General features: G+C 50.7%; 116 protein-coding genes, 1 tRNA gene, 1 other RNA gene, 1 pseudogene and 1 riboswitch (2 of these 120 only partly in view). Of the genes and pseudogenes, 76 read left to right on the top strand and 43 right to left on the bottom strand.

The features are described from left to right. The 5 genes from SK39_RS03120 to SK39_RS03100 all read right to left on the bottom strand — a co-directional run. On the bottom strand, window positions 1–369 hold the 5' portion of the coding sequence (locus SK39_RS03120) for a pseudoazurin (protein ID WP_003035925.1). 72 nt of this gene lie to the left of the window's left edge; the window shows 369 of its 441 coding nt (coding positions 1–369); it begins with the start codon at window positions 367–369; the stop codon falls past the left edge of the window. A 10-nt stretch (window positions 370–379) separates the two neighbouring features. Further along, on the bottom strand, window positions 380–1195 hold the full coding sequence (locus SK39_RS03115; RefSeq protein ID WP_003846879.1) for an ABC transporter ATP-binding protein: 816 nt from the start codon (window positions 1193–1195) through the stop codon (window positions 380–382). After that, window positions 1192–2259, bottom strand: coding sequence for a FecCD family ABC transporter permease (locus tag SK39_RS03110; protein WP_003836829.1), 1068 nt, complete (start codon window positions 2257–2259; stop codon window positions 1192–1194). The genes SK39_RS03115 and SK39_RS03110 overlap by 4 nt, the downstream gene beginning before the upstream one ends. Window positions 2260–2325: 66 nt before the next feature. Beyond that, on the bottom strand, window positions 2326–3378 hold the full coding sequence (locus SK39_RS03105) for an ABC transporter substrate-binding protein (protein WP_048216642.1): 1053 nt from the start codon (window positions 3376–3378) through the stop codon (window positions 2326–2328). Window positions 3379–3599: 221 nt separating this feature from the next. Continuing rightward, a riboswitch (cobalamin riboswitch) is annotated at window positions 3600–3823 on the bottom strand. 242 nt (window positions 3824–4065) lie between these two features. Then, window positions 4066–4575: a GNAT family N-acetyltransferase gene (locus SK39_RS03100; protein ID WP_171278992.1), complete on the bottom strand. Its 510-nt coding sequence runs from the start codon at window positions 4573–4575 to the stop codon at window positions 4066–4068. A 317-nt stretch (window positions 4576–4892) separates the two neighbouring features. Here SK39_RS03100 and deoD point away from each other — a divergent pair, with 317 nt between their 5' ends. The 3 genes from deoD (at window position 4893) to SK39_RS03085 (ending at window position 7722) form a co-directional block, all read left to right on the top strand. Then, window positions 4893–5600 carry a purine-nucleoside phosphorylase gene (gene deoD / locus SK39_RS03095; RefSeq protein ID WP_032936275.1) on the top strand — a complete coding sequence of 236 codons (708 nt, stop codon included), beginning with the start codon at window positions 4893–4895 and terminating at the stop codon, window positions 5598–5600. A gap of 38 nt (window positions 5601–5638) precedes the next feature. Next, complete coding sequence (gene tsgA, locus SK39_RS03090) at window positions 5639–6802, top strand: MFS transporter TsgA (protein WP_048216641.1); 1164 nt, start codon at window positions 5639–5641, stop codon at window positions 6800–6802. Between the two features lie 86 nt (window positions 6803–6888). Continuing rightward, window positions 6889–7722, top strand: a complete 834-nt coding sequence (locus SK39_RS03085) for an outer membrane protein OmpK (protein ID WP_032936272.1) — start codon at window positions 6889–6891, stop codon at window positions 7720–7722. 48 nt (window positions 7723–7770) lie between these two features. Here SK39_RS03085 and SK39_RS03080 read toward each other — a convergent pair whose 3' ends face one another. The 4 genes from SK39_RS03080 to dsbA all read right to left on the bottom strand — a co-directional run bounded on the left by SK39_RS03080 (window position 7771) and on the right by dsbA (window position 10610). Next, on the bottom strand, window positions 7771–8457 hold the full coding sequence (locus SK39_RS03080) for a Crp/Fnr family transcriptional regulator (RefSeq protein WP_032936270.1): 687 nt from the start codon (window positions 8455–8457) through the stop codon (window positions 7771–7773). Window positions 8458–8579: 122 nt separating this feature from the next. Beyond that, window positions 8580–8873, bottom strand: coding sequence for a chaperone modulator CbpM (cbpM, locus tag SK39_RS03075; RefSeq protein WP_048216640.1), 294 nt, complete (start codon window positions 8871–8873; stop codon window positions 8580–8582). After that, window positions 8873–9793 carry a curved DNA-binding protein gene (gene cbpA / locus SK39_RS03070; RefSeq protein WP_032936268.1) on the bottom strand — a complete coding sequence of 307 codons (921 nt, stop codon included), beginning with the start codon at window positions 9791–9793 and terminating at the stop codon, window positions 8873–8875. The genes cbpM and cbpA overlap by 1 nt, the downstream gene beginning before the upstream one ends. A gap of 193 nt (window positions 9794–9986) precedes the next feature. Further along, complete coding sequence (dsbA, locus tag SK39_RS03065; protein ID WP_003035960.1) at window positions 9987–10610, bottom strand: thiol:disulfide interchange protein DsbA; 624 nt, start codon at window positions 10608–10610, stop codon at window positions 9987–9989. 396 nt (window positions 10611–11006) lie between these two features. On the opposite strand from dsbA, the gene SK39_RS03060 reads away from it, so the two are divergent. From SK39_RS03060 to agp, 17 genes are all read left to right on the top strand, one after another. After that, the gene (locus SK39_RS03060; protein ID WP_003035964.1) at window positions 11007–11411 is read left to right on the top strand and encodes a VOC family protein; all 405 of its coding nucleotides are present in this window, start codon (window positions 11007–11009) and stop codon (window positions 11409–11411) included. Window positions 11412–11481: 70 nt separating this feature from the next. Continuing rightward, a complete protein-coding gene (locus tag SK39_RS03055) occupies window positions 11482–11844 on the top strand; it encodes a hypothetical protein (RefSeq protein ID WP_048216639.1) in 363 nt (120 codons plus the stop codon). Window positions 11845–11892: 48 nt separating this feature from the next. Further along, a complete protein-coding gene (locus SK39_RS03050; RefSeq protein WP_016149895.1) occupies window positions 11893–13773 on the top strand; it encodes a protein-disulfide reductase DsbD family protein in 1881 nt (626 codons plus the stop codon). Continuing rightward, a complete protein-coding gene (locus SK39_RS03045; RefSeq protein WP_003035975.1) occupies window positions 13770–14393 on the top strand; it encodes a DsbA family protein in 624 nt (207 codons plus the stop codon). Before SK39_RS03050 ends, SK39_RS03045 begins: the two co-directional genes overlap by 4 nt. Then, the gene (locus SK39_RS03040) at window positions 14383–14889 is read left to right on the top strand and encodes a protein disulfide oxidoreductase (protein WP_003035978.1); all 507 of its coding nucleotides are present in this window, start codon (window positions 14383–14385) and stop codon (window positions 14887–14889) included. The genes SK39_RS03045 and SK39_RS03040 overlap by 11 nt, the downstream gene beginning before the upstream one ends. A gap of 195 nt (window positions 14890–15084) precedes the next feature. Continuing rightward, window positions 15085–15837, top strand: a complete 753-nt coding sequence (gene nqrC / locus SK39_RS03035) for an NADH:ubiquinone reductase (Na(+)-transporting) subunit C (protein ID WP_003836822.1) — start codon at window positions 15085–15087, stop codon at window positions 15835–15837. 272 nt (window positions 15838–16109) lie between these two features. After that, window positions 16110–18059, top strand: coding sequence for an FTR1 family iron permease (locus tag SK39_RS03030; protein ID WP_032933625.1), 1950 nt, complete (start codon window positions 16110–16112; stop codon window positions 18057–18059). Window positions 18060–18088: 29 nt separating this feature from the next. Beyond that, entirely contained in the window at window positions 18089–18616 is a 528-nt protein-coding gene (locus SK39_RS03025) for an iron transporter (protein WP_003035987.1), read from the top strand. A gap of 200 nt (window positions 18617–18816) precedes the next feature. Next, window positions 18817–20196 carry a Fe-S-containing protein gene (locus SK39_RS03020; RefSeq protein WP_016149897.1) on the top strand — a complete coding sequence of 460 codons (1380 nt, stop codon included), beginning with the start codon at window positions 18817–18819 and terminating at the stop codon, window positions 20194–20196. A 2-nt stretch (window positions 20197–20198) separates the two neighbouring features. Continuing rightward, window positions 20199–21482: an ABC transporter permease gene (locus SK39_RS03015; RefSeq protein ID WP_003836819.1), complete on the top strand. Its 1284-nt coding sequence runs from the start codon at window positions 20199–20201 to the stop codon at window positions 21480–21482. Next, window positions 21472–22602 carry an ABC transporter permease gene (locus SK39_RS03010; protein ID WP_003836818.1) on the top strand — a complete coding sequence of 377 codons (1131 nt, stop codon included), beginning with the start codon at window positions 21472–21474 and terminating at the stop codon, window positions 22600–22602. The genes SK39_RS03015 and SK39_RS03010 overlap by 11 nt, the downstream gene beginning before the upstream one ends. 4 nt (window positions 22603–22606) lie before the next feature. Continuing rightward, complete coding sequence (locus tag SK39_RS03005; protein ID WP_003836817.1) at window positions 22607–23302, top strand: ABC transporter ATP-binding protein; 696 nt, start codon at window positions 22607–22609, stop codon at window positions 23300–23302. Then, complete coding sequence (locus SK39_RS03000) at window positions 23289–23774, top strand: TlpA family protein disulfide reductase (RefSeq protein WP_003036003.1); 486 nt, start codon at window positions 23289–23291, stop codon at window positions 23772–23774. Before SK39_RS03005 ends, SK39_RS03000 begins: the two co-directional genes overlap by 14 nt. A gap of 24 nt (window positions 23775–23798) precedes the next feature. Further along, window positions 23799–24248: a hypothetical protein gene (locus tag SK39_RS02995; RefSeq protein WP_048216638.1), complete on the top strand. Its 450-nt coding sequence runs from the start codon at window positions 23799–23801 to the stop codon at window positions 24246–24248. Between the two features lie 125 nt (window positions 24249–24373). Beyond that, window positions 24374–25129: a sulfite exporter TauE/SafE family protein gene (locus tag SK39_RS02990; protein WP_048216637.1), complete on the top strand. Its 756-nt coding sequence runs from the start codon at window positions 24374–24376 to the stop codon at window positions 25127–25129. 69 nt (window positions 25130–25198) lie between these two features. Beyond that, window positions 25199–25906: an ArsR/SmtB family transcription factor gene (locus SK39_RS02985; protein ID WP_048216636.1), complete on the top strand. Its 708-nt coding sequence runs from the start codon at window positions 25199–25201 to the stop codon at window positions 25904–25906. Between the two features lie 87 nt (window positions 25907–25993). Continuing rightward, entirely contained in the window at window positions 25994–27235 is a 1242-nt protein-coding gene (gene agp, locus SK39_RS02980; protein ID WP_003836813.1) for a bifunctional glucose-1-phosphatase/inositol phosphatase, read from the top strand. Between the two features lie 37 nt (window positions 27236–27272). Here the strand turns inward: agp and SK39_RS02975 are convergent, their stop codons facing one another. Both SK39_RS02975 and wrbA read right to left on the bottom strand, forming a co-directional pair. Next, window positions 27273–27500 carry a YccJ family protein gene (locus SK39_RS02975; protein WP_003036015.1) on the bottom strand — a complete coding sequence of 76 codons (228 nt, stop codon included), beginning with the start codon at window positions 27498–27500 and terminating at the stop codon, window positions 27273–27275. Window positions 27501–27520: 20 nt separating this feature from the next. Continuing rightward, entirely contained in the window at window positions 27521–28117 is a 597-nt protein-coding gene (wrbA, locus tag SK39_RS02970) for an NAD(P)H:quinone oxidoreductase (RefSeq protein ID WP_003832057.1), read from the bottom strand. 386 nt (window positions 28118–28503) lie between these two features. Here wrbA and SK39_RS02965 point away from each other — a divergent pair, with 386 nt between their 5' ends. From SK39_RS02965 to rutR, 3 genes are all read left to right on the top strand, one after another. Next, window positions 28504–28677, top strand: a complete 174-nt coding sequence (locus tag SK39_RS02965) for a con-10 family general stress protein (RefSeq protein ID WP_003036022.1) — start codon at window positions 28504–28506, stop codon at window positions 28675–28677. Between the two features lie 161 nt (window positions 28678–28838). After that, complete coding sequence (locus tag SK39_RS02960) at window positions 28839–29753, top strand: DMT family transporter (protein WP_032936254.1); 915 nt, start codon at window positions 28839–28841, stop codon at window positions 29751–29753. A gap of 58 nt (window positions 29754–29811) precedes the next feature. Then, window positions 29812–30450 carry an HTH-type transcriptional regulator RutR gene (gene rutR, locus SK39_RS02955; protein WP_032936252.1) on the top strand — a complete coding sequence of 213 codons (639 nt, stop codon included), beginning with the start codon at window positions 29812–29814 and terminating at the stop codon, window positions 30448–30450. Here rutR and SK39_RS02950 read toward each other — a convergent pair. Together SK39_RS02950 and putA are read right to left on the bottom strand one after the other, a co-directional pair. After that, window positions 30447–30842 carry a lysozyme inhibitor LprI family protein gene (locus tag SK39_RS02950; RefSeq protein WP_032936250.1) on the bottom strand — a complete coding sequence of 132 codons (396 nt, stop codon included), beginning with the start codon at window positions 30840–30842 and terminating at the stop codon, window positions 30447–30449. The two genes, rutR and SK39_RS02950, sit on opposite strands and share 4 nt — an antisense overlap. A 59-nt stretch (window positions 30843–30901) precedes the next feature. Then, the gene (gene putA / locus SK39_RS02945) at window positions 30902–34864 is read right to left on the bottom strand and encodes a trifunctional transcriptional regulator/proline dehydrogenase/L-glutamate gamma-semialdehyde dehydrogenase (protein WP_048216635.1); all 3963 of its coding nucleotides are present in this window, start codon (window positions 34862–34864) and stop codon (window positions 30902–30904) included. 422 nt (window positions 34865–35286) lie between these two features. Here putA and putP point away from each other — a divergent pair, with 422 nt between their 5' ends. From putP to phoH, 6 genes are all read left to right on the top strand, one after another. Then, window positions 35287–36795, top strand: a complete 1509-nt coding sequence (gene putP / locus SK39_RS02935) for a sodium/proline symporter PutP (RefSeq protein WP_032936247.1) — start codon at window positions 35287–35289, stop codon at window positions 36793–36795. A 212-nt stretch (window positions 36796–37007) separates the two neighbouring features. Continuing rightward, window positions 37008–37841 (top strand): iron uptake transporter permease EfeU, encoded by an 834-nt coding sequence (gene efeU / locus SK39_RS02930; protein WP_032936245.1) that lies wholly within the window; start codon window positions 37008–37010, stop codon window positions 37839–37841. A 58-nt stretch (window positions 37842–37899) separates the two neighbouring features. Continuing rightward, window positions 37900–39027, top strand: a complete 1128-nt coding sequence (gene efeO / locus SK39_RS02925; RefSeq protein ID WP_044700715.1) for an iron uptake system protein EfeO — start codon at window positions 37900–37902, stop codon at window positions 39025–39027. A 5-nt stretch (window positions 39028–39032) separates the two neighbouring features. Continuing rightward, window positions 39033–40316 (top strand): iron uptake transporter deferrochelatase/peroxidase subunit, encoded by a 1284-nt coding sequence (efeB, locus tag SK39_RS02920; protein WP_048216634.1) that lies wholly within the window; start codon window positions 39033–39035, stop codon window positions 40314–40316. 247 nt (window positions 40317–40563) lie between these two features. Beyond that, window positions 40564–40860 carry a hypothetical protein gene (locus SK39_RS27355; protein ID WP_171278990.1) on the top strand — a complete coding sequence of 99 codons (297 nt, stop codon included), beginning with the start codon at window positions 40564–40566 and terminating at the stop codon, window positions 40858–40860. Further along, complete coding sequence (gene phoH, locus SK39_RS02915; protein WP_003036052.1) at window positions 40839–41627, top strand: phosphate starvation-inducible protein PhoH; 789 nt, start codon at window positions 40839–40841, stop codon at window positions 41625–41627. The genes SK39_RS27355 and phoH overlap by 22 nt, the downstream gene beginning before the upstream one ends. 383 nt (window positions 41628–42010) lie before the next feature. Here the strand turns inward: phoH and SK39_RS02910 are convergent, their stop codons facing one another. Both SK39_RS02910 and rarD read right to left on the bottom strand, forming a co-directional pair. After that, window positions 42011–42925 (bottom strand): VirK/YbjX family protein, encoded by a 915-nt coding sequence (locus SK39_RS02910; RefSeq protein WP_003846836.1) that lies wholly within the window; start codon window positions 42923–42925, stop codon window positions 42011–42013. A gap of 947 nt (window positions 42926–43872) precedes the next feature. Continuing rightward, window positions 43873–44787, bottom strand: a complete 915-nt coding sequence (gene rarD / locus SK39_RS02905) for an EamA family transporter RarD (RefSeq protein WP_003036060.1) — start codon at window positions 44785–44787, stop codon at window positions 43873–43875. Window positions 44788–45478: 691 nt separating this feature from the next. Between rarD and SK39_RS27530 the strand changes: the two are divergent. Beyond that, window positions 45479–45687, top strand: a pseudogene (locus SK39_RS27530) (DUF4942 domain-containing protein); the annotation flags it as partial. Window positions 45688–45784: 97 nt separating this feature from the next. Here SK39_RS27530 and SK39_RS25325 read toward each other — a convergent pair. Together SK39_RS25325 and SK39_RS02895 are read right to left on the bottom strand one after the other, a co-directional pair. Beyond that, window positions 45785–45921, bottom strand: a non-coding RNA gene (locus SK39_RS25325) — RtT sRNA. Between the two features lie 298 nt (window positions 45922–46219). After that, window positions 46220–46307, bottom strand: a tRNA-Ser gene (locus SK39_RS02895). A gap of 236 nt (window positions 46308–46543) precedes the next feature. Here SK39_RS02895 and ghrA point away from each other — a divergent pair. The 4 genes from ghrA to SK39_RS02875 all read left to right on the top strand — a co-directional run bounded on the left by ghrA (window position 46544) and on the right by SK39_RS02875 (window position 49468). After that, window positions 46544–47482, top strand: a complete 939-nt coding sequence (ghrA, locus tag SK39_RS02890; RefSeq protein WP_016149909.1) for a glyoxylate/hydroxypyruvate reductase GhrA — start codon at window positions 46544–46546, stop codon at window positions 47480–47482. An 86-nt stretch (window positions 47483–47568) separates the two neighbouring features. Beyond that, entirely contained in the window at window positions 47569–48306 is a 738-nt protein-coding gene (locus tag SK39_RS02885; RefSeq protein WP_003836800.1) for a phosphatase, read from the top strand. 23 nt (window positions 48307–48329) lie between these two features. Further along, entirely contained in the window at window positions 48330–48884 is a 555-nt protein-coding gene (locus SK39_RS02880) for a TorD/DmsD family molecular chaperone (protein ID WP_046670454.1), read from the top strand. Between the two features lie 101 nt (window positions 48885–48985). After that, window positions 48986–49468, top strand: a complete 483-nt coding sequence (locus tag SK39_RS02875) for a DUF1097 domain-containing protein (protein WP_008320293.1) — start codon at window positions 48986–48988, stop codon at window positions 49466–49468. A 46-nt stretch (window positions 49469–49514) separates the two neighbouring features. Here SK39_RS02875 and csgG read toward each other — a convergent pair whose 3' ends face one another. The 4 genes from csgG to csgD are packed head-to-tail and all read right to left on the bottom strand — an operon-like array spanning window position 49515 to window position 51860. Further along, window positions 49515–50348, bottom strand: a complete 834-nt coding sequence (gene csgG, locus SK39_RS02870; RefSeq protein ID WP_003036082.1) for a curli production assembly/transport protein CsgG — start codon at window positions 50346–50348, stop codon at window positions 49515–49517. Between the two features lie 25 nt (window positions 50349–50373). Next, window positions 50374–50787, bottom strand: coding sequence for a curli production assembly/transport protein CsgF (csgF, locus tag SK39_RS02865; protein WP_003036084.1), 414 nt, complete (start codon window positions 50785–50787; stop codon window positions 50374–50376). Between the two features lie 25 nt (window positions 50788–50812). Next, on the bottom strand, window positions 50813–51205 hold the full coding sequence (gene csgE, locus SK39_RS02860) for a curli production assembly/transport protein CsgE (RefSeq protein ID WP_003036087.1): 393 nt from the start codon (window positions 51203–51205) through the stop codon (window positions 50813–50815). 4 nt (window positions 51206–51209) lie between these two features. Next, window positions 51210–51860, bottom strand: a complete 651-nt coding sequence (gene csgD / locus SK39_RS02855; protein ID WP_003036091.1) for a biofilm master transcriptional regulator CsgD — start codon at window positions 51858–51860, stop codon at window positions 51210–51212. 761 nt (window positions 51861–52621) lie between these two features. Here csgD and csgB point away from each other — a divergent pair. The 6 genes from csgB to SK39_RS02825 all read left to right on the top strand — a co-directional run bounded on the left by csgB (window position 52622) and on the right by SK39_RS02825 (window position 56503). Next, entirely contained in the window at window positions 52622–53080 is a 459-nt protein-coding gene (csgB, locus tag SK39_RS02850) for a curli minor subunit CsgB (RefSeq protein ID WP_003036094.1), read from the top strand. A gap of 40 nt (window positions 53081–53120) precedes the next feature. Beyond that, complete coding sequence (csgA, locus tag SK39_RS02845; protein ID WP_003036098.1) at window positions 53121–53570, top strand: curli major subunit CsgA; 450 nt, start codon at window positions 53121–53123, stop codon at window positions 53568–53570. Window positions 53571–53631: 61 nt separating this feature from the next. Further along, window positions 53632–53964 carry a curli assembly chaperone CsgC gene (gene csgC, locus SK39_RS02840; RefSeq protein ID WP_032948973.1) on the top strand — a complete coding sequence of 111 codons (333 nt, stop codon included), beginning with the start codon at window positions 53632–53634 and terminating at the stop codon, window positions 53962–53964. Between the two features lie 152 nt (window positions 53965–54116). Beyond that, window positions 54117–54437: a type 1 fimbrial protein gene (locus tag SK39_RS02835; RefSeq protein ID WP_048216632.1), complete on the top strand. Its 321-nt coding sequence runs from the start codon at window positions 54117–54119 to the stop codon at window positions 54435–54437. Window positions 54438–54537: 100 nt separating this feature from the next. Beyond that, entirely contained in the window at window positions 54538–55080 is a 543-nt protein-coding gene (gene ymdB, locus SK39_RS02830; RefSeq protein ID WP_003036110.1) for an O-acetyl-ADP-ribose deacetylase, read from the top strand. Beyond that, window positions 55016–56503 (top strand): phospholipase D family protein, encoded by a 1488-nt coding sequence (locus tag SK39_RS02825; protein ID WP_088732299.1) that lies wholly within the window; start codon window positions 55016–55018, stop codon window positions 56501–56503. Before ymdB ends, SK39_RS02825 begins: the two co-directional genes overlap by 65 nt. A gap of 19 nt (window positions 56504–56522) precedes the next feature. On the opposite strand, the gene mdoC is transcribed toward SK39_RS02825, so the two are convergent. Then, window positions 56523–57683 (bottom strand): glucans biosynthesis protein MdoC, encoded by a 1161-nt coding sequence (gene mdoC / locus SK39_RS02820; RefSeq protein WP_003846825.1) that lies wholly within the window; start codon window positions 57681–57683, stop codon window positions 56523–56525. A 271-nt stretch (window positions 57684–57954) separates the two neighbouring features. On the opposite strand from mdoC, the gene mdoG reads away from it, so the two are divergent. From mdoG to SK39_RS02805, 3 genes are all read left to right on the top strand, one after another. Further along, window positions 57955–59490: a glucans biosynthesis protein MdoG gene (mdoG, locus tag SK39_RS02815; RefSeq protein WP_003836790.1), complete on the top strand. Its 1536-nt coding sequence runs from the start codon at window positions 57955–57957 to the stop codon at window positions 59488–59490. Then, complete coding sequence (mdoH, locus tag SK39_RS02810) at window positions 59483–62011, top strand: glucans biosynthesis glucosyltransferase MdoH (RefSeq protein WP_003036122.1); 2529 nt, start codon at window positions 59483–59485, stop codon at window positions 62009–62011. Before mdoG ends, mdoH begins: the two co-directional genes overlap by 8 nt. A 76-nt stretch (window positions 62012–62087) precedes the next feature. Beyond that, the gene (locus SK39_RS02805) at window positions 62088–62315 is read left to right on the top strand and encodes a YceK/YidQ family lipoprotein (protein ID WP_003832117.1); all 228 of its coding nucleotides are present in this window, start codon (window positions 62088–62090) and stop codon (window positions 62313–62315) included. On the opposite strand, the gene SK39_RS02800 is transcribed toward SK39_RS02805, so the two are convergent. Then, window positions 62316–62693, bottom strand: coding sequence for a MysB family protein (locus SK39_RS02800; protein ID WP_032936472.1), 378 nt, complete (start codon window positions 62691–62693; stop codon window positions 62316–62318). It abuts the gene before it with no gap. A gap of 692 nt (window positions 62694–63385) precedes the next feature. Between SK39_RS02800 and SK39_RS02795 the strand changes: the two genes are divergently transcribed. After that, a complete protein-coding gene (locus tag SK39_RS02795; RefSeq protein WP_129622307.1) occupies window positions 63386–64717 on the top strand; it encodes a sensor domain-containing diguanylate cyclase in 1332 nt (443 codons plus the stop codon). 63 nt (window positions 64718–64780) lie between these two features. Here the strand turns inward: SK39_RS02795 and mdtG are convergent, their stop codons facing one another. Together mdtG and SK39_RS02785 are read right to left on the bottom strand one after the other, a co-directional pair. Beyond that, window positions 64781–66001 carry a multidrug efflux MFS transporter MdtG gene (gene mdtG, locus SK39_RS02790; RefSeq protein ID WP_048216630.1) on the bottom strand — a complete coding sequence of 407 codons (1221 nt, stop codon included), beginning with the start codon at window positions 65999–66001 and terminating at the stop codon, window positions 64781–64783. Between the two features lie 155 nt (window positions 66002–66156). After that, the gene (locus SK39_RS02785; RefSeq protein WP_003036136.1) at window positions 66157–67077 is read right to left on the bottom strand and encodes a Kdo(2)-lipid IV(A) acyltransferase; all 921 of its coding nucleotides are present in this window, start codon (window positions 67075–67077) and stop codon (window positions 66157–66159) included. A gap of 220 nt (window positions 67078–67297) precedes the next feature. On the opposite strand from SK39_RS02785, the gene trhO reads away from it, so the two are divergent. Further along, a complete protein-coding gene (gene trhO, locus SK39_RS02780) occupies window positions 67298–68350 on the top strand; it encodes an oxygen-dependent tRNA uridine(34) hydroxylase TrhO (protein WP_046670461.1) in 1053 nt (350 codons plus the stop codon). 46 nt (window positions 68351–68396) lie between these two features. Here the strand turns inward: trhO and SK39_RS02775 are convergent, their stop codons facing one another. The 9 genes from SK39_RS02775 to mdtH form a co-directional block, all read right to left on the bottom strand. Beyond that, complete coding sequence (locus SK39_RS02775; RefSeq protein ID WP_003832130.1) at window positions 68397–68972, bottom strand: YceI family protein; 576 nt, start codon at window positions 68970–68972, stop codon at window positions 68397–68399. A 1-nt stretch (window position 68973) separates the two neighbouring features. After that, the gene (locus SK39_RS02770; RefSeq protein WP_048216629.1) at window positions 68974–69540 is read right to left on the bottom strand and encodes a cytochrome b; all 567 of its coding nucleotides are present in this window, start codon (window positions 69538–69540) and stop codon (window positions 68974–68976) included. A gap of 261 nt (window positions 69541–69801) precedes the next feature. Further along, window positions 69802–69915, bottom strand: coding sequence for a YceO family protein (locus SK39_RS25310; RefSeq protein ID WP_003036148.1), 114 nt, complete (start codon window positions 69913–69915; stop codon window positions 69802–69804). Between the two features lie 55 nt (window positions 69916–69970). Then, entirely contained in the window at window positions 69971–71086 is a 1116-nt protein-coding gene (gene solA / locus SK39_RS02765) for an N-methyl-L-tryptophan oxidase (RefSeq protein WP_003836779.1), read from the bottom strand. A 114-nt stretch (window positions 71087–71200) separates the two neighbouring features. Further along, entirely contained in the window at window positions 71201–71455 is a 255-nt protein-coding gene (gene bssS / locus SK39_RS02760; protein ID WP_003036154.1) for a biofilm formation regulator BssS, read from the bottom strand. 373 nt (window positions 71456–71828) lie between these two features. Then, window positions 71829–72041: a DNA damage-inducible protein I gene (gene dinI, locus SK39_RS02755; RefSeq protein ID WP_048216628.1), complete on the bottom strand. Its 213-nt coding sequence runs from the start codon at window positions 72039–72041 to the stop codon at window positions 71829–71831. A gap of 65 nt (window positions 72042–72106) precedes the next feature. Then, window positions 72107–73153 (bottom strand): dihydroorotase, encoded by a 1047-nt coding sequence (gene pyrC / locus SK39_RS02750; protein ID WP_048216627.1) that lies wholly within the window; start codon window positions 73151–73153, stop codon window positions 72107–72109. Between the two features lie 105 nt (window positions 73154–73258). After that, a complete protein-coding gene (locus tag SK39_RS02745; protein WP_003036163.1) occupies window positions 73259–73819 on the bottom strand; it encodes a lipoprotein in 561 nt (186 codons plus the stop codon). Between the two features lie 114 nt (window positions 73820–73933). Next, window positions 73934–75142, bottom strand: a complete 1209-nt coding sequence (mdtH, locus tag SK39_RS02740) for a multidrug efflux MFS transporter MdtH (protein WP_003036166.1) — start codon at window positions 75140–75142, stop codon at window positions 73934–73936. A 259-nt stretch (window positions 75143–75401) separates the two neighbouring features. Here mdtH and rimJ point away from each other — a divergent pair, with 259 nt between their 5' ends. From rimJ to murJ, 4 genes are all read left to right on the top strand, one after another. Beyond that, window positions 75402–75986 (top strand): ribosomal protein S5-alanine N-acetyltransferase, encoded by a 585-nt coding sequence (rimJ, locus tag SK39_RS02735; protein ID WP_016149925.1) that lies wholly within the window; start codon window positions 75402–75404, stop codon window positions 75984–75986. Window positions 75987–76020: 34 nt separating this feature from the next. Then, complete coding sequence (locus SK39_RS02730) at window positions 76021–76668, top strand: YceH family protein (RefSeq protein WP_048216626.1); 648 nt, start codon at window positions 76021–76023, stop codon at window positions 76666–76668. 1 nt (window position 76669) lies between these two features. Then, on the top strand, window positions 76670–77593 hold the full coding sequence (locus tag SK39_RS02725) for a Gfo/Idh/MocA family protein (RefSeq protein WP_048216625.1): 924 nt from the start codon (window positions 76670–76672) through the stop codon (window positions 77591–77593). 222 nt (window positions 77594–77815) lie between these two features. Continuing rightward, window positions 77816–79351, top strand: coding sequence for a murein biosynthesis integral membrane protein MurJ (gene murJ, locus SK39_RS02720; RefSeq protein WP_003836768.1), 1536 nt, complete (start codon window positions 77816–77818; stop codon window positions 79349–79351). 85 nt (window positions 79352–79436) lie between these two features. On the opposite strand, the gene flgN is transcribed toward murJ, so the two are convergent. From flgN to flgA, 3 genes are all read right to left on the bottom strand, one after another. After that, a complete protein-coding gene (gene flgN / locus SK39_RS02715; RefSeq protein WP_003036178.1) occupies window positions 79437–79859 on the bottom strand; it encodes a flagella biosynthesis chaperone FlgN in 423 nt (140 codons plus the stop codon). A gap of 3 nt (window positions 79860–79862) precedes the next feature. Beyond that, window positions 79863–80156 carry a flagellar biosynthesis anti-sigma factor FlgM gene (gene flgM / locus SK39_RS02710; RefSeq protein ID WP_003036183.1) on the bottom strand — a complete coding sequence of 98 codons (294 nt, stop codon included), beginning with the start codon at window positions 80154–80156 and terminating at the stop codon, window positions 79863–79865. Between the two features lie 93 nt (window positions 80157–80249). Next, entirely contained in the window at window positions 80250–80909 is a 660-nt protein-coding gene (gene flgA / locus SK39_RS02705) for a flagellar basal body P-ring formation chaperone FlgA (RefSeq protein ID WP_003836766.1), read from the bottom strand. Window positions 80910–81066: 157 nt separating this feature from the next. Between flgA and flgB the strand changes: the two genes are divergently transcribed. The 11 genes from flgB (at window position 81067) to flgL (ending at window position 91005) form a co-directional block, all read left to right on the top strand. Beyond that, window positions 81067–81483, top strand: coding sequence for a flagellar basal body rod protein FlgB (flgB, locus tag SK39_RS02700; protein ID WP_048216624.1), 417 nt, complete (start codon window positions 81067–81069; stop codon window positions 81481–81483). A 3-nt stretch (window positions 81484–81486) separates the two neighbouring features. Further along, the gene (gene flgC, locus SK39_RS02695; RefSeq protein ID WP_003036191.1) at window positions 81487–81891 is read left to right on the top strand and encodes a flagellar basal body rod protein FlgC; all 405 of its coding nucleotides are present in this window, start codon (window positions 81487–81489) and stop codon (window positions 81889–81891) included. An 11-nt stretch (window positions 81892–81902) separates the two neighbouring features. Then, a complete protein-coding gene (flgD, locus tag SK39_RS02690) occupies window positions 81903–82601 on the top strand; it encodes a flagellar hook assembly protein FlgD (protein ID WP_003836761.1) in 699 nt (232 codons plus the stop codon). A 26-nt stretch (window positions 82602–82627) separates the two neighbouring features. After that, window positions 82628–83914, top strand: a complete 1287-nt coding sequence (gene flgE / locus SK39_RS02685; RefSeq protein WP_048216623.1) for a flagellar hook protein FlgE — start codon at window positions 82628–82630, stop codon at window positions 83912–83914. A gap of 20 nt (window positions 83915–83934) precedes the next feature. Continuing rightward, the gene (locus SK39_RS02680) at window positions 83935–84690 is read left to right on the top strand and encodes a flagellar basal body rod protein FlgF (RefSeq protein ID WP_048216622.1); all 756 of its coding nucleotides are present in this window, start codon (window positions 83935–83937) and stop codon (window positions 84688–84690) included. Between the two features lie 13 nt (window positions 84691–84703). Next, entirely contained in the window at window positions 84704–85486 is a 783-nt protein-coding gene (flgG, locus tag SK39_RS02675; protein ID WP_003036202.1) for a flagellar basal-body rod protein FlgG, read from the top strand. A 57-nt stretch (window positions 85487–85543) separates the two neighbouring features. Then, on the top strand, window positions 85544–86242 hold the full coding sequence (flgH, locus tag SK39_RS02670; protein ID WP_003836756.1) for a flagellar basal body L-ring protein FlgH: 699 nt from the start codon (window positions 85544–85546) through the stop codon (window positions 86240–86242). A gap of 33 nt (window positions 86243–86275) precedes the next feature. After that, a complete protein-coding gene (locus SK39_RS02665) occupies window positions 86276–87352 on the top strand; it encodes a flagellar basal body P-ring protein FlgI (RefSeq protein WP_085954040.1) in 1077 nt (358 codons plus the stop codon). Next, complete coding sequence (flgJ, locus tag SK39_RS02660; protein ID WP_032936209.1) at window positions 87352–88302, top strand: flagellar assembly peptidoglycan hydrolase FlgJ; 951 nt, start codon at window positions 87352–87354, stop codon at window positions 88300–88302. Before SK39_RS02665 ends, flgJ begins: the two co-directional genes overlap by 1 nt. Before the next feature lie 64 nt (window positions 88303–88366). Beyond that, a complete protein-coding gene (gene flgK / locus SK39_RS02655) occupies window positions 88367–90037 on the top strand; it encodes a flagellar hook-associated protein FlgK (protein ID WP_048216621.1) in 1671 nt (556 codons plus the stop codon). A gap of 14 nt (window positions 90038–90051) precedes the next feature. Next, the gene (gene flgL, locus SK39_RS02650) at window positions 90052–91005 is read left to right on the top strand and encodes a flagellar hook-associated protein FlgL (RefSeq protein WP_048216620.1); all 954 of its coding nucleotides are present in this window, start codon (window positions 90052–90054) and stop codon (window positions 91003–91005) included. A 77-nt stretch (window positions 91006–91082) separates the two neighbouring features. Here flgL and SK39_RS02645 read toward each other — a convergent pair whose 3' ends face one another. Beyond that, the gene (locus tag SK39_RS02645) at window positions 91083–92282 is read right to left on the bottom strand and encodes an MFS transporter (RefSeq protein ID WP_048216619.1); all 1200 of its coding nucleotides are present in this window, start codon (window positions 92280–92282) and stop codon (window positions 91083–91085) included. Between the two features lie 204 nt (window positions 92283–92486). On the opposite strand from SK39_RS02645, the gene SK39_RS02640 reads away from it, so the two are divergent. Beyond that, window positions 92487–93356: a LysR family transcriptional regulator gene (locus SK39_RS02640; RefSeq protein ID WP_231593811.1), complete on the top strand. Its 870-nt coding sequence runs from the start codon at window positions 92487–92489 to the stop codon at window positions 93354–93356. Between the two features lie 13 nt (window positions 93357–93369). On the opposite strand, the gene rne is transcribed toward SK39_RS02640, so the two are convergent. Continuing rightward, window positions 93370–96633, bottom strand: coding sequence for a ribonuclease E (gene rne, locus SK39_RS02635; RefSeq protein WP_048216618.1), 3264 nt, complete (start codon window positions 96631–96633; stop codon window positions 93370–93372). Window positions 96634–97332: 699 nt separating this feature from the next. Here rne and rluC point away from each other — a divergent pair. After that, entirely contained in the window at window positions 97333–98286 is a 954-nt protein-coding gene (gene rluC / locus SK39_RS02630) for a 23S rRNA pseudouridine(955/2504/2580) synthase RluC (protein WP_003036228.1), read from the top strand. An 82-nt stretch (window positions 98287–98368) separates the two neighbouring features. On the opposite strand, the gene SK39_RS02625 is transcribed toward rluC, so the two are convergent. Further along, the gene (locus tag SK39_RS02625; protein WP_003836743.1) at window positions 98369–98953 is read right to left on the bottom strand and encodes a Maf family protein; all 585 of its coding nucleotides are present in this window, start codon (window positions 98951–98953) and stop codon (window positions 98369–98371) included. Between the two features lie 197 nt (window positions 98954–99150). Here SK39_RS02625 and yceD point away from each other — a divergent pair, with 197 nt between their 5' ends. The 14 genes from yceD to ptsG all read left to right on the top strand — a co-directional run bounded on the left by yceD (window position 99151) and on the right by ptsG (window position 111643). After that, the gene (gene yceD, locus SK39_RS02620) at window positions 99151–99672 is read left to right on the top strand and encodes a 23S rRNA accumulation protein YceD (RefSeq protein ID WP_003036239.1); all 522 of its coding nucleotides are present in this window, start codon (window positions 99151–99153) and stop codon (window positions 99670–99672) included. A 16-nt stretch (window positions 99673–99688) separates the two neighbouring features. Beyond that, complete coding sequence (gene rpmF, locus SK39_RS02615; RefSeq protein ID WP_003036242.1) at window positions 99689–99862, top strand: 50S ribosomal protein L32; 174 nt, start codon at window positions 99689–99691, stop codon at window positions 99860–99862. Between the two features lie 122 nt (window positions 99863–99984). Continuing rightward, window positions 99985–101064 carry a phosphate acyltransferase PlsX gene (gene plsX / locus SK39_RS02610; RefSeq protein WP_003836738.1) on the top strand — a complete coding sequence of 360 codons (1080 nt, stop codon included), beginning with the start codon at window positions 99985–99987 and terminating at the stop codon, window positions 101062–101064. Window positions 101065–101141: 77 nt separating this feature from the next. Further along, a complete protein-coding gene (gene fabH / locus SK39_RS02605) occupies window positions 101142–102095 on the top strand; it encodes a beta-ketoacyl-ACP synthase III (protein ID WP_003036247.1) in 954 nt (317 codons plus the stop codon). Between the two features lie 15 nt (window positions 102096–102110). After that, on the top strand, window positions 102111–103040 hold the full coding sequence (fabD, locus tag SK39_RS02600) for an ACP S-malonyltransferase (RefSeq protein ID WP_044700679.1): 930 nt from the start codon (window positions 102111–102113) through the stop codon (window positions 103038–103040). 12 nt (window positions 103041–103052) lie between these two features. Beyond that, complete coding sequence (fabG, locus tag SK39_RS02595; RefSeq protein ID WP_003036255.1) at window positions 103053–103787, top strand: 3-oxoacyl-ACP reductase FabG; 735 nt, start codon at window positions 103053–103055, stop codon at window positions 103785–103787. A gap of 155 nt (window positions 103788–103942) precedes the next feature. After that, complete coding sequence (acpP, locus tag SK39_RS02590; RefSeq protein ID WP_000103754.1) at window positions 103943–104179, top strand: acyl carrier protein; 237 nt, start codon at window positions 103943–103945, stop codon at window positions 104177–104179. Window positions 104180–104264: 85 nt separating this feature from the next. Beyond that, window positions 104265–105506 carry a beta-ketoacyl-ACP synthase II gene (gene fabF / locus SK39_RS02585; protein ID WP_003036260.1) on the top strand — a complete coding sequence of 414 codons (1242 nt, stop codon included), beginning with the start codon at window positions 104265–104267 and terminating at the stop codon, window positions 105504–105506. A gap of 135 nt (window positions 105507–105641) precedes the next feature. Continuing rightward, window positions 105642–106451, top strand: coding sequence for an aminodeoxychorismate lyase (gene pabC / locus SK39_RS02580; RefSeq protein ID WP_044700675.1), 810 nt, complete (start codon window positions 105642–105644; stop codon window positions 106449–106451). Between the two features lie 2 nt (window positions 106452–106453). After that, entirely contained in the window at window positions 106454–107476 is a 1023-nt protein-coding gene (gene yceG / locus SK39_RS02575) for a cell division protein YceG (protein WP_044700673.1), read from the top strand. After that, the gene (gene tmk, locus SK39_RS02570; protein WP_003846791.1) at window positions 107466–108107 is read left to right on the top strand and encodes a dTMP kinase; all 642 of its coding nucleotides are present in this window, start codon (window positions 107466–107468) and stop codon (window positions 108105–108107) included. Before yceG ends, tmk begins: the two co-directional genes overlap by 11 nt. Then, the gene (gene holB, locus SK39_RS02565; RefSeq protein WP_048216617.1) at window positions 108104–109108 is read left to right on the top strand and encodes a DNA polymerase III subunit delta'; all 1005 of its coding nucleotides are present in this window, start codon (window positions 108104–108106) and stop codon (window positions 109106–109108) included. Before tmk ends, holB begins: the two co-directional genes overlap by 4 nt. A 10-nt stretch (window positions 109109–109118) precedes the next feature. Then, window positions 109119–109916, top strand: coding sequence for a metal-dependent hydrolase (locus SK39_RS02560; RefSeq protein WP_003036276.1), 798 nt, complete (start codon window positions 109119–109121; stop codon window positions 109914–109916). A gap of 293 nt (window positions 109917–110209) precedes the next feature. Beyond that, window positions 110210–111643 (top strand): PTS glucose transporter subunit IIBC, encoded by a 1434-nt coding sequence (gene ptsG / locus SK39_RS02555; RefSeq protein ID WP_003836725.1) that lies wholly within the window; start codon window positions 110210–110212, stop codon window positions 111641–111643. 55 nt (window positions 111644–111698) lie between these two features. Here the strand turns inward: ptsG and SK39_RS02550 are convergent, their stop codons facing one another. The 3 genes from SK39_RS02550 to shiA all read right to left on the bottom strand — a co-directional run. Continuing rightward, window positions 111699–113477: an aminopeptidase P family protein gene (locus tag SK39_RS02550; RefSeq protein ID WP_048216616.1), complete on the bottom strand. Its 1779-nt coding sequence runs from the start codon at window positions 113475–113477 to the stop codon at window positions 111699–111701. A gap of 16 nt (window positions 113478–113493) precedes the next feature. Then, window positions 113494–114948, bottom strand: a complete 1455-nt coding sequence (locus tag SK39_RS02545; RefSeq protein ID WP_003836722.1) for an AMP nucleosidase — start codon at window positions 114946–114948, stop codon at window positions 113494–113496. A gap of 118 nt (window positions 114949–115066) precedes the next feature. Next, window positions 115067–115343: the 3' end of a shikimate transporter gene (shiA, locus tag SK39_RS02540; RefSeq protein WP_048216615.1), read on the bottom strand. 1040 nt of this gene lie beyond the right edge of the window; the window shows 277 of its 1317 coding nt (coding positions 1041–1317); its start codon lies off the right edge, out of view — the gene reads right to left on this strand; the stop codon is at window positions 115067–115069.

The raw sequence follows: 115343 nt of genomic DNA, 5'->3' as shown, positions 1-115343 counted from the left end.
ATAGCTGTCCGGTAACGTGGTATCGCCAACCTTAATCATCATCACCATGCCCTGAGCGTAATGCGGTGAACATTTGATGCCGTAAAATCCAGGATTGTCATAAGTCACCTCGATCTCTTCATCTATTTTTCCCATGAAACCGGGATAGTCAGCTGGAGACAATTCTGCAATTGAAGCCGCGTTGTGGCTTTTATGCTTACGGATAAACTTCACCGTATCACCGGGTTGGATCTCCAGATAATCCGGCTCGTAGACCATCGGCCCCGCAGACCCACGATTCTTCATCAACACTTCGTGAGTTTGCGCGAAGGCTGAAGAGGCGAGGGCGAGTAAACACAAAACTTTCAGACTCTGTTTGAGGTATTTCATCGATTCTTCCTTAAAATTCATCAGGTCTTTGATAACGAATAAAACAGTTTTCACTACCCGCTTCATTTTCGACAACGGCGTCGATACCAAACCAGGCATGGAGATTTTCGCGGGTAAAAACGGTGCAAGGTTTACCCTGCATCGCCATATGTCCGGAGGTCATTACGATGATGCGATCGCAGAACATTGCGGCATGATTAAGGTCGTGCAGAGCAGCAATCACCGTGAGCTTTTCACGTTTAACCAGACTCAGCAGGCCAATCTGATGTTGAATGTCGAGATGGTTGGTGGGTTCATCCATCAGCAACAATTGCGGCTGCTGCGCCAGCGCCCGTGCAATATGCAGGCGCTGTTTTTCTCCCCCGGAAAAGGTATGCCAGCAGCGGTGCTGTAATTCACTGAGATCGACCTTCTCCAGCATCGTTTGTACGATATCGTCATCTTTGGCAGACCAGGGGGTGAGCAGGCTAAGCCAGGGGGTCCGTCCCAGAGAAACGGCTTGTAAAGCGGTAAGCCGCTCGCTGGTTTCAGCCTGTTGTTCGACCAGCGCCACCTGTTGCGCAAGATGACGCCGCGAATAGTGCTGGAGCGCTTTTTGCCGCAGAGTGATGTGCCCGGAAGTCGGCTTCAGCAAACCGGCCAGCAGTGAAATCAGTGACGTTTTGCCCGAGCCGTTGGGACCGATGATACCGACAAACTCGCCGGGAGTTACGCGGAGAGAAATATCATCAACAATCGTCTTACCCTTTACCTTCCAACGCAGATTGCAGGCTTCAATAACGGCTTGCGCAGAGGTAACAAGTGGCTGTACGAGGTTTACCGTCATTTGTTCTGGTTTCCTCTTATCAGAATGATTGAAAACGCAGGCGCGCCGACCAAAGCCGTGATTACCCCAATGGGCAGTACCTGGCCGGGTAGTAACGTGCGGGAAATAACATCGGCGACAATGAGGAAAATGGCGCCGGTAAGCGCACTAACCGGCAGCAGTCGATGATGCTGGTTGCCGACCAGCAAACGAGCGGCATGAGGGATCACCAGACCGACAAAGCCGATCGCACCAACAATGGAGACCATAATCGCTGTCATACCGGTGACAGCAGCAATCAGTACTGCGCGGGTACGTTTGACCGGAATGCCCAACGATGCCGCGGATTCAGCGCCAAAGGAGAACGCATCAAGGTGGCGGGCATAACAGAAGCACAGCGCAATACCGACCAGAGCGGTAGGAATAGCTAAGACAACATCGGGCCAGCGTACACCGCTCAAATTGCCTAACAACCAGAACATAATTCCGCGTGCTTGCTCGGCGTTTGCTGAGCGGGTGATGATAAGCGACGTAATCGCATTGAACAGTTGCGAACTGGCGATCCCGGCAAGAATGATTTGGGTTGTAATCCCGCCGCCTTGTTTACCGCCAGCGGCCATCGCCAATAGCGCAACGAACAGAAATGCCGTCAGCGCACCAATGAACGCCCCTAAAGACATACTGATGATGCCAGCCCCCAGTCCCGTGAGCGCAATCAGCACCGCACCGGTAGATGCTCCGGCAGAAATCCCCAGTAGATAAGGTTCGGCGAGCGCATTGCGCAGCAACGACTGCAACACTACGCCGGAAACAGCCAGGCAGGCGCCGCAGCTGGCTGAGACCAGTGCTCGGGTCAGGCGGTAGTTCCAGACGATCCCGGCATCCAGTGCATCGACAGGATAGTGGGTATCGAAAAGATGATTTGCCAACGTGCTGAGTACGTGCCGCCAGGGGATAAACGTTTCGCCGATGGAAATCCCCGCCAGCAGTACGCAACACATCAGCGCACTGACCCAAACGGCATGACCACCGACTCTCACCGCAAGCTGACCAACAGCGCGACGCATCCTGCGAGAATCACTCATGATTATCTGCGTTCCTGAGTAACGGAGATGCGCTATACCGTGCCGTGATATAGCGCAAAATGTAGATTAATGAGCAGCCTGCGGATGCGCTAAGCCATATTCAACCAGAGCGTCAGCCAGTTTTTCCACCCCATCAATAGTTCTGATCCCGGCATTCATTGTCTGTACGTCAATGGCCGGCAGATGGTTTTCTTTGACGGCAGGAATCAGTTTGGTGACAGGATCGGACTGGAGGTATTCCATCTTGATCTTCCAGTCATCTGCCGGGAAGCGTCGGCGGCTCATCTCACCGAGCACAATGACAGAAGGGTTAGCTTTAGCGATGGTTTCCCAGCCCACCGTTGGCCACTCTTCAGCAGAATCAATGACATTTTTCACACCCAGCGTTTGGGCTATCCATGCTGCTGGGCCAAACTTCCCGGCAACGTAAGGATCGAGCTGTAAATTGGCGCTTGAGAACCAGAACACGGCAGAAACATTCTTATCCATGCCGGTAATTTTATTTTTTGCTGCTGATTCACGCGCTTTAAGGCTGGCAATCAGCGCTTCGCCTTTATCCTGAACATCAAAAATTTTTGCCAGATCGGCGACTTCCTGATACACCATAGCAATATCAAACATGCCCTTACGAACACCATCACCCCCATCTTCGTTATCCTTAGCACAGTCAGCTGGCGCGGTGTAAACGGGCACCTTCAGTTCACTAAACTGTTCGTATGAGGCAACTGTGCCAGCAGGGCCGATTTGCCATTCAAACTGGCTGGCGACCAGATCTGGTTTTTTAGCCACAATTCCTTCAAAGCTGGGAATATTTTGCGCAATGACGGCAACTTTTTCATTTGCTGCTTTGTAAGCATCCAGTACCGGGCCAAACCACAACGAAGTACCCACGACGCGATCGGCCAGCCCCAGTGAATAGAGAATCTCGGTACTGTTCTGACCCACGGTTGCCACGCGCGTTGGTGCCTGATTAAAGGTAATATCGCGTCCACAGTTTTTAATCGTCAGAGGATATTCGGTTTTTGCCGCGTTAGAAAAACCGGAAGTCAACAGTACAGTGGTTCCAACAATAGCCAGAAGCGTTTTTTTAGAAGAGAAAAATGTAGAATTAGCGTGCATTATCATCGTCCCGTTGATGCCAGAATCTTAAAGTCTGGTCATGGCTCATTTCATTCCATATATCGGGAGGAGACATGAAGATAGATGACATTAAATCGTGAATTTTAAGAATGAAGATATGCAACAAATGCAAATAAGCCTTACTTAGCCAAAATCTTATTCATAAATACACTACTGCTTACGTCAAATAATTCATCCCATGGACCATCCCGTCCACTTAATGGTATACATCGTTGACAGCAGGTCTCCTGACTCACGGTAATCAGAATATCGGCCTTCCCATAAAGACGAGCTTTACAGTGACCTGTGGCTTATTAACCACACAAGGATATTCTGCATCCGCCTACAGTTGCGGGGGCAGTTATGGAATTGAATTGAATAATTCTCACCATATTCCTATTCATATACAAAAATGTAATGAAATGCTGTCAAAAGCGACTCTAACGGCAATTGTTAACGAGGTCAACCGTATGAATAAACAGGGAAAACCTCACACCTTTGGTAAAATTGTTATGTTTTACAGTTGGTTATGCTTAAATCCTTTATCTCGGATGTATACATGAAAATAACAATAAAAAGCTAAATGAGAATTGATTGATATTGATCAAACTATAAACACGGTTTTATTTTTTCAATTTAATCATATTGATCGTTATCAATAACGCAGTTAATTAGCGTTGGGTTAATTTAATAATGTGATCTCTGCATATGTACCAATTGCCATTCATCCTGCATATCCATAACGACGCTAAAATCTTTACGCAACCAAAAATGATACCCTCCAGGCAAGAAATGATGAGTATGCAGATATAAGGTTTTATATTTTTGCTGCTGGCAGAAAATTTGAGCTAAAGCAAACAACCGGCTTCCAATTCCCCGTCTGCGATAGCGCGCATCCACGTAGCAACGACAAATCTCCGCCGTTTCAGGCAAATTATAGCGCCCACGCAGCTCAGTAATACGATCGTCATATTGACATACTGCAAGTGTAGCGATGAGTTCTTGCTTTTCACTCCACGCGCAAAGCAATAAATTTTTTTCTTGCAAAATATACTGCTGCCTGAGATCGAAGATATCTTCTTCGGCAGTAGGCATGACTCTCCCGGCATTGAAGAACAAATTAAGATGCTTAATAAGGAACGACTGAACAGCAGGTATATCGGCGTGAGCCATCTCACTAAACCTTAATCGGGTCATGGCAGGCATCCAAGCTTAGAGTGGAATACGATAATAACAATAAGACCACTTTCAAAACAATATTGACGCTGCTAAGGCTACTCGCGCCAACGCGGTAGTCACCAGCGATTTGGGGGCTAATCTGTTCTTTTATTGTTCTGGGTCTTGCTTTTCCTAACTGTTGCCGGGGCATAGTTTTCCTCTGCATCCTAAGCCTGCAACTCTAACTCTCAGAAATGAGAGGCCGATCCTTTGAGCAGGACTTTTGTCCTCAATCCTCTGCAAACGTCTGGTTACAATCCCTGCATATCTCCAATACCCATAATTCAGGAATTGTTATGACTGCACATATTAATGCTAAAACGGGTGATTTTGCGCCAACTGTGATTATGCCGGGCGATCCGCTGCGCGCAAAATTTATTGCCGAAAATTATCTCATGGATTACCGCGAAGTTACCAACGTGCGTAATATGCTGGGCTATACCGGTCTTTATTTTGGTCAACCTGTTTCGGTGATGGGACACGGTATGGGTATTCCGTCTATGACGCTATACGCCCATGAGCTGGTACATGATTTTAATGTGAAGAGAATTATTCGCGTCGGTAGTCTGGGGGCAACACAACCGCATGTCAAAATGCGCGACATTATTCTGGCTCTCGCTGCCGGTACTGACTCTGTCACAAATTTAAAACGTAGCGCGGGCTACACGATGGCGACGTCCGCTCACTTCCCATTACTACAACAGGCGTGGATGCTGGCACAGAAGGCCGGAATCGACATTAAGGTCGGTAATGTTTTCAGTGGCGATCTTTATTACGATCCTGACGAAAACCTCATTCCTGCACTGGAAAAGTTTGGTGTACTGGGTGTGGATATGGAGGTGGCCGGCTTATACGCCTTAGCACACCAATTTAATATTGAAGCACTGGCTATTTTAACGGTGTCCGATCATTGCCTGACAGGCGAAGAAACCACGGCAGAGGAACGACAATTAACTTTTAAAAATATGATTGAGCTGGCGCTAAATACAGCCGTTACGGCTTAGCATTGGCTTTTAATTGAACCAATCAGGGATGTCATTATATGAAGAATAAAATAGCACTTACACTGATTAGTTTTCTGGCAAATTTTATTATGGCGGGGTTTGCCAGTCAGTTTGGAATGCTGATTGAACCGATTGCGGTACGTTACAGTGCTGATGTGAATACCGTTGCCTCGATATTTTCGCTGCTTAACGGTGGGGCATTAGCGGGGACCATCGCCGCCTTTTCCCTGATAGAAAAAATTGGCGTCAAGCGAATGACGTTTATTATCTATTCGATAGTGTTCCTCTGTTCGCTGGCAATGCACTTAAGCCCCGGCTTATGGCCAGTGATGGTTGCTATGACTTTGGTGGGCTTTTGCGGTGGGATTGGTCTGTGTGTGGCAGGAACGATTGTCGTTTCGGTATGGCAGGATCGCATTCAAAGTACAATGTTGGTGGTACAAGACGCCACCTTTAACGTCGCAGGCGTGGTTTTCCCGCTGATCACCACCTACGCCCTGACGCACAATATGTCATGGAGTTACAGCTATCTAAGTGTTGGCATGGTGGCCTTACTTACGTTAGGTGTGGTGGCGCTCACTCGTTTTACTGCCTGTGAAAACGCGTCTGCGGAGGAGCGGACAGACGCGGTGAAGTCTGAGTGGAACCCAGGGATTATTAGCGGAGGTATTGGTCTGTTCTTAGGTATGCTGGCGCTGTATACCTTCCTGACCTGGGCACCATTATTTGTGAAGAACAAATTTGGCATTCCTTTTGAAGAAGCCGGTAATATTATTACGCAATACTGGGGAGCGGCGTTGGTTGGGGCGCTAGTATCAACTGTCATTGTTTCTCGAGTGAGGATACATTATTTCCTGTTGAGTATTATTTTGCTCGCTTGCGTTATTACGACCATTATTGTAACGAAAGAAAACATCTCGGGGCTTGATTATCTGGCTTATAGCTACGGATTCGTCTGTGCGGCGCTGTATAACTCCTTTATTGCCTACGGAGTTTCATTTGTGAAGCGCGCAAGTAGTCAGAATGTTTCATATATTTTAATTAGCGGTAGCGCCGGGGCTATGTTTAGTCCAGCGATCAGTGCGCTAATGGAAAAAACAATGGGCTTGCAGAAAATTATGTACGCAATACCAGTATTATATTTAATAATCTTTATCATGTTGATGGGTACATTAAAACTTAAACGTAACAAAGCACAGTAATAACACTTACCTCTCTAATTAGATAGTCAGTCGCCACACCATTTATTTGGTGGGGCGACACTCAACCTTGCTCAAAGGAATTGAAAATGATGAAGAATAAATCAATGATTAAAAAAACAGTTCTGGGCGCAATCGTTGCAATGAGCTGTACGCAAGCGCTTGCTGCTGATTATACCGATGGCAACGTCCGTAAAAATGATTTTAACTGGATGCAGATGAACTTAATGCAAAGTGTGGATGCGAAAGTGCCTTATGGTATTCGTAATGACACTTATCTGGAACTGGAGTTTGGGGCGCGTTCCGGAATTATCGATCTGTATGGTTATGTCGATTTCTTTGATATTTTTGACCGCAAGCAGGATGACCGCCATGGTGGCGATAACTTTTTCGCCAAGATATCCCCACGGTTTTCCCTGGATGCTATTTTTAATAAAGATTTATCCGTTGGGCCATTTAACGAATTCTATATCGCAACGGTAAATAACATTGGCGACCGGGAATTATTTGAACATTATGTCGGTCTGGGCACAGATGTTAAGGTTCCGTGGTTTGGTCTGGTGGGAATGAACATCTATGCGCATTATGTGCGTGAAAACTACGGTGCGGATAACGAAGGCAAGTGGGATGGCTACATGTTCTCGACCAACTGGTCGACGCCGTTCTATACCTTTGCCAACGGCAGCTACCTGAACTATCAGGGTTACTTTGACTATCAGTTCGCCGCTAACAAGATTGCTAATCAACCGTTATACAGCAATGACGCGATTGAATGGTATAACGGTATCTACTGGCATTCAGAGCATTATGCGGTGGGTTATGGCCTGAAGTATTTCCGCAATATGGCATTGATGGAAAATCACGGCGGAGCAGGGCGCACCACCGGACTCGGTCACTACTTCAACCTTACCTATAAATTCTGATTGCGCTGAACTGACACACCAACCTTCTCTACGGAGAAGGTTGGTGTGTCAGTCAATGATGTCATTGCCGAGGAATTTACGCAGCCCATCCAGATCCTTAATTTCTAGTCCTTGCTTCGTGCGCGTTACCAGTCCGGCATCCGTCAGGGCTTTAACCGCCCGCCGATAGACCCGATCGGTGGTGCCGAACCGTTCTGCTTCCTGGTAATTTTTATGGAAACCATCCATCGGCTGTTTGTTTTGATGCTGGCGATACAGATCATACGCCACGTTATGAACGATAGGGTAGAGCATCCGGTGCAGGAAGATTTCCAGCATATCCTGATAATCAATCGCCATCGCACTGGCAAAAAATATCGCCAGTCTCGGGTGCTGGTTTAGCGCTTCTTCAAGACGATCACAGCTGCACACCGCCACGGTCAACGGCTCTTCGGCCACGATATCAAGCTGGCAGCGATACCCGGTAAAAAACTCCATTTCACCAAATAGTTGCTCATCACATTCCATTGCGCCCAACTGAAAACGGCGACCATTTTCCGCGCTGTAACGCAGGGAAATTCTGCCTGATTGCACCATGATAAGTCGATCGACTACCTGTCCCTGGCGATAGAGATACTCATCTTCGTGGATCATCTGCGTTTCAGAGAGCAGTTCCTGGAATATCTTCTCAATTAAGGCATCATCTTGCTGCCAGATATTGTGAAAACGACCTTTTGTGAGGGGCTTAAGCTGCATGGCTCAACGTCTTATTGTTTGAGATAATTCTTATCGCTGACTGTATGCCATCTACTGCTTAATGTCATTAAGAGCAGGTTTCGGGACAATAAAAGGGCCAGCACCATGCTGGCCCTGACGCACTAAGGATGGCTGATAAAACGGGACAGCCGCTGGCGCAACAGGCGGTTTTCCTGACGCAGCTGCGCGTTCTCTTCCAGCAACGTCAATGCAACGGCAATCCCTGGCCAGTCAAGTTCCAGCTCCTGACGCAGGCGCATCGCGCGACGCATTACGGTCAGCGCATGATCGTCAAACGTCTCGTCTTCATGGGGTGCTATCACCCCTAAGCCGACAACCTCATGCAGTTCTTCTTCTGACACACCGGTGTACAGACAAAATTCGGTAATGGTAAAAGTGACGGTAACGTTAGCCATTATGCTTTCCCCCACTCTTTGCGCGGATCAAAGGTCTTTTGTGCATCCGCCAGTTGTTGCCACAGGGCGGCACTGGTGTCGTTAGGTTTCGGTGGCATGACGATCTTGATCACCGCATACAAATCGCCGGTATGTTTTTTACTTACCAGACCTTTGCCTTTAATGCGTAGCCGCTGACCGGCCTGGCTGCCTGCAGGAATGGTCAGCAGGATGCTCTCTTTCAGCGTCGGAACGGTTACTTTCGCACCCAGCGCAGCTTCCCACGGCGCCAGAGGAACGACAACTTCCAGATCCTGATTAACGATATCGAACAGCGGATGCGGCGCAATATGAATCACCAGCCACAAATCACCGTTCGGCCCACCGTTTTCGCCGGGCGTGCCCTGACCTTTCAGGCGGATACGCTGACCGTTACCGACGCCAGCCGGAATTTTCACGTTCAGTGTTTTAGGAATTTCTCGTTCTACCATGCCGAATGCGTTGTAGACCGGCAGGTTGTAACTGATTGTGCGGCTATGCTCAGTAAGCGTTTCTTCGAGGAAGACGGCAACTTCTATTTCGATGTCGTGCCCGCGGCTGGCAGGGCGCTGGCGCGACTGGTGCGCACGCTGACCAAAAATGGAGGAGAAGATATCGTCGAAATCTTCGGCGCTGTAGCTTTGCCCCTCTCCTTGCTGGAATTGACGGCTGAACTGAGGGTCGTTGCGATGCTGCCACAGTTGGTCGTACTCGGCACGTCGCTGTTCATCACTCAGGACTTCCCAGGCTTCAGCAACCTCTTTAAACCGGGCCTCAGCGTCAGTCTCTTTGCTGACATCAGGATGGTATTTACGGGCGAGTCGACGATAGGCGGTCTTGATTGTCTTGAGATCGTCTGTCGGTTTCACGCCCATAATGGCGTAATAATCCTTTAATTCCATAGCGTTCTCTCGTGTAAATCAACACTTGAAGAAGGTGTACCCCGACAACAGGTAACACCGCTAAGTTTAGGGTAATCCTGATAACGGCGAATGCCAACCGGGAAGAAAGGATATTGGTCTAAATGATGTGATTGCGCACCACCAACAGCGCTTTTGACTGTTGTGTGGTGCGAAAAGTGAGATTAGCGAAATGTCAGGATTTGGTGATCAGATAGCGAACCGTATCCGCGTAGCTCTTCACAAAAGAGTTTAGGTCGTCAGATTTCAGTCCTTTTGGATTGATCATATATTTACCGTTGATAAAAATGGCGGGCACACCGGTTAAATCTACCGCTTTAGCCATTTCTTGTTGTTTTGCGGTCAGGGATTTCACGGCAAAACTGTTCCAGGCGGCATCATAATCACTGGCGCTGACGCCCGCGCTGATAAATACGTTACGAATATCATCCGCTGTTTTAACGGTTTGTTTTTTCTGAACGGCATCAAAAAGCAACGGTTTAACTTTATCTTGTACGTTTAACAGCATGGCGACGGACCAGGCGTGCGTCATGTCTTGCCCCAGCGGACCTAAAAAGTCGACGTGGTATTCGGTGAGTTTGACATCAGCAGGCAGTACTTTTTTCACGTTATCCGTGATTTCAAAAACTTCATCGTACTGATAACAGGAAGGACAGTAAAATGAGAAAAACTTCAGCGCAGCTGGGGCGGAAGCGACGGGTTTTTCCAGGGTGATATACTCTTTACCGTCGGTAAATGATGCTGCCTGAGCGCTAACTGTAAAAAGTAACCCAATCAGGGGTAATAAATATTTTTTCATTTTCATATACTCTAAATAACATTTGATAAACAAATTATCTGCTAATGAATACGTTATTCATTGCGTCTGGATATAATAAGGAAATCCCCTGAAAATGCGCTGACCCTTACTTTCATTTACGCATCAGTACGTAGCGGGCATTATTTGTGTGCTGACATTGAAATATTCTCTGGCATTCTTCGTAAATAGTGAATGATAACTTCCGTGATATTTTCGGTGGTGTTTTTAGCAATGTTATAGTGTAATAAACAAAGACGAAAATATGATTAATTATCATTTCGCCTTAAAGCGTGAATGGCATGGTATTGCGCTAAGTATTTGCAAATACCCCTGTAGATTGTCTTTTTCTTGTCGCGCGTGAATGAATAGGGTAAGTGTCAGAGATGAGCAACCCAAATGGATATCACTATGATCGACCACCTGGATCACCTGGTACTAACCACCAATCATGAAGAGGCTTGCGTTCGTTTTTATGTCGAGCTTTTAGGCATGAGGTTGGAAACTTTCGCACAAGGTCGGAAAGCCTTCGTCTTTGGCAATCAGAAAATCAATCTCCATATTCGGGGAAAAGAGTTTGAACCTAAAGCCTACGCGCCAACGCCGGGGGCGCTGGATTTGTGTTTTATCACCACGCGTACACTGGAAGAGGTGACAGAGACGTTTCAAACCCACGGAGTCGAGATTATTGAAGGGCCCGTTGCACGAACCGGTGCGACAGGACCGATTCGCTCGGTTTATGTCAGGGATCCCGATCTCAATCTGATTGAAATCGCGGTATATCCAGCAGATGCCAGGACATAACTTTACAGCGCAAAGGTTGCCAAAAACCGGCGAGTGGTTAAGATAACTCGCATCAATGAGTGAGGGTATAATGGCGAAACGTCAACGGATGGGATGGTGGTTCCTCTGTCTGGCATGTGTTGTGGTGATGGTTTGCACCGCACAACGCATGGCGAGTCTGCACGCGTTGCAGATGGATACCGCCGTTACAAGCGTTGTCGCCAGCGCACAAGTGCAGGCCGATGAGGCCTCACCCGTTACCCCTTGTGAACTGAGCGCGAAGTCATTACTGGCTGCGCCACCCGTACTGTTTGAAGGTGCTATTCTGGTGCTGTGCCTGCTGCTGTCGTTGCTGGCGCCAGTGCGGGCGTTTCGTCTACCTTTTTTCCCACCGCGAGCCATCTCGCCGCCCACTCTCCGGGTGCATCTCCGATTTTGCGTCTTCCGTGAATGACAGAACAGCCGTTGCTGACTGTTAGATAATTATTCACGGAGAAAAACTATGATGACTGTTTTCAGGCAGACACTGCTCTGTCTGTTATTGCTATGGCTGCCCGTATCCTGGGCGGCTGAACCCGGCTGGCTGCGTTCACCCGATAACGATCACGCCAGCGTGCGGTTACGCGCTGATACGTCCGCTGGCGGTGAAACCCGTCTGTTGTTGGATGTCAAACTGGAGGACGGCTGGAAAACCTACTGGCGTTCTCCGGGCGAGGGGGGCGTTGCGCCTGCTATCGCCTGGAAAGAGGAAATGCCTGCGGTCGACTGGTTCTGGCCAACCCCAGCTCGTTTTGAGGTCGCCAATATCACTACCCAGGGGTATCACGATAAGGTGACGTTCCCGATGGTGGTGCGAGGTAGAGCGCCCGCCACGCTCAGCGGCGTTTTGACGCTATCCACCTGTAGCAACGTTTGCCTGTTAACGGATTTTCCTTTTTCCGTAACGCCCACAGCCCAGGACCCGACTTTTGCACATGACTATGCTCAGGCGATGGGACAGATCCCACTTGCCAGCGGCCTGACCGATGCTCTGAGCGCCGGCGCACGGGCGGGAGAGTTAGTCGTCGAGGCTCACCGTGCGGGAGGCTGGACTGCACCAGGGCTGTATCTGGATGCTGTTGATGATGCGGATTTTGGCATGCCGCAAATCCATGTTGAGGGGGAGACATTACGCGCCACGGTACCTGTACATGACGGTTGGGGAGAAGGCGCGCCGGATCTGCGTGGTAAGTCAGTCACCCTGGTGCTGGCAGATAACGGTGTTGCCCAGGAAAGTCGTCTTGCGATTGGCGAAGCCCCGGTTGTTGAGAACGCCTCACTCCCACTGTGGCAAGTGGTGCTAATGGCGCTGCTGGGCGGTTTGATCCTCAATCTGATGCCCTGTGTGTTACCGGTTCTGGGCATGAAGCTGGGCTCGATTTTGCTGGTCGAGGAAAAAAGTCGTCGCCAGGTCCGTCGTCAGTTCCTCGCATCGGTAGCCGGAATACTTGTCTCATTTATGGCTCTGGCTCTATTGATGACGGTGCTGCGTTTAACCAATCAGGCGCTTGGCTGGGGGATCCAGTTTCAGAATCCATGGTTCATTGGCGTGATGGTACTGGTGATGCTGACGTTCAGCGCCAGCCTGTTCGGGTGGTTTGAATTCCGACTCCCTTCTGCGATGACTACCACGCTGGCGACTCACGGCGGCAACGGTCTGTCGGGACATTTCTGGCAAGGTGCATTTGCGACGCTGCTTGCTACGCCGTGCAGTGCCCCGTTCCTTGGAACGGCGGTGGCGGTGGCATTGACCGCTTCGCTGCCGACATTGTGGGGATTGTTTATCGCACTTGGGCTGGGAATGAGCTTACCGTGGCTGCTGGTGGCTCTGCGTCCCGGTCTGGCGCTGCGTTTGCCGCGGCCAGGACGCTGGATGAATATGTTGCGGCGTCTGCTCGGCGTGATGATGCTGGGTTCCGCTATCTGGCTTGCGACGTTGCTGCTCCCGCATTTCGGGTTCGTAGGGCAAAGCACCGGCAAAGAGAGCGTGAACTGGCAACCGCTAAGCGAGCAAGCTATTGAGGATGCGCTGGCGCAACATAAGCGCGTGTTCATTGACGTCACAGCAGACTGGTGCATCACCTGTAAGGTAAACAAGTTCAACGTCTTGCATAAAGATGACGTACAGGCCGCATTGCAACAGCCGGATGTGGTGGCGCTGCGCGGCGACTGGACACTCCCTTCTGAAGTCATTACCGAATTTCTAAAAAAACGCGGCCAGGTTGCTGTGCCGTATAACCAAATTTATGGCCCCGGTCTGCCGGAAGGCCAGGTGTTACCCACGTTGTTAACCCGCGATGCGGTACTGCAAACGTTGAACGATGCCAAAGGAGTTACCCCATGAAGATGATGATTGTTCTGCTGTTAACCCTGTTTTCTGCCGTCAGTATCGCGAAAGAGCCTGCACCGTTTACCCCGGAACAGGAAAAGCAAATTGAAGCATTAATTCAGGAAGCCCTGTTTAACGATCCCAACAGCCCGCGGATTGGCGCAAAGCAGGCAAAACTGACCCTGATAAACTTCACCGATTACAACTGCCCATACTGCAAGCAGTTGGATCCAATGCTGGAAAAAATTGTGCAGAAATATCCTGACGTGGCGGTAGTGATCAAACCGTTGCCGTTTAAAGGTGAAAGCTCGGAACTGGCGGCGCGGACCGTGCTGACGACATGGCATCAGCATCCGCAGCAGTTTCTGGCGCTACATGAAAAACTGATGCAGAAGAAGGGCTACCATACCGATGTCAGTATCAAACAGGCGCAGGAAAAAGCGGGGGCCAGTCCGGTGACGCTGGACGCCCAAAGTGCTGAAACGCTGAGCACTAACCTGCAACTGGCGCGACTGGTGGGTGTACAGGGAACCCCCGCAACGATCATTGGCGATGAACTTATTCCCGGTGCGGTGCCGTGGGAAACGCTTGAGGAAGTGGTAAAAGAAAAACTGGCGGCGGCCAATGCTCAGTAAACTGCGCCGCTGGCTGCGCGAAGGGCTGATCTTACTGGCTCTGTTGGCGGGGGCGATGCTGCTGATGGATGCCTGGCGCGCGCCGCAGCTCCCTGCCTCTTTTGACAGTACGCCTTTACAAACGTTGGATGGTGAAACCGTCACGCTGGCGGCGCTCAGCAAAGACGAGCCAGTGTTGCTTTATTTCTGGGCTAGCTGGTGCGGCGTATGCCGCTTCACAACGCCGGAAGTCGCCAGGCTGCGCTCGGAAGGGGAAAATGTGATGACCATTGCGTTACGCTCCGGAAATGAAGCTGAGGTATCTCGCTGGCTGTTGCGTAAAGGCGTGGAATTTCCGGTCATCAATGATGCGAATGGGGCTATTTCCCACAGTTGGGCGATTAGCGTCACGCCCACGTTGGTGGTGATGTCAGAAGGTCGGGTGGTATCAACCACCAGCGGCTGGACCAGCTACTGGGGCATGAAACTTCGGCTGTGGTGGGCGAAAATATTCTGATATTTGTGCCGGGGGAACCCGGCATTTTTTTACGATAAAAAGGTAAGAAAAACATGTTGTTCTGATATTTGATCCTAAAGCTACACACTAATAGTTATATATTTTTGATTTTTTTCTGTAGTTGCAAATTCACAAGGATAATGGCATATCTGATGATGTTTTAAATATCTTATTTCTCGCAGGGATTATAGAATAATGCGCAAGGGTAAAGTTATTGTTATATCAATGATGTTTTTTTGTATCCTTATTTTTATTGCTGCTATTGTCTGGTTTATGATGTATCAGGGGGAACTCACTGAACCTACCAGTGAAGAGAAATATGCCGCCATTCTGCATGCTTCAGGCCTGTTGAAATCAGATGAGCACGATAAAAAAACAATTAAAAATTTGTATCAACGTTATATTTTAGCGCGTAAGGTTAATCTGGATTCCGGTGAATGGGTAGCTGATGACGTCCAGACGCAGGGATGTAAAAAACTCGCTCCGGAACATGATCCCGCGAAGATCCATCAGCGCTGTACTATTGCAGATGTATATCTTGTAAAAGATAAAAGTAATAAAATTCAACAAATTATACTCCCTGTTTTCGGTGAGGGTGCGAAGTCAATGATGTATGCCTTTCTGGCTCTTGACCCAGACGGACGTACGGTTAAAAACCTGTATTACTATCAGCAGCGGGAAACTCCTTTTTTGGGAGCCAGAGTGGAAGATGAAAGTTGGCGCAAGCAATGGCCGGGTAAAAAAGTGGTTGATAATAACTTGATGCCAGCGCTAAGAATAACTCAGGAGAAACCAGAGAATATCGATGAATATACAGTGGATGGTATTTCTGGCGCGACCCTGACATCGAATGGGGTTGAGAGAAGCATCAACTACTGGACAGGCGAACAGGGTTACGGCCGTTTTTTGCAACGGATTACTCGTGGTCCTGATATAATAGTTCCCTGATCACTTTTGTCTTAAATAACGTTTATCTTCATACTCACTGTTGGCCTCATTTGCGTCAGTGAGTATGGGGCAACTCTATTCCATATCACCGATAAATTCTCCTGTATTGACGGCATCACTAATCAATCCCAAATGTCTCAGTTTCGTATTCATCACATTTTCATGAGATAAATTTACATAACTTGTTACCCGTTGACATTTTTATGATCCAGGTCATGTACAACGCAAGCTAAAATCGATAATGATAATAATTATCATTTGTATTTTACGGGATGCGTACCGTGCGTAAGTTCTGTGTTTTCCTGCTGACCACTTTGTGTAGCTTGCTTGTAAGCCTTCATGTATGGGCCGCAACAAACTATGCTCCATTCATTGAGGATATTGAGCAACGTCTTGATAAAACAGCAGAACTTTACTCTCAGCAACAAACTGATGAAGCGCGGCGAACGGTGCAAATGGCCTACTTTGAGGTATTTGAAAACCTTGAAGGTCCTATTCGAATCAACATTTCCGCCAGCAAAAGTTATGAGATGGAAAGCGCTTTTGGTGAGATCCGTCGCATGATTGGCGCAAAAAAATCGCTCTCTGACGTGCAGTCTAAAATCGACTGGCTCAAAGCCTCGCTGCGCGAAGTTGAACCTGTGTTAGATGGCGGACATCGCCTGGTTGCCGAAGAGCAGCACAATGCGTTTTCCAGGACAGATATCGCCGTACACTGGCAAGAGAGTTTTCGTGTTATCGACGATTTGTTGGCCCAGGCAGTAAATAACTATCAGGCCGGGAATTTAAGCGTAGCCAGCCAAAACGTTCAACAAGCGCACTATCAGGGTTTTAAAAACTCAGAGATGGAAATGTCGGTCAGACAGAATCGATCGGCAAAAGACGCTGCTGCGATTAACCAGCAATTTTCTGCGTTGATTGCGCTCACCGCAGAGCCAGATCGCCTTAATGATGTCTCTTATCAGGTCACTACGTTGTTACAGGATATTGAGGATCTTCTGCCTGGTTTGCCTACTACCCGTGACGAACAGCAGGTCACGGCGGTGCAAAATACGGGGAATACGCCCACGGCACAGGATGATATAGCCCGCGCAGACTGGGCTGCCGTCTCGTTGGGTATCCATCAAAGTATTCAGAAAGCGATTGCCCGTTACCAGGAGGGCGATGCGAAGAATGCCATTCTGGATGTGCAAGACAGTTATTTTGACCGCTTTGAAGCTAGCGGTATGGAAAACAAAATCGGTTCTCGCGATTCGGCGTTTAAAACCTCGCTGGAGGCTTACTTCACGCGTCTGGTTAGTCTGATGAAAGCGGGTCAGCCAGTGGAAAGACTCAACGCCGAAGCCAGCGCACTGGAGCAGGATTTACAAAAAGCGGTGGTGATGTTGGGAGAAGGAGTAGAAACCCAGTGGAGCCTGCTGCTCTACAGCCTGATGATCATTGTCCGCGAAGGACTGGAGGCCCTGCTTATTGTGGCGGCCATCGTGGCTTATATGGTGAAAAACAATCACCAGGATAAGCTTCCGTTAATTCGCCAGTCGGTGATTGTTGCATTATTCGCCAGCGTCATTACCGCTGTGATATTCCAACTCCTGTTCACGAATTCCGGCGCCAGCCGAGAACTGCTGGAAGGCGTAACGATGCTGATTGCCGTCGTCATGCTGTTCTTCATGAGCTACTGGTTACTGTCTAAAGTCGAGGCTCGCCACTGGAAAGCATGGCTGGAAGGGAAACTGTCCCACTCACTTTCCCGTGGTTCACTGGTTGGACTGTGGCTTACCAGTTTCCTGGCGGTTTACCGCGAAGGGGCGGAGACCGTGCTGTTTTACTACGCCCTGATCGGGGATGCGAATGATATTTCTGGGCATATGGCGATTGCGGCAGGTTTTGTTATCGGCTGTGTTGTTCTGCTGGTCGCCTGGCTCATTATGCGCTACTCGGTTGTACGCCTGCCTTTGAAGCCGTTCTTTATGTTTACCGGCAGTTTTATGTACCTGATGGCCTTTGTATTTGCGGGCAAAGGGGTTCTGGAACTGGTGGAAGGTAAGCTGTTCCAGCCAACGTTGATTAACGGCTTCCCCGAAATCAGTTGGTTGGGAATTTATCCCTACGTGGAAACGTTATTACCGCAGGCCATATTGCTACTTGCGGCGCTGGCGGCGCTGTGGGTGATGCGGAGGAAAAGCACTGTTCCTGGGGAAACGATAAAAACTAATCTATAGCTGTTATTTGAGACGAGAGGATATGTCTGATGACCATGAAGAAAACCCTGATTGCCAGTGCAGTGATGGCCGGTATTTTCACTGCTCCGGCAGCGTTTGCCTTTAAGGAGTATCCGGCAGGTGAGCCTGTCACCATGAATGAGATGGAACTGGCCGCTGTTTACCTGCAGCCAATCGATATGGAACCGCGTGGCATGGGATTACCGGCAGCAAAAGCCGATATTCACCTTGAGGCGGATATTCATGCCGTGGAAGGCAGTAAAAATGGTTTTGGCGCAGGCGAGTGGATCCCTTATCTGACTATCAGTTACACCTTGATTAACAGTGATACGGGTGAAAAACAAGAAGGTACGTTCATGCCGATGGTTGCCAGCGATGGCCCTCATTACGGTGCGAACATCAAAATGATGGGGGTGGGTAACTATAAAGTGACCTATCACATCGAACCGCCGTCAAAAGCAGGTATGCACCGTCATACAGACAGTGAGACCGGCGTTGGTCGTTGGTGGAAACCATTTGACGTGAGTTATGAATTTAAATACGTCGGCCTGAACTAAGCGCTTTTCCATCAGGCTGCTTGATTTGCCATTTTGGACCGGGCAGTGCTCACAATCTTACGTACGAAGTGTACCCACGATTTGTTTTGCGCTGCTCATGTCTTAACTGACCGCGAACTTATCCCCCTGATGGGCTGGCTCTAAATTATCGATGTACCTGGATAGTTACATCATTCAATCCGCCGTACAGAGTCGATGTTATGAGTTATTTTTTTGTCACGACGCTACAGGTTTTTTTCTGCATTGCGCTGCTCTCCGGGGTTCTCTGGAGTCGCATCGATCCCCCTTCTTTGCGCCCACTCGTCTGGACCTTACTCACAGGTTTAATCGTTGGCGTGCTGGTGGGACTGACCCTCCGTGGCTCGCAGCCAGTGCAATTGTTGCTGGTTGGCACAGAAGTGATGATTACGCTGCTGTTTGTGTTGAGCTTCTGGTGGGTATCAAAGCGCATTCGCTACCTGTGGCAGGGGATTTTGGTGTTTGGCGCAGCCCGACATTGGGCTTTGGATCCCAATCTCGGCGGATTAACCAGCACCCATGTGCTAAATACCGATCTGCTGTTGAATCTGACGGCAATGCTATTGGCATTTGCGATCCTCTGCCTGGTTGGGGTACTGAGCGCCATGCTGTTGCGTCGTATTCGTGGACTCTACTGGCCGTTGACGCTGATTCTGATGGTCATGATTTGGCTGCCATTAAGCGGTAATTTGTTGCTACTGCTAATGAAACTGCAGGTGCTACCGCTGGCGAAATCGCTATTGAGTTTCGTGGCCAAAGTGACAAACAACGCGGCGATGTATAACTGGTTGGGGGCCGCCCTATTACTTGCTCTGGCACTGTGCTGGGTACCGGCGTTGTTATGCGCGTTCCGCCAGACGCGTAAAGCCGATGAGCCGATTGCTTATCGACTGGCGCTGGCGCATCGTCGAAATGCGTTTCGTCTTTGGCTGGTCACGCTAGGTTGTGCGGTGGTGGTGATCGCCGGACAACTGTGGTGGGAAAAAGTCGCCTCTCAACCGCCGCAGTTGTCAGAAGCCATTCCGGTACAACTTGCCAGTGATGGCATGGTTCATCTGCCAATAGAACGACTCCGTGATGGCAAGCTGCACCGCTTTGTTTGGGTGGCTGATGATGGTAAAGCGGTACGTTTTTTCGTGATTAACCGTTATCCCGATAAGTTGCGTTTGGGGGTAGTTTTTGATGCCTGTCTACTGTGCGGCGATCAGGGTTACGTGATGGAAGGTAATCAGGTTATCTGCGTGGCATGCGGGGTACACATTTTCATTCCTTCGATTGGTAAACCTGGTGGTTGCAATCCTGTGCCAATTGAAAACTGGCGTAATGATGAGAAAGAGCTGGTGATCCCAGGTAAAGAGCTGGCTGCTGGCGTGAATTACTTCTCGACGGTCATGACCATCAAGGTGACCGACCCGGTTGATGGTTCCACATTGACCAATACTTCTGCTGACTACAAATACAGCTATGGTGGCAAAACCTGGTTTTTCTCGTCCGAGGCCAATTACGATCGCTTCCGTAAAACCCCGGAACAGTTCGTCCCTGCTGAATTGAGGGAGGAGTAACAATGCTGTGGAGAATGTTACGACAATCCTGGGGGCGTAATCTCCGACGCAAGGGGCTGGCTATTATGACCGTCTTTCTTGCGTCCAGCCTTATCTCCGCCCTGCTGGCGGTGTCGATTGATATTGGCGATAAAATGTCCAGAGAATTGAAGTCCTATGGTGCCAATATTTTGATTGAACCTGCCGGACAGGCGGCGCTTCCTGCACTTTTCAGTGAAAACAGTAATCCACTATCAGGACAGGATTTCCTTGATGAAGCGGAACTCCCCAACATTAAGGATATCTTCTGGCGCAACAACATTGTCGGCTTTGCCCCTATGCTTGGCGGTGATGTCGACGTTAACGGCAAAGAAGTACGTATTCTCGGCACCTTCTTCAGCCAACCGGTAGATATTCCAGATGAAGAAGGGTTTGAGACGGGGCAAAAAACGGTAAGCCCGTTCTGGCAAGTGACAGGCCACTGGCCGCAAGAGCCTGCTGGTGATGCTCCTCAAACACTGGTAGGGCATGCGTTGGCACGACAAACGGGCTGGAAGCCAGGCGATAAACTGGTGATCCGTACCAGCAATACAACGTTGAATGTGGCCGTCAGCGGCATTCTCTCCAGCGGCGGGGACGAGGATAACCAACTGGTTATGCCGTTGAGCACGGCGCAAACGCTGCTGGATTTACCCGGCAAAGTACAGGCCATTCGTGTCTCAGCGCTGACGGTGCCGGAAAATGAATTGTCGCGTCGGGCGCGTGAAAATCTCGATGCACTGAATGCTGAAGAGTACGACCTTTGGTACTGCACTGCCTATGTCTCGTCCATTGCTCATCAACTGGAGGAGGCTATTTCCGGTGCAGAAGTTCGCCCTGTGTGGCAGGTTGCTGCATCTGAGGGGGTTGTAATCGATAAAATTCAGTTGCTGATGGCCGTAGTGACCGTCGCAGCACTGGCAGCTTCGGCTATGGGAATTGCGTCACTTATGACCAGCACCATTATGGAACGCGCTAAAGAGATCGGCCTGATGAAGGCGCTTGGCGCGCATCAGTGGCAAATCATGCTGTTGTTCTATCTTGAAGCCGCGTCCAGTGGACTGGCCGGAGGGGCATTGGGATGTGTTGCTGGATGGGGAATGGCGAAAGCGATTGGCCTGATGCTATTTGATGCGCCATTGAATTTTGCCTGGATTGTGGTGCCATGTGTATTGGTTATTGCGGTCCTGATTGCCCTGATTGGCACCTGGTTCCCGGCCCGCCGTATTGCCCGCCTGTATCCTGTGGAGGTGCTGTATGGCCGCTAAACGTACGATGCTCTGGTTGCTGGTATGGCGGGCACTGCGTCTGCGTTTTCAGCGAGTTAGCGTAGTATTTGCCGCATTGATGGTCGGGGCGACCATTGTGACCGCGCTATCTGCGGTGTGGTTCGACATCAATACCAAAATGAGTGAAGAATTGCGGACCTTTGGCGCAAATTTCTACATCGGGCCAGGCCATGGCTCCGGCATGCCGCAGCAAGCGTTGCAGACTATTTTAGATCAGGCACCGCAAGGCCTGGTTCACGGAGCCAGTCCTTGGCTTTACGGTATGGCGCGTACCGAGCTGGAGAAGGTGGTGATTGTCGGCGTGTGGTTTGAATCCTTGCAAAAGCTGGTGCCGTACTGGCAGGTTCAGGGGAATTGGATTGGTGTCAGCTTTGACGATCGCAATGCGATGATTGGCATCAAATTGGCTGAGCGTCTTAACGTCCAACCGGGCGATAACATCATCCTGGTGGATCACAATCAGCGCAAAAACTTACAGATAAAAGGCATTGTTGAAGCCGGTGATGCGACAGATAACATGCTAATTGTGAGTCTTGAAGTGGCGCAGGCGTGGTTGCATCAGCCCGATAAAATCAGCCATGGGCTGCTGAGTGTCAGTAACGATGTCGGTCAGGTGGAAAACTATGCCAGCCGATTGCAGGCTCAATACCCGGATCTGGAGATCCGTCCAATACGGAAAGTCTCCGCATCAGAAGGACAGGTACTGGATAAAATAAAAGGGTTAATGGGGCTGGTATCGGTTGTGATCCTTGCGCTGTCATCTTTGTGTGTGAATACCACGTTGATGGCCATTGTGGGTGAGCGGGCAAGGGAATTTGCGCTGCAAAAAGCGTTGGGGGCCAGCAACGGTGATATTGTCCGGCAAATTCTCCTTGAAACCTGCATTATCGCGCTGGCTGCAGTGGTTTGTGGGTGGATCTTAGGGTACATGTTGGCCCAACTACTGGGACTGACTGTATTCAATGCCGCAATATCGCTACGCTGGCCAGTGCTGCCCATCACCCTGACATTATCTTTACTGGTCGCCATTCTGGCGGCGATTGTTCCGGTCCGTCGCGCGGTTAGCATCGAACCCGCAAAAGTGTTGAAAGGAGAGTAACGCCATGTCCGTTGTGCAGACCCCATCAATGGCGATTGAAACCCGCCATTTATATAAACGGTTCGGCGATGTTACCGCCTTAGATGACATCAACCTGCAAATAGTGCAGGGGGAGTTTGTCGCGATTATGGGCGCTTCTGGTTCGGGTAAAACGACACTGATGAATATTCTGACCTGCCTGGACACCGCGACAGAAGGTCAGGTGTTTTTAGATGGGATTGATGCTGCCGCACTGGATGAAGAGGGGCGTCGCCGTTTTCGCGCTGAGAAAATAGGGTTGGTATTCCAGCAGTTTCATCTGATCCCGTTTTTAACCGCGCTGGAGAATATCATGCTGGCGCAACACTACCATAGCGTGGTAGATGAAGCGGCGGCCAGGAAGGTTCTGGAACAAGTCGGTCTTGGGCATCGAGTAACGCACCTGCCGAGTCAACTTTCTGGGGGAGAGCAGCAACGGGTGTGCATTGCCCGGGCGCTGGTCAATGAGCCGCCGGTGATTTTTGCCGATGAACCTACGGGTAACCTCGATGAAGAGAATGAACAGCGGGTGTTGGATCTACTCACTGACCTGCATCGGCAGGGGCGCACGATTGTGATGGTGACGCATAATCCGGCGCTGGGGTTATTTGCCGATCGTATTATCCGTTTGCAGCATGGCAAATATCACGGTGAGGAGGCTAATCAACATGCGCTGGATTAACGTATTAACTTTCGCCATTTTGGTTCTGATTAGTGGATGTAAAGAAGAGAAGTTGGTGGTTGGGCAGCAAGCCCCGGCGCTGGCAACATTCGACCTGCAGGGGGGGAAGGCTGGGCTTGAGCGCTGGCGTGGAAAGGCTATTTATCTAAACTTTTGGTCGGCGGGATGCGGTGGCTGTCTTGCCGAAATGGACGCGCTGGAAGCGCTAAGTAAAAAGTGGGGCGATAACGTTGTGGTCGTGGCTGTGAATACCGATCCGGCAACGGTTAACATAGATGACTTACTGGCGAAACATCAGGTTTCTTACCCGGTACTCCGCGATCAGCTTAAGATTTCCCAGGAACGCTATCAGGTCATCGGCACGCCAACCTCTGTGTTAATTGACAGGGATGGTCGTGTACTGGAATTACACCAGGGGATGCGGAAACCGCCTGAGTTAGATGCAACGTTTGCGCGACTGGCCGCCCGATGAACGCGATACAAAGAGAAACACTATATGGCATTCAGGTGGAATAAAGAGAGTCTGGCCGTCCTGCGTGAAAACGCAGGCGTTCTCACGACGGAGCAGATTGCGGGGATGCTTCACACTAATATTACGGTTGTGCGCAATATGGCGTATCGACTGAAACTCAGCCTGCGGGTATCCGCCTACAATCAAAAACGTATTGAACAGGTACAAACACTCTATACGTCTTCTGAACCACTAAATCTGAAAGAGATTGCTGCAAAAACTGGACTGACATTCAGTACGGTGCAATACATTGTGTATGTGAAATTAAAAAGTAAACCATATACCAAACGGGAATACGTTTCCTTTGAAACTGATGATGCGGTTCATTATCGGATACAACGAGAGTTCATTGATACTGAGCGTTCCCTTTTACACAACATCCCAGATAACACGCGCTTTCATCAATTGTATTTGACAGATGGAACCTTATATTGAGCACGCAATATCCGCAGCGAAGTGATTATCTGCGAATAATTGAATGGCATATTTCGTCAACCGACGAAGCAAGTATTCATAGTTGCGTTTAATCTGGCTTATCTTTTTTTGTGGGAAAATAAAGAATGGCCAATGTATACGCATTTGAATCCTCCCTGGTGATGATGATTGCCGCCACATTTGTCCTCGCCGGGATGGTGAAAGGCGTTACGGGTATGGGGTTACCTACCGTGGCAATGGGGATCCTCGGATCGCTTATTTCACCGGTTGCGGCGGCGGCCATGCTGCTGTTGCCTTCGCTGATCAGTAATCTGTTTCAGTTTGGCGCAGGCGGAAATACGCGTCAATTGCTCAAACGACTGTGGTCAATGCTGCTGACAGTGGTAGTGGCGACTCTGCTTGCCAGCGCCTGGATTACCGGGGATGACACCACCCGAACTCAGTTTGCGCTCGGCGTGGCGCTGGTGGCCTACGCTATCTGGACGCTGGCGGGAAAGAAAATCACGGTGGCCCCGCAGCGTGAAAAACCGTACTCCCTCGTTATTGGATTTGTGACCGGCTTATTGACCGGCGGAACCGGGGTGTTTGTGATACCCGCCGTACCCTGGATCCAGTCCCTGGGCTTTGAGAAAGATGAACTGGTACAGGCGCTCGGGATCTCTTTTACCTTTTCGACCCTGGCATTGGCGCTGGGTCTGTGGTGGCACAACGCGCTGCCCGTACAATCTTTAAGCTTGTCGGCTTTGGCCATTGTTCCTGCACTTATTGGTCAGTGGATAGGAACCCGTGTGCGAAGGGTTATTTCTCCGCTCGTGTTTAAACGCTGTTTTCTGTTTTGTCTGGTCGGGTTGGGTACAGAGATGATGCTGCGTGCTGTGTGACCGGTTCGGTGACTTTGCGCGACTTTCATGGCATCGTTAATTCAAAGATTCAGGGGCAATGAGGTCGTTATGGCATCCGTGATGTTACATGAAGAAGAGGGCGATCTGGAGTCGAAAATGGCACTCTCTGCGGCAGTGATGGCCGATAAATCGCGCTCGCGTATGCTGTGCGCCCTGATGGATGGCCGCGCCTGGACTGCAACTGAGCTCAGCGCGGTGGCGGATATATCCGCGTCGACCGCCAGCGCGCATCTGGCGCGTCTGTGCGAACAACGCTTTGTTGTGGCGCTTGCGCAGGGCAGACATCGTTATTTTCGCCTTGCAGGTTCCGATATCGCTGAACTGCTGGAACGCCTGATGGGCGTTGCGTGGGCGACATCAACGCCCCGGAGAATCACAACGCCGCCAGGTTTGCGGCATGCCCGCACCTGCTACGACCATCTCGCCGGAGAGGTCGCGGTGAGGTTGTTTGATACGTTGGTTTCCCGTCAGTGGTTAACGCCGGATGGTGAAACGCTGACTCCTCCTGGCCAGGAAAAGCTGGCCCAGATGGGGATTGTCCTGGCGGCGGGTTCATCCCGGCGGAAGTTAACCTGCGGTTGTCTGGACTGGAGCGAGCGACGTTATCATCCTGGTGGTGTGCTTGGCGCAACGCTGCTGCGCTGGTTCAGTGAACAGCGATGGATAAAAACCGAACAGGGCAGCCGCCACGTCATCTTCACACCTCTTGGCATTCGTAAACTCGAAACCGAGTTTGGTGTTAAAACGACACGCTAGATGGTCTGTTTTGCGAAAGCGTTCCCGGAAATATGTCATATTTCTGTCACACTCTGTTGTGATTGATAACAACAAGAGGTCGTAGGGATGAATAAATCGTTAATCGCCGCAGCCGTGGCAGGGGCTGTATTATTGTCAACCGCCGCGCAGGCGCAGACCGCGCCGGAAGGGTATCAGCTTCAACAAGTATTGATGATGAGTCGGCATAACTTACGTGCACCTTTAGCCAATAATGGCAGCGTTCTTGAACAGTCCACCCCCAAGCAATGGCCAGAGTGGGATGTCCCCGGCGGACAACTCACCACCAAAGGCGGTGTGCTGGAAATCTATATGGGTCACTACATGCGAGAGTGGCTGGCAGAGCAGGGGATGGTGAAATCGGGCGAATGTCCGGCACCGGATACGGTTTATACCTATGCTAACAGCCTGCAGCGCACTGTTGCTACGGCGCAGTTCTTTGTCACCGGCGCTTTCCCTGGTTGCGATGTTCCGGTCCATCATCAGGAAAAAATGGGCACCATGGATCCCACCTTTAATCCGGTGATCACCGATGATTCCGCCACCTTCAGCCAGCAGGCCGTTCAGGCCATGGAGAAAGAGCGTAGTAAAATGCAGCTCAACGATAGCTATCAGTTGCTTGAGCAAATGACCGACTACAAAGACTCTCCATCCTGTAAAGAAAAACAGCAGTGTTCCCTGACCGATGCCAAAGATACGTTCAGCGCGAAATACCAGCAGGAGCCAGGCGTATCGGGGCCGCTGAAGGTGGGGAATTCGCTGGTCGATGCCTTCACGCTGCAGTATTACGAAGGCTTCCCGATGGACAAGGTTGCCTGGGGGGAGATTAAATCGGATCAGCAGTGGAAGGTTCTGTCGAAGCTAAAAAATGGCTATCAGGACAGCCTGTTCACCTCCCCGGAAGTGGCGCAGAACGTCGCCAAACCTCTGGTGAAATATATTGATAATGCGCTGGTTACGGAACGCGCGAAAGCACCGAAAATAACCGTGCTGGTGGGACATGACTCAAACATCGCTTCGCTGCTCACCGCGCTGGATTTCAAACCATACCAGCTTCACGATCAGAACGAGCGTACGCCGATTGGCGGGAAGATTGTCTTCCAGCGCTGGCATGACAGCAACGCAAATCGTGATCTGATGAAAATCGAGTATGTATATCAGAGCTCGCTGCAGTTGCGTAATGCAGACGTTCTGACGCTGAAATCCCCAGCGCAGCGCGTAACGCTTGAGCTGAAAGGATGTCCGATAGATGCGGATGGTTTTTGCCCGATAGATAAGTTCGACAGCGTGCTGAATGAGGCGGCTAAATAAAAGAAAACTCCCCCGTGTTCGCGGGGGAGTCTGAGCGCTAGACGTTTTTACGTTCGATAGTCTGTTCACCCCAAAAGAGCGAATCTTTGTCTGTTTTTTCAAAGGCTTTGATGAGTACCTCATCGCTACCTTCTTCCCAAATTTTTTCCGCCAGTTTCTCGTCATAATGTGCGACTTCAAAAATGGCTTCGGCTATTTCCGGCGATGTATTGCGCAGACTTGCCCATTCGCCGACGCGATGGGCTTTCGCTTCTTGAGTTGGCATTCGAATCCTCCTGTTGAAGATTAGCCGTTGAGTTTTACTGCCAGACCTGCGACATATTCACCCTGATAGCGGGCGATAGATAATTCTTCCTGACTTGGCTGGCGGGAGCCGTCGCCTCCGGCAATGGTGGTTGCACCGTAAGGGGTACCGCCGCGAACTTGAGAGACATCAAACAGCTCTTGCGCCGCGTAACCGATAGGCACAATCACCATCCCATGGTGGGCAAGCGTAGTCCAGGTTGAGGTAATGGTTTGTTCCTGACCGCCGCCGGTTCCCGTTGAGCTGAATACGCTGGCGAGTTTGCCGTACAGACCACCAGAGGCCCACAACCCGCCAGTCTGGTCGAGGAAGGTACGCATCTGACCGGACATATTGCCAAAGCGCGTGGGGGTTCCAAAAATGATGGCGTCGTAATCAGCCAGTTCTTGCGGGGTTGCGACTGGTGCGTTTTGTGTTTTGCCGCCAGCCTTAAGGAAAATCTCAGGCTGCATGGTCTCTGGTACGCGCTTAATAATCACTTCCGCGCCATCTACCTTATTTGCGCCTTCTGCGACTGCATGGGCCATAGTTTCAATGTGTCCGTACATGGAATAATAAAGCACCAGAACTTTTGCCATTTTACACTACTCCTCGAGTTAACCGTGTCCGTAGCGACTCGCTACCTACCTTTAAAGATATGACGTACTGTCAGGAGTGCAAATTTCACAATCACTTCTTTGATTTATAACAATTTTTATAACAACCTGCTTTGTAGCAAAATGATACATATTTAACTGGGTTGAATTCGGTAGTCATAAGAAAGACTTATTGATTTCTTAAGGTGATTATTTCTTTGGCACTCCTGATCCTGTTGCAGGATATTACAGTTAGCGTCTGCCCAGTCCACGCTTCACTATGCTTAATCCCACGCAGTTATTTTCAGGGCCTCGCCCGTAACGCTGCGTGAGGTATCACTCCTCAGTACCTATGCAATATGATGTCTAATCAATGACGGAGGTCAGTAATGGCAAACCATCGGGGCGGTTCCGGCAACTTTGCGGAAGACCGCGAAAGAGCATCAGAAGCAGGTCGAAAAGGTGGCCAGCACAGCGGGGGCAACTTTAAGAATGACCCGCAACGCGCTTCAGAGGCAGGCAAAAAAGGGGGCAAAAATAGCCACGGCAACAACAAATCGTAATTGTCGGGCTATCTGTCAGATATGTCGTGACGCCTGAGCGTCAGAGACAGACGTTACGTAGCCACCGCCGCCGGATCCTTCCGGCGGTTTTTTTTGTCTGCAAGGTTGAACTGTAACAAAACGCAACGCAGACTAATGACATTCAGTTAATCGGGTGTCTCATGTCATTACTCTCTCGTTATTCCTTTTCTGTTAAACCTCAGGAAGCGATCCTCATTGTGATCACCATGTTCTGGGGTGGCACGTTTCTGGCGGTGCAATATGCCGTTACCCTGAGCGGGCCTTTTTTCTTTGTCGGTGTGCGTTTTGCCACTGCCGCGCTGGCGGTCGCGCTTTTGTCGTTACACACACTGCATAAGCTGACATGGCTGGAAGTCAAAGCAGGGGTTGCAATCGGTATCGCCATTGCGCTGGGTTATAGCCTGCAAACCTGGGGGCTACAGTTTATTCCCAGCAGTAAATCGGCGTTTATTACCGCGATGTACGTTCCGTTGGTACCGCTTTTACAATGGCTGTGTCTGGGGCGCATGCCTGGACTGATGCCGTGCGTCGGTATTGTACTGGCCTTTATCGGATTGATTTTTCTTGCCGGACCGGGAGGCAATTTACTGGCTTTAGGCGAAGGTGAGTGGATCACGCTCGCCGGTGCGGTGGCGATTGCAGCAGAAATTATCCTGATTAGCGCGTGGGCGGGAAAAGTGGATGTACGGCGGGTAACGGTAGTGCAACTGGCAACGGCTTCAATAGTGGCGTTTATTGCGATGGGACCAGCCGGAGAGACCGTACCGCCAATGTCTACCGGATTGCTGGTGGTGGCGCTGGGGCTGGGGATTTTCAGCGCGATTATTCAGGTCACCATGAACTGGGCGCAGCGTAGCGTTTCGCCGACGCGCGCGACGGTTATTTATACCGGTGAGCCAGTGTGGGCGGGAATCTTTGGCCGTCTGGCGGGTGAACGCTTACCGCTACTTGCATTGCTTGGTGCGGCATTCATTATTGTTGGCGTGCTGGTCAGCGAGCTGAAGTTCAAAAAGAAAAAAGCGCAGCCGCAAGAGGCGCCTCCGGAATCGCTTTAATTTAACCATTCACCGCGTGATTTGGTATGCTGACGCCCTCACAAGAAGGAGAGGGCGCATGGTCCAACGCGCAGAGAAAAAAACAGGTAAGCGTTCGCAGGCCGTCAGTGCAAAACGCCAGGCCATATTAACCGCGGCATTAAATATCTTCTCCCAATATGGGATCCACGGCACGCGCCTGGAACAGGTGGCAGAACAGGCTGGCGTGTCAAAAACCAATTTACTTTATTACTACCCGTCAAAAGAGGTGCTTTATATTGCCGTTTTACGGCAGATCCTCGACATCTGGCTGGCTCCATTGAAAGCTTTTCGCGAAGACTTTGCGCCGCTGGTGGCCATTAAAGAATACATTCGCCTTAAGCTGGAAGTGTCGCGCGATTACCCTCAGGCATCACGGCTGTTTTGTATGGAGATGCTGGCCGGAGCGCCTTTATTGATGGCAGAATTGGAGGGGGATCTCAAAACGCTAATTGATGAGAAATCCGCGCTGATTGCCGGTTGGATCAAAAGCGAAAAACTGGCTCCGGTCGATCCGCATCATCTGATTTTTATGATTTGGGCTTCAACTCAGCACTACGCCGACTTTGCCCCACAGGTAGAGGCGGTGACAGGCGCAACGCTGCGTGATGAAGCCTTTTTTAACCAAACGGTCGAGAGCGTACAGCGGATGATTATTGAAGGGATCCGCGTGCGTTAACTGGCCGGTGGTAGTGGGCAGCTTAAATCGCCTTCTTCACACTGCAAGAGCGAGGCGAGAAACGCCTCGCGCTCGTTGGTCTTATCCGTCAGGCACTGGCTGGAAATCATCGCCTGAACGCTGCCGCCTTCGGTGCCGGAACTGATTAACGCACAGTCTGCATCGCGCAAAGTTATCCAGGATATTTGCGCTTTTTTCAGTAAATCGCGCTGGGTTGGAGCGGCGCGCTTCAGCGCATTCTGATAAGTTTCATTAAGTTTGGCGTCGGCCGCCTTATACTGCTCTGCCGCACAGGTGTTCATCTCAATCTGTGTGTTCGCGTTGGCGCAGTCATCCGCCAGCGCCTGGCCGCTCAGCAGCAGCGCTGCACATGTCAGTACGATTCGTTTCATGCTTCCCTCTGGCTTCATAAAAAAAGGCCCCGTTACCGGAGCCTTAATTAACCACAACCTTAGCCGATTGTCATCAGGCTGGCATTCCCCCCGGCTGCGGCGGTATTGACGCTCAGGGAGCGTTCAATGTACAGCCTCTCCAGCAGAATATTGCTCTCGCCACGGGCAAAGCCCTGGACCGACACAATCGCCCCTTCGCGGGCCGCCACTGCTTCACACAGTGCGCGAAGCTGATCGGAATCGCCGTGGAAAATAACGGCATCAAACGGCTGCGTGGCGATGTTGTCCGCTTTGGCAAACTGAATGCGCCCGGAGACCGTTGCTGGCAGGCGTTTTGCCAGGTCGCGATGGAACGTATCATCTGGCCACAGGATTAAGCTACCAACGGAAGTTACAGCGGCAACCTGTACCAGTGCGTCCTGTTCATCATCGGCGATACATAGAACGCGTTCGCGCGGCAACAGCGTCCAGGTATTGCGCTCGCCGGTGGGTCCTGGCAGCAGGCGTTGCGTTCCGGCCTGCGCCAGTTCGCCAAACTGCTGGCAGAGCGCACGCAGTGCTGGACGGTCGGTTGCCCATTCGCTGAGCGCTTCCAGCGGTTGAACCAGTGCGGCTTTAAGCTGCGCATCGACCGGGTAGTCTGCATCCTGGCGGGCAAGGGTAATGCCTAACGCATTTTCCGGACGGTTTGCCAGCAGGCGGTACAGATACAGCGGCCCACCCGCTTTTGGCCCGGTTCCTGACAAGCCTTCGCCACCGAATGGCTGCACTCCGACGACGGCGCCGACCATATTGCGGTTAACATACAGGTTCCCCACATGTGCTGAGCCCGTGACCTGGGCGATGGTTTCATCGATACGGGTGTGTACGCCCAGCGTCAGACCGTAGCCGGAGGCATTAATTTGCTCAATCAGGCTGCCCAGATTATTACGGGTGTAACGCACGACGTGCAGTACCGGACCAAACACCTCTTTTTGTAATTCATCGAAGCTTTCCAGCTCAATAAGCGTCGGGGCGATAAAGGTACCGGTTTGCCATTCCCGCGCATCGTCGCTATTTTCGCGCACGGCCTGGAACACCGGACGCCCTTTGGCGCGCATGGCCTGAATATGGCGCTCAATATTGGCTTTGGCTTCTTCATCGATAACCGGTCCAATATCGGTGGTCAGGCGGCCCGGGTTACCCATGCGGCATTCCGCCATCGCGCCGCGCAGCATTTTCAGCGTATGGTCGGCTACATCGTCCTGCAGACACAGGACGCGAAGCGCAGAGCAGCGCTGCCCGGCGCTGTCAAAGGCAGAAGCCAGGACGTCGACCACCACCTGTTCCGTCAGTGCGGAGGAGTCGACGATCATGGCGTTCATCCCGCCGGTTTCGGCGATAAGCGGGATTGGACGTCCCTGAGTATCCAGGCGGGTCGCGATATTGCGTTGCAACAGCGTGGCAACTTCCGTTGAGCCAGTAAACATGACGCCGCGTACGCGCTCATCGGAAGTGAGATGCGCCCCGACCGTTTCGCCCTGACCAGGCAACAGTTGCACCACGCCTGGCGGTACACCTGCTTCGAGTAAAATGGCAATACCCTGGGCGGCAATCAGCGGGGTTTGTTCCGCGGGTTTTGCCAGCACGCTGTTGCCCGCCGCCAGCGCGGCGGCAATCTGCCCTGAGAAAATAGCCAGCGGGAAGTTCCAGGGGCTGATACAGACTACCGGCCCTAACGGACGATGGGTTTCATTATCGAAGTCATCGCGGACCTGACCGGCATAATAGTGCAGGAAATCTACCGCTTCGCGCACTTCCGCAATGGCGTTACTGAAGGTTTTACCTGCTTCGCGCACCAGAATGCCAATCAATTGCTGCATCTGGCCTTCCATTAGAACGGCGGCGCGATGCAAAATAGCGGCGCGCTCTTGTGGCGGTGTGGCGAACCAGATCGGCGCGTTATTTACTGCGTTCTGCAATGCCTGTTCCACTTCGCTGTGAGTCGCTTCACGCACGTAACCGACAATGTCTTTCGGTTCGGCCGGGTTGACGACTGGCGTCATTTCACCGTCAGCAACCGGATGTTCGAGTATTGGCTTAGCGTGCCATTTTTGCAGCGCGCTGTTGAGCAGGGCGGAGGACAGCGAGGCCAGACGATGTTCGTTAGCTAAATCCAGTCCGCCTGAGTTTTCGCGGTCTTTACCGTACAGGTCACGCGGCAGGGCAATCTTCGGATGTGGCAGACCAGCCTGGCCTTCCTGCTGCGCCAGTTTTTCAACGGCTTCGACCGGGCAGGCTACCAGTTCATCCAGCGGCAGGGTAGTGTCTGCAATGCGGTTGACGAATGAAGTGTTGGCGCCGTTTTCCAGCAGACGACGCACCAGATACGCAAGCAGCGTTTCATGCGTGCCTACCGGTGCATAAATGCGGCATGGACGGTTCAGTTTGCCATCGGCAACTTTACCGGTGACCTGCTCATATAGCGGTTCGCCCATACCGTGCAGGCACTGGAACTCGTACTGACCCGGATAGTAGTTTTGACCGGCTAACTGATAAATCGCCGCCAACGTATGGGCGTTGTGGGTGGCGAACTGCGGGTAGATCAGATTCGGTACCGCAAGCAGTTTTTTCGCACAGGCCAGATAGGAAACGTCGGTGTACACCTTACGGGTATAGACCGGATAACCTTCCAGACCGTCCATTTGCGCACGTTTGATTTCGCTATCCCAGTAGGCGCCCTTAACCAGGCGGATCATCAGGCGACGGCGGCTGCGCGTGGCGAGGTCAATCAGGTAGTCGATAACATACGGGCAGCGCTTCTGGTAGGCTTGAATAACAAAGCCGATACCGTTCCAGCCCGCCAGTTCAGGTTCAAAACACAGTTTTTCCAGCAGATCGAGGGAGATCTCCAGTCGGTCTGCCTCTTCAGCATCGATATTGATACCGATGTCGTACTGGCGGGCCAGCAGAGTAAGCGACTTCAGACGCGGATAGAGTTCATCCATCACGCGGTCATACTGCGCGCGGCTATAACGCGGATGCAACGCCGACAGCTTGATAGAAATGCCCGGCCCTTCATAGATGCCGCGACCATTTGAGGCTTTACCAATGGCGTGGATTGCCTGTTGGTACGAAACCATATAAGCCTGGGCATCAGCGGCGGTTAGAGCCGCTTCGCCCAGCATGTCATAAGAGTAGCGGAAACCTTTTTCTTCCAGTTTACGCGCGTTAGCCAGCGCTTCGGCGATAGTCTCTCCGGTGACGAACTGCTCGCCCATCAAGCGCATTGCCATGTCGACGCCTTTACGCACCAGTGGTTCACCGCTCTTGCCGATAATACGGTTGAGTGAGCGTGAAAGGCTGGCTTCATTATGCGTAGAAACCAGACGACCGGTAAACAACAGCCCCCAGGTCGCTGCGTTGACGAAAAGTGACGGACTGCGTCCAATGTGCGACTGCCAGTTGCCGTTGCTGATTTTGTCGCGGATTAACGCATCGCGGGTTGCCTTATCAGGAATACGCAGCAAGGCTTCCGCCAGACACATCAGCGCGACGCCTTCCTGTGAAGAAAGGGAGAATTCCTGCAATAAACCTTGTACCATCCCGGCGCGGCCGCTGGCGGTCTTCTGGTTACGCAGTTTGTCGGCCAGGCTGTACGCCAGCTTGTGCGCTTGCTCAGCGATGGGTTGCGGCAGACGAGCCTGCTCCATCAGCATCGGCACTGCGTCGGTTTCGGCGCGGCGGTACGCGGCGGTGATTGCTGCGCGGGAAACTGACTGCGGCAGGATCTGTTCGGCAAATTCCAGGAAAGGCTGATGCGCTTCATTCTGCGGCGTGGTTGACTCCTCACCCTCATTCGCGGCACCCGCCAGCAGGGACGGTAGTTCAGGAAGCGCGTCGTCGTTTTCCAGTCTTTCGAGATAATTAAAGATGGCTTGTTTGATCAGCCAATGTGGCGTGCGATCGATTCGTGATGCTGCTGTTTTAATACGCTCGCGAGTGGCGTCATCCAGCTTAACCCCCATCGTGGTGGTTCCCATGCCGTTTACTCCTGTTGTACTGAAATACGGGTCTGATAGTTACCGGGAAATATCCACTATGTTGCAACTTTGTGCAACCGTGTTAAATGTGACTTGGTTTGCAAGCTTGGAAATGAATGAAATGTTAATAAATATGAGCGTTATGAAAGAGGCTGTAATAATTGCCGAATCTTTTTCTCTGCGGTAGTTAACACTTTTAAAAGGTGCAACCGTAAAAAGTGTGAGAGAGTGCAACCTACAGAAAAATGCTATCTACTCTGGATCAAATTTGATGTAAATGATGTGTTAAATCGATTGTGAATAACCATCGCTTCCGGCAGGATACGGTCGCCCTGGTAAACATAGATATCTTTGCCACGTTCCGGCAGGGTAATAAAACGGCAAGCCACGGCATTGCTGATACATAATTTTGGAGAGTTTTGATGGCTATTAGCACACCGATGTTAGTGACATTCTGTGTCTATATTTTCGGCATGATATTGATAGGGTTTATTGCATGGCGTTCAACCAAAAACTTTGACGATTACATTCTTGGTGGACGCAGTCTGGGTCCATTCGTGACCGCGTTATCCGCCGGGGCATCTGACATGAGCGGCTGGTTGCTGATGGGTTTGCCTGGCGCGATTTTCCTGTCGGGCATTTCAGAAAGCTGGATCGCCATCGGCCTTATTTTGGGCGCATGGATCAACTGGAAGTTGGTGGCCGGACGTTTACGCGTACATACCGAATACAATAACAATGCGCTGACGTTACCGGATTACTTTACCGGTCGCTTTGAAGATAAAAGCCGAATTCTGCGTATTATCTCCGCGTTGGTTATTCTGCTGTTTTTCACCATCTATTGTGCTTCAGGGATTGTGGCAGGGGCGCGTCTGTTTGAAAGCACCTTTGGCATGAGCTACGAAACAGCGCTGTGGGCGGGCGCGGCCGCGACGATCATTTATACCTTTATTGGTGGTTTTCTGGCGGTAAGCTGGACGGATACCGTCCAGGCCAGCCTGATGATCTTTGCTCTCATCCTGACGCCGGTAATGGTCATTATTGGCGTAGGTGGATTTGAAGATTCGCTGGAAGTGATTAAACAAAAGAGCATTGAGAACGTGGACATGTTCAAAGGGTTGAATTTTGTTGCCATCATTTCCCTGATGGGCTGGGGTCTGGGTTACTTTGGCCAGCCGCATATTCTGGCGCGCTTTATGGCGGCAGATTCCCACCATAGCATCGTTCATGCTCGCCGTATCAGCATGACCTGGATGATCCTGTGTCTGGCAGGTGCCGTGGCCGTAGGCTTCTTTGGTATTGCTTACTTTAACAACAACCCACAGCTTGCCGGTGCCGTTAACCAGAACGCCGAGCGTGTGTTTATTGAACTGGCGCAAATACTGTTTAACCCATGGATTGCCGGTATTCTGCTGTCTGCGATCCTCGCTGCGGTTATGTCGACTCTGAGCTGCCAGTTGCTGGTGTGCTCCAGCGCAATCACCGAAGATTTGTACAAAGCGTTCCTGCGTAAAAATGCCAGCCAGAAAGAGCTGGTATGGATTGGCCGCATCATGGTGCTGGTCGTGGCGTTGGTGTCCATCGCGCTGGCGGCGAATCCGGAGAACCGCGTACTTGGTCTGGTAAGCTATGCCTGGGCCGGCTTCGGCGCGGCGTTTGGTCCGGTAGTCCTGTTCTCCGTAATGTGGTCGCGTATGACCCGCAACGGCGCGCTGGCAGGGATGATCATCGGTGCGGTGACGGTAATCGTCTGGAAGCAGTTCGCCTGGCTGGGTCTGTATGAAATTATCCCGGGCTTTGTTTTCGGCAGCATCGGTATTGTGGTCTTCAGCCTGTTGGGTAAAGCACCTTCAACTGCTATGCAGCAACGTTTTGCCGAGGCTGACGCGCATTATCACTCAGCTCCGCCATCGCGTTTACAGGCAGAATAATTTATCACCTGTCCCTGAAGCCCGCCGTGCGCGGGCTTTTTATTGCGCCCCCGCAAACCTGCATAACCATTACCCGCCTAACTGTTTACATTAAGTCATCATTCTCAAAACATTCTGCTTGAGTTTTTCTTTGCTGTAATGATAATCACTATCACTGTAATTTACTTTTCTTTTCATCAATTGACCGAGAATAACGTTTAAGGGTTCTTCGCATGTTTGTTCCATTTCTAATTATGTTGCGCGAAGGGTTAGAGGCCGCGCTGATTGTCAGCCTGATTGCCAGCTACCTGAAACGGACTCAGCGTGGTCGATGGATTGGTGTGATGTGGATTGGTGTTCTGCTGGCGGCGGCGTTATGCCTGGCGTTAGGGATTTTCATCAACGAAACCACCGGTGAATTTCCGCAAAAAGAACAGGAGCTGTTTGAAGGCATCGTGGCGGTCATTGCCGTGGTGATCCTCACCTGGATGGTGTTCTGGATGCGTAAAGTTTCCCGCAACGTCAAAGTCCAGCTTGAACAGGCTGTCGATAACGCGTTGCAACGCGGTAATCATCACGGTTGGGCGCTGGTGATGATGGTCTTTTTTGCTGTTGCGCGAGAAGGGCTGGAATCGGTGTTCTTCCTGCTGGCGGCATTCCAGCAGGATGTAGGCATCTGGCCGCCGTTAGGCGCGATGCTGGGACTGGCTACCGCAGTGGTACTGGGATACCTGATTTACCTCGGCGGCATTCGCCTCAACCTCGGGGCGTTCTTTAAATGGACCAGCCTGTTCATTTTGCTGGTAGCAGCCGGTCTTGCCGCTGGGGCGATCCGCGCTTTCCACGAAGCCGGGTTGTGGAATCATTTTCAGGATATGGCGTTTGACCTGAGCAGTGTGCTGTCGACGCATTCGCTGTTTGGCACATTGATGGAAGGCATTTTCGGCTATCAGGAAGCGCCAAGCGTCAGTGAAGTCGCTGTCTGGTTTATCTACCTGATTCCGGCGTTGATTATGTTTGCACTACCGCCGCGTTCAGGCACTACGGCATCGCGTACCGCACCTTGATAAAAACGCGATGCAGAATACTTATTAGTTACAACATACTTATTTATAGGGATAGGTTATGACGTTTAATTTTCGCCGTAGTGCGCTGCAGTTGGGTATTGCCGCGCTGTTTGCATCCGCTTTTTCTGCACAAGCCGCCGATATTCCGCAGGTGAAAGTCACGGTTAACGACAAACAGTGTGAACCGATGACGATCACGGTTAACGCCGGGAAAACGCAGTTCATCATCCAGAACCACAGCCAGAAAGCGCTGGAGTGGGAAATTCTTAAAGGCGTTATGGTGGTTGAAGAGCGCGAAAACATTGCACCAGGTTTTAGCCAGAAAATGACCGCTAACCTGCAGCCTGGCGAATATGATATGACCTGCGGTCTGTTGACTAACCCGAAAGGCAAACTGATCGTAAAAGGCAGCGCAACGGCGGATGCCGCACAGAGCGATGCTCTGCTGAGTCTGAGCGGCGCGATTACCGAATATAAAGCTTATGTGACAGCTGAAACCGCGCAGTTGGTTGCGGGCACTAAAGCCTTCACCGATGCAATTAAAGCCGGTGATGTGGAAAAAGCGAAATCCCTGTATGCGCCAACCCGTCAGCATTATGAGCGTATTGAACCGATTGCTGAACTGTTCTCCGATCTCGACGGCAGCATCGATGCGCGTGAAGATGATTATGAGCAAAAAGCCGCCGATCCTAAATTCACCGGCTTCCACCGCCTGGAGAAAGCGCTGTTTGGCGACAATACCACCAAAGGAATGGATAAATACGCCGACCAATTAAATAGTGATGTTCTTGACCTGCAAACGCGTATTAGCGAGCTGGCCTTCCCACCGTCTAAAGTGGTGGGTGGCGCGGCTGGGCTGATCGAAGAAGTCGCAGCCAGCAAAATCAGTGGAGAAGAAGATCGCTACAGCCATACCGATCTGTGGGATTTCCAGGCTAACGTCGATGGCGCGCAGAAAATTGTCGATCTCCTGCGTCCTCAGTTACAAAAATCCAATGCTGAACTGCTGGCAAAGGTGGATGCGAACTTCAAAAAAGTCGATACCATCCTGAGCAAGTATCGTACCAAAGACGGTTTTGAAACCTATGACAAACTGACCGATGCCGATCGCAATGCGCTGAAAGGGCCAATCACGACGCTGGCGGAAGACTTGTCACAATTACGCGGTGTTCTGGGTCTGGATTAAGCACTATGCAGCAAGAAAATGAAAACGGCGTGAGCGAACCGTCACGCCGACGTTTACTGAAAGGGATGGGCGCCCTGGGTGGGGCGCTGGCGCTGGCGTGTGGGTGTCCGGTTGCCCATGCGCAAAAACCAAAAAGCGCGCCGGGAACGCTGTCTCCGGATGCGCGTAGTGAAACGCAGCCGTTTTATGGTCAGCATCAGGCGGGGATCCTGACGCCGCAGCAGGCATCAATGATGCTGGTGGCATTCGATGTTCTCGCCAGCGATAAGGCCGATCTTGAGCGTTTATTCCGGTTGTTGACTAGCCGATTTGCGTTTCTGACCACCGGTGGACCGGCACCGGATACGCCCAATCCGCGTCTCCCTCCTATGGATTCAGGTATCCTCGGCGCTTACATTGCGCCAGACAACCTGACGATGACGTTGTCGGTTGGTTCATCGCTGTTCGATGAACGTTATGGCCTGAAACCGCAGATGCCGAAAAAGCTGCAAAAAATGACCCGCTTCCCGAATGATTCGCTGGATGCGGCGCTGTGCCATGGCGATCTGCTGCTGCAGATTTGTGCCAACACCCAGGACACTGTCATCCACGCGTTGCGCGATATCATTAAACATACGCCCGATCTCCTCAGCGTGCGCTGGAAACGTGAAGGGTTTATTTCTGACCACGCCGCGCGCAGCAAAGGCAAAGAGACCCCGGTCAACCTGCTTGGCTTTAAAGACGGCACCGCGAATCCGGACGCTACGGATGCGAAGTTGATGCAAGACGTGGTGTGGGTGACGGATGGGCAGGGCGAACCTGCCTGGGCGCAAGGTGGCAGTTATCAGGCCGTCAGGCTCATTCAGTTCCGCGTTGAGTTCTGGGATCGTACGCCGCTGAAAGAGCAGCAAACGATTTTTGGTCGTGATAAACACACCGGCGCGCCGCTGGGTATGCAGCATGAGCATGATGTGCCTGACTATGCCAGTGATCCTGAAGGTGAGGTGATTGCGCTCGATAGTCATATCCGCCTGGCAAACCCGCGCACGAAAGAGACCGACTCGAGCCTGATGATGCGTCGTGGCTACAGTTATTCGCTTGGTGTGACTAATTCCGGTCAACTGGATATGGGGCTGTTGTTTGTTTGCTATCAACACGATCTGGAAAAAGGATTTTTGGCGGTGCAGAAACGTCTGAATGGTGAAGCGCTCGAAGAGTATGTCAAACCGATTGGTGGGGGATATTTCTTTGCTTTGCCGGGTGTTAAAACTGCAGACAATTATCTGGGACAGTCTCTGCTCGAAGCCTGATGATTATGCCCCGCAGTACAGCGGGGCTTTTCCTGACAGCTTGATGAAGGAACAAACTATTTTTTATGATCGGTATGCGACTGAAATAATTCTGTCATCTCTCTGCAAGAGACTGTCTCTGGTGATAAGATAGAATTTAAGTTAACAATAAGTAAAAATATTGTTGCGTTAGCGAAAGGTTATGATGTAATTATAAGTAATAGCGGTAGTTCCCGGCGGTGATAGTCTTTCACTATGGAGATCGCGAATGGAAAAGTCCTGTACTGGACACCTTTTTCACAGTAACAGCAGTACCTTACGCGGACGTTTCTCTTCCGGTAGCCTCCTCGTCACCGCTAAATCTCTCTCTCATTCACTTCTTATCCTTGTTACTGACGCCCTGTACGGTGCGCGTAGCCGTGTGTGGCATCTTATCCGAAAGCAAGCAATGGCTTACAAGGAAGCCAACCCTCAGATGTTCGTGCGCATAATCGTGCCGCCAACGGCGCGTGTGATGTATACCTACAACTCAAGGTGCTATCCATGGGAAGACAAAAAGCAGTGATCAAAGCTCGTCGTGAAGCAAAACGTGTGCTGAGGCGGGATTCGCGTAGTCATAAGCAACGTGAAGATGAATCGGTCACCTCGCTTGTGCAGATGGGCGGCGTAGAAGCGATCGGTATGGCGCGTGATAGTCGCGATGCCACGCCAATCACGGCGCGAAATGAGGCTCAGGCGCACTACCTGAATGCTATCGAGAGTAAACAGCTGATCTTCGCCACCGGTGAAGCCGGGTGTGGTAAAACCTGGATCAGCGCGGCAAAAGCAGCAGAGGCCCTGATCCATAAAGATGTGGACAGGATCATTGTAACCCGCCCAGTTCTGCAAGCTGATGAAGACCTCGGCTTCTTACCTGGGGATGTTTCGGAGAAGTTCGCTCCCTATTTTCGCCCCGTGTATGACGTGCTGGTGAAACGGCTGGGAGCCTCCTTCATGCAATATTGCCTGCGACCTGAGATTGGTAAGGTGGAAATCGCACCGTTCGCCTATATGCGTGGACGTACATTTGAAAATGCAGTGGTCATTCTTGACGAGGCTCAGAACGTCACTGCTGCGCAAATGAAGATGTTTTTAACCCGCCTCGGGGAGAATGTGACGGTGATTGTGAATGGGGATGTGACCCAGTGCGATCTACCTGCGCACGTTCGCTCAGGGCTAAGCGATGCGCTGGCCCGTTTCGAAGAAGATGATATGGTTGGGATCGTTCGTTTCAATAAAGACGATTGCGTCCGCTCGGCGCTCTGTCAGCGGACGCTCAACGCTTACAACTGATAAGTACTCCGTCTTCAAGGCCCGGGAAACCGGGCTTTGTTATTTGTGTGTTGTTAAGTAAATTTTAGAAATTGAAATAGTATGCTCTGATGAAATAGAACATCGAAAACGAGTAGAAACCAGGATATCTGAAGTCGAGGGGGAACCTTGCCTGACTTGAGATATGTCAAAAGTTTGATTTATGAACTGTGGAATAAAGAACACCTTATTTTAGACTCATGCGTTTATCCAGTGATGAATGCGTCTCGCGGATCAGCGACCCGTTGAGCTCACAGCACTCAGCGGACGTTCGTGTAATGGTTCGCCAACGCGGAACGATAGCTACGCTTTTATCGAGATGTCGCATTCATCAGCCAGTTTCTGAGCTGAGTTACGACATTATGTTACATCTGATTTTGCAGAAGAATCATGATTTCCTCATTAATATGATCCAACAGGTCATACCGTCTCCGGTATTCCGCGCGTTTTTTACTGGCAAGCTCATTAAATGACTTACGCTCTACATAAATTGGCAACTTATACCAATTACCGTATGGACGACCAGCAACTGATTCCCAAAAATCACTGTACAGGGCAACAAAGTATTTACGTTTCTTGTACCGGTATCGCCATTGCCTGAAAACATGGCTCTGTTCACTAACTGCTAAAATATTAGTGATATCACAGCAACGCATCAATGAACAAAGAACCTCAAAAACGATCCGCTTAGGGAATAGTCCATAGCAGGCTTTAGTAGCGTCACGAATAATGTCTGGGCCAATATTTTTTGGTGCCCCCTGCAGACCGCCAATAAATGCACAATGTCCTTTTTTTGACGGGATAACCGAGAAGGACAATCGGGCCACCGGGGTGTTGTTAAAACTCAGAGATAACATCAGTTCTCCTTCACGATCAAAACCGCCTGAAGAACAGTGAATATCAAAATCCTCACCATTTTTTCCGATGAAATGGACCAATAGCACATCTCTGTCGGGTAATAATAACGCCTGGTGTTTCACTGGTAAACTCTGGACAAAACGGTAGTGACCAATAATGTTTTTCCTTCGATTCCATGCCAGCCCTCCTTTATGTAAATAGGGACGATGAATTTTGGCTGGTAACGTAGGTTGCATCTCCAGAATCTTATCAATTGATTTAAGGGAATGTAATTCTTGATAATACCGAATACTGGAGACAGGACTTATCATAGATCGTAAAAGATACATGAGTCGAAATTTTTTGTTCTTCCATTTGCTATGCAAAGGGCCACGTGCCAATAGAATTTGGTTAAAGAAACTTAGATATGATGTATTTTTCATAAGTATTCATTATTAATTCAGGGTGTTTAAATTTATTTACGTGCAAGGTGTAAATACTGGAATCTCTGACGCTGTTTTGTTAATGCGAAACATTTTGAAAATAAATTCATGTCTGACATGCCAGTTTTGTTGATAATCATTAGGCGCTCTCTCGTTTGCATATCCTGATGAAAACAAATTTTTTTTCATTCTACAGAGAAGAACATATATATTTGTTAAACAAAGTATACTTTACAAACATACCGATGTTCATTGAGTAAACTGGTAGGTTGACTTGTCAACCACATAACGAAGTAAATCATGTGATTCAGCGAGCCATGGGTGTTTGGAAAACGCACGACTTTGAACGTCAGGACAAATTTTGAACGATGACAGCTATCACAATTGGCTGTATTCCCGCGCAATACGCCGGTTTTCGTGGATTATTGTCAAATTGAATAACTTAAATTGGGATATACACATTCCTGACTTTCTTTCCAGATATAATGCCCAGTATATTTTTGGTAACCTTTTGTACTGAAAAGGAGTTTGCATTGTATGGTTATGAAACAGGCCCGCAAAACAATACCAAGGGGAACCTGATTCGCTGGCTGACGCACGAATAGGGTACTGCCGTTAAGAATATTTCCGGATACAGAGACTTTACCGATCGGCCGCAACATTCTCTGGTCACTCACGTTCTCAGAGAAATGCACTAGCTCGATGCCTGGTTGCAGTGCGGCAGTGTTCCGGGGGATTCACCGGTGATGAACAGTGCCAATCTGTATAAAGGTATCGGAAAAATTTTTTTGTCCGGCTTTAACCATGAACATGCAGTCAACTGTCCTATGTACCTAAATGACGTGGTAATCTTGAATAAACAAACTCGAGTTGTTTACTCATTCATACCTGAGCGCGTGTTCCAGGGAAACGAATAAGCGTACTGAGTTTTATATTCTGCATGTACATCACCGTAAAGTGCCTGCAGGATGATTACTTTCAGACCGTGGAGGATTACGTCGGTAATGATAGTAAAGACTCTCAAATATACATAGCAACAATCCAAACCATACCGCTGAAAAACAAAATAGCTCGGAGTAATTAATAACTTCTCCAAATATAAGTATGGCAATGAGAAATTGCAAAGATGGTTCTATATACTGAGCAAGACCTGTCACAATAAGAGATGTACGATTTAGCGCTACTGCAAATAACACTAACGGAATTACTGTAACGGGAGCGGTTAATATATAAAGGAACAGAGAGATGTCAGATGATGTAGTTATACTCGAGCCAGTATAGATAAAGATGAAAAGAGCAACAGGTAGAGCCCAGAATGTTTCAAGCGTGATTGAGGTTATTGCATCGTAATGGATAAATTTTCGCGCCAGTCCGTACAATGCAAATGAAAACCCCATGATTAACGCTAGTGAAGGAAAACTGTTTGCGGAAATAATCTGATAGCCAAGACCACATACGCCGGATATTACTGCTATAAGTTGAAATAATGATGGTTTTTCTTTAAGAAAAATACAGCCAAGGCAAATGACAATAAGTGGGTTGATAAAATATCCCAGACTGGCGTCGAGTACCTTATGATTTGTTAATGCATAAATAAAAGCTGACCACGAAATTACCATTAGCAAGCCTGCTATCATGCAGGATATGAAGGAGGTTTTATCTTTCAGTAAATCGCGAAAAAACGTTCTCTTACGAAATAATAATCTTATTGGCAGTAATAGAGGTATAGACCAGAAAACTCTGTACATCAAAATTTCAGCGAGGGCTCCGCCAGATAGATATTGATAAAACAATGGGATCAGGCCCCATAATATAAATGCCAGAACAACAACTGCGGGTCCATTTCGCAGAAACTTTACCATTTATGTGTATCCTTGCTTGCCATACTGACATGTTCTTCTGAAGAGCATTGTCAACCCTTCACTCTGGCATGTACCTGCTCTTAAGAGAAACGTGTGCTGTTACAGTACTCAATCTCATTTACAGTCAGGGTGATATAAAAAACAAGGTGAAATTTATCATGATCGTATCTATAAAATGATGATAAAAATCAACGGGAAGACTTCCGATTTGTATTGCGGGCTGGATCATCTTTCAGACGTCTGACGGGGAGTATTTGCCTTTCCCTGATTTCCTCGTCAATATCAAATAAGCACTCGTCGCAGAATTCTGTATCGAGTGAGAGCCCCTGTTCAAAGACGCTCCTTTTCTTATTACACCGTGCGCATCTCTTCATCACATCATCCTTTATGCTATTTCCCTGCCGAGCTTCCAGGACAAAAGGTGCTCGCTCCTAAATAAGACAGGAATTAGATTTATAAACAATCAGTTAAATTCGTTTTAGAGATTGTGGCACAGGGACAATCATGCGGGATAATTCATTTTGCAGATCAATTTTTACGTAATCGATCGACGAAATCGATCGATGCTTACACCCCTGTATTACACACCATTCATGATGCTGCCGGACTCACAACACCTGGCCAGCATTCCTTGCTTAAGCGTATCATTACCGGGTGCAATGCCGCGCTGGAATAAATTAAAGCGATGCTCCACCAGCTTGCTGATATCTCAGCACAACCGGGAGTATTGGCGGGCAAACTGCGCAGGACTGGGCAATGGGTGATGGCTTCCGCTGCTGGTCGCTTGAGAAAGAGTAAACCGCTATGAAGGTCATTACCTGCAATCTGGACCGGAGGATCTGGCGTGATTTGATGAAGAAATCCGGCATGATAAGTCTCATGCATGCCGCTACCAGCGATAAGTAGAGCAGAAACCTTGAGCGGGGCGATATCCCCGCCATGCTGTGCAACATACGAAAAAAAAGCCCGTACTTGCGTACGAGCTCTTCTTTAAATATGGCGGTGAGGCGGGGATTGACTCGCTTCGCTCGCCCTGCGGGCAGCCTGTTCGCTGTGCTCACAGTCTGTCCAACTGGCTGCGCCAGTAGTCGAACCCCGGTCCGGGCTTCTCATCCCCGCCAGGCTGTGCAACATACGAAAAAAAAGCCCGTACTTGCGTACGAGCTCTTCTTAAGATATGGCGGTGAGGCGGGGATTGACTCGCTTCGCTCGCCCTGCGGGCAGCCTGTTCGCTATGTTCTCAGTCTGTCCAACTGGCTGCGCCGCTACTCGGCCCATCCCTGGGCCTCGCCCCTACGGGGCCAGCGCAGGCGCTGTTCAAAATTGCTCCTGGCAATTTTGTGTCGAACCCGGTCCGGGCTTCTCATCCCCGCCAGACTGTGCAACATACGAAAAAAAAGCCCGTACTTGCGTACGAGCTCTTCTTAAGATATGGCGGTGAGGCGGGGATTCGAACCCCGGATACGTTGCCGTATACACACTTTCCAGGCGTGCTCCTTCAGCCACTCGGACACCTCACCATATTGTTGTTCCTGTGCTACCGGAACGGGCGCTAATGTAGGGGAAACACCGCCCCGTCGTCAATCAACTTTTTGAAAAAAATGTGCATTTACACAAACTTCAAGCAACATGGAGCATAAATAAGCGGGAATTGTTTTTTTTGCCAGCATCCTAAAATTTGCTACTCTGATGTTCCCTCGAAAAATGATGATTATAAGTGCGAGAAAGTTCCGCATAACAATGTTCAGGAGACACTATGGATATAATTTTCTATCACCCAACATTCGATACGACCTGGTGGATTAATGCGTTGGCAAAGGCAATACCTGGTGCAAACGTACGTGAGTGGAAAGCGGGTGATAATGCACATGCTGACTATGCGCTGGTCTGGCATCCGCCGGTTGAAATGCTCGCAGGACGAAAATTAAAAGCCGTATTTGCGCTGGGCGCGGGCGTCGATTCTATTCTCAGTAAACTCAATGCTCATCCGGAAATGTTGGATGCGTCGATCCCGCTTTTCCGTCTGGAAGATACGGGTATGGGCCTGCAAATGCAGGAATATGCGGTCAGTCAGGTGCTGCACTGGTTTCGTCGCTTTGATGATTATCAGGCATTGAAAAATCAGGCAAAATGGCAACCGTTGCCAGAATATACTCGTGAGGAGTTTACCGTCGGGATCATGGGGGCAGGTGTATTGGGCGCAAAAGTTGCCGAAAGCCTGCAAGCATGGGGATTCCCACTGCGCTGCTGGAGCCGTTCGCGTAAATCCTGGTCTGGCGTGGAAAGCTTCGCCGGTACTGAGGAACTGGGCGCGTTTTTGAGCCAAACTCGTGTGCTTATCAACCTCCTGCCTAATACGGCAGAAACCGTAGGTATTATTAACGCTGATTTACTTAGCCAATTGCTGGATGGCGCCTACGTGCTGAACCTGGCGCGTGGTGTTCATCTCAATGAAGACGATCTTCTGGCATCGCTGGACAGCGGCAAGGTGAAAGGTGCCATGCTGGATGTCTATAGCCGTGAACCGCTGCCGGAAACCAGTCCTCTGTGGAAACATCCGCGTGTGGCAATGACGCCGCATATTGCCGCGGTAACGCGCCCGGCGGAGGCGGTGGACTATATCTCCCGCACGATTTTGGATCTTGAGAGCGGGAAATCCGTTACGGGTCAGGTCGATCGCGTACGGGGATACTAATGCTAACCCGGCGGATGCCGGGTTTCAGCTAATAAATAGCGGCGATACCTGCTATCCTTGACGAAAAATGACTACAGGAGAGAGTTATGTATCCCGTTGACCTGCATATGCATACCGTCGCCAGCACCCACGCCTACAGCACCTTAAGTGATTACATCGCTGAAGCCCGTCGCAAAGGCATCAAGCTGTTTGCCATTACCGATCATGGACCGGACATGGCGGACGCGCCTCACCACTGGCACTTTATCAATATGCGTATTTGGCCACGTGTTGTAGATGGCGTAGGGATCCTGCGCGGCATTGAGGCGAATATTAAGAATATTGAAGGCGAAATTGACTGTTCAGGTCCGATGTTTACCTCTCTGGACCTCATTATTGCGGGCTTCCATGAGCCAGTTTTTGCACCTCACGATAAAGAAACCAATACCCAGGCAATGATAGCCACGATGGCCAGCGGTAATGTGCACATCATTAGCCATCCGGGAAATCCCAAGTATCCGGTTGATATTACTGCAATTGCCCAGGCGGCGGCAAAGTACCAGGTTGCACTGGAAATCAATAACTCTTCGTTTTTGCATTCGCGTAAGGGCAGTGAGGATAATTGTCGTGCGGTTGCTGCGGCTGTGCGCGATGCTGGCGGCTGGGTGGCATTAGGGTCGGATTCACATACTGCTTTCACGCTGGGAGAATTTGGCGAATGCCGTAAAATCCTGGATGATGTTAATTTCCCTGAAGACAGAATTTTAAACGTCACACCTAAACGCCTGTTGGCGTTTCTGGAATCGCGAGGCATGGAGCCAATCGCGGAATTTGCTGAACTGTAATTGTTACTAACTGGAATATATCAATGAACGAGTTTTCTATCCTGTGTCGTGTACTGGGCTCGCTGTTTTATCGCCAACCGCAGGACCCTTTACTGGTTCCCCTGTTTACCTTAATTAGTGAAGGTAAACTGTCCGCCAACTGGCCGCTGGAACAGGACGAACTGCTCACTCGTCTGCAGAAGAACTGCGATATGCCCCAACTGGCTGCAGATTACAACGCGCTGTTTGTCGGTGAAGAGTGTGCTGTGCCGCCTTATCGTAGCGCCTGGGTAGAAGGGGCGAAAGAATCGGATGTTCGTGCATTTCTTTCTGCCCGCGGTATGCCGCTGGCAGATACGCCGGCAGATCACATTGGTACGCTGTTGCTGGCGGCTTCATGGCTTGAAGACCAGTCTGCGGAAGATGAAAGTGAGGCGCTTGAAACCTTGTTTGTAGACTACCTGCTGCCCTGGTGTGGTACGTTCCTTGGCAAAGTTGAGGCGCACGCAAACACGCCGTTCTGGCGTACCATGGCGCCGCTAACACGTGATGCTATTAGTGCAATGTGGGATGAGTTGCAGGAAGATACTGACGAATAAATGTGATTTAAATCACTTTAATCTGCAACGCAAATTACATGCTTGCATAAATTGTGTGCACGATCTCATTCCTATGCCGTTTTTCTGCTAAGATACGCGGCATGAACATACTTCTCTCAATTGCAATCACAACGGGCATTCTCTCTGGGATCTGGGGATGGGTGGCCGTTTCTCTTGGCTTACTCAGTTGGGCTGGCTTTCTGGGTTGCACGGCCTATTTCGCCTGCCCGCAAGGTGGGCTAAAAGGACTGTGGATCTCGGCGTGTACGCTGCTAAGCGGTGTGGTGTGGGCGTTGGTGATTATTAACGGTAGCGCGCTTGCCCCGCATATGGACATTATTGGTTATGTCATGACGGGAATTGTCGCGTTTCTGATGTGTATCCAGGCAAAGCAATGGTTGCTTTCATTTGTACCGGGCACGTTTATTGGCGCATGTGCAACATTTGCAGGGCAGGGCGACTGGCGACTGGTTGTACCTTCACTGGTACTGGGCCTGGTATTCGGCTATGCGATGAAAAACAGTGGTCTGTGGCTGGCGTCTCGCCGTGAAAATCGAATATCGCCGACGCTGACCAGTAAATAAAAAAGCGTGAGGGTTTTCCTCACGCTTTTTATGCAGTAAAGATCCATCAGGATTCTGGCGGTACCGACATATGGCGGTATTTAACCAGAATGTCATTATCAACTTGTTTCTTATCCTGCAAATCCCACAATCCGCGATCGATGCCGTCATTAATTAAGAAGATAACGCCTGTTTCAATCGCTGACATCAGACAAAGCATAACCGGTTCGTTAGAGGTGTAGCCAATTTCACCTTCCAACAGACGCTGGTAGTCAATAAAGCGGAACACTCCAGCCTGTACTTCATAAGACAAAATGGTTTTACTGGTGTTCACTGACGACAGGATCTCACCGGTGCTGACGTTAACTACGCGCAGGTTTACCGCTATCTGGTCGAGCTGGTATTGCGTATCGGCGCCAATACCGAAATAACGCGCACCGACACCACCCGATTTAACGTTGCTTTCATAACCGATAATTGACCCTTCCACCATGACGTTTGCCGCGGTCAGGGACTGTAGCGGGATCCGGTTATTAATCGCAACCGTACCGTTTTCCTGAGCCGCACGAATGATTTTACGTTCGTTCAGCAAGTTCTGTAGCCCCTGACGTTCCAGAGGGACGAACCAACGAGAATCTTTCAATGCGGTGACAAGCATAGCCGTGGCGCTTTGCGGGACGGCGGTAGAGAAGTTACTTGCCGGGTAAGGTTTAAATTGGCCAGTCTCATCCTGAATGTTGTATACCGACACAAAGATCTTACCTGTAGGCATAGGCAGATGCGTCAAATCTTTATAGCTTTGGGCCCGGGGCATTAATGTCGGCTTAGCGGCTTCTTGAGGCGGAGCTGTTAAACATCCGCTGAGTAAAATTACTGCCACCATGATAAGTAAGCGCTGCATGATTTTTTCCTTTCGTGGCTATAATTTAGAAATCGGTCGACTGATTTTGTAAACCCGACACTTCAATAGTCGACGTTCTCCCCGTTTTCCTGTCCGTGACATTCAGTTGCAGTTGCCCATCCCGGTTGGCGATATCAACGATAAAATCGCTGGTTACCATCCTCCCCGGTTTACCGGTATTGATATTGGTGAGCAAGCCACCGAGTATTTGCGACTGTATTGCCTGGGTAAAGTTATCCAGTGCTGATGGGGTTTCAATCCCGTAATCGCCAGCACTCGGATCCTTATACGAGTTTTGCGCCTGAGCGCTGTTCAGTAAAAAAGAGCCGTTGTTTGGGTTGCCACCAAAGTTAGGGTTGCGGAACTGGAACGTCATATTTCCGGCCCAACTTAATGGTGAAATCAGCATGAGCAAAACCACTGCATGTTTGACACGCATGAAAGCCTCCGGACTAAATCATGTTTTAGAATTCATCGCGCGCTAAATCGCTCGTACTTAATAGCGTTTGATCTATTTGCCGACGATTTAATGCTTCCTCAGTTTCTGCCAATGCGAAGACCACAATTTTGTCGAAGTCTCTTTTCGTCGGGAATAAAAAAGTCTGGAAGATAACGTCCTGATTGACAGTTATGGTGATCCAACTTCCCCAACGTGCACTGGGCCTTTCATTAATGGTTAAGTTTCCTGTGTACTTACTTTCCCACTTGTCACTAAAGGCACGATAAAAATCATGGCCAATGGAAGAGACAGTGTGGTCAGTCAACAGTCCGGGAACCTCCACCTCTACAGCAGCGTGTAGATTCCCGGCAGCAAGGAACAAATTTGCTGCCACAATCCAGGATAAATAGCTTTTCATGGCTTTATCGCCTGAGGTTATCATTGGCCCACGAGACCGCCTGCGTACGATTTTTGACAGCTATCTTTTTGAAAAGATTATAAAGATGTGTTTTAACCGTATTTTCACTAATAAATAGTGAACGCGCGATTTCAATATTTGAGGCGCCAATACGCAGTTTATTAAGGATCTCTTTTTCACGGTGCGTAAGTAATGCCGACTCCGTGCTGTTATAGCGGTAGTTCCCGGAATGCGTGATCAGGTAGCTGGCGAGCTTTTGTGAAAAGTAGCATTCGCCACGCAACACACCTTGTAATCCGCTGACGACACGCTGCTCATCTTCCGTTGCGTAGAATACGCCATTGATATGCGGCCAGTTTTCAATATCCCGATAAGGATAATCATCTGGGGTATTCAACAATAACGTCTTTATATTGTTGTTTTTTCTGCTCAAATTATCTTGCCAGTAATGGATCAGTTTTTTGTCTGCCTCCATCATGTCCAGTAGAACAATGCAGCTGGAGGAAATATCATCCAGAGAACGTTGAATATTATGTAGTTTTCCGGTTAACGCCAGCGATTGTTTTAAATGCTGTAATAACGCAGTTGCCTGCAGGGATGGTTTAGTGATCAACAATAATGTATGACCATGAATACTATGGACTTCATTAAACATGATGAAACTCCACTTTTTTAGTCGCACACCTGACAGCTGTCTCTACTAAAATAGAGGCACCAGAAGTACTGACAGATGTTGCACTGCTGTGTAGAAATAAAATATCGACCCAACGGGGTGAAAATATTAAAACAAATGGACTTCAACTGATTTCAATCTAGCTATTACAAATCTTAAAGCAAGTGTTAAACATGTTACAGAATGTAAATTTATATATTAAAATGTGATTTTAGGGTTTTTTAGAAGTTTAGATTTGATAGTAAAGTTGTACATTTTGGCGATACTGCATAGATTTAAAAAATCATACAAATTATAACATGGTATTGATTATTAAGAATTAAATTTATGCTTAGATGGTTTTTGATTTCTAATGAATTCCGATCTTTTTGTCTTACTTTAAGTTGAACAATTTTAGATAGAAAAAAATGACGCTTGTCACGACTTGTACTGCTAACTATCGAAGTACCTCGCTACGAGGCCCAGAAAACGCGGAAAACGCGTTTTTTTTGTTACTGCATAGAAATTCATTCACCGGGTTAAAAAAGAAATGAAATCCAGAGCTGTAACGGTATTGTTCGCTGTTAATTAGTACTTTGGGGTGAATCTGAATATAAAAATACAACTGGCGGGTGAGTTATTTAAAATGTTTCCGCAGACATACTCTTCATCGTAACGTGGCGTTAACAAATGTAAGTCATGTTAACAACAATTTGAGTGGTAATTAATTTAACTTCATGTACGACCAGGTCCAGGGTGACAACATGAAAAACAAGTTGTTATTTATGATGTTTACAATGCTGGGTGTGCCTGGGATTGCAGCCGCGACTACAAGTTATGATTTAGCTAATTCAGAATATAACTTTGCGGTAAATGAATTAAGTAAGTCTTCATTTAATCAGGCAGCCATTATTGGTCAGGTTGGCACTGCGAACAGTGCAAATACCCGCCAGGGGGGCTCGAAGTTATTGTCAGTCATTTCGCAAGAAGGTTCTGGTAATCGAGCGAAAACAGACCAGACGGGATCATATAACTTTGCATATATTGATCAAACGGGTAGTTCCAATGATGCGAGTATTAAACAAGGTTCATACGGTAATACGGCGGTAATTATCCAGAAAGGCTCTGGTAATAAAGCCAATATTACCCAGTACGGTACACAAAAAACAGCAGTTGTGGTGCAGAGACAGTCGCAAATGGCAATTCGCGTGACTCAACGCTAATCCATTAACGACGTTTAAATCAATCCGATGGGGGTTTACCATGAAACTTTTAAAAGTGGCAGCATTCGCAGCAATCGTAGTTTCTGGCAGTGCTCTGGCTGGTGTTGTTCCGCAATGGGGCGGCAATCATCATGGTGGTGGCAGTAATTATGGCCCAGACTCTTCACTGAGTATCTACCAATATGGGTCAAACAACTCTGCAAATGCTCTGCAAAGTGATGCGCGTAAATCAGATGTCACCATCACACAACACGGGCGTGGCAACGGAGCTGTTGTTGGCCAGGGTGCTGATGACAGTACCATTAGCCTGAAACAGACCGGCTTCCAGAACAGTGCCACTATCGATCAGTGGAATGCAAAAAATGCTGATATTAGCGTGACCCAGTTCGGTGGCCGCAACGGTGCGTTGGTTAATCAGACAGCCTCTGACTCCAATGTGCTGATTCAGCAGGTTGGCTTTGGTAACAACGCTACAGCTAACCAACACTAATTCAGTTTTCTGACTGATAATAAACAGGGCGTGAGCCCTGTTTTTTTTTCGGGAGAATATGATGCATACGCTATTACTCATTGCCGCGCTGGCAAATCAAATAACATTCAATACAACTCAGCAAGGTGATATGTACACCATTATTCCTCAGGTGACGTTAACTCAACCGTGCGTATGTGAGGTACAAGTCCTTGCCATACGTAAAGGGTCCGGGGGACAAAGCCAATCGCAGCAGAAAACAAGCCTTTCGGTCCCCGCTAATCGGCCGATTGAATTAACTAAACTGAGTTTTAATATTTCACCTGAGGATTCGGTCAAAATTATCGTTACCGTTTCGGATGGGCAGTCTCTGCATCTGTCTCAGCAATGGCCAGATTCAAACGGTCACCCGTGATTTTTTTGATGTATTTGCATTAAGGGTGTGGCTGGGAATGCACTGCTGTTCTATGAATATAGAGACGTTTGAACGTTTTAATTTGATCGTTAATCACAGCGGCGAAGGATCATTTCGATCCCTCAAGGATGGCTAATCATTGAGGAACCCTTATGTGTACATTATTAAAGCGTTTTTTTAGTATCAGCTTGTGCAGCATTTCTCTTTTTACCCTCCCCGCAATGGCGCAACAAATCTCAACCGCCGGGGTTATTCATTTTCGCGGTGCAATAGTTGAATCACCTTGCGATGTTAACGCTCGGCAGCAGCAAATTGAATTGTCATGTATGCGCGACGGCACCACCCGTAATAGTCTCTACAGTCAGCAACAGGTCGCGACTGTCCCTCAAAATGTGCAGCAAATTGCCACAGTCAAAATGCACTATCTCAATGAACAGAAAAACATGGCAATTCTTAACATTGAATATAAATGAATCATTCCGGCGTACATATGCACACGTTTGGTTAAAAAGTGAGATTTCCGGGAAAACCCTGCTGTACACTTAACAAATAGTGTTTGGTCAGGGGGAACTTATGCAATCACGTGTTCATGTGTTACATGGCGATATTACGACGATCGCTGTTGATGTGATTGTCAACGCGGCGAATCCATCGCTATTGGGCGGAGGTGGCGTCGATGGAGCGATTCATCGCGCTGCAGGGCCTGCGTTGCTGGCGGCCTGCAAACAGGTTATCCAGCAACAGGGCGAATGCCCAACCGGTCATGCGGTTATCACCCTGGCGGGAAACTTGCCCGCCAGAGCAGTGATCCACACCGTGGGGCCCGTATGGCAGGGTGGCGATCATCATGAAGCTGAACGCCTCGAAGAGGCTTACTTTAATAGCTTGCAACTGGCCTTAGCCAATGGTTATCAATCCATTGCTTTTCCAGCAATAAGCACCGGTGCTTATGGTTACCCCCGCGCTGCAGCGGCAGAGATCGCGGTGAAAACGGTGTTGAAATTTATCACCCGACGTACGCTTCCCGATCAAATATACTTCGTGTGCTTTGATGAAGAAAACGCTCGGCTATACAAGAGATTACTTACCCAGCAAGGCGATGAACGCACGGACTGATATGACGCGACTTGAGCGTGCCATCACGCCACTTTGTGAAAACCACCCGGGAGAATGCGGCATTCTGACGTTGGATGACAGCCTGGATGCATTTGCTGCTCGCTATCGGTTGACGGAAATGGCGGAACGTACCCTGGATGTTCAGTATTACATCTGGGAAAGCGACATGTCCGGGCTATTACTATTTTCCGTTTTGCTGGCCGCGGCGAAGCGGGGCGTCCGGGTGCGTTTGTTGCTGGATGATAACAACACGCCAGGTCTGGATGACACGCTGCGTTTGCTGGACAATCACCCTAATATAGAAATCCGTCTGTTTAATCCCTTTTCCTTTCGTATCCTGCGTGCACTAGGCTATTTAACCGATTTTGCCCGGTTGAATCGACGTATGCACAATAAAAGTTATACCGCTGACGGCGTCGTAACTCTCGTGGGCGGGCGAAATATCGGCGATGCCTATTTTGGCACAGGCGAACAACCGCTGTTTTCCGATCTGGATGTTATGGCTATCGGGCCGGTGGTCCAGGATGTTGCTGACGACTTTGAGCGTTACTGGCACTGCCGCTCGGTTTCAACATTGCAAAATGTACTTGAGGTGGCTGAGCCAGCTTCAACGCAAAAAATCGAACTTCCAGAATCCTGGTATAACGATGACATCACGCGTCGCTATCTACATAAGCTGGAAACCAGCCAGTTTATGACCCACCTCGATCAGAGGTCGCTACCGCTGATTTGGGCGAGAACGCGCTTGCTGAGTGATGATCCCGCAAAAGGAGAGGGGAAAGCGCCGCGCCACTCACTATTACCGCAGCGTTTGTTTGACGTGATGGGATCTCCCACCGAGCGTATTGATATTATTTCCGCCTACTTTGTACCAACTCGCGCCGGTGTGGCGCAGCTCCTGAGACTGGTGAGAAAAGGCGTTAAGATCGCGATTTTAACTAATTCTCTGGCGGCGAATGATGTCGCAGTCGTTCACGCAGGCTATGCACGCTGGCGAAAAAAACTCTTGCGCTACGGTGTGGAGTTATACGAGCTCAAACCAACCCGCGATCGCGTTTCAGCAGTACATGACCGGGGATTAACCGGTAATTCAGGCTCCAGCCTGCATGCGAAAACTTTCAGTATTGACGGTCGTAAAGTGTTTATCGGATCGCTTAATTTTGATCCCCGTTCAACGCTGCTCAATACGGAAATGGGGTTTGTGATTGAGAGTGAAGTACTGGCCGAGTTGATTCATAAACGTTTTATGCAAAGCCAGCGTGAAATGGCCTGGCAACTACGTCTTGATCGGTGGGGAAGAATCAATTGGGTCGACAGACATTCTGGCAGTGAACAGGTACTGAAAAAAGAACCCGCCACAGGATTCTGGAAGCGGGTGCTGGTAAAGTTGGCCTCCGTGTTGCCCATTGAATGGTTGCTCTGAACCATTCAATGCAAGAAAACTAACCGGCCACGGCCTTGTTTTTATCCTGCCTGACGGGTGGTTTACCCGAAAAGAGAAACTTCAGCACCGGGATCCGTAAATGGATTTCGTACAGTATTACTGCAATCCCGACCACAAACAGCAGACCGCAGAGAAAACCCAGCAGATTCGACTTGATATGCGGTGTGATGTAAGCGCCAAAAAACAGCGTTAACGGATGATGCACCAGATAGATAAACAGAGATGCGTTGACAAAATAGGTTACGCGGGCTGACTGGAAATTCAGCAAACGGTGACCAAGTGAAAAGACGACGTTCACCATCCACAGGCCCATGACCATGGTAATAACATATTCGGTTTCATACATCCAGGCATCGCCGTTGCCGTAACGTTGATTGAGCAGATAGGCGACAAATGCGCATGCGGCGCCCAGCGTGCAGCCGCGCGATGGCGTGGTAAACAGGGCTTTCAAATTAGGATTGATAAACGCCAGCGCACCGAGCATAAAGAAAGGCACATAGAACAGCGTTTGCATAACGACAAAATTGAACATACCGTCGCTTAGAATCGAAGGATAAAGGATAAAAATCGTCCTTCTGACGGCGGCATAACCGAAACCCAGCACTGCAAAAATCAGCGTTAACTTCGTCATTGACACCGCAGGCGCGCTGCCGACGTCACTTTGCGTCAATCTGTGTTTCATCTGGGTAAACACCCACATGCTCAGGGTTGTTAACACCACGAGAACCAGTAAAAACCACAGATGGGAAATCAGCTCCCAGGCCAGCGCGTTGTATTTATCGTAGCCGCTGAGGGTATGCCAGCTGTCTGCTTTGCCTTTCACGTATTGCAGCATGATAAATTGCGGCAGTGTAAGCAGCGGAATCGCAGTCAGCATAGGGATCCCCACGCGTTCTACACGCACTTTCCACCAGCGCTTTATCGGATAGCGTAGAAATAGCATGTAGGAAAAATAACCCGAAATGACAAAGAAGACTTGCATGCGAAAAGCATGGATAAAGTCATTGAACAAGGTCAACCACCACGATGGTTCTGCGCTGTTCACGTGCCATGTGTGGGTGGAGTAGATCAATGAAATATGAAACGGGATCCCTAACAACATTAGCCAGGCACGGATGGAGTCAAGAAAATATTCGCGTGGTGGTGATACAGAGCTCATAGACAGTTATGTATTCTCAGACTTTTCGTCTTATCCCTAAGACGAATAATGGTTACATTCGAGGGCAACCCTACACGAAGTCTAACAACCTGTCTCCAGGATAAGCACGCAAAGTGAAAACAGGCAGACGAACCTGCTTAAACCATGAGCCAGCGCGCGAACAATACAGGGATTCAGTTGTCGGAATACCCGATTATCCATTAAAATGGATCGGATCAATATAAGCACACAAAGGGGGAAGTGCTTACTAATTATGAAACATAAACTACAAATGATGAAAATGCGTTGGTTGGGTGCAGCAGTCATGTTAACGCTGTACACATCATCAAGCTGGGCATTCAGCATTGATGATGTTGCAAAACAAGCTCAATCCTTAGCCGATAAAGGCTATGAGGCGCCAAAAAGTAACTTGCCCTCCGTTTTCCGCGACATGAAATATGCGGATTATCAGCAGATCCAGTTTAATCGCGATAAAGCCTACTGGAGCAATCTCAAGACCCCATTTAAGCTCGAGTTCTACCACCAGGGTATGTACTTCGACACGCCGGTCAAAATCAACGAAGTGACCGCTACTGCGGTGAAAAGAATCAAATACAGCCCGGATTACTTTAATTTCGGCGATGTTCAGCATGATAAAGACACGGTAAAAGATCTCGGTTTCGCCGGGTTCAAAGTGCTGTATCCGATCAACAGCAAAGATAAAAACGACGAAATCGTCAGCATGCTCGGTGCCAGCTATTTCCGTGTTCTGGGTGCAGGCCAGGTCTACGGCCTTTCTGCGCGCGGTCTCGCGATTGATACCGCTCTGCCTTCTGGTGAAGAATTTCCCCGCTTTCGTGAGTTTTGGATCGAGCGTCCGAAACCAACTGATAAACGTTTAACCATTTATGCCTTACTGGATTCTCCGCGTGCAACCGGAGCGTATCGCTTTGTCATCATTCCAGGTCGTGACACGGTAGTCGATGTTCAGTCCAAAGTTTATCTGCGCGACAAAGTGGGCAAACTTGGCGTGGCACCGTTAACCAGTATGTTCCTGTATGGACCGAACCAGCCTTCTCCGACGACTAACTATCGTCCAGAACTGCATGACTCTAACGGTTTGTCCATCCACGCTGGCAACGGCGAATGGATTTGGCGTCCGCTGAATAACCCGAAACATCTCGCGGTGAGCAGCTTTGCTATGGAAAATCCGCAAGGTTTCGGTCTGTTGCAGCGTGGCCGTCAGTTCTCGCGTTTTGAAGACATCGACGATCGTTACGATCTGCGCCCGAGCGCCTGGATCACGCCAAAAGGCGATTGGGGCAAAGGTAAGATTGAGTTAGTTGAAATTCCAACTAACGATGAAACGAACGATAACATCGTTGCGTACTGGACCCCGGATCAGCTGCCTGAAGCCGGTAAAGAAATGAACTTTAAATATACCCTGACGTTCACGCGTGATGAAGACAAGCTTCATGCGCCTGATAACGCTTGGGTACAGCAGACACGTCGTTCTACCGGTGATGTTAAACAGTCCAATCTCATTCGTCAGCCTGACGGTACCATCGCGTTTGTGGTGGACTTTTCCGGCACCGATATGAAAAAGCTGCCGCAGGATACGCCGGTTACTGCACAAACCAGTATTGGTGACAACGGTGAAATCGTTGAAAACACCGTGCGCTACAACCCGGTCACTAAAGGTTGGCGTTTGGTATTGCGCGTGAAAGTGAAAGACGTGAAGAAAACCACTGAAATGCGTGCTGCCCTGGTCAATGCAGATCAGACGCTGAGTGAAACCTGGAGCTACCAGTTACCTGCCAATGAATAAGACAACTGAGTATATTGACGCAATGCCGCTTTCGGATATCGAAAAAGCGGCACTGCCGAAAACTGACATCCGCGCCGTTCATCAGGCGCTGGATGCTGAGCATCGTACGTACTCGCGCGAAGATGATTCACCGCAGGGTTCTGTAAAAGCTCGTCTTGAGCAAGCATGGCCGGATTCTCTGGCTAAAGAGCAGTTGGTTAAGGACGATGAGGGGCGCGATCAGCTACAGGCGATGCCAAAAGCAACGCGTACCTCTATGTTCCCCGATCCCTGGCGTACCAACCCGGTTGGGCGTTTTTGGGATCGTCTGCGTGGGCGTGATGTGACGCCGCGTTATCTTTCGCGTTTGACGAAAGAAGAACAAGAGAGCGAGCAAAAATGGCGTACCGTAGGCACCATCCGCCGCTATACGCTGTTGATCTTAACGCTGGCGCAAACGGTCGTTGCAACCTGGTATATGAAGACGATCCTTCCTTATCAGGGGTGGGCATTCATTAATCCTGCAGACATGATGGGGCAGGATTTGTGGGTCTCCTTTATGCAACTGCTGCCCTACATGCTCCAGACCGGCATTCTTATTTTGTTTGCCGTACTTTTCTGTTGGGTATCAGCGGGGTTCTGGACCGCGCTGATGGGCTTTCTGCAATTGCTGATTGGACGGGATAAGTACAGTATCTCGGCCTCAACGGTCGGGGATGAACCGTTGAATCCTGAACACCGTACGGCGTTGATTATGCCAATCTGTAACGAGGACGTTGATCGCGTATTCGCGGGACTTCGCGCCACGTGGGAGTCGGTCAAAGCAACGGGCAACGCTGAGCATTTCGATGTTTACATTCTGAGCGACAGCTACAATCCAGATATCTGCGTGGCAGAACAAAAAGCGTGGATGGAGCTGATTGCCGAAGTGCAGGGCGAAGGACAGATTTTCTACCGTCGTCGTCGTCGTCGCGTGAAGCGTAAAAGCGGCAACATTGATGACTTCTGCCGTCGCTGGGGAAATCAGTACAGCTACATGGTTGTGCTGGATGCGGACTCAGTGATGAGCGGTGACTGTCTGAGCGGCCTGGTGCGCCTGATGGAAGCGAATCCGAATGCCGGGATTATCCAGTCTTCACCGAAGGCTTCCGGTATGGATACGCTGTATGCGCGCTGCCAACAGTTTGCGACCCGTGTTTATGGGCCGCTGTTTACCGCCGGGCTTCACTTCTGGCAGTTAGGCGAATCACACTACTGGGGCCACAACGCAATTATCCGCGTGAAGCCGTTTATCGAGCACTGTGCGCTCGCGCCGTTACCGGGCGAAGGTTCGTTTGCGGGATCGATTCTCTCCCATGACTTCGTGGAAGCGGCCTTGATGCGTCGCGCTGGCTGGGGCGTGTGGATTGCCTACGATCTGCCGGGCTCTTATGAAGAGCTACCGCCGAACCTGCTGGATGAACTCAAGCGTGACCGTCGCTGGTGCCACGGCAACCTGATGAACTTCCGTCTGTTCCTGGTTAAGGGGATGCACCCGGTTCACCGTGCGGTGTTTCTGACTGGTGTGATGTCCTATCTGTCCGCGCCGCTGTGGTTTATGTTCCTCGCGCTCTCTACCGCATTGCAGGTGGTGCATGCGTTGACGGAACCGCAGTACTTCCTGCAACCGCGTCAGCTATTCCCGGTATGGCCGCAATGGCGACCTGAACTGGCGATCGCGCTGTTTGCTTCAACGATGGTGCTGTTGTTCCTGCCGAAGTTGCTGAGTATTTTGCTCATCTGGTGTAAAGGGACGAAAGAGTACGGCGGGTTTATCCGCGTTACGCTGTCGCTGCTGCTGGAGGTTCTGTTCTCCGTGCTGCTGGCACCGGTGCGCATGCTGTTCCATACCGTCTTCGTCGTGAGCGCTTTCCTCGGTTGGGAAGTGGTGTGGAATTCGCCGCAGCGCGATGACGATTCCACCCCATGGGGTGAAGCGTTTATGCGTCATGGTTCTCAGTTACTGTTGGGGCTGGTGTGGGCTGTGGGTATGGCCTGGCTGGATCTGCGTTTCCTGTTCTGGCTGGCACCGATTGTCTTCTCGCTGATCCTGTCGCCGTTTGTTTCCGTGATTTCCAGTCGTTCCACGGTGGGGTTACGTACCAAGCGCTGGAAGCTGTTCCTGATCCCGGAAGAGTATTCCCCGCCGCAGGTGCTGGTGGATACCGATACTTATCTGGTGATGAACCGTAAACGTACGCTGGACGATGGCTTTATGCATGCGGTGTTTAACCCGTCGTTTAACGCACTGGCCACGGCCATGGCGACTGCTCGCCACCGCGCCAGCAACGTGCTGGAGATTGCACGCGATCGCCATGTGGAGCAGGCGCTGAACGAAACGCCGGAGAAACTGAATCGCGATCGCCGACTTGTATTGTTGAGCGATCCGGTGACCATGGCACGTTTACATTATCGCGTCTGGAATTCACCTGATAAGTATTCTTCGTGGGTGAACTACTATCAGGGATTGACTCTGAACCCGTTGGCGCTCAGGAAAAAATAAGCGTTCTGTAACGTGAAAATACCGGCCTGGTGCCGGTATTTTTTTATATTGAATAGAATGAGTCGTGAGGTAGCAGGTGCGAATATTGGCTGTAGGAATAATGATCTTCTTCCTGAGCGGATGCGGCAGCATTATTAGTCGTACCATCCCAGGGCAAGGACACGGAAATCAATACTATCCTGGCGTGCAATGGGATGTTCGGGACTCGGCATGGCGCTACGTCACGATCCTCGATCTGCCATTTTCGCTGGTGTTTGATACGTTGCTGCTGCCGCTCGACATACATCATGGACCTTACGAGTAATTATCGCTCATCCCATTCATCGGCTGCGGTCTGCCCCTCTTCGGTATCAAGGGGAGGTTCCAGCTGGAATTCACCTTCATCCCATTCGTGAAGCGTATTTTCTTCCTGCCACTCCTGGCGAATTTCAATTTCATCATAGTCGCCATCAAAAACGCTCTGAGCCGCTTCTCCGCTCAGCATTGGTAGACATTCACCATCTACATCATCCTCGTCAGCAAAGAATTCCGCCTGCCACATAATGTCGCCATCCTGTAGCACGTATTTTTGGATGCTTAGCTGTTGAACGCTGGCGTCATCTGACTCGAGGTCAGGGTTATCAGCCAGAAACACTTCACGAGCCGCATCAATAGCCTCTTCCAACGTGGCATAAAAATTCATGTCATTCTTTGCCATATTTCTTCTCCTAAGGCGAACAATAAAGGGGGATGATTCAATCTATAGACGGCGATCCGCAGAGCGTCAAACCCGTTAGCTTCGTGGCTAACTCAATCAGATGATTACTGCCTGCAATGCCAATGAGAGCAGGTGAAAGTAACTTCGGTAGTTTATGAAAAAATTTACATTGGCAGATACTGAAGCCGACGTAATATCAGGAAAAAAATTCAAGAAAAAAGAGTAATGTATGTGGTTTGCAATGCAGTAATGAAAATCAAATAAATAAAATCTGGCGTTATATTAGAAAATCTTCAGTTTTAAACACCATTTTTTATGTGTTTTAGAGGGGGAATGCGAGCGCTTATGAATTAATATTGCATAACTCAATCAAAGTAAAGGAGAAAATTAATGCCCAATACGGAAGTGTTGCAGAGGTAATCAATGAAAGTGGCTAAACTTAGTGGTGTCTCTGGAAGTGACAAAGTGTCTTTTGTGTATAGAGGTTGTGAATGGTGCGAGTGATACTAAAATATTATACATAATAAAAGATTATTAATGACAAAGGTTATAAATCTATAAGAAACCATTAAATAAGAAATGAATTAATGTTATTGAAATTGTGCGGGTATAATAGTTTGCAAAATCTTATGCTTTATTATATAAAATGCAAAATTAAGAATTACCTTAAGGTTGTTATGGATAACTATAATTCAAATAATGGAAGGTTAATGGCTTTCTATATAATCTGTTTGGCTAGCTATGTTCTTGGCGGTTTGTGTCTTACACAATTTAAATTAACGATGCAAAGTGTCCCGCAAACAGTATATCTGATTATAATTGTAGGGTTGTTCTTTTTATATGGAATAATTTTCCTGTTTATGTTATTTCAGTATCTTTGTAGAAAAGATCTCACCTGCCTCATGGTATTAGGCATGGCGTTTCTTGGCAATAATATATTTTTCGTCGAGACTATCTACATCGTTCAGGACTTGATTAATGATCATGCATCAATCGAGAAAAGAACTAACGATATAGCTATATTTTATTACTTTCGGCAGATTAGTTTCATCGCTCTGCTATTTGTTTCATTGAAATCTTATAAAATATCCTCGACAGTTATTGAAACCAAAGAAAGAGAACCTTGCTATATCGTTCTGTCTTTTTTAATCATGCTTGTTATCGCGGTGATGGCACACACTCTGGCCAGTTACAACCCTAACTTTACACTCGAGATAACAAGCCTGAAGCCTGATAATGTCACGGTGCACTGGCATATTGGGTACATTTATTCGCTTATTGTATCCTGGGGACTGGTCCTGTTGTATTTAATCATTAAAACCAAAACGCACAACATCTTGTGGAAAAGTATAGGGCTACTGTGTTGCTCAGCAATATTGACCAATGTACTACTTCTGAGCCTGGATGAATATAGCATGTATATTTGGTATGTTAGCCGGGGGATTGAGGTGATAAGTGCCCTGTGTATAATCTCAATACTGATGTACAACACCTTCATCATCTTAAAAAAAGAAAGGGACTCAGCTATTAAAGACGCAATGACTAAAATATATAATCGTAAATTATTCTATAAGTCATTAAAAGCATCATTAGCAAAAGGTGCAGTTTGTGTAATGGTTCTGGATATTGATAAATTCAAGCGGATTAACGATACCTACGGTCATCAGGAAGGTGACAGAGTAATAATCAGCATTGTCGATATTATCAATAAATCAATCAGAGATACGGATATTTTTGCCAGAGTAGGTGGCGAAGAATTTGCGATCCTTCTTAAGTGTAACGATCAAGATGAGGCAATTGTTGTTGCAGAACGAATTAGGCGAAATGTCGAGAATGGTACGACAATACCAAATTCATATGATTTAAAAGAAAAAATGACGATAAGTATCGGTGTATATTGCAGTAAAATTGATGATGAATCAGCGGATAAAGTTGTTTCATATGCTGATGCCGCTTTGTATGAAGCCAAAAATTCTGGCAGAAATAAAGTGTGTTACTATTATCATTAAGACTGAAATATATGTCATGTGAGATAAGTTTTTATTCTGAAGCTGCGAATATAAATATATAAATCATCCCACGACCTCTGTACTCCGACGACGGCGCAGGCTATTCCACGAGTACAGGGCGTTGAACAGTACGACTCCTGCGGTCACACAGAATACAGCACGAAAACCGTAGTTGGCGGATATCGCTGCCCCCATTAGAGGTCCTGTTACGTTACCAATGTCGCGAAATGACTGGTTATAACTGAAAATACGTCCAGCTATTTGATTAGTCGAGTTATAGACCAGCAGCGTTTGTACCGCCGGGAGCAGAGCGCCGTCGGCCGCCCCCAATAAAAAGCGCAGAATACCAAGCTGCCAGGGCGTCTGGACAAATGACATTGGAATTAGCAGTAACACGGAAACGATCAGCGCGACGATCAGGATCTTCTCCGGGCCAATCCGATCGCCTAATTTGCCAAGTTTAGGGGCGCTGATTAATGCCGCAACGCCGGGGACAGAGGCTATCATCCCACTGATAAACGCAATATTGCTGACGTTGCCAGCCAACTCTCGAACGTACAGTGTCAGTATTGGCGCGATAGAACCGGTGGCTACCTGAATGATCAAAGTGGTGACAAACAGGCTCAGCACCAGTTTGGGGTTCCTTAAAGAGGCCACGACTTCACGAATGTGCAGCATTTCCTTCTTGCTCACCGGCTGAAAACGCTCGCGGATAAAAAATAGCGTCAGGATGAAGCAGACCAACAGCACGCTGGCGGTGATGAAAAATACGGGACGCAGTCCGTACTGATCCGCGAGGAGGCCGCCCGCTAGCGGCCCGAGCAGTGCGCCACTAACGCCACCGGTGGAAAGCGTTCCCAGTGCCCAGCCGCTTTTATTGCGTGGAACCTGGGTGGCGATCAGTGCATTCGCATTGGGGATGAATCCACCAAGCAGCCCCAACAAGGCGCGCAGGATCAAGAACTGCCAGATATTTTGCGCCAGTCCCATCAGCATCATCACAACAGCCATACCCAACGCAGATCGTAGCAGCATGATTTTTCGCCCCTTGCGATCGGCAAGGCCACCCCAGAAAGGAGAGGCGATGGCGGAAAAAAGAAAGGTGATGCTGAAGACCAGGCCTGACCACATATTCAGTGCGCTATGTCCCGTGACGCCGAGGCTCTCGACGTAAAGTGGCAAAAAGGGCATGACCAGGCTAAATGCTGCGCCGGTTAAAAAACAACCTAACCAGGCAACGGTGAGGTTGCGTTTCCAGTTTATGGGATCATCTGAGGGTGACATAGCGTTCCGCAGTGTGGCGCGCTGTTTGCGCTATCGATTGAATATAAGTAAGCAGGCTAATTATGCGCCTGGTTGATAGTTGCTGCAATGCGGATAGCAGTTAAACCTAAAGCAGGCAGGGAAGGTGTTGCAGCCCACAGGACTGCAACAGTGTTTTAGTACAGGGAAGGAGAACCTTCAGGGCGCGTCTTGAAGCGACGATGCAGCCACATATACTGCTCTGGCGCCATCATGATGCATTGCTCAACAATTTTGTTCATCCACGCGGCAGTGGTCTCTGCGTCGTCCAAAGGCGGTGAACACTCCGGAGGCAGCATAATCAATTGATACCCTTTACCGTCAGGTTTGCGGCGAGGAACAAACGGTACCAGGCAGGCATTGGACATGCGCGAAAGCATCCAGGTCCCAGAGGTTGTTGCGGCTTGTTCAACGGCAAAAAGTGGTACAAACACACTGGCACGAGGGCCGTAATCGTGATCCGGCGCGTACCAGACCACTTCGCCCTTTTTCAACGCTTTAATCATCCCTTTCAGGTCTTTACGATCGAGCATTGATTTATTCGAGCGCATACGGCCCCAGGTTTGTAGCCAGTCGAGAAGCGGGTTGTCGTTAGGGCGATACACACCAATACCCGGCTCCTGCAAACCAAACTGACGCGCACCCAGTTCCAGAGTCAGAAAGTGCAGACCCACTAATAGGATCCCGCGTTTTTGCGCCTGAACGTCACGGATATGTTCCATCCCGATCACTTCAGTCCAGCGTGAAATACGCTTATCGGACCAAAACCAGGCCATCCCGGTTTCCATTACGCCCATGCCCACGGATTCGAAGTTCTTGACGACCATCTGCTGGCGTTCCTGCTCACTCATCTGCGGGAAGCACAGTTCCAGATTTCGGGAAACAATTTTTGCCCGACGTTTCATCAAACGTAGCGCCAGTCGACCTAATGCACAGCCCAACTTAAAGAGGATGGGGTAGGGTAACTGCACGATTAACCAAAGGATGCCAATACCCAGCCAGGTTAACCAATAACGTGGATGCAGTAACGCAGCCGAAAACTTGGGTAAATTCGTCATGTCTATCCTGTCTTCAAACGACCAATTCCCTGTATTGTCGCATTTTTTCGCGCGTATCAAAAATTTGTGACGGGAGAACGGTGATTAATTCCGCAATTGTTGTTGCAACTTTATAGTGAAGTATGAAATGTAGCGTAAAATGTGTGGATGTAAATTGGCGATGTTTGCTTTATTATGCCGCCGATTTTCATTTATTCCCTATTTGCAGGATACGTACACCATGCCAGTGTTACACAACCGCATTTCGAACGACGCCCTCAAAGCCAAAATGCTGGCCGAGACCGAGCCGCGTACGACGATCTCATTCTATAAATATTTCACCATTGCCAATCCTCAGCACACGCGTGATGCACTGTACCAGATGTTCACCGCATTGAACGTCTTCGGGCGAGTATATCTTGCCCATGAAGGAATTAACGCGCAAATCAGCGTACCGCAAAGCAACGTCGAGGCATTTCGCCAGCAACTCTATGCGTTTGACCCTGCATTGAACGATTTACGTCTGAATATTGCGCTGGATGATGACGGTAAATCGTTCTGGGTACTGCGTATGAAAGTCCGTGAACGTATCGTGGCGGATGGTATTGACGATCCAGACTTTGACGCCAGCAACGTGGGGGATTATCTCAAGGCAGCAGAGGTGAATGCCATGCTTGACGATCCTGAAGCGGTATTCATTGATATGCGCAACCATTATGAATATGAGGTGGGTCACTTCGAGAATGCGCTGGAGATCCCGGCAGACACGTTTCGCGATCAGTTGCCGAAAGCGGTTGAAATGATGCAGGCGCATAAAGATAAAAAAATCGTGATGTACTGCACGGGTGGGATCCGCTGTGAGAAAGCTAGCGCCTGGATGAAACACAATGGATTTAGCAAAGTCTGGCACATTGAGGGCGGTATTATTGAGTATGCCCGCAAGGCGCGTGAGCAGGGACTTCCGGTGCGTTTTGTCGGTAAAAACTTTGTCTTTGATGAGCGCATGGGCGAAAGGATCTCTGAAGATGTTATCGCACATTGTCATCAGTGCGGCACGGCGTGCGATAGCCATACTAATTGCAAAAATGATGGCTGCCATCTGTTGTTTATTCAGTGCCCGGCTTGTGCGCAGAAATATAAAGGCTGCTGTAGCGAGCTGTGTAGCGAAGAGAGTGAGTTGCCGGAAGAGGAACAACGGCGTCGTCGCGCTGGGCGTGAAAATGGCAATAAAATCTTTAATAAATCACGTGGTCACCTGAATACCAAACTGGGTATTCCAGACCCTGCGCAATAGTCGCTATGCCGGATGGTGGCTTGAGCCCCATCCGGCCATTCATGCGTTACTTCTGTTGCACACCTTCCACTGAGATGATCAAATCGACTTCCTGCGACGCCGGACCGAGATCGGTGGTGATGTTGAAATCCTTCAGCTTAATCTTACCTTGCGCTTCAAAACCAGCGCGCGTACCGCCCCAAGGATCGCCACCCTGACCGATGAGCTTCGCGTCCAGCGTAACCGGTTTAGTAACGCCGTTCAGGGTCAAATTACCGGTGATATCCAGGTCATTACCTTCTTTCTTCACGCTGGTGGAGCTGAAGGTCGCCTGCGGGAATTTTGCTACGTTAAGGAAATCTGCGCTGCGCAGATGTTTGTCACGTTCGGCGTGATTAGTGTCAACACTGTTGGTGTTGATGGTTACGTTAACCTTATCGGCTGCGGGATTTTTCTCATCAAAGGTAAACGTACCGTCGAAATCTTTAAATGTGCCGTACAGCCAGCTGTAACCCAGATGCTGAATACGGAAATTAACAAAGGCATGCTGTCCTTCCTTGTCAATTTTGTAATCTGCCGCCACGGCCGACCCGGTGGTGAATAACAGAGAGGCGAGTGTAAGTCCCAGCAGGTTTTTTTTCATTTTAAGCTCCATAGTCAGATGACGATTTTCCCAACATGCGATTGAGGGTATCGTCGTTATCAATAAAGTGATGTTTCAGGGCCATCAGTCCGTGCAGTAGGGATAAAATCACCACGGTCCACGCAAGCCACAGGTGCAAGCTACCGGCGAGGTCGGCCTGAGCACCTGCGTTGGCAACGGTGGCTGGAATGTCGAACCAACCAAAGACGCTTATCGCTTTGCCATCTGCGGTGGAAATTAGATATCCGCTGATGACAATTGAAAAGAGCAGCAAATAAAGTACGAGGTGACCCATTGCCGCTGCGATGCGGGTTAAACGGGAGTAGCTTGCCAACGCAGCAGGCGGAGGGGAGAACAACCGCCAGATAACGCGGATAACCAGTCCCATCATGAGTAGGATGCCGATGCTTTTATGCAGTTCAGGGGCCTGGTGATACCAGCCGTCATAGTAGCTAAGCGTGACCATCCATAAGCCCAAGGCGAACATGCCATATACAGCAATTGCAACCAGCCAATGTAATGTGGCTGACACTACGCCATAGCGCTGTGGACTATTTTTGAATTGCATAAGCACACCGATTTATATTTCAGAAGTGAATGAAAATGGCGTGTAAAAGACATTAATGCAACTAATAAATAACAATGGTGATGATATTTATTTTTTGTTCAGTAAAGTTGACTGATTATTGAATTAATCATCAAGGGATTAGTGTGAGAATAGGTGGGAGTGCTTGGTTTATGGGTGGTTATGATTTTTGTTATTGTTCAGTTTATTGCAATGAAATTAAGCTAATTTCAATTTTTGTCAATTATTGTCAGCGCGCAGGAATCAGAAAAACATAATATATATTACATCCATAATGGCCAGCAGCGACCATAAAATAATGTAGAGCATAAGATGCTCGCGAATATTATTAACCAGATAGTGAAAGATACGACGCATTGACGTTATTCCTGTCATTAAAAATGGCCTCACCATCGAGGCCATTCATTTATTATCACTTAAAACGGCTTAGCCTGAAGGGGGTCAGGTCAAAGTCAGACGGTTTGTCCTGAGCGAAGTTTGCCGCAATCTCTCCCAGAACAGAGGCAAACTTAAAGCCATGTCCGCTTAGCCCGGTAATGATTAGCGTGTTGTCGTGCGCTGGCAGAGTATCGATAATAAAGTCTTCATCCGGTGAATTATCGTATGTGCAGGACGCGCCGTGCAGGCAGCAGCCAACGCCCGGCAGAATTGTGCGCAGGAATGGGAAGGCTTCAGAACCATCGCTGGCTACAGCGGCAAATGGCTTACGCTCATCAGCAGAGTGAATGACTTGTCCGCCGTTGTGCTTACCAATTTTCAGCTCGTCGTTTTCTGCCGGGAAACCGTAGTATTGATCACCATTTGGCAGCTCGCCGGTAAAGGCTGGGAAGTTATTCTTAACGCTGTAGCGCCCATCGGCCTGATACCAGGCGAACACTTTGCGCACCGGTTGGATCGGTAGTTCAGGGACTAAAGCCTGCACCCAGGTGCCGGCGCTGATCACTGCTTTTTTCGCGTGGTAGTCACCGTCAGCCGTTTCTACCGTGATGCCATCATCACCGTGATGAATTGCGCTGACCGGGCATTTAAACAGTTGCGCACAGCCTGCTTCTTCCGCCAGACGGATCCAGGTTTTAATTGCTAACTCACTGCGTAAAAAACCGGACTCCGCTTCAAACAGACCGATATAGTTGTCAGGTACACGAATCTCCGGCCAGCGCGCCATGATGGCTGCCGCATCCAGTTGTTCAACGTTGAGTTGCCACTGTTTGGCGCTTTGCGCTGCAGTCGCTAAGAAGGTGGACTCTGCCGGACCGAGGTTGATAACACCGGAGCGAACAAAAATCGGTTCTTCATTATGGGTGGACAGTTCATCCCACAATGTTTGCGCACGTAGCACCAGCGGAACGTATTTTTCGCCTTCGCCATAAGCATGACGAATTAATCGAGTGTCGCCGTGGTGGCTGCCCTGCTGATGAGGAGGCATATGTGCATCGATCATCAGAACCTTCAGACCGGCACGAGTGGCATAGTATCCAGCTGCGGCGCCTACAGAACCGCTGCCAATAATGATTAAGTCGTATTTCATCCGCTTCTCTCTGCAATCGCGATAGTAGCAGGTTAAATAACTGACCCGGAATATTCAACCTGGAAATAAGAAAGGCACCGTTAAGGTGCCTTTTGATGGCTGGATGTATCAGGTTTAATGTCGCTGATACTCATTTACCTGGTAATCGCCAGATTCAATTTTGGCGATTCCTGCTTCTAATATCGAAATAAATTGCCTGGCAACATCAGTGGTTAACCAGAGCGTTTGACCAACTTCAGTCCCATCCGGGTCAGGGCGATTCGGGGTCTGGTAGTGCAAACGCAGCATCAGCGCATCGTAGCTATCAACAGTGCTGATGTCCCACCCTACAAGCGGATGAGTCTGAATGACTTCATTATTCTTTTCCATCATGCCCCCTAATTCGTGTTACTAGACAACGGTTTTCGAGGTTCAATGCGTTTTTTTCTGAAGCAACTTCAGTATATCAATAAATAAGGGTATTCATTGAAAATTTAAAGAGGGAAGGGCATAAATTTTTTGTTTTCAGCGTTATCTGACTAAGAAACCAACATGTTATTCATTTTTTTTTAGTATGTTGCACAATTATTTTGTTGTTTTGGTTAAAAGATAATCGGTGGGTTAATATTAAATTAAATACTCGTCAGAAGAAATGCGCGATTGATTACAGGATAGTGTGTATAAAAAAGCCGGGGCGACCCGGCAAACAAACATCACTGCATATCATTATTTATTCGTTGATGAACCAGTCATCCGCGCTTTCCTAGGTTTCCTGTAGGATCTCGCTGATGCGTTCTTTGTCCTCTTTAGTCGCGCCAATAACCGACAAATTGTTTGCGCCGGCATAACGGACGGTAACGTTACCTTCGTTATCCGGAAAATGGTGCTGAATACGGCGGGAGAGTTCACCAGCCAGTGCGTCAATTGCACCGGCAGGTAAAGGTGAAGTTTTGGCAATAGTGACTTCAATACGCATAGTAGCCCCCTGTGGAATATACTGTTTATTTATACAGTTATTCGCATCAGTTGGCTACACTTTTTTTAGCTTTTTACTGACCAGCGTACCGTTTCGCCACCCAGGAAAGGCACCAGCGTATCGTCTTCCAGTGCAATGTTCTCTGGAACCAGGTGCTCCACGCGTTCCAGCTCAATAAAGGTCTCATTTACCGGCAAGCCATAGAACTGTGGGCCGTTGAGTGAGCAGAAGGCTTCGAAATGGTCGAGCGCATTCATCTCTTCAAACACGGTGGCATAGCTGCCCAGCGCGGTCGGTGCATTAAAACAGCCCGCACAGCCACAGCTTGATTCTTTGCGATGACGAGCGTGTGGCGCTGAGTCGGTACCGAGGAATGCGCGCTTAAACCCGCTGGCAACCAGTTCACGCAGCGCCTGTTGGTGGACGTTACGTTTGAGGATTGGCAGGCAATACAGGTGAGGGCGAATCCCACCAACCAGCATGTGGTTGCGGTTAAACATCAGGTGCTGTGGCGTAATGGTCGCAGCCAAAAGTTCGTTACCGTCGCGAACGTATTCGGCAGCATCTTTGGTGGTGATATGCTCGAACACCACTTTCAGCGAGGTCAAACGCTGACGCAGCGGTTCCATCACCGTTTCAATAAAGCGTGCTTCGCGATCGAAAATATCGATATCTGCATGCGTGACTTCGCCGTGCACCAGCAGTGGCATACCCAATTTTTCCATCCGCTCCAGCACCGGCATGATGGCGTCAATAGAGGTTACACCATGCGTCGAGTTGGTGGTGGCATTGGCTGGATAGAGTTTTGCCGCGGTGAATACGCCTTCGTTAAATCCACGTTCCAGCTCGTTGGGATCCAGCGTATCCGTTAAGTAGCAGGTCATTAATGGCGTGAAGTCGTGTCCGGCAGGTACCGCGTCAAGAATGCGCTGGCGATAAGTGATAGCCGCGTCAACCGTGGTGACGGGCGGTGCCAGGTTCGGCATGACAATGGCGCGGCCATAAACCTCACTGGTATAGGGCACGACAGTTTTTAACATGTCGCCATCGCGAAAGTGAAGATGCCAGTCGTCTGGGCGGCGGATCTTTAAAACCTGGGATGGTGCAGTCATCAATATGCTCCGGCTGAGGATGGTCTTTTTTGCCGGAAACAAAGGATAAGCGGAAACGTTTTCGTTTGCACGAAAAAAAAGGGCGCATCAGCACCCTCAGTTTTATTAGTCGGTGAACGGGATGATGATTTCACCCGGTTTGACCTCAATACCTTTCGCCAGTTTTTTCGCCAGCGCTTCACCCTGGCTGCTGTCATCCTTCAGAATGTACGCTGGTTGCTGGTTGAAATAGTTACGCAGCGATTGATTTAAATACGGCATCAGCGTTTGCAGTACTGACTGCATTTTTTCTGGCGTGACGGTGGCGTCGACGACTTCCATCTCTTGCAGATAAATCGCTCCTTTTTCTTTATTGAAAACCGGTAAGGCTTTCAGCTTCAGCTTCATGGTCGCTTTCTGACTGCCAAACAGGGAGTTCATGTCCAGGTTGGCATCGCCGGTCAGGGTTACTTTGTTTGGCTCTTCACGACCAATCTGGCTGGCGAGATTATTCAGTACGATATGTGCTTCAGCAACGCCGGGCAAACCGATGTCTTTTGAAAAGTTATTATGCTTTGCCAGGGCTTGATTAATTTCTTGCTCGCTAACCGTGTATTGCGTGAGTTGATTACAACCAACCAACAGGCCGCTGACAATCAGTGCAGCGGCAAAAAAAAACTTTTTCATGGGGTTCCTCAACATGATGCATGTGGTGTAATCGTGACACAAAGCATCATCGAGTACCAGCGCCCCGGACGCCAGCAGAAAAAACTGAAAAGTGCCCGGACGCAGGTTCGGCTATCAGGCGTCTGGCTCCAGCATACCTCGCGTTGGGCGTTTGAGACTGAATTGCCAGCCCAGCGCCAGGAAGGTGATGAAGCCAATAATACCGAGCATCATCCAGGGCAGCTCAGGCTGTGCCAGGGCCTTGCCCATGTCAAACAGCCAGCCGCCGCCGACATAGCCAATTGCGCCGCCGATGGCGAGTCCCAGTCGGCTGAAGCCCATATAGCTTCCTCTGGCCCGCGCATTCGCCAGCGAGGCGCTCAGAGTTTCACGCGCCGGTTCGGCGATGATCGAGCCAATATAGAACGTGCAGATCAGGGTGAACAACTGCTGTAAATTCCCGACCAGGCCAATGGGCATCATGCTCAGAGACATCACCAGCAGGCCCGCCATCAGACGATGTTCAAGGCGAAAGCGTTTTTCACTCCAGCGGGCAATCGGGTACAGCAGCGTTAAAGAGAGACATGCCTCAATGGCATACATCCATTTCACGGCGGCTGGTGAGCCAGCGATGTCGTTCACCATGATGGGCAGCATCAGCATCACCTGTACCGCCAGCATGTAATAGCCCGCCAGCGTCAGCACATAGGTGACAAAGCGCTTGTCATGCATCACGTGGCTCATCCCTTCGCGCACCGGAATTTTCACCGTCGACAGCTTCCATGCCGGGAGCAGCCAGGCGTTAAACGCCGCGCACAGAACGAACAAAATTGCGCCGGTGGCACATACCAGACGGAAATCGTATTGCAATAACCAACTGCCGAGTAACGCGCCGACCACGGCCCCGGCGCTATCCTGCATCATCAGAATAGAGAAAAAACGCCCGCGCTTTTCCGGGCGGATCAGCTTGACTACCAGCGCCGAACGGGGAGGGTCGAACAGCGTGCCACCTAGCCCGGAAAGAAAGCAGGAAAACCACAGCAGCCACGGTTCATGCGCAATGCCCATGGTGGCGAACCCAGCTGCGCGCATCAGCATGCCGGTGACGATCATCGGTTTGGCGCCGAAACGGTCAGCAATAGCACCGCCGAAAATACCCAACCCCTGCTGGATAAATTGACGTAATCCAAGCGCGATACCGACCATCACGGCGGCCCAGCCCATTTGGTCGACGAAACGAATTGAGATCAGCGGGAAAACGACGAAGAAACCCAGCACGACCAGCATATTATCGATGAGAAGGAAGTATTTACCCAGGTTCCTTGCCTGCGAGACTTGCGACATTTCCCCTCCAGGGAAAAACTCGTCACTCTGGATAGAGTTTAAAAGATAAGCACCTCCTATTCTGCGGTGTCGTCATCGCTTTTCCCACCCTTCGCGGGACAATATTTTTTTATCAAAAGTCCGTCTTGATAGAGAGTTTTCATCAAAATGTGTGAATAATTCAAAAAATGGCATTTTGCTCTTTTCACAGGGTGTATTCGCACAGGTATAGTAATGCGAATAGCGTATTGAAGACGTTACGGGAAGGAGTAGGTATAGAATGTTTGGCTATCGCAGTAACGTGCCAAAAGTGCGCTTAACCACGGACCGCCTGGTCGTGCGTTTAGTGCATGAGCGTGATGCCTGGCGTCTGGCAGATTATTACGCAGAAAATCGTCATTTCTTAAAACCCTGGGAACCTATTCGCGATGAAAGCCACTGCTATCCGTCCGGCTGGCAGGCGCGTCTCGGCATGATCTCTGAGTTTCATAAACAGGGCACTGCCTATTATTTTGCGCTGCTCGATCCGGACGAAAAAGAGATTATCGGCGTTGCGAACTTCTCAAACGTGGTGCGGGGATCCTTCCATGCCTGTTATCTCGGCTACTCCATTGCGCAGAAATGGCAGGGGCAGGGGCTAATGTATGAAGCCTTAACTTCGGCCATCCGTTATATGCAGCGCACTCAGCATATTCACCGCATTATGGCTAACTACATGCCACATAATAAGCGCAGCGGTGACCTGTTGGCGCGACTGGGTTTTGAAAAAGAAGGGTATGCCAAAGACTACCTGCTGATTGACGGGCAGTGGCGCGATCACGTGCTGACGGCGTTGACCACATCAGAATGGACCCCCGGCCGCTAAGTTTCAGATGCAGCCATGATTAATGGAGAAGACGATGAAATACGAATTAACCGCCACCGAAGCACGAGTGATTGGCTGTTTATTAGAAAAACAAGTGACAACGCCGGAACAGTACCCACTCTCCGTTAATGGAGTCGTAACAGCCTGCAATCAAAAAACGAATCGTGAACCGGTGATGAACCTGTCGGAATCGGACGTGCAAGAGCAGTTGGATAACCTGGTTAAGCGACATTTTCTGCGCACGGTGAGCGGCTTTGGCAATCGTGTCACGAAATATGAGCAGCGTTTCTGCAACTCTGAATTTGGCAATCTGAAGCTTAGTGCCGCAGAGGTGGCCGTAATCACTACACTGCTGCTGAGGGGCGCTCAGACGCCTGGTGAATTGCGTAGTCGCGCATCCCGTATGTACGAATTCAGCGATATGGCCGAAGTGGAATCGACACTGGAAAATCTGGCAACCCGGGAAGATGGGCCTTATGTGATCCGCCTGGCGCGCGAGCCGGGCAAACGTGAAAGTCGCTATATGCACCTGTTTTGCGGTGAGGTTGATGAAGCCGTTGCCGCGGCAGAACAACTCCCTGCAGCCTCCGGTGATCTGCAGGCACGCGTGGAAATGCTGGAAACGGAGGTCGCAGAACTTAAGCAGCGACTTGATTCATTGCTGGCGCACTTGGGAGACTAACGTGAATAAATTACGTATCGGCGTTGTCGGCCTTGGCGGTATTGCGCAAAAGGCCTGGCTACCCGTGCTGGGCACCTCCGCAGACTGGACGCTGCAAGGCGCCTTTTCACCTTCGCGCGATAAAGCACAGCGTATCTGTGATACCTGGCGGATACCCTACGTGGATTCACTGATGAATCTGGCGCAAACCAGCGACGCGGTTTTCGTCCATTCCAGCACCGCGACTCACTATGCGGTCGTCAGTGAATTGCTGAATGCCGGAGTTCACGTGTGTGTGGATAAGCCGCTGGCGGAAAACCTGCGTGAGGCTGAGCAACTGGTGGAACTGGCCGCGCGGAAAAAACTCACGCTGATGGTCGGGTTTAACCGCCGGTTTGCACCGCTGTACCAGGATCTCAAAACCCAGTTGAGCACCGCAGCGTCTGTACGTATGGATAAGCACCGTACGGATAGCGTTGGGCCGCACGATCTGCGTTTCACTTTGCTGGACGACTATCTGCACGTAGTCGATACCGCATTGTGGCTGGCGGGAGGGCAGGCGCAGTTAAATAACGGCACGCTGCTGACCAATGAATCTGGTGCGATGCTTTACGCCGAGCACCATTTTTCTACCGGTCAAATGCAGATAACGACCAGTATGCATCGCCGTGCCGGTAGCCAGCGTGAGAGCGTGCAGGCGGTGACGGACGGTGGCCTGATTGACGTAACTGATATGCGGGAATGGCGGGAAGAGCGTGGGCAAGGTGTTGTTCATAAGCCGATAGCGGGCTGGCAAACGACCTTAGAACAGCGTGGTTTTGCCGGATGTGCGCGTCATTTCATTGAGTGCGTGCAAAATCAGACGGTTCCCCAGACGGCAGGCGAGCAGGCGCTACTGGCCCAGCGTGTTGTTGAAAAGCTGTGGCGGGAGGCGATGGCTGAATAACCCCCTGTAACATCTGGCGGTAGTAATTCATTGTAATCCAGGTACTATATGCCCACTCAAAATAACACCTCTTTTCAACCATAGGCTGATTTGTCGGCCTGATAAGGCGCTACGGTGTCGCCATCAGGCGCAGCAAAAGTGTCGGATGGCGGCGAGAATGCCTTATCCGACCTACGGGCAGGTTTGTCGGGGTTTTGCCTCAGAGTCTGGAATACAACATAGATGAATTTATTAAAGTCGCTGGCAGCCGTCAGCTCGATGACGATGTTTTCACGAGTGCTGGGTTTTGCGCGTGATGCGATTGTCGCCAGAATCTTTGGTGCAGGGATGGCGACAGATGCCTTTTTTGTGGCATTCAAACTTCCTAACCTGCTACGCCGAATTTTTGCCGAAGGCGCATTTTCGCAGGCGTTTGTGCCGATTCTTGCTGAGTACAAAAGCAAGCAGGGGGAAGATGCTACCCGCGTGTTTGTTGCCTACGTTTCCGGACTGTTGACGCTGGCGCTGGCTGTGGTGACGGTAGCCGGGATGTTGGCTGCGCCATGGGTGATTTTAGTTACCGCGCCGGGGTTTGCCGACACAGCGGATAAATTTGCGCTGACAACTCAACTGCTGCGGATCACTTTTCCCTATATTCTACTGATTTCACTGGCCTCACTGGTTGGTGCGATCCTTAACACCTGGAACCGCTTTTCTATTCCTGCGTTTGCCCCGACTTTTCTGAATATCAGCATGATCGGTTTCGCGCTGTTTGCGGCCCCTTATTTTCATCCGCCAGTGCTGGCGCTGGCGTGGGCCGTTACCGTGGGTGGCGTGCTACAGCTGATTTATCAGCTTCCGCATCTGAAGAAAATTGGCATGCTGGTACTGCCGCGTGTGAACTTCCGCGATGCGGGGGCGATGCGCGTCGTCAAGCAGATGGGCCCGGCGATCCTTGGGGTATCAGTCAGCCAGATTTCACTGATCATCAATACGATTTTCGCCTCGTTTCTGGCCTCTGGCTCAGTTTCGTGGATGTACTATGCCGACCGTCTGATGGAGTTTCCGTCCGGTGTGCTTGGCGTAGCGCTGGGGACTATCCTGCTGCCATCGCTGTCAAAAAGTTTTTCCAGCGGTAATCATGATGAGTATTGTCGCCTGATGGACTGGGGCCTGCGCTTGTGTTTCCTGTTGGCATTACCGAGTGCCGTAGCGTTGGGTATTCTGGCCAAACCGCTGACGGTGTCTCTGTTCCAGTACGGTAAATTTACTGCCTTTGATGCTGCGATGACCCAGCGTGCGCTGGTGGCGTATTCGGTAGGTTTGATTGGCTTGATCGTAGTGAAAGTGTTGGCTCCGGGCTTTTACTCGCGCCAGGATATAAAAACGCCAGTGAAGATTGCCATTGTGACGCTGATTATGACCCAGGTGATGAACCTGGCCTTTATCGGGCCGTTAAAGCATGCCGGGCTGTCGCTGTCGATTGGTCTGGCGGCGTGTCTGAACGCTTCACTGCTGTACTGGCAATTGCGTAAGCAGAAAATCTTTACTCCACAGCCGGGTTGGGCCTGGTTCCTGGCGCGACTGGTGATTTCCGTGCTGGTGATGTCGGCGGCACTGGTAGGGATGCTTTACATCATGCCAGATTGGTCGCAGGGAACGATGTTGTGGCGCCTGCTGCGTCTGATGGCGGTCGTGGTGGCAGGTATTGCTGCTTACTTCGCAGCACTCGCTGTGCTGGGCTTTAAAGTAAAAGAGTTTGTGCGCCGGACGGCATAAAGAATCAATGCCGGATGGCGGCATAACGCCGTATCCGGCCTACAAAAAGTGTAGGCCTGATAAGCAAAACGTTATCAGGCTTGCATCAGATAGAGAATTTTTTCCCGCCGCGGTGCGCAGCTGAAGTTTGACCGTTTGCGCCATACAACGCCGGTTCCTGGTGCGGTTTCAGCACTTGTATTGCTTGTTGATTACGCTCGATCTGCCCTTCCAGCAGCCAACCATTGTGCTGGTTGAGGTCGCGTAAGTGCTGTGTTTTCTTGGTGATAGTCTGCCAGCGTTCAGCAATCTCATCATTGGCGCTGCGCGTGGCGTCATGCTCCAGGCGGCGCTGTTGCTCAAGATAATCAAGGGTTGCCAGCAGCGAGCTTTTTTCTTCTGTAATACGCTGTAGCTGGCTGCCATTGATATGCCCTGCGGAAAGCTGCTGCTGTTCAGCATCCATTACCGTTTTCAGGTCATTGAGGACAGTCGTCATCTGGTCAAGTATTTCTGACAAACGAGTCATACTTTATTTACTCTGTAGGTAGCTCTGCGCCTCGCGAATCAGCGAGTCGGCAATTTTTCCGGTATCCATTTTCAATTCACCGTTACGGATTGCGGTTTTCAGTGCTTCCACGCGTTCCATATTGATGTCATTGGTGCCGGGCTGCATCAGTTTGGCTTGGGCGTCGCTCAGCATGACGCTGGTGCTGGTGGTCGCGGTGGTTTTTTCCTTCTGCGCTTTTTGTACCGGCGCATCGCTGGTTTCACGCGGCTGAACGGTGCTTACTGGCTTCAATGGTGAGGTACGATCAATGCTCATTTTATTTTTCCTCATCGAGGGGTTACGCTATAGCGGCCCGCTGTAATCATTGGTTGTTTATCTATCGGCACACGCTAAAAAATCTTTAACCTATTATAGGTTAATAAGAATATTCCCATCAGAATCGACGACGCCGCTCACCACCTGGCCTGAAATCATCCGCACTCGCGCATTCTGTGCGACAGCGGCGTTGTTCAGCGCTTTACCTTCGGCGTTAACCCGAAAGCCATCTCCGTTGGCAATAACCAGCACGCGCTGACCGGCCTTGATCCGCCATGCCTGGCGCAACATCGAAAGCTGTATCGGTTGACCAGGGACCAGATCGCGCAGGCTCACAGCATCCTGCACCTGACTCATATCCAGCACCGCGCGCGGCGGTAGTTGGTCCAGTCGACCACGTTTCAGCGTTACGCTGGCTGGGGTCAGGGTGCTACCTCGCGCTACAGGCGCGGCGGCTACTACGTAGTTTCCCGTCGCCTGGACGTTCACCTGCAGATAACGTTTTTCGTTGGCACAGCGAGCCAGCACATTCACATTACCCCACAGTTTCGCGCTACCTGACACGCTTAATGCCGGTTGCTCACAGCTCGGCAATAAGTTTGGCGACGTTCGGATAGTGACCACCACCTCATCGCTAAATCCGGTCAGGCGCTGGGAAAACCATGCCGTTAGCTGCGAATTCAGGTCTTGCGCCAGCGTCATAGGGCTGAACAGCAGTGCTGCCACGACTATTCCACGTTTAAACGTTTGCATCAAAACCTCGCGCTTTTTCAGGTAGTGGCAGGATTTTACCTGTGTGACGCAGTCATCAACGCAACAAATAGCGACGCATTTTGCGTTTATTCCGGCGATAACGCGCGCGTAATGGGATTTAAGCTGTCGGCTGAATTTTGTCATTTGCGGAGGAGATATGCTCGATAAGCTCGACGCCGCCTTACGTTTTCAACAGGAAGCGCTGAATTTGCGCGCCGAACGCCAGGAAATTTTGGCGGCCAACATTGCCAATGCCGACACGCCGGGGTACCAGGCGCGCGACCTGGATTTCGCCAGTGAATTAAAAAAAGTCATGGTGCGAGGACGGGAACAAACCGGTGGCGTTTCGTTGACGCTGACCTCTGCACAACACATTCCGGCCCAGACCGTTTCTTCGCCGTCTACGGAGCTGCTCTACCGTATTCCTGACCAGCCATCTCTTGATGGCAACACGGTGGATATGGACCGGGAGCGCACGCAATTTGCAGACAACAGCCTCAAGTATCAAATGGGGCTGACCGCGTTGGGTGGGCAAATCAAAGGCATGATGAACGTGCTGCAAGGAGGGAACTAATTCGTGGCGCTGTTAAATATTTTTGATATCGCAGGTTCTGCGCTGACGGCTCAGTCTAAACGCCTGAACGTCGCGGCCAGTAACATGGCGAATGCGGATAGCGTCAGCGGGCCCGACGGTCAGCCGTATCGCGCGAAACAGGTTGTTTTTCAGGTAGATGCTGCGCCAGGTGCGGCAACTGGTGGCGTAAAAGTTGCTGACGTCATTGAAAGTCAGGCACCGGATAAGCTGGTTTATGAACCCGGTAATCCGCTGGCCGATGCGAATGGCTACGTAAAAATGCCGAATGTGGACGTCGTTGGTGAGATGGTCAACACCATGTCAGCCTCGCGTAGCTACCAGGCAAACGTCGAAGTGCTCAACACCGTGAAAAGCCTGATGCTCAAAACGCTTACGTTAGGCCAGTAAAGGAGGCGCATATGTCTATTGCTGTAACCATGAATGACCCGAGCAATGCAGGCGTTAAAGCTGCCACCGGGAATAGCTCCCTGACGGGCAGCAATGCCGCTGACCTGCAAAGCAGTTTTCTGACGCTGCTGGTCGCACAACTGAAAAACCAGGATCCTACCAACCCGCTGCAAAACAACGAACTGACTACCCAGTTGGCGCAAATCAGTACCGTGAGCGGGATTGAGAAACTGAACACCACGTTAGGGTCGATCTCCGGGCAGATCGACAACAGTCAGTCGCTGCAGGCCAGTACGCTGATTGGCCACGGGGTCATGATCCCGGGTACCACCATCCTGACCGGTAAAGGGACGGAAGAGGGTGCCAAAACCACGACAACACCATTTGGCGTTGAGCTGCAGCAACCGGCAGATAAGGTTACCGCAACCATTACCGATAAAGACGGCAAAGTGGTACGCACCATTGACATTGGTGGATTGAAAGCGGGCGTTCATACCTTTACCTGGGACGGCACCATGACCGATGGCACGGATGCACCAAGCGGTTCTTACAACGTGTCAATTGCTGCCAGCAATGGTGGAACGCAACTGGTGGCACAGCCGCTTCAGTTTGCGCTGGTGCAGGGCGTTATTCGCAGTAACGGCGGTAATACGCTGGATCTTGGCACCTATGGAACCACCACCCTCGACGAAGTACGGCAGATAATTTAAGCCTTCACACTTATCAGGAGTAAGTCATGGCCTTTTCTCAAGCGGTCAGCGGTCTGAACGCTGCAGCGACCAACCTCGATGTCATTGGTAACAACATCGCCAACTCCGCCACCTACGGTTTTAAATCCGGTACGGCATCTTTTGCCGATATGTTTGCCGGTTCGAAAGTCGGTTTGGGCGTTAAAGTTGCGGGTATTACTCAGGACTTTACCGACGGTACTACCACCAACACCGGACGTGGTCTGGATGTTGCTATCAGCCAGAACGGTTTTTTCCGCATGGTAGACAGTAACGGTTCCGTTTTCTACAGCCGTAACGGTCAGTTCAAGCTCGATGAAAATCGCAATATCGTTAATATGCAGGGGCTGCAGTTGACGGGCTATCCGGCTACCGGTACACCACCGACAGTTCAGCAGGGTGCAAACCCGGCACCGATCACTATCCCGAATACGCTGATGGCGGCTAAATCCACCACTACCGCGTCAATGCAGGTCAACCTGAACTCCACTGACAAATTGCCAACGAAGACCCCGTTTAACCCAAGCGATGCGGACTCCTACAACAAAAAAGGCAGTGTTACCGTTTTCGATAGCCAGGGTAATGCCCATGACATGAACATTTTTTATGTCAAAACAGGCCCTAACAAATGGGATGTCTACACCCAGGACGCCAGCGTTACGGGTTCAGTTGCCACCAAGAATGCGGTGATGAACTTTAGTGCTAACGGTACGCTGACTTCTGTGAATAATTATGTTGAAGAGCCAGTAGACCCCTTAGATCCAACCGGACCAAAACATCTGGTTGAAGGTCCGGTTAATGCCCAACCGCAAATTCAGATCTCCACCGGTACGATCAATGGTGCAGTTCCGGCGAACTTCTCCCTGAGCTTCCTGAACTCCATGCAGCAAAACACCGGTGCCAACAACATCGTCGCCACGAGTCAGAACGGCTATAAGCCGGGCGATCTGGTGAGCTACCAGATTAACAATGACGGTACGGTGGTTGGTAACTACTCCAACGAACAGCAACAGGTTCTGGGGCAGATCGTGCTGGCAAACTTTGCCAACAACGAAGGTCTGGCGTCTCAGGGCGACAACGTCTGGGCGGCCACTCAGGCCTCCGGTGTGGCGCTGCTGGGTACCGCGGGTACGGGTAACTTCGGCAAGCTGACCAACGGGGCGCTTGAAGCGTCAAACGTGGATTTGAGTAAAGAACTGGTGAATATGATTGTCGCCCAGCGTAACTATCAGTCGAACGCGCAGACCATCAAAACCCAGGATCAGATCCTCAACACGCTGGTCAACCTGCGCTAAGCGCCTGACGGGATGGCTTAATGGATCACGCAATTTATACCGCCATGGGCGCGGCCAGTCAGACGCTGAATCAACAGGCGGTGACGGCCAGCAACCTGGCAAACGCCTCCACGCCAGGGTTTCGTGCGCAGCTCAATGCACTGCGCGCGGTTCCTGTAGAAGGATTGTCTTTACCGACGCGTACGCTGGTCGTGGCCTCCACACCGGGGGCCGACATGACGCCGGGTCAGATGGACTATACCTCCCGTCCGCTGGATGTGGCGCTGCAACAGGATGGCTGGTTGGCTGTGCAGACCGCGGATGGTAGCGAAGGATATACCCGTAACGGCGCTATTCAGGTAAGCCCAACGGGTGAACTGACAATTCAGGGACACCCGGTAATTGGCGAAGCCGGACCGATAGCCGTACCGGAAGGTTCAGAAGTCACCATTGCGGCGGACGGGACAATTTCTGCACTTAACCCTGGCGATCCGGCGAATACCGTAGCGCCAGTGGGGCGGCTGAAGCTGGTGAAGGCTACAGGGATCGAAGTGCAACGTGGCGATGACGGTATGTTCCGTCTGACCCAGGCCGCACAGGCTACCCGTGGTGCGACGTTACAGGCCGACCCCAGTATCCGTGTGATGTCGGGCGTGCTGGAAGGCAGTAACGTTAAACCGGTTGCTGCGATGAGCGACATGATCGCCAACGCCCGCCGCTTTGAAATGCAGATGAAAATTATCAGTAGCGTGAATGATAACGCGGGCCGCGCCAACCAACTGCTGTCGATGAGTTAATACAGGACATTTTATGATCAGTTCATTATGGATCGCCAAAACCGGCCTGGATGCGCAGCAAACCAACATGGATGTGATTGCCAACAACCTGGCAAACGTCAGCACCAACGGATTTAAGCGCCAGCGCGCCGTGTTCGAAGATCTGTTGTACCAGACGATTCGTCAGCCTGGCGCACAGTCTTCTGAACAAACCACGCTGCCGTCTGGTTTGCAGATTGGTACCGGTGTACGTCCGGTTGCAACCGAGCGTTTACACAGCCAGGGTAACCTGTCGCAGACCAACAACAGTAAAGATGTGGCGATTAAAGGCCAGGGCTTTTTCCAGGTCATGTTGCCCGATGGTACGTCCGCTTATACCCGCGACGGTTCTTTCCAGGTGGATCAGAACGGTCAGTTGGTGACGGCGGGTGGTTTTCAGGTTCAGCCTGCCATCACCATTCCGGCTAACTCGCTCAGTATCACCATTGGACGCGACGGGATTGTCAGCGTGACCCAACAGGGACAGGCGGCGCCTGTTCAGGTCGGGCAGCTTAACCTGACAACCTTTATGAACGATACCGGTCTGGAAAGCATTGGTGAGAATCTGTACACCGAAACGCAGTCATCCGGTGCGCCGAACGAGAGCACGCCGGGGCTGAACGGCGCGGGTCTGCTGTATCAGGGCTATGTTGAAACCTCTAACGTCAACGTGGCGGAAGAGCTGGTAAACATGATCCAGGTTCAGCGCGCTTACGAAATCAACAGTAAAGCGGTATCGACCACCGATCAGATGCTGCAAAAACTGACGCAACTCTAAAGTGGAGTCCGGTGGGGTGAAAACCTCACCGGCACACTGATTTTGAAGATGACCGCAATGCGAAAATACGCGCTTCACCCATACCCTATTTTAGCCCTGCTGGTGGTTTCACTAACAGGATGTGCCTGGATCCCGGCCACGCCCCTCGTGCAGGGCGCGACGACTGCCCAGCCCGTTCCAGGTCCAACGCCGGTGGCGAATGGCTCAATCTTCCAGTCGGCACAACCGATTAACTATGGTTATCAGCCACTCTTTGAAGACCGTCGTCCACGCAATATTGGCGATACGCTGACCATCGTGTTGCAGGAAAACGTCAGCGCGAGCAAAAGCTCTTCGGCGAACGCCAGCCGCGACGGCAAGACAAACTTTGGCTTTGATACCGTACCGCGCTATCTGCAAGGTCTGTTCGGTAACGAACGTGCTGACGTAGAAGCCTCAGGCGGTAACTCCTTTAACGGTAAAGGCGGCGCGAACGCCAGAAATACCTTCAGCGGTACGCTGACCGTAACGGTCGATCAGGTACTGGTGAATGGCAACTTACATGTCGTGGGTGAAAAACAGATCGCCATAAATCAGGGCACTGAATTCATTCGCTTCTCCGGGGTCGTTAACCCGCGCACCATCAGTGGCAGCAACTCCGTACCGTCAACCCAGGTTGCGGATGCGCGTATTGAGTACGTCGGCAACGGCTACATCAATGAAGCGCAAAATATGGGCTGGTTGCAGCGTTTCTTCCTTAACTTGTCGCCGATGTAAGCGAGGTACCCCGTGTTTAAATTTTTTGTTGGAATGGCACTGGTGCTGGTAACCGGCTTCGCGCATGCCGACCGTATTCGTGACCTGACCAGCGTGCAGGGCGTGCGGGAAAACTCGCTGATTGGTTATGGGTTGGTGGTAGGTCTGGATGGCACAGGTGACCAGACCACCCAGACGCCGTTTACCACGCAAACGCTCAACAACATGCTGTCGCAGTTGGGGATCACCGTGCCCACCGGCACCAATATGCAGTTGAAAAACGTGGCAGCGGTAATGGTCACCGCGCAGTTCCCGGCCTTTGGTCGTCAGGGGCAAACTATTGACGTTGTAGTCTCTTCCATGGGTAACGCTAAAAGCCTGCGCGGCGGAACGCTGCTGATGACCCCGCTGAAAGGGGTCGATAGTCAGGTATATGCGTTGGCGCAGGGGAATATTCTGGTTGGCGGTGCCGGCGCGGCTGCGGGTGGCAGCAGCGTGCAGGTAAACCAGCTCAATGGCGGACGCATTACCAACGGCGCGACCATCGAACGTGAATTACCCAGCCAGTTCGGCGGCGGTAACACCATTAATCTGCAACTGAATAATGAAGATTTCACGATGGCGCAGCAGATTACCGACACCATTAACCGCTCGCGTGGCTTTGGCAGCGCAACGGCGTTGGATGCCCGCACTATTCAGGTGCGTGTGCCAAGCGGCAACAGCTCGCAGGTGCGTTTCCTTGCTGATATCCAGAATATGGAGGTGAACGTCACGCCGCAGGATGCGAAAGTGATTATCAACTCGCGCACCGGATCTGTCGTCATGAACCGCGAAGTAACGCTGGATAGCTGTGCCGTGGCACAAGGCAACTTGTCGATCACGGTGAACCGCCAGGCGAACGTCAGCCAGCCGGACACTCCGTTTGGCGGTGGACAAACCGTAGTGACGCCACAAACCCAGATTGACCTGCGCCAAAGCGGTGGTTCGCTGCAAAGCGTACGTTCCAGCGCCAACCTGAACAACGTTGTGCGTGCGCTGAATGCGCTGGGAGCAACGCCGATGGATCTGATGTCCATTCTGCAATCGATGCAGAGCGCGGGTTGCTTACGCGCCAAACTGGAAATCATCTAATGATTGGTGACAGCAAACTGCTGACCAGTGCCGCCTGGGATGCGCAATCTCTGAACGAACTGAAAGCGAAAGCGGGTCAGGACCCGGCGGCGAATATCCGCCCGGTCGCCCGTCAGGTTGAAGGGATGTTCGTGCAAATGATGTTGAAAAGCATGCGTGAAGCGTTACCGAAAGATGGCGTGTTTAGCAGCGATTCAACGCGCTTGTATACCAGCATGTATGACCAACAAATTGCGCAGCAGATGACCGCAGGCAAAGGTCTGGGGCTGGCTGAAATGATGGTCAAGCAGATGACTGAAGGGCAAGCGCAACCTGCGGATGACGCGCCGCAGGTGCCGATGAAGTTTTCACTGGAAACGGTGACCAGCTATCAAAATCAGGCACTGACGCAACTAGTCCGCAAAGCCATCCCCCGGGCGACAGAAAGCAATGATGAGCCGCTGTCAGGTGACAGCAAAGACTTCCTCGCCCAGCTGTCACTGCCGGCTAAGCTGGCCAGTCAGCAGAGCGGGGTCCCGCATCATCTGATTTTGGCGCAGGCGGCGCTGGAGTCTGGATGGGGGCAGCGACAAATTCGTCGCGAGAATGGCGAACCGAGTTTCAACATTTTTGGCGTGAAGGCTTCGGGAAGCTGGAAAGGTCCAACCACTGAAATCACCACCACTGAATATGAGAACGGTGAGGCGAAAAAGGTGAAAGCCAGATTCCGTGTCTATAGCTCTTACCTTGAGGCGTTGTCGGATTATGTCGGTCTGATATCCCGTAACCCGCGCTATGCGGCGGTGACCGCTGCTGCGACCGCCGAACAGGGGGCGCAGGCATTGCAAAATGCGGGTTACGCCACAGACCCTAACTATGCACGTAAATTAACCAGCATGATCCAGCAGTTGAAATCGATGAGCGAAAAGGTGAGTAAAACCTACAGCACGAATCTCGATAATCTCTTTTAAATAGCTCAAGTCTACCGACCTGCTGCCGATAATAACGAGTATTGAAGGATTACAAGGAACCTCCATGTCCAGCTTGATTAATAACGCGATGAGTGGACTCAGCGCAGCGCAGGCCGCGTTGAATACTGCCAGTAATAACATCTCCAGCTATAACGTTGCCGGATATACCCGACAAACAACAATTATGGCGCAAGCGAACAGCACGCTGGGTGCGGGGGGCTGGGTAGGCAATGGCGTCTATGTTTCTGGTGTACAACGTGAATATGACTCCTTTATCACTAACCAGTTGCGAGCAGCGCAGAACCAGAGCAGCGGTCTGACAACGCGTTATGAGCAAATGTCAAAGATAGACAATTTGCTCTCCAGCAAAACCAGTTCTATTTCGACCTCAATGCAGGACTTTTTTACCAGCCTGCAAACGCTGGTCAGCAACGCCGAAGATCCGGCAGCACGCCAGGCGCTGATCGGTAAAGCTGATGGGTTGGTAAATCAGTTTAAAACGACCGACCAGTATCTGCGCGATCAGGATAAGCAGGTTAATACCGCGATTAAAGCCAGCGTTGATCAGATCAACAACTATTCGAAACAAATTGCCAGCCTTAACGACCAGATTTCTCGTATGACAGGCGTCGGCGCAGGTGCATCTCCTAACGACCTGCTTGACCAACGCGATCAGCTGGTCAGTGAACTGAATCAGATTGTCGGTGTTGAAGTTAGCGTTCAGGATGGTGGTACCTACAACCTGACAATGGCCAACGGCTATTCGCTGGTGCAGGGCAGCAATGCACGTCAACTGGCGGCAGTGCCTTCCAGAGATGATCCTAATCGTACAACGGTGGCCTATGTTGATGGCGTTGCCGGAGCTGTTGAAATTCCTGAGAAACTGTTGAATACCGGTTCACTGGGCGGACTGCTCACCTTCCGTTCTCAGGAGCTGGATCAGACGCGTAATACCCTAGGCCAACTGGCGCTTGCATTTGCCAGTGCATTTAACGCCCAGCATAAAGAAGGTTTTGATGCCAACGGCGATAAGGGTGAGAATTTCTTCGATATCGGCAGCCCGTCTGTACTGAGTAATGCTAAAAATATTGGCAAAGCGGAATTAACTGCAGAAGTTGGTGACAGTTCGAAAGTACAGGCTACCGACTATAAGGTTGTGTTCAGTGGCGGTAAGTGGCAGGTGACGCGTCTGGCAGATAACACAACGTTTGAAGCTACACCAGGTGCGGATGGAAAACTGGATATTGATGGTCTGAAAGTGACAGTGACTGTTAATCCCCCCAATCCCGGGCCTCAAGAGAATGACAGTTTTATTCTGAAACCGGTAGAAAACGTTATCGTTGATATGAAAGTCAAGGTGACCGACGAGTCGAAAATCGCCATGGCGTCAGAGAAAAACACTGATCCTGCTGCGGATACAGGTGCAAGCGATAACCGTAACGGTCAGAAACTGCTGGATCTGCAAACCAAAGCAACTGTCGGCAATAAGACCTTCAACGATGCATATGCCACCCTGGTAAGCGATGTCGGGAACAAAACCGCTACGCTGAAGACCAGCAGTACCACGCAAAACAATGTGGTCAAGCAGCTTTATAACCAACAGCAGTCTATTTCCGGCGTTAACCTCGACGAAGAGTACGGTAATTTACAGCGTTTTCAGCAGTATTACCTGGCTAACGCTCAAGTGCTGCAGACCGCGAATGCGTTGTTTGATGCACTGATTAATATCCGCTAAGGGAGAGGGACACAATGCGTATCAGCACCCAGATGATGTACCAGCAGAATATGCGTGGCATCACTAACTCTCAGGCTGAATGGATGAAGTTCGGCGAGCAAATGTCAACGGGCAAACGCGTGATCAACCCATCAGACGATCCGATTGCCGCCTCGCAGGCCGTGGTACTTTCTCAGGCTCAGGCGCAGAACAGCCAGTATACGCTGGCACGCTCGTTCGCGACGCAGAAAGTCTCTCTGGAAGAGAACGTACTGAGCCAGGTGACGACGGCAATTCAGGCTGCGCAGGAAAAAATTGTTTATGCCGGGAACGGAACGTTAAGTGATGACGACCGTGCATCGCTGGCCACCGACCTGCAAGGGATCCGCGATCAACTGATGAACCTGGCAAACAGTACCGACGGTAATGGTCGCTATATTTTCGGTGGATATAAAACAGAATCCGCACCGTTTGCGCAGGCTGATGGTTCTTACAGTGGCGGTACCACAAATGTGACCCAGCAGGTTGATGCTTCCCGTACCATGGTTATTGGCCATACGGGCGATAAAATCTTCGCCAACCTGACCAGCAACGCCGTACCGGAACCAGGTGGCGGTACTCAGGAAAAGAACCTGTTCAAAATGCTGGATAGCGCGATTGAAGAGCTAAAAATTCCTATTGCAGGTGATGATGTGGCAAAGGATAAAGCCGCAGCAGCTATCGATAAAACCAATCGTGGTCTTAAAAACTCGCTGAATAATGTGCTGTCCGTGCGTGCAGAATTAGGCACGCAGCTTAGCGAATTGAGCTCGCTGGATTCACTGGGCGCCGATCGTGCATTGGGGCAAACTCAGCAGATGAGTAATCTGGTGGATGTCGACTGGAACGCCGCGATTTCGTCTTACGTGATGCAACAAGCCGCACTACAAGCATCATATAAAACGTTTACTGATATGCAGGGAATGTCGCTGTTCCAGCTTAACCGGTAACGATCCATTTTGAACATATCATGAAACTGGGTATGTTTGTCTGCCCGCTCCTTTAACACCCCGGAGCGGGCATTTTTTTAGGCAACCGACGCCTTACTAAGCGACGGGTTCCCCGTCAGTCTTATGACCAACGCGATCGCACTGCTGAAGGTTGCCAGCGTCACCACACCTTCCCAATTGGCAAGCGCATAGACCTGACTCCCGAGAACGGAACCCAGCGCCATACCGATAAACACCATCGTAAACAGCAGAGCGTTCAATCGTCCTCGTGCCTGAGGCTCCAGGCTATAGACCAGGTTTTGGTGGGCAACCAGGCTGGATTGCAATCCGAGATCAAAACCTACCGCCGAAAGGGCGATAAGCAGCCACTGCCCCTGAACGGGCAGGGCGGGTAACAAAAACATCAGTGCGAAAGATACCGTTACCAGCAAAGCACCCAATTGCGTCACTTTTGCTGCACCCACTTTATCAGCAAGATGGCCCGCCATCGGTGCAGCAAGCGCTCCGGCTGCTCCCGCGATACCAAAAGCACCCGCTATAGCGCTACCCAGGTGGTAATGCTCAGATAACATCACCGCCAGCGTAGACCAGAAGGCGCTAAAAGCAATGGACAGAAAGCCTTGTGCCAGTGCTGCGCGGCGCAAGGTGGAATATCGTTGCCAAAGTTGCACCATCGAGAGCATTAATGATGGATAGCTCAACGTGGAATGGACCGTAAAACGAGGCAGTGCTTTCCACATAATCGTGGTAATTACGGCAATACTGACGGCAGCAAGTTGGTACATCTCACGCCAGCCAAACGCCTCACCGACCAGCCCACTGACGGTACGTGAGAGTAAAATTCCCAGCAGAAGGCCCGTCATTACGGTGCCCACCGTTTTTCCCTGTTTGCCTTCGGGCGCCAGTATTGCCGCCGCAGGCACAATATCTTGTGCCATGGTTGCCGCCATGCCCATCAACAGGCTCACTATTAACAGTGAATGCAACTGCCCGGTAAAGCTGCATGCCAGAAGCAGCACAGCAAGAGAGATACTTTTCAGCAGGATTAATGTCCTGCGGTCATAACGATCGCCCAATGGCAATAAAAACAAAATACCCAGCGCGTATCCCGCCTGGGTCAGTGTCGGGACCAACCCCATGCCGGTAATACTTAAGTTCAGATCCTGACCCATTAAAGGCAGAAGGGGTTGAGCATAGTAGATAGCAGCGACACTGAATCCGGCACCTACTGCCAGAACGAAAGTGACCCAACGGGAAAGTGCGGTATATGTGTTCACAGATGATTCCTCAATCACAGGATGTGCGGCTATTTTTATCCTTCAGCGAGTGGCGTGGTAGCGAGCGCAGTGGTAAAACAGTTATACGTCAGACGTATGATGAAACTGAAAATGATAAAAAATGAGCGTATAGACAGGGTGGAGCTGATGCGTACGTTTGTACGTATTGTCGAAGCAGGATCGCTTTCGGCAGCGGCATAACAGATGGGGACAACGCAAGCGACCGTAAGCCGACGGTTGCAATCCCTGGAAACCCTGCTGGGTGTGAAACTGATCATGCGTACCACGCATGCGATGAAATTGACCGACGACGGCGAAAGAGGCTACCAGCATGCCAAGAAGATTATTGATGCCTGGCTGGCGCTGGAAGATGGACTTAATGTCACAGAAGATGAACCGGTGGGGACGTTGCGAGTCCGTGCACCGCATGCGTTCGGGCAACAACAACTGCTTGAGCCGCTTTTGCAGTTTCTTTCGCGCTATCCCCAGGTGGCGGTAGAGTGGATGCTCAACGATAAAACCGTTGATTTTCTGAGCGATAATATTGACTGCGCTATCAGGGTTGGTGCCGAGGTGGATCCGGCCACGGTTTCCGTTTTACTGGCTGAAGTTCCCCGTAGTATGGTGGCGAGCCCTGGGCTGCTGGAGCAATACGGCGAGCTTTCTCATCCTGAGCAGTTATCAGCGCTGCCCTGGATTGCCGTGAACACGTTTTATCAACATAGCGTTTCGTTGTTGCACCAATTGCGTAATGAGCCAGTCACGTTGAATATTTCACCCAGATTAAGTACCGACAGTATTTATGTTGCAAGGAATGCCGCGCTGGCGGGGTTGGGAGTGACTATTGTTTCAAGTTGGATGGTGGCGGAGGATATTGCCAACGGACGTCTGGTTGCGTTGCTACCTGAGTGGCATGCGGCGCCGTTGCCTGTACATTTGGTTTATCCGTGGGCGCGTTACTATCCGACTCGCTTACGCAAGTTTCTGGCCTTAATGAAGGAGGTTATGCCGCAGCTGACGGGGATGAAAGGCGTAGATCAGATAAAAAAAAGCCGACCCGAAGGCCGGCTTTGATATTGATTATGGCTTACTCGACAGGCTGAGGACGTGTTGCTGGCGCAGTCGCTTGATGCGTTGCGCTGTGTCCACCTGCGGCACCTTTGCCTTCAAAGGCGAATGCCGGACGCTGCCAGTCGCTATGACGCGGCGCTTCTGGCACATATTCCGGTGCCGGGGCGCGGGTCATCGGTGCGGTCGCATGGCTGTGAAGGTGTTCAGCATCAACACTGGCTGCGACAACTTCAGGCTTAACGACAGTCGCTTCTACAATTGGCGCTGCAACAACTTCCTGCGGTGCAGCAACCTCTTCAACAACTGGCGCTGTTTCCACAACTTCGGCAATCTCTTCAACCACTTCTGGCTGGGAAATAACAACCTCTGCAGGCTCTTCAACAACCGGCGCAGTCACAACGTCAGCCACAGGTTCGGCTTCAGCGGCGATTTCTTCTGCAACGGGCGCATCAGATGCAGCGATAATTTGTGGTTGTTCCTCGACCGGGGTCGCAATGACTTCCGGATGCGTGGTTTCAACCTGTGTGATTTCAACAACGGCGGCCTGAGGCTCAGCTACGACAATCTCTGGCTGCACGGCTTCAACTGGCGCAGGGGCATCCACAATGTGTTCCACGGCAGCTGCAGCAACCTGAGGCTCTACGGCGACAGGTGCGGCTTGCTGCTGGACCATTTCTTGTTCGCGCTGTTCTTCAACCTGCTGATCCTGAGGACGTGCGACAGGGTAGCGGATCCAAACTTTACCGGACGCTAATTCAGGAGATGCACAGGCGACCGTTAACGGCATTGGTGACTGAACCGGATAACGCTCGTCACGGTAACGACGACGACGCTGTCCACTGACGCGCAGATGGCGAGGGGAGCGACGGGAACGACGCGGCATACCATTGGAGTCACGCGCGTCGCTGTTGTCTTCCTGCTCAGTCGCAACGACGGCTGGCAGATCAACTTTCGCCAGTTCGGTGCGTTGTGCTGGTGCAGGCTGTTCTGTTGGCTGAGCGGCAGAGGTTTCAGCAACTACTGCGGCAGTTGCCACTTCGGTTTCAACCGCCGGGCTGTCAGTGAAACGCACTTTCTGAGTCAATTGACGCTGTTTACGGCGAGTCTGAGGCTGACGTACGCGCTCTTCCTGCTCGGCATCCTGCACAGGTTGTTCAGCCTGGTTCAGCTCTTTAACTTCCTGCTGAGCCTGACGCTTGTCATCGTTACGACGGCGGTTGCGTTCGCGACGCGGAGCCTGCTGCTCATCGCCAGATTTCGCTTTGTCTGCAACGTCAGTCGTTTGCTGGCGGTTATCGCGAGCTTCCGCATTTTGCTGCTGTGACTGACGACGGTTACGGCGGTTATCTTCACGGTTTTCGCCGTTTTCTGAACGTTCGTTACGGTTGTCACGGTCACCGCGATTATCACGGTTATCACGACGATCGTTACGGTCGCGACGATTGTTCTGACGCGGTTTACGACGATCCTGCTGGCGTTCGGTTTTCTCTTCAGCTTTCGGCGCAGGTTGTTCAACCGGTTTCACTTCTTCGCTACCACCGAAGATGGACTTCAGTGCGCCAAAGAAACGGCTAATCAAACCGGGCTGTGCGGCAACGGCTGCGGTCGCTGCCGCTGCTTTAGGCGCGGCGGCTTTCGCGGCAGGTTCCTGCAGAGCAGGGGCTGGCGGAACGTCTGGCATGGCGAAGGTGGCCAGCGCCGGTTGCTCAGGCTGTTTACGCTCGACGTACTCTTCTTCCGTCGGCAATGCCATTGCCTCTTCATGCAGTTTCGGCAGTAGATAGCTCAGGGTCGGCGTTTCTTCCCCTTTACGTACGCGTAGCACAGAATAGTGCGGGGTTTCCATCTGATCGTTTGGCACGATCACACAGCGCACGCCATTCTGACGCGTCTCGATTGCATTTACCGCGGTACGCTTTTCGTTGAGCAGGTAGGAAGCGATCGGCACAGGAACAATAGCGTGTACTTCCTGCGTATTTTCTTTCAGTGCTTCTTCTTCGATCAGACGCAGAATAGACAGCGACAGTGATTCGTTATCACGTACGGTACCAGTACCGGAGCAGCGCGGGCACACGTGATGGCTGGATTCACCCAGTGACGGGCTCAGACGCTGACGGGACATTTCCAGCAGACCGAAGCGAGAAATATGGCTGATCTGAATACGCGCTCTGTCCTGGCGTACGGCCTCGCGCAGACGGTTTTCAACCGCGCGCTGGTGACGAACCGGCGTCATATCAATGAAGTCGATTACAATCAGACCGCCGAGGTCGCGCAGACGCAGCTGACGTGCAATTTCATCGGCTGCTTCAAGGTTGGTGTTGAACGCTGTTTCTTCGATGTCGCCGCCGCGGGTTGCGCGTGCGGAGTTGATATCGATAGCGGTCAGTGCTTCAGTGCTGTCGATAACGATTGAGCCGCCGGACGGCAGACGCACTTCGCGTTGGAACGCGGACTCAATCTGAGACTCGATCTGATAGTGGCTGAACAGCGGGATTTCGCCGGTGTACAGTTTGATTTTGCTGCTGAAATCCGGACGACCCAGCGCGGCGATGTGCTGACGCGCCATCTCCATGACTTTTGGGTTGTCGATGAGGATTTCGCCGATGTCCTGGCGCAGATAGTCGCGGAAGGCACGCACGATAACGTTGCTTTCCTGATGGATCAGGAACGGAGCAGGGCGGCTGTCAGCGGCTTTTTGAATCGCTTCCCAGTGCTTCAGGCGGAAGCTCAGGTCCCACTGCAGCGCTTCGGCGGATTTGCCTACCCCTGCGGTACGCACGATAAGCCCCATGCCATCAGGCAGTTCCAGGCTTGCCAGCGCTTCTTTTAATTCGGTACGGTCGTCGCCTTCAATGCGACGGGAGATGCCGCCCGCGCGCGGGTTGTTCGGCATCAGAACCAGATAACTACCCGCCAGGCTGATAAAGGTAGTCAGCGCAGCGCCTTTGTTGCCTCGTTCTTCTTTATCGATCTGAACGATGACTTCCTGACCTTCACGCAACACGTCTTTAATGTTGGGACGACCATGGGAGTTGTAGTTAGCGGGAAAGTATTCGCGGGCAATTTCTTTTAACGGGAGGAAACCGTGACGTTCAGCGCCGTAATCAACAAAAGCAGCTTCCAGACTCGGTTCAATACGGGTAATTTTGCCTTTATAGATGTTGGCTTTTTTCTGTTCGTGTCCAGGACTTTCGATATCCAGATCGTACAGACGTTGCCCATCTACAAGGGCGACACGCAACTCTTCCTGCTGAGTCGCGTTAATTAACATTCTTTTCATCGTAACTTACTCATTATTCTTACATTGACGACTAAGCTGCGGGCAGAGTAATGCCTTTCCGGGTGTGAACCGATGGCCTCGTGTCTATTCGCGTCGCCAACCTCACGGTTATCGTCAGCTCAAAGAGGCGCAGAGTGTCGGTTGCCTGTATTTCATACGGAAACACAGCGCAATTATCAGGGGAACAGTCTGGGTGTTACTCTCCAGAGAAGCTTCCATTGTGCTTGTCGTCTTTCACGCTGTCGGTGCGTTGGCTTTATCTTCTCACCCTGGTCACTTACAGGAGTAAGAACCTGGGGGTATCCAGACTTGCCGCCTTCCTACAATGTGAAATCCATAGAGCACTTACCGGTAAGGACTGCAACCCGCAGCCCGCTAACTGCCTGAAAGATCAATACGTCTTACGCCATTGCTGCGTTGATGATCGGTCGGGCAAAATTGGGTCATTCCGGAAAAGTTCTTGTTTTAACAAGATTCAACACGGAAACAACCGCATTATTCCACTGCTAACCTTGTTATAGCAAGATGACTTTTGCCATTTATCACCCGGTTACTCACAGTTTTTTCACTTCCGCGTAGTGATTGCTTTAATAACCACCAAATCGGCTATGTCAAACTTAAGTAATAAGGTATAGCAGTTAATATAAGCATAGAAAAATGTGTGGCGCGAATCTTGATGGCTATTTAAAATCGGCCCCCATGAAAACAGAGACTCCAGCCGTAAAAACAGTTGCCATTACTGCCGACGAAGCAGGGCAACGCATCGACAACTTTTTGCGCACCCAGCTTAAGGGTGTGCCGAAAAGTATGATTTATCGCATTTTGCGTAAAGGCGAAGTGCGGGTGAATAAAAAACGCATTAAACCCGAGTACAAACTCGAAGATGGGGATATTGTGCGTATTCCACCTGTGCGTGTCGCTGAACGTGAAGAAGAGGCCATTTCGCCAAACCTGCAGAAGGTTGCGGCGCTGACCGATGTCATTTTATATGAAGATGACCACATTCTGGTGCTTAACAAACCTTCAGGTACGGCCGTGCATGGCGGAAGCGGGTTAAGCTTTGGCGTCATTGAAGGATTACGTGCGTTGCGTCCGGAAGCGCGTTTCCTTGAGCTGGTGCATCGCCTCGACCGGGATACCTCCGGTGTGCTGCTGGTTGCCAAAAAACGCTCAGCCTTGCGTTCATTGCATGAACAACTGCGTGAAAAAGGCATGCAGAAAGATTACCTCGCGCTGGTTCGAGGCCAATGGCAGTCGCATGTCAAAACCGTGCAGGCGCCGCTGTTAAAGAACATTCTGCAAAGCGGCGAGCGTATCGTGCGGGTGAATCAGGAAGGCAAACCGTCAGAAACACGTTTTAAAGTGGAAGAGCGCTATGCGTTTGCCACGCTTGTGCGCTGTAGCCCGGTGACCGGACGTACGCACCAGATCCGTGTGCATACCCAGTATGCCGGTCATCCAATTGCTTTTGACGATCGCTACGGTGACCGTGAGTTCGATAAGCAACTGGCGGATACGGGGTTGAACCGACTTTTCCTGCATGCCGCAGCGTTGAAGTTTACTCATCCGGGTACGGGGGAAGTGATGCGTATTGAAGCGCCAATGGATAAACAGTTGAAGCGCTGCCTCGAGGTATTACGCAGCAAAGCCTGATGCGCGTTGCTTATCAGGCCTACAATCGTGTGATGGACCGTAGGCCTGATAAGACGCATCGCGTCGACATCAGGCAGATTAATCAGGCGTTCAACGGGTTCATTTCTTCCCGCCGCAGCATTTGACACAACGCGATCAGCGGCAAACCTACCAAGGTATTTGGGTCACGACCCTCCAGGCGTTCAAAGAGTGCAATACCTAACCCTTCACTTTTGAAACTACCTGCACAATGGAGCGGACGCTCTTTGCGCAGATAATCATCAATTTCCGCCTCGCTTAAATGACGGAAATGGACGTCAAAAGGTTCTACTTCAGTTTGTAAATGTCCGGTCGCAGAATTATACAGCGCCAGTCCGGTGTAAAATGTCACAATATTGCCACGGGCTTTGAGTAATTGCTGGCGCGCATTTTCTTCTGTTAATGGTTTGCCGGTTATTTCACCATCAAGAACACAAATTTGATCGGAGCCAATAATCAGATGCGAGGGATAACGGTGGGCGAGTGATTGCGCTTTTTGCTGCGCCAGTCGCAACACCAGATGACGTGGCGCCTCGCCTGGTAATGGTGTTTCATCAACCTCTGGTGCTGCGCATTCGAACGGAATTGCCAGTTTTTCGAGTAAAGCGCGACGCCAGGGAGAGGTGGAAGCAAGAATAAGTTGAGGCATATTTTTTCCCTCGCATATAGCGTATTGATGAGAGCCATTTTAAACTATGGACTTCGACCTACAAGCTGGCTGTAGTGGCTTGTCTTGAGCGATTTTAAGTCGATGACCCGCAATGTGTGCGAATTATTGGCAAAAGGCAACCACAGGCTGCCTTTTTCTTTGACTATATGACGTTACAAAGTTAATATGCGCGCCCTATGCAAAAGGTAAAATTACCCCTGACTCTTGATCCGGTTCGTACGGCTCAAAAACGCCTCGATTATGAAGGTATCTATACTTCTGATCTGGTTGAGCGCGTCGCCGATTCTGTAGTCAGTGTGGACAGTGATGTGGAATGCTCCATGTCGTTCGCTATCGATAACCAGCGTCTCGCCGTTATAACCGGTGATGCGAAGGTATCGGTTACGCTCGAATGTCAGCGTTGCGGGAAACCGTTCCCACTTCATGTTCACACAACATATTGTTTTAGTCCTGTCCGTTCTGACGAGCAGGCTGAAGCACTCCCGGAAGCGTATGAGCCGATTGAGGTTAACGAATTCGGTGAAATCGATCTGCTTGCAATGGTTGAAGATGAGATTATCCTCTCCTTGCCGGTAGTTCCGGTGCATGATTCTGAACACTGTGAAGTGTCCGAGGCGGACATGGTCTTTGGCGAATTGCCTGATGAAGCGCAAAAACCAAACCCATTTGCCGTATTAGCCAGCTTAAAGCGTAAGTAATTGAGGAGTAAGGTCCATGGCCGTACAACAGAATAAACCAACCCGTTCCAAACGTGGCATGCGTCGTTCTCATGACGCTCTGACCGCAGTCACCAGCCTGTCTGTAGACAAAACTTCTGGTGAACAACACCTGCGTCACCACATCACTGCCGACGGTTTCTACCGTGGCCGTAAGGTAATCGCTAAGTAATCACGCATGACTCAATGGCTTTCCACCCCTGGTGAGAAAGACAAAGAGTGAACGCGTGATGAAGCTTAGTGAGGCTTTCCCCGGGTAACTGGGGAAATACCTAACCGGGCAGCGACGATACCTTGACACGTCTAACCCTGGCGTTAGATGTCATGGGGGGAGATTTTGGCCCTACCGTGACAGTGCCTGCAGCATTGCAGGCACTGAATTCTAATTCGCAACTCACACTTCTTTTAGTCGGGGATCCCGATACAATCACGCCATTACTTGCCAAAGCTGACTTCGAACAACGTTCGCGTCTGCAGATTATCCCTGCTCAGTCAGTTATTGCCAGTGATGCCCGGCCCTCGCAAGCTATTCGCGCCAGTCGTGGAAGCTCAATGCGTGTTGCCCTGGAGCTCGTGAAAGAAGGTCAGGCACAAGCTTGTGTCAGCGCCGGTAATACGGGCGCACTTATGGGACTTGCGAAGTTATTGCTCAAACCCCTTGATGGGATTGAGCGTCCGGCGTTGGTGACGGTTTTACCGCATCAGCAAAAGGGCAAAACGGTGGTGTTGGATTTGGGCGCCAACGTAGATTGTGATAGCACGATGTTGGTGCAATTTGCCGTCATGGGTTCCGTGCTGGCAGAAGAGGTTGTTGGCATTGCCAATCCTCGCGTAGCGTTACTCAACATCGGCGAAGAAGAAACGAAAGGTCTCGACAGTATTCGAGATGCTTCAGCTGTGCTAAAAACAATCCCTTCCATTAATTATATCGGCTATCTTGAAGCCAATGAGTTACTGACTGGCAAAACCGATGTGTTGGTCTGTGACGGCTTTACAGGTAATGTCACATTAAAGACGATGGAAGGTGTTGTCAGAATGTTCCTTTCACTGCTGAAATCTCAGGGTGAGGGCAAAAAACGGTCGTGGTGGCTTCTGTTATTAAAACGTTGGTTACAAAAAAGCCTGACAAGGCGATTTAGTCACCTCAACCCCGACCAGTATAATGGCGCCTGTCTGTTAGGATTGCGCGGCACGGTGATTAAGAGTCATGGTGCGGCCAATCAGCGAGCATTTGAAGTCGCGATTGAACAGGCAGTGCAGGCGGTGCAGCGACAAGTTCCTCAGCGAATTGCCGCTCGCCTGGAATCTGTATACCCAGCTGGATTCGAACTGCTGGACGGTGGCGAAAGCGCAACCTCACGAGCACACAGATAACGGTGCGTTTGTGAATGTGGCCAACGTATCAGCGATTTGCTCGTGGCGGTATATAACCAAAAAGTGACTGAGCGTACATGTATACGAAGATTATTGGTACTGGCAGCTATCTGCCTGAACAAGTGCGTACTAACGCCGATTTGGAAAAAATGGTTGAGACATCTGATGAGTGGATCGTCACTCGTACAGGTATCCGTGAACGCCATATTGCAGCGCCAAATGAAACAGTTGCGACGATGGGCTTTGCCGCCGCAAACCGTGCGATTGAAATGGCGGGCATCGACAAAGAGCAAATTGGTCTGATTGTGGTTGCTACCACATCATCCACTCACGCATTTCCAAGCGCGGCGTGCCAGATCCAAAGTATGCTGGAGATCAAAGGCTGTCCGGCGTTTGACGTTGCAGCAGCTTGCGCTGGTTTCACTTACGCCCTGAGCGTTGCCGACCAGTATGTTAAATCTGGCGCAGTTAAGCATGCTCTGGTCGTTGGCTCTGATGTTCTGGCGCGCACCTGTGATCCAACCGATCGCGGAACGATCATCATTTTCGGTGATGGGGCGGGCGCGGTTGTACTGAGCGCATCGGAAGAGCCAGGCATTCTCTCCACGCATCTGCACGCCGACGGTCGCTATGGCGAACTGTTGACGCTGCCTAACGCCGATCGCGTGAACCCAGAAAACCCGATTCATCTGACGATGGCGGGTAACGAAGTATTTAAAGTCGCGGTGACCGAGCTTGCGCACATCGTTGATGAAACGCTGGAAGCCAATAATCTCGACCGTTCTGCGCTGGACTGGCTGGTACCGCATCAGGCTAACCTGCGCATTATCAGCGCGACGGCGAAAAAGCTGGGTATGTCGATGGATAATGTTGTCGTGACGCTCGACAGACATGGTAATACCTCTGCTGCCTCCGTACCGTGCGCGCTGGACGAAGCCGTCCGCGACGGGCGTATTAAAGCTGGGCAGTTGATATTGCTTGAAGCCTTCGGGGGTGGATTCACCTGGGGCTCCGCGCTGGTTCGTTTCTAGTATAAGGATTTAAACATGACGCAATTTGCATTTGTGTTTCCGGGGCAGGGTTCCCAGACCGTTGGGATGTTGTCTGAAATGGCAGCAAGCTACCCGATTGTTGAAGAAACATTTGCTGAAGCATCAGCTGCGCTGGGCTATGATCTGTGGGCGTTGACTCAGCAGGGTCCGGCCGAAGAACTGAATAAAACCTGGCAGACGCAGCCAGCGCTGTTGACCGCATCTGTCGCGCTTTATCGCGTATGGCAGCAGCAGGGTGGTAAAACACCTGCGCTGATGGCGGGTCACAGCCTGGGCGAATATTCTGCGCTGGTCTGCGCAGGCGTGATCGCATTTGCTGATGCCGTACGTCTGGTAGAACTGCGCGGTAAGTTCATGCAGGAAGCTGTACCAGAAGGCACAGGCGGTATGTCTGCGATTATCGGTCTTGATGATGCGTCTATCGCTAAAGCATGTGAAGAGTCAGCAGAAGGTCAGGTCGTTTCTCCGGTCAACTTCAACTCGCCAGGCCAGGTGGTTATCGCGGGTCATAAAGAAGCGGTTGAACGTGCGGGCGCTGCCTGTAAAGCTGCGGGTGCGAAACGTGCTCTGCCACTGCCAGTTAGCGTGCCGTCTCACTGTGCTCTGATGAAGCCTGCTGCTGAGAAACTGGCCGTTGAGCTGCAGAAAATCACCTTTAACGCACCGACGGTTCCGGTCGTGAACAATGTCGATGTGAAGTGTGAAACCACGGCAGACGCTATTCGCGATGCGTTGGTTCGTCAGCTGTATAGCCCGGTTCAGTGGACTAAAACTGTTGAATTTATGGCATCCCAGGGCGTAGAGCACCTGTATGAAGTCGGTCCGGGTAAAGTTCTGACCGGTTTGACGAAACGTATTGTTGACACCCTGACTGCTTCGGCACTGAATGAGCCGGCGGCACTGTCTGCGGCGCTAGAGCAATAAAAGAGGAAGACCATGAGTTTTGAAGGAAAAATCGCGCTGGTTACCGGTGCAAGCCGTGGCATTGGCCGCGCAATTGCTGAGACACTCGTTGCCCGTGGCGCGAAAGTTATCGGTACTGCTACCAGCGAAAGCGGCGCGCAGGCCATTAGCGATTATTTAGGTGCAAATGGTAAAGGTCTGATGTTGAATGTGACCGATCCTGCATCTATCGAATCTGTTCTGGAAAATATTCGCGCAGAATTTGGTGAAGTCGATATCCTGGTCAATAATGCCGGGATTACTCGTGATAACCTGTTAATGCGCATGAAAGATGACGAATGGAACGATATCATCGAAACCAACCTGTCATCTGTTTTCCGTCTGTCAAAAGCGGTAATGCGAGCTATGATGAAAAAGCGTCATGGGCGTATTATCACTATCGGTTCTGTGGTTGGTACCATGGGAAATGCGGGTCAGGCTAACTACGCTGCGGCGAAAGCGGGTCTGATCGGCTTCAGTAAATCACTGGCGCGCGAAGTTGCGTCTCGTGGCATTACTGTAAACGTTGTTGCTCCGGGCTTTATTGAAACGGACATGACGCGTGCGCTGTCTGATGATCAGCGTGCGGGTATTCTGGCGCAGGTTCCTGCGGGTCGCCTTGGCGGCGCTCAGGAAATCGCCAGTGCGGTTGCATTTTTAGCTTCTGACGAAGCAAGTTACATCACAGGTGAGACTTTGCACGTCAACGGCGGGATGTACATGGTTTAACCACGATTGAAAAATATTTGCGTTATTAGGGTGAATGGCCTCAAAATAGCGCAAAATCGTGGTAAGACCTGCCGGGATTTAGTTGCAAATTTTTCAACATTTTATACACTACGAAAACCATCGCGAAAGCGAGTTTTGATAGGAAATTTAAGAGTATGAGCACTATCGAAGAACGCGTTAAGAAAATTATCGGCGAACAGCTGGGCGTTAAGCAGGAAGAAGTAACCAACAATGCTTCCTTCGTTGAAGACCTGGGCGCAGATTCTCTTGACACCGTTGAGCTGGTAATGGCTCTGGAAGAAGAGTTTGATACTGAGATTCCGGACGAAGAAGCTGAGAAAATCACTACCGTTCAGGCTGCCATTGATTACATCAACGGCCACCAGGCGTAAGTGAACATCTCCAGGCGGTCATTCGACCGCCTGAGTTTTATCTTTTTATCCCACTTGAATTATTTTCCCTCCCTGGAGGACAACCGTGTCTAAGCGTCGTGTAGTTGTGACCGGACTGGGCATGTTGTCTCCTGTCGGCAATACCGTAGAGTCTACCTGGAAAGCTCTCCTTGCCGGTCAGAGTGGCATCAGCCTGATCGACCATTTCGATACTAGCGCCTATGCAACGAAATTTGCTGGCTTAGTAAAGGATTTTAACTGTGAAGACATTATCTCGCGCAAAGAACAGCGCAAGATGGATGCTTTCATTCAATATGGAATTGTCGCTGGCGTTCAGGCCATGCAGGATTCTGGCCTCGAAATAACGGAAGAGAACGCCCACCGTATTGGCGCCGCTATCGGCTCTGGTATTGGCGGTCTCGGTCTTATCGAAGAAAACCATACCTCTCTGGTAAATGGTGGACCGCGTAAGATCAGCCCGTTCTTCGTTCCGTCGACGATTGTTAACATGGTGGCAGGTCACCTGACCATCATGTACGGCCTGCAAGGGCCAAGCATCTCCATCGCAACCGCCTGTACTTCAGGCGTGCATAACATCGGTCATGCTGCACGTATCATTGCATACGGCGATGCGGACGCGATGGTTGCGGGTGGTGCAGAAAAAGCCAGTACGCCGCTGGGCGTGGGTGGTTTTGGCGCGGCACGTGCGCTGTCTACACGTAATGATAACCCGCAAGCGGCAAGCCGTCCGTGGGACAAAGAACGTGATGGCTTTGTGCTGGGCGACGGCGCAGGCATGGTTGTACTGGAAGAGTACGAACATGCGAAAGCTCGCGGTGCAAAAATCTATGCTGAAGTCGTTGGCTTCGGTATGAGCAGTGATGCTTACCACATGACGTCACCACCGGAAAACGGTGCAGGCGCTGCGCTGGCAATGGTCAACGCGCTGCGTGATGCGGCTATCGAAGCGGGTCAGATTGGCTATGTCAACGCGCATGGTACGTCTACGCCTGCAGGCGATAAAGCAGAAACCCAGGCAGTGAAATCTGTCTTTGGTGATGCGGCAAGCCGTGTAATGGTAAGCTCCACCAAATCTATGACCGGACACCTGTTGGGTGCGGCGGGCGCGGTAGAGTCTATTTTCTCTATCCTGGCGCTGCGCGATCAGGCTATTCCGCCAACCATCAACCTGGATAACCCGGATGAAGGTTGTGACCTGGACTTCGTACCTCACGAAGCGCGTCAGGTTAGTGGTCTGGAGTATGCGCTGTGTAACTCCTTTGGCTTCGGTGGTACCAACGGCTCTTTGATCTTTAAAAAGATTTAAGCCCGTTAGGTGATGCGCTAGCATCGATAGCAAATTGAAAAGGTCCGCTTGTCGGGCCTTTTTTTATTCGGTTTTCCGCCCTTGTCCTGTGTTACTCATCCTGCCAAACTAGCGGACCAGAAATAAGGAGCCACCATGTTCTTAATTAATGGCTGCGAGCAAAATATGCTGTTAGCAAGCGATCGAGCGACCCAATTTGGTGATGGCTGTTTTACCACTGCCTGTATTATCGACGGCGAAATCCCTCTCTTTGCAGCGCATCTTGAGCGTTTACAAGACGCTTGCCAAAAACTGCTGATCTCTTTTGAAAATTGGTCCGAGCTGCAAAATGAAATGAAAATGCTGGCGAAAGGGCACGTACGCGGGGTGTTGAAAGTGATTATCAGCCGTGGCAGTGGAGGCCGGGGCTACAGTGGCAAAAGTTGTCACAGCGCCACACGCATCCTCTCCGTTTCAGCCTGGCCCGTTCATTACGATCGTTGGCGGCAAGATGGCATTGTGCTGGCGCTAAGCCCAGTACGTCTGGGACGTAATCCACTGCTTGCCGGACTTAAGCATCTGAATCGACTGGAGCAGGTGTTGATTCGCTCTCATCTTGAGCAGACGGACGCAGATGAAGCACTGGTTCTTGACAGCGAGGGATGGGTTACGGAATGCTGTGCGGCTAATTTGTTCTGGCGTAAAGGTGATGTGGTTTACACGCCCCGCCTGGATCAGGCCGGAGTAAACGGCATTATGCGACAATTCTGTATCCGGATGCTGGCACAATCGCCATTCAGTATTGTCGAAGTGTATGCCGGGTTGGAGGAGGTTATGCAGGCTGATGAAATCGTCGTCTGTAACGCGTTAATGCCCATTATTCCCGTGCGTGCCTGTGGCGACACATTGCTGTCTTCACGTTTGTTATTCGATTTTTTAGCCCCACTTTGTGAGCACCCGAATTAGTCATGAAAAAACTGTTACTCGTTGTCCTGTTATTGCTGGTTGTGCTGGGCATTGCCGCGGGAGTGGGAATGTGGAAAGTTCGCCATCTGGCGGACAGTAAATTATTGATTAAAGAAGAGACGATTTTTACGCTGAAAGCGGGGACGGGCCGCCTGGCCCTTGGCGAACAGCTGTATGCGGACAAGGTTATTAACCGTCCGCGCGTGTTCCAATGGCTGCTGCGTGTGGAACCCGAACTGTCGCATTTTAAGGCCGGAACCTACCGTTTTACACCCGACATGACGGTTCGGGATATGCTGCAACTGCTGGAAAGCGGAAAAGAGGCGCAGTTCCCGTTACGTCTGGTTGAAGGGATGCGCCTAAGCGATTACCTGAAACAGCTGCGCGATGCCCCGTATATCAAACATACGTTAAGCGACGATAGCTACGAGACCGTTGCCGAGGCGCTGAAGCTGGAAAATCCGCAATGGGTGGAAGGCTGGTTCTGGCCAGATACCTGGATGTATACCGCCAATACAACCGACGTGGCGTTGCTAAAACGTGCGCATCAGAAGATGGTTAAAGCGGTGGATACCGTCTGGGAAGGGCGCGCTGAAGGCCTGCCTTATCAGGACAAAAATCAGCTGGTAACCATGGCCTCTATTATTGAAAAAGAGACTGCGGTTGCTAGCGAGCGTGACCAGGTGGCTTCGGTGTTTATTAACCGTTTACGTATCGGTATGCGTTTACAAACCGATCCGACGGTGATTTACGGTATGGGGTCACGGTATAATGGCAAATTGTCGCGCGTGGATTTAGACACCCCGACCGCTTATAACACCTATACCATTACAGGACTGCCACCTGGCCCGATTGCCATGCCGGGAGAGGCATCGTTGCAGGCCGCGGCACATCCGGCAAAAACGCCGTATCTTTATTTTGTGGCTGACGGTAAAGGTGGCCACACGTTTAACACCAATCTTGCCAGCCACAACCGGTCCGTGCAGGATTACCTGAAAGTGCTTAAGGAAAAAAATGGGCAGTAACTATATCGTCATCGAGGGCCTGGAAGGCGCCGGAAAAACCACCGCGCGTAACGTAGTGGTAGAGACACTTGAGCAACTCGGTATTCGTGACATGGTTTTCACCCGCGAACCTGGCGGCACGCAACTGGCTGAGAAACTAAGAAGCCTGGTGCTGGACATTAAGTCGGTGGGTGACGAGGTTATCACCGACAAAGCCGAAGTTCTGATGTTTTACGCCGCGCGCGTACAACTGGTCGAGACCGTTATTAAACCTGCGCTGGCGAAAGGCGCGTGGGTAATTGGCGATCGTCACGATCTGTCTACCCAGGCGTATCAGGGTGGTGGACGTGGTATCGATCAAAACATGCTGGCAACCCTGCGCGATGCAGTGCTCGGCGATTTTCGCCCGGATCTGACTATCTATCTGGATGTGACGCCAGAAGTCGGGTTGAAGCGTGCCCGTGCACGCGGCGAGCTGGATCGTATTGAGCAGGAATCTTTCGATTTCTTTAATCGTACCCGCGCGCGCTATCTTGAGCTGGCTGCCAAAGACGCCAGCATTCGCACTATAGACGCTACGCAGCCGCTGGAGGATGTGATGGCTGATATTCGCAATACCATCACCCAGTGGGTGAAGGAGCAGGGCGCATGAAATGGTACCCATGGTTACGACCGGATTTTGAAAAACTGGTGGCCAGCTACCAGGCGAGTCGTGGTCACCATGCGTTACTGATTCAGGCGTTACCCGGAATGGGCGACGAGGCGCTTATTTACGCCCTCAGCCGCTATTTAATGTGCCAGCAGCCGGAAGGACATAAAAGCTGCGGACAGTGCCGTGGCTGTCAGCTGATGCAGGCGGGGACGCACCCTGACTACTATTCGCTGCTGCCAGAAAAAGGCAAAAGCACGCTGGGGGTTGATGCTGTACGCGAAGTCAGTGAAAAGCTGTACGAGCATTCGCGTCTCGGCGGTGCGAAGGTCGTGTGGATCCCTGATGCCGCCCAGTTAACCGATGCTGCCGCCAATGCCCTGTTGAAAACGCTGGAAGAACCCCCGGCACAGACCTGGTTTTTCCTCGCCAGCACAGAGCCTGCTCGTTTGCTGGCGACATTACGCAGCCGTTGTCGGTTACATCATCTTGCGCCACCTCCGGAGTCGTATGCTATCTCCTGGCTTGCTCGTGAAGTGACTGCGTCGTCAGAAGCGCTGCTTAGCGCGTTACGTCTAAGTGCCGGTTCGCCAGGCGCGGCACTCACGCTGTTACAGGCTGAAAGCTGGGCACACCGTACAGATTTTTGTGCGGCACTGGTGAATACATTAAACGCCGGTGATTGGTATATCTTGCTCGCGGCGTTAAACCACGATCAGGCTGCCGCCCGTTTACACTGGCTGGCAACGTTGTTTACGGATGCGTTGAAACGTCCGTATGGGATTGCCCATTTAACCAATCCCGATGCCCTGGACCTGATATCTTCCATCGCAGAACGGTTATCCGTTGCCCAGATACAGGCGATACTCGGTGACGTTTGTCATTGCCGTCAGCAGTTGCTGAACGTGACGGGCGTAAATCGCGAGCTGGTATTAACCGATCTTATTCTTCGTATTGAGCATTACCTGCAACCAGGCACCGTACTGCCTGTTCCCCATCTTTGAGAGAGACATTATGTTTTTAGTCGACTCACACTGCCATCTTGATGGCCTGGATTATCAATCTCTGCATAAGGACGTGGACGACGTGCTGGCGAAAGCGGCCGCACGCGATGTGAAATTCTGTCTTGCCGTTGCAACCACCTTGCCAGGATACCGCAGTATGCGTGAACTGGTTGGTGAGCGTGACAATGTGGTTTTTTCCTGCGGCGTGCATCCGTTAAATCAGGATGAAACCTATGATGTTGAGGAGCTGCGTCGTTTTGCCGCCGAAGAGGGGGTTGTGGCGATGGGAGAAACCGGACTGGACTATTTTTACACTCCGGAAACAAAGGTGCGCCAGCAGGAATCTTTTATCCACCATATTCAGATCGGCCGTGAGTTACAGAAGCCAGTTATCGTGCATACCCGCGATGCGCGAGCCGACACGCTGTCTATTCTGCGCGAAGAAAAAGTGACGGATTGTGGCGGCGTACTACACTGTTTTACAGAGGACAGAGAAACGGCGGGCAAATTACTGGACCTTGGATTCTATATCTCGTTTTCCGGCATCGTCACGTTCCGAAATGCAGAGCAGCTCCGTGATGCTGCCCGCTATGTTCCTCTGGACCGGTTATTGGTCGAGACGGATTCTCCTTACCTTGCGCCTGTACCGCATCGTGGAAAAGAGAACCAGCCCGCCATGACTCGTGACGTTGCAGAGTACATGGCCGTAGTGAAAGGTGTTGCCGTTGAAGAACTGGCGCAGGCAACCACTGATAACTTTGCCCGCCTGTTTCACATCGACGCTTCTCGCCTGCAATCTGTTCGTTAACTGACTTTTTTTAAAGCTCGTAATTAATCACTAATGCGAGTAAAGTTCACCGCCACAAAATGGGCGGTGAATAACCAGCTTGACACATTCAGAAACGCATTTTATCGGAATGTGCGGATTTTGCGGCCATTCACGACTGAACTGTGATAGCCGTCAAACAAAAACAAACTGAATTATTTTACTCTGTGTAATAAATAAAGGGTACTTAGATGCCCTGTACACGGCGAGGTTCTCCCCCCTCGCTAATGCGTGAGAACGTAGAAAAGCACAAATACTCAGGAGCACTCCTAATTATGTTTAAGAATGCATTTGCTAACCTGCAAAAGGTCGGTAAATCGCTGATGCTGCCGGTATCCGTACTCCCAATTGCAGGTATCCTGCTGGGCGTCGGTTCCGCTAACTTCAGCTGGCTGCCAGCCGTTGTATCGCACGTAATGGCAGAAGCGGGCGGTTCTGTTTTTGCGAACATGCCGCTGATTTTTGCTATCGGTGTTGCGTTAGGCTTCACTAATAATGACGGTGTATCTGCACTGGCATCCGTTGTTGCTTACGGCATCATGGTTAAGACCATGGCTGTTGTTGCGCCGCTGGTTCTGCATTTACCTGCTGAAGAGATCGCAGCTAAACACCTTGCTGATACGGGTGTTCTCGGAGGGATTATCTCCGGTGCGATTGCAGCGTATATGTTCAACCGCTTCTACCGTATTAAATTGCCTGAGTATCTTGGCTTCTTTGCGGGTAAGCGCTTCGTTCCTATCATTTCTGGTCTGGCTGCTATCTTCACCGGTGTGGTTCTGTCCTTCATTTGGCCGCCAATCGGTACTGCTATTCAGACGTTCTCCCAGTGGGCTGCATACCAGAACCCTGTCGTGGCGTTCGGTATCTATGGCTTCATTGAACGCTGCCTGGTGCCGTTTGGTCTGCACCATATCTGGAACGTTCCATTCCAGATGCAGATCGGTGAATACACCAACGCTGCAGGTCAGGTGTTCCACGGCGACATCCCTCGCTATATGGCGGGTGACCCGACTGCGGGCAAACTGTCCGGTGGCTTCCTGTTCAAAATGTACGGTCTGCCGGCTGCTGCTATCGCTATCTGGCACTCTGCTAAACCAGAAAACCGCGCGAAAGTGGGCGGTATCATGATCTCCGCGGCGCTGACCTCGTTCCTGACCGGTATTACCGAGCCGATCGAGTTCTCCTTCATGTTCGTGGCGCCGATCCTGTACATCATCCACGCGATTCTGGCTGGTCTGGCATTCCCGATCTGTATCCTGCTGGGTATGCGTGACGGTACGTCGTTCTCCCACGGTCTGATCGACTTTATCGTTCTTTCCGGTAACAGCAGCAAACTGTGGCTGTTCCCGATTGTCGGTATCGGTTATGCGATTGTTTACTACACCATCTTCCGTGTGCTGATCAAAGCGCTGGACCTGAAAACTCCGGGTCGTGAAGATGCTACTGAAGACAGCAAAGCAGGTGCGACCGGTGAAATGGCTCCGGCTCTGGTTGCTGCATTCGGCGGTAAAGAAAACATCACTAACCTCGATGCGTGCATCACTCGTCTGCGTGTCAGCGTGGCTGACGTTGCTAAAGTGGATCAGGCTGGCCTGAAGAAACTGGGTGCGGCGGGCGTTGTGGTAGCTGGTTCCGGTGTTCAGGCGATTTTCGGTACTAAGTCCGATAACCTGAAAACTGAAATGGATGAGTACATCCGTAACAGCTAAGCAGTAAGAAATTGGGGAGAACTAAGGCAGCCTACGGGCTGCCTTTTTTATTGCATTAATTAGCCTGAACGCGAATCGGCGCGGTGACGGCGAACAGCCACGGACGAGCCTCTGCATTCACGCGAGGGGATAACGTCTCTCTGACCTGCTGGTGGTAATCATCAATCCATTGCTTTTCAGCTTCACTCAACAGATGCAGTTCAACCAGGTTCAAATCAATCGGCACCAGCGTCAGCGTTGAGAAACGACAGAAGCCAGGGCGGCTGTTGATTATTTCCACCTGGTTCTCAATACGGATCCCATATTGCCCGGCCAGATAGTAACCCGGTTCGATAGTGATGATATTGCCCGCGACCAGAGGCCAGGGGTTTACTTTCTTGGCAATGCGATGGGGTTGTTCATGGATAAGCAACTGGTGGCCTACGCCGTGTCCTGTTCCATGATCAAAATCCAGGCCTAAATCCCACAACGCCCGACGGCTAAAGGCATCCAGTTGATGGCCCTGAGTGCCGCTGGGAAACTGCAGTGAAATAAGCGACAAAAAGCCTTTCAGCACGGCGGTGTAATGCAGACGACGTTGCGGATCCTGTGGACCAAACGCGAAGGTACGCGTCGTATCCGTCGTACCATTGCGGTACTGGCCGCCGGAATCATTCAGATACATGGCCTGCGAGGTAATTGGCGTATTGGTTTTTTCACTGGAGTGGTAATGACACATCGCCGCATTGCTGGCAGAGGCCGATATCGTGCTGAAGCTTTGCTCAATAAATCCCGGCTGCTGCTGGCGAAATTCCAGTTGCTTCGCCTGGGCTTCCAGTTCGGTGACCGGATTGCCAGCCGCTTCGCGCAAAGGGACTTCATGGGCCAGCCAGGCAAGGAAATTAACCCAGGCAGCGCCATCTTGTTCATGGCATTCCCGATAGCCCGCCAGTTCAACGTCATTTTTGTGGGCTTTCATCAAGGTGATGGGATCAGGGGCCCATAAGACGTTGCCACCGTGTTCTTCAATGGCAAAACGCAACGCAACCGGGGCGTAGTCTTTATCGACCAGGAAGCGTTTCCCACTGGCCAGTTGCTGGCAACGTACCAGGAAACTCTCTTGCGGGGCCAGCGTGAGCGTGTTTAGCAGTGATACGGGGAGTTGCTGCGTTTTGTTGCTATCCACAAACCATTCCAGCTCACCGCTGCGATGGAGCAGGGCAAACGAAAACGGTACTGGCACCATAGCCAGATCTGAACCGCGTACATTCAACAGCCAGGCAATGTTATCCGGCAGGGTAATTGCCAGTACGTCAGTCTCATGTTGAGCGAGTTGTTCCACGACGCGGGCACGCTTTTGCGTGCTGCTTTCCCCGCTGATTTCAATGGGCATTTCACGAATGATGCCGCAGGGGGCTGCCGGTCGGTCAAGCCACACCTGGTCAAAAGGATCTTGCTCAAGAGGTACCAGCTCGCAATGAGTTGCCGACAAGGCTTCAAACTGGCTGTTGACCATCAGCAGTGGTTCAAAGCCGATACGTGTACCCGCTGCAACGTGAGACTGCAAATAGTCGGCCAGCGGTTCATCGTGTAAATGATGAATTTCAAAATCATCCAGCGAGACTTCATTGCGTACCTGGACCTGATAGCGTCCATCGACAAACATTAACGCGCGATCCCGAAGGACCAACGCGAGGCCGGCAGAACCGCTAAATCCGGTCAGCCAGGCCAGTTTATTGTCATGCGGCGTACAATCTTCGCTTTGATGAGCGTCGGCGCGCGGAACAATCATGCCATCCAGCCCCTGCGCTATCAGCAGGTTGCGCAGGGCGGAAAGAGGAGTTGAGATGTGCATAGTTAACCTTCAGGTCTTAACGGAACGGCGGTTCGTTGAATGTACGTAATTTACGGGAGTGCAGTCGGTCGCCTTCAGCACGCAGACGATCGATAGCCCGGATACCTATTTGCAGATGCTCAGAAATAGCACCTTCATAAAAACGGTTGGCCTGACCAGGTAGTTTGATCTCACCGTGCAGCGGCTTGTCGGAAACGCACAGCAGCGTGCCGTACGGAACGCGGAAACGGTATCCCTGAGCGGCGATGGTGGCGCTTTCCATATCGATAGCCACCGCGCGACTGAGGTTGAAACGCAGCGCAGAAGCGGAATAGCGTAGCTCCCAGTTACGATCGTCGGTGGTGACGACAGTACCGGTACGCAAGCGCTGTTTAACTTCTTCACCGGGCATACCGCTGACTTCTTTGGTGGCGTCATACAGGGCGCGTTGTACTTCCGCAATGCTCGGAATCGGAATATCCGGCGGTAGTACGGCATCCAACACGTGGTCGTCACGCAGATAAGCATGGGCCAGAACATAGTCGCCAATCGCCTGACTTTCACGCAGACCACCGCAGTGACCAATCATCAGCCAGACGTCAGGACGCAGTACGGCCAGATGATCGCAAATGGTTTTGGCGTTAGACGGGCCAACGCCGATATTGACCAGCGTGATCCCCTGACCGTCAGCCGTGATTAAATGCCAGGCGGGCATCTGGTGTTTCTTCCAGGCGAGATCGGAGATGGCTTCTTCTGGCGCTTCGGTTTCGGCGGTGATCCAGATCCCGCCCGCACAAGAGAGCGCGATATATGGGCTGTCCGGGTCGAGGATCTGGCTGCAACCCCAACGCACAAACTCATCGACGTAGCGGGTGTAGTTGGTGAACAGCACAAAAGGTTGAAAATGTTCAACCGGCGTTCCCGTGTAATGACGTAGTCGCGCCAGCGAAAAATCCACGCGTCGGGCATCGAAGTGAGACAGCGGAGAAAATTCCGCCGGATGAAAAATCCCGTCTGCCGTTTCGTCACCAATCTGCGACAATTCAGTGGTGGGGAAATGGCGCGTTAATCCGGCGCTCATCGAGCGATCCAGCGTCAGTTCTGAACCGTCAATCACATAGGGATAGGGGATTTCATGCTGCGACGGCTCGACGGAGATATGCGCATCATAATCCTGATACAGCAGCGTGAGCTGTTCTTCAAGATACGGACGAAAAAGCGACGGACGGGTAATCGTAGTGGTATAGCTGCCCGCATGGGTAAAACGCCCATAGGCTCGGGTTTTCGGGGGATTGGTGGCGATGCCATCCCAGGTGACACACAGTGATGGGTAAACAAAAAGACCGTTATGGCGGGCGATTACATCAGGGAGCGTCCCTGTTTCAATATACTTACCAATGGCGCTACGCAGTGCTTTAACCGACTGCTCGTACAGCGCGTCCAGTTTATCCAGTGCCTGAGTTGGGGTCAGGCTGGAGCCCTTATTGTTCATGTCTGTCTCCTTGTTCCACAGATGTACTGCTCTCCCGATAGTATGTCACAGGAATGTGAAACAAAAGTCAGACGTTGAGGAAGATTGCGCGAAGACCGGACGGCCTCCGCACCCGGGCTTAACCGTGCTGCTTATCCCGCATCAGCAATGCTGTAGTCGCGGAAATAAGACAACCCGCCATCAGATAAATGGCTACACTGTGCCAGTCTCCGCCGGAGAATGTTACCAGTGCAGCAGCAATGAAGGGGGTAAAACCGCCGCCAACTACGCTTGCTACCTGATAACCAACGCCTGCGCCGCTGTAGCGATAGCTTGCGCCAAACAAACCGGTAAACATAGGCTGCTGTACGCAGACCACCATATCGTGTGCAATGTTGGCCAACATAATCGCGAAG

It is taken from the genome of Citrobacter sp. BIDMC107 (assembly GCF_001037575.1).
Classification (GTDB): Bacteria; Pseudomonadota; Gammaproteobacteria; order Enterobacterales; family Enterobacteriaceae; genus Citrobacter; species Citrobacter freundii.
The sequence above is the reverse complement of the archived record's forward strand: the minus strand, read 5'-3'. Positions and strand labels throughout refer to the sequence as shown.

Bases quoted from the DNA above. Each gene is read 5' to 3' on its own strand.
- SK39_RS03115 (WP_003846879.1), bottom strand. From the start codon at position 1,195: ATGACGGTAAACCTCGTACAGCCACTTGTTACCTCTGCGCAAGCCGTT.
- SK39_RS03110 (WP_003836829.1), bottom strand. From the start codon at position 2,259: ATGAGTGATTCTCGCAGGATGCGTCGCGCTGTTGGTCAGCTTGCGGTG.
- SK39_RS03105 (WP_048216642.1), bottom strand. From the start codon at position 3,378: ATGCACGCTAATTCTACATTTTTCTCTTCTAAAAAAACGCTTCTGGCT.
- SK39_RS03100 (WP_171278992.1), bottom strand. From the start codon at position 4,575: ATGACCCGATTAAGGTTTAGTGAGATGGCTCACGCCGATATACCTGCT.
- deoD (WP_032936275.1), top strand. From the start codon at position 4,893: ATGACTGCACATATTAATGCTAAAACGGGTGATTTTGCGCCAACTGTG.
- tsgA (WP_048216641.1), top strand. From the start codon at position 5,639: ATGAAGAATAAAATAGCACTTACACTGATTAGTTTTCTGGCAAATTTT.
- SK39_RS03085 (WP_032936272.1), top strand. From the start codon at position 6,889: ATGATGAAGAATAAATCAATGATTAAAAAAACAGTTCTGGGCGCAATC.
- SK39_RS03080 (WP_032936270.1), bottom strand. From the start codon at position 8,457: ATGCAGCTTAAGCCCCTCACAAAAGGTCGTTTTCACAATATCTGGCAG.
- cbpM (WP_048216640.1), bottom strand. From the start codon at position 8,873: ATGGCTAACGTTACCGTCACTTTTACCATTACCGAATTTTGTCTGTAC.
- cbpA (WP_032936268.1), bottom strand. From the start codon at position 9,793: ATGGAATTAAAGGATTATTACGCCATTATGGGCGTGAAACCGACAGAC.
- dsbA (WP_003035960.1), bottom strand. From the start codon at position 10,610: ATGAAAAAATATTTATTACCCCTGATTGGGTTACTTTTTACAGTTAGC.
- SK39_RS03060 (WP_003035964.1), top strand. From the start codon at position 11,007: ATGGATATCACTATGATCGACCACCTGGATCACCTGGTACTAACCACC.
- SK39_RS03055 (WP_048216639.1), top strand. From the start codon at position 11,482: ATGGCGAAACGTCAACGGATGGGATGGTGGTTCCTCTGTCTGGCATGT.
- SK39_RS03050 (WP_016149895.1), top strand. From the start codon at position 11,893: ATGATGACTGTTTTCAGGCAGACACTGCTCTGTCTGTTATTGCTATGG.
- SK39_RS03045 (WP_003035975.1), top strand. From the start codon at position 13,770: ATGAAGATGATGATTGTTCTGCTGTTAACCCTGTTTTCTGCCGTCAGT.
- SK39_RS03040 (WP_003035978.1), top strand. From the start codon at position 14,383: ATGCTCAGTAAACTGCGCCGCTGGCTGCGCGAAGGGCTGATCTTACTG.
- nqrC (WP_003836822.1), top strand. From the start codon at position 15,085: ATGCGCAAGGGTAAAGTTATTGTTATATCAATGATGTTTTTTTGTATC.
- SK39_RS03030 (WP_032933625.1), top strand. From the start codon at position 16,110: ATGCGTACCGTGCGTAAGTTCTGTGTTTTCCTGCTGACCACTTTGTGT.
- SK39_RS03025 (WP_003035987.1), top strand. From the start codon at position 18,089: ATGACCATGAAGAAAACCCTGATTGCCAGTGCAGTGATGGCCGGTATT.
- SK39_RS03020 (WP_016149897.1), top strand. From the start codon at position 18,817: ATGAGTTATTTTTTTGTCACGACGCTACAGGTTTTTTTCTGCATTGCG.
- SK39_RS03015 (WP_003836819.1), top strand. From the start codon at position 20,199: ATGCTGTGGAGAATGTTACGACAATCCTGGGGGCGTAATCTCCGACGC.
- SK39_RS03010 (WP_003836818.1), top strand. From the start codon at position 21,472: ATGGCCGCTAAACGTACGATGCTCTGGTTGCTGGTATGGCGGGCACTG.
- SK39_RS03005 (WP_003836817.1), top strand. From the start codon at position 22,607: ATGTCCGTTGTGCAGACCCCATCAATGGCGATTGAAACCCGCCATTTA.
- SK39_RS03000 (WP_003036003.1), top strand. From the start codon at position 23,289: ATGCGCTGGATTAACGTATTAACTTTCGCCATTTTGGTTCTGATTAGT.
- SK39_RS02995 (WP_048216638.1), top strand. From the start codon at position 23,799: ATGGCATTCAGGTGGAATAAAGAGAGTCTGGCCGTCCTGCGTGAAAAC.
- SK39_RS02990 (WP_048216637.1), top strand. From the start codon at position 24,374: ATGGCCAATGTATACGCATTTGAATCCTCCCTGGTGATGATGATTGCC.
- SK39_RS02985 (WP_048216636.1), top strand. From the start codon at position 25,199: ATGGCATCCGTGATGTTACATGAAGAAGAGGGCGATCTGGAGTCGAAA.
- agp (WP_003836813.1), top strand. From the start codon at position 25,994: ATGAATAAATCGTTAATCGCCGCAGCCGTGGCAGGGGCTGTATTATTG.
- SK39_RS02975 (WP_003036015.1), bottom strand. From the start codon at position 27,500: ATGCCAACTCAAGAAGCGAAAGCCCATCGCGTCGGCGAATGGGCAAGT.
- wrbA (WP_003832057.1), bottom strand. From the start codon at position 28,117: ATGGCAAAAGTTCTGGTGCTTTATTATTCCATGTACGGACACATTGAA.
- SK39_RS02965 (WP_003036022.1), top strand. From the start codon at position 28,504: ATGGCAAACCATCGGGGCGGTTCCGGCAACTTTGCGGAAGACCGCGAA.
- SK39_RS02960 (WP_032936254.1), top strand. From the start codon at position 28,839: ATGTCATTACTCTCTCGTTATTCCTTTTCTGTTAAACCTCAGGAAGCG.
- rutR (WP_032936252.1), top strand. From the start codon at position 29,812: ATGGTCCAACGCGCAGAGAAAAAAACAGGTAAGCGTTCGCAGGCCGTC.
- SK39_RS02950 (WP_032936250.1), bottom strand. From the start codon at position 30,842: ATGAAACGAATCGTACTGACATGTGCAGCGCTGCTGCTGAGCGGCCAG.
- putA (WP_048216635.1), bottom strand. From the start codon at position 34,864: ATGGGAACCACCACGATGGGGGTTAAGCTGGATGACGCCACTCGCGAG.
- putP (WP_032936247.1), top strand. From the start codon at position 35,287: ATGGCTATTAGCACACCGATGTTAGTGACATTCTGTGTCTATATTTTC.
- efeU (WP_032936245.1), top strand. From the start codon at position 37,008: ATGTTTGTTCCATTTCTAATTATGTTGCGCGAAGGGTTAGAGGCCGCG.
- efeO (WP_044700715.1), top strand. From the start codon at position 37,900: ATGACGTTTAATTTTCGCCGTAGTGCGCTGCAGTTGGGTATTGCCGCG.
- efeB (WP_048216634.1), top strand. From the start codon at position 39,033: ATGCAGCAAGAAAATGAAAACGGCGTGAGCGAACCGTCACGCCGACGT.
- SK39_RS27355 (WP_171278990.1), top strand. From the start codon at position 40,564: ATGGAAAAGTCCTGTACTGGACACCTTTTTCACAGTAACAGCAGTACC.
- phoH (WP_003036052.1), top strand. From the start codon at position 40,839: ATGGGAAGACAAAAAGCAGTGATCAAAGCTCGTCGTGAAGCAAAACGT.
- SK39_RS02910 (WP_003846836.1), bottom strand. From the start codon at position 42,925: ATGAAAAATACATCATATCTAAGTTTCTTTAACCAAATTCTATTGGCA.
- rarD (WP_003036060.1), bottom strand. From the start codon at position 44,787: ATGGTAAAGTTTCTGCGAAATGGACCCGCAGTTGTTGTTCTGGCATTT.
- ghrA (WP_016149909.1), top strand. From the start codon at position 46,544: ATGGATATAATTTTCTATCACCCAACATTCGATACGACCTGGTGGATT.
- SK39_RS02885 (WP_003836800.1), top strand. From the start codon at position 47,569: ATGTATCCCGTTGACCTGCATATGCATACCGTCGCCAGCACCCACGCC.
- SK39_RS02880 (WP_046670454.1), top strand. From the start codon at position 48,330: ATGAACGAGTTTTCTATCCTGTGTCGTGTACTGGGCTCGCTGTTTTAT.
- SK39_RS02875 (WP_008320293.1), top strand. From the start codon at position 48,986: ATGAACATACTTCTCTCAATTGCAATCACAACGGGCATTCTCTCTGGG.
- csgG (WP_003036082.1), bottom strand. From the start codon at position 50,348: ATGCAGCGCTTACTTATCATGGTGGCAGTAATTTTACTCAGCGGATGT.
- csgF (WP_003036084.1), bottom strand. From the start codon at position 50,787: ATGCGTGTCAAACATGCAGTGGTTTTGCTCATGCTGATTTCACCATTA.
- csgE (WP_003036087.1), bottom strand. From the start codon at position 51,205: ATGAAAAGCTATTTATCCTGGATTGTGGCAGCAAATTTGTTCCTTGCT.
- csgD (WP_003036091.1), bottom strand. From the start codon at position 51,860: ATGTTTAATGAAGTCCATAGTATTCATGGTCATACATTATTGTTGATC.
- csgB (WP_003036094.1), top strand. From the start codon at position 52,622: ATGAAAAACAAGTTGTTATTTATGATGTTTACAATGCTGGGTGTGCCT.
- csgA (WP_003036098.1), top strand. From the start codon at position 53,121: ATGAAACTTTTAAAAGTGGCAGCATTCGCAGCAATCGTAGTTTCTGGC.
- csgC (WP_032948973.1), top strand. From the start codon at position 53,632: ATGCATACGCTATTACTCATTGCCGCGCTGGCAAATCAAATAACATTC.
- SK39_RS02835 (WP_048216632.1), top strand. From the start codon at position 54,117: ATGTGTACATTATTAAAGCGTTTTTTTAGTATCAGCTTGTGCAGCATT.
- ymdB (WP_003036110.1), top strand. From the start codon at position 54,538: ATGCAATCACGTGTTCATGTGTTACATGGCGATATTACGACGATCGCT.
- SK39_RS02825 (WP_088732299.1), top strand. From the start codon at position 55,016: ATGAAGAAAACGCTCGGCTATACAAGAGATTACTTACCCAGCAAGGCG.
- mdoC (WP_003846825.1), bottom strand. From the start codon at position 57,683: ATGAGCTCTGTATCACCACCACGCGAATATTTTCTTGACTCCATCCGT.
- mdoG (WP_003836790.1), top strand. From the start codon at position 57,955: ATGATGAAAATGCGTTGGTTGGGTGCAGCAGTCATGTTAACGCTGTAC.
- mdoH (WP_003036122.1), top strand. From the start codon at position 59,483: ATGAATAAGACAACTGAGTATATTGACGCAATGCCGCTTTCGGATATC.
- SK39_RS02800 (WP_032936472.1), bottom strand. From the start codon at position 62,693: ATGAATTTTTATGCCACGTTGGAAGAGGCTATTGATGCGGCTCGTGAA.
- SK39_RS02795 (WP_129622307.1), top strand. From the start codon at position 63,386: ATGGATAACTATAATTCAAATAATGGAAGGTTAATGGCTTTCTATATA.
- mdtG (WP_048216630.1), bottom strand. From the start codon at position 66,001: ATGTCACCCTCAGATGATCCCATAAACTGGAAACGCAACCTCACCGTT.
- SK39_RS02785 (WP_003036136.1), bottom strand. From the start codon at position 67,077: ATGACGAATTTACCCAAGTTTTCGGCTGCGTTACTGCATCCACGTTAT.
- trhO (WP_046670461.1), top strand. From the start codon at position 67,298: ATGCCAGTGTTACACAACCGCATTTCGAACGACGCCCTCAAAGCCAAA.
- SK39_RS02775 (WP_003832130.1), bottom strand. From the start codon at position 68,972: ATGAAAAAAAACCTGCTGGGACTTACACTCGCCTCTCTGTTATTCACC.
- SK39_RS02770 (WP_048216629.1), bottom strand. From the start codon at position 69,540: ATGCAATTCAAAAATAGTCCACAGCGCTATGGCGTAGTGTCAGCCACA.
- SK39_RS25310 (WP_003036148.1), bottom strand. From the start codon at position 69,915: ATGCGTCGTATCTTTCACTATCTGGTTAATAATATTCGCGAGCATCTT.
- solA (WP_003836779.1), bottom strand. From the start codon at position 71,086: ATGAAATACGACTTAATCATTATTGGCAGCGGTTCTGTAGGCGCCGCA.
- bssS (WP_003036154.1), bottom strand. From the start codon at position 71,455: ATGGAAAAGAATAATGAAGTCATTCAGACTCATCCGCTTGTAGGGTGG.
- dinI (WP_048216628.1), bottom strand. From the start codon at position 72,041: ATGCGTATTGAAGTCACTATTGCCAAAACTTCACCTTTACCTGCCGGT.
- pyrC (WP_048216627.1), bottom strand. From the start codon at position 73,153: ATGACTGCACCATCCCAGGTTTTAAAGATCCGCCGCCCAGACGACTGG.
- SK39_RS02745 (WP_003036163.1), bottom strand. From the start codon at position 73,819: ATGAAAAAGTTTTTTTTTGCCGCTGCACTGATTGTCAGCGGCCTGTTG.
- mdtH (WP_003036166.1), bottom strand. From the start codon at position 75,142: ATGTCGCAAGTCTCGCAGGCAAGGAACCTGGGTAAATACTTCCTTCTC.
- rimJ (WP_016149925.1), top strand. From the start codon at position 75,402: ATGTTTGGCTATCGCAGTAACGTGCCAAAAGTGCGCTTAACCACGGAC.
- SK39_RS02730 (WP_048216626.1), top strand. From the start codon at position 76,021: ATGAAATACGAATTAACCGCCACCGAAGCACGAGTGATTGGCTGTTTA.
- murJ (WP_003836768.1), top strand. From the start codon at position 77,816: ATGAATTTATTAAAGTCGCTGGCAGCCGTCAGCTCGATGACGATGTTT.
- flgN (WP_003036178.1), bottom strand. From the start codon at position 79,859: ATGACTCGTTTGTCAGAAATACTTGACCAGATGACGACTGTCCTCAAT.
- flgM (WP_003036183.1), bottom strand. From the start codon at position 80,156: ATGAGCATTGATCGTACCTCACCATTGAAGCCAGTAAGCACCGTTCAG.
- flgA (WP_003836766.1), bottom strand. From the start codon at position 80,909: ATGCAAACGTTTAAACGTGGAATAGTCGTGGCAGCACTGCTGTTCAGC.
- flgB (WP_048216624.1), top strand. From the start codon at position 81,067: ATGCTCGATAAGCTCGACGCCGCCTTACGTTTTCAACAGGAAGCGCTG.
- flgD (WP_003836761.1), top strand. From the start codon at position 81,903: ATGTCTATTGCTGTAACCATGAATGACCCGAGCAATGCAGGCGTTAAA.
- flgE (WP_048216623.1), top strand. From the start codon at position 82,628: ATGGCCTTTTCTCAAGCGGTCAGCGGTCTGAACGCTGCAGCGACCAAC.
- SK39_RS02680 (WP_048216622.1), top strand. From the start codon at position 83,935: ATGGATCACGCAATTTATACCGCCATGGGCGCGGCCAGTCAGACGCTG.
- flgG (WP_003036202.1), top strand. From the start codon at position 84,704: ATGATCAGTTCATTATGGATCGCCAAAACCGGCCTGGATGCGCAGCAA.
- flgH (WP_003836756.1), top strand. From the start codon at position 85,544: ATGCGAAAATACGCGCTTCACCCATACCCTATTTTAGCCCTGCTGGTG.
- SK39_RS02665 (WP_085954040.1), top strand. From the start codon at position 86,276: ATGGCACTGGTGCTGGTAACCGGCTTCGCGCATGCCGACCGTATTCGT.
- flgJ (WP_032936209.1), top strand. From the start codon at position 87,352: ATGATTGGTGACAGCAAACTGCTGACCAGTGCCGCCTGGGATGCGCAA.
- flgK (WP_048216621.1), top strand. From the start codon at position 88,367: ATGTCCAGCTTGATTAATAACGCGATGAGTGGACTCAGCGCAGCGCAG.
- flgL (WP_048216620.1), top strand. From the start codon at position 90,052: ATGCGTATCAGCACCCAGATGATGTACCAGCAGAATATGCGTGGCATC.
- SK39_RS02640 (WP_231593811.1), top strand. From the start codon at position 92,487: ATGGGGACAACGCAAGCGACCGTAAGCCGACGGTTGCAATCCCTGGAA.
- rne (WP_048216618.1), bottom strand. From the start codon at position 96,633: ATGAAAAGAATGTTAATTAACGCGACTCAGCAGGAAGAGTTGCGTGTC.
- rluC (WP_003036228.1), top strand. From the start codon at position 97,333: ATGAAAACAGAGACTCCAGCCGTAAAAACAGTTGCCATTACTGCCGAC.
- SK39_RS02625 (WP_003836743.1), bottom strand. From the start codon at position 98,953: ATGCCTCAACTTATTCTTGCTTCCACCTCTCCCTGGCGTCGCGCTTTA.
- yceD (WP_003036239.1), top strand. From the start codon at position 99,151: ATGCAAAAGGTAAAATTACCCCTGACTCTTGATCCGGTTCGTACGGCT.
- rpmF (WP_003036242.1), top strand. From the start codon at position 99,689: ATGGCCGTACAACAGAATAAACCAACCCGTTCCAAACGTGGCATGCGT.
- fabH (WP_003036247.1), top strand. From the start codon at position 101,142: ATGTATACGAAGATTATTGGTACTGGCAGCTATCTGCCTGAACAAGTG.
- fabD (WP_044700679.1), top strand. From the start codon at position 102,111: ATGACGCAATTTGCATTTGTGTTTCCGGGGCAGGGTTCCCAGACCGTT.
- fabG (WP_003036255.1), top strand. From the start codon at position 103,053: ATGAGTTTTGAAGGAAAAATCGCGCTGGTTACCGGTGCAAGCCGTGGC.
- acpP (WP_000103754.1), top strand. From the start codon at position 103,943: ATGAGCACTATCGAAGAACGCGTTAAGAAAATTATCGGCGAACAGCTG.
- pabC (WP_044700675.1), top strand. From the start codon at position 105,642: ATGTTCTTAATTAATGGCTGCGAGCAAAATATGCTGTTAGCAAGCGAT.
- yceG (WP_044700673.1), top strand. From the start codon at position 106,454: ATGAAAAAACTGTTACTCGTTGTCCTGTTATTGCTGGTTGTGCTGGGC.
- tmk (WP_003846791.1), top strand. From the start codon at position 107,466: ATGGGCAGTAACTATATCGTCATCGAGGGCCTGGAAGGCGCCGGAAAA.
- holB (WP_048216617.1), top strand. From the start codon at position 108,104: ATGAAATGGTACCCATGGTTACGACCGGATTTTGAAAAACTGGTGGCC.
- SK39_RS02560 (WP_003036276.1), top strand. From the start codon at position 109,119: ATGTTTTTAGTCGACTCACACTGCCATCTTGATGGCCTGGATTATCAA.
- ptsG (WP_003836725.1), top strand. From the start codon at position 110,210: ATGTTTAAGAATGCATTTGCTAACCTGCAAAAGGTCGGTAAATCGCTG.
- SK39_RS02550 (WP_048216616.1), bottom strand. From the start codon at position 113,477: ATGCACATCTCAACTCCTCTTTCCGCCCTGCGCAACCTGCTGATAGCG.
- SK39_RS02545 (WP_003836722.1), bottom strand. From the start codon at position 114,948: ATGAACAATAAGGGCTCCAGCCTGACCCCAACTCAGGCACTGGATAAA.